A 115343-nucleotide genomic window follows, 5' to 3' on the forward strand; every position below is an offset into this window, starting at 1 on the left:
TAGAGCGCGACGAACTGCCGCAGCATTCCTGCGATCTCGGCGACCGGGGTTTCCCAGTCTCCCGAGCGGGGCTGGCGGAAAATCCGCATGCTCGGATACCAGGGCGTCGTGGCGGCGGTTTCGCCCCAGCGCCAGCAGGCATCGCTGCGTGAGATCATCCAGACCGGCAGACCGAGTCCACCCGCCAGATGGACTATGGACGTGTCCACACTGATCAGCAGATCCACGCCGTAAAGCCGGGCTGCCGTATCGGCGAAATCGATGATCCCGTCCGTCACGTCGGTCACGGGCAGGCCCGTTTCGGCAATCTGGTTTTTGGGCATGCCCAACTGAAAACTGACGAAACAGATGCCGTCCACTTCCATCAGGGGCGCGAGTTTCTCCAGAGGCACGCTCCGCCGGCGATCAACCTGTGTGGCAACAGGATCATGCGACCGTGGATCGCCGTTCCAGACGAGCCCCACAATCAGATCGGGCCGCTCCGTGTCTTCTGTCAGGCTCTGACGAAGCGCGCCCCCTTCCCTGACCTGCTCTTCGACGAGAACGGACAGGTACGGACAGCCGGGCGCTGTGGACGGCGTCATCTTCAGACGGAATGGCAGGCCAACCATCGGACAGTGCAGATCCAGATGCAGCGAGGGGTCGAGCACCGAGACGATCTGATCGATCCCTTCCACCCGCTCCAGAAGCCTGACCAGCGGGATGGGAACCTGCACCACGACCGTGGCTCCGCGCGCCTTGAGGAGGGGCACGAAGCGGATGAACTGGAGTGTGTCGCCATAGCCCTGTTCGTGATGGACCAGGATGGTCTTGCCGCTCAGGTCTTCCCCTTCCCACTGCGGGACGGTGAGGTCTGTGCGCGGGGTCTGGCAGCAGCGCCAGCGCCATTCATATTCCCGCCATCCGGCGTCAAAATTGCCGGTTTTCAGGAGGCTGACAGCGCGCCCGAAACGACAGACGCCGTTTTCGGGGGCAAGCGCGATGGCCCTGTCATAATACGGCAGGGACTCTTCGCTTCGACCAAGGCATTGCAGGGCGTGAGCAATATTGTTGATGGCCGGGACATGGTCGGGGAAAAGCGCGTCGCCGGTTACGGCGTTCTCAAGCGCGTCGTCAAACAGACCCCTGCGGGCCTGAACCAGACTGAGATCGATGTAATAGGGGGCCTCGGACGGCTTCTGCTGGATCGCGACTTTCAGCGCCCTCTCCGCACCGTCCAGATCGCCGGCTTCCAGACAGACGATGCCCAGACGATGCCAGATTCTTGGGGCATGTACGTTCATGTGCAGGCTCTTGAGATAGAAGCTGCGCGCCTGCGGCCAGTCCCGGAAGCGTTCATAAAGACATCCTGCCAGAAACGTGGAATGGGGATCCTGAGGGAGGGTCTGGATGCCTTCATGCAGCTTTTCGAGCGCAGACGGGATGTCACCTGCCTCACCAAGAGCGAGAATGTCCTGCGCCAGCAAACGGAAAGAGTTGGGCATGAAGGCTCCTTTTTTTTCCGTCCTAGCGGACGCCTCCTAAGAAACCCTTAAAATCCTCCGTTTTCCTGTCCGGCTGTGCGGTTCAGCCTTCCAGTCTGCGGGTCAGGCGCTGCAGAAACGGGCGGATGCGCAGGAATTTGCCGTATCCCCATTGCAGAACGGCCAGAACGACCGGATTGCGGGCCGCAAGACCCACAGGGCGCAACAGGGGAATGGCACGCCACATGGCGGCGAAGGCAGCGGCACCTTCATAAAGATGCCCGTCTTCCTCGGCATGGAACCGGGCCAGCAGGGTGGCGCGGTCCAGCGGGCAGCCCTGGGCCGACTCCAGATTGATGAAGCGGATGGCACCGCGCCGGTCCAGACGTTTCATCAGCGCGATCTCGCGCCGGCAGAGCGGGCATCCGCCATCGAACCAGACGGTCACCATGATCCGCAAAATCCCGGCTGGGGGATGGTCATGGCGACAGTTCGGCCTGCACGGAGACATTTACACGAAGGGTCTGTTCGTCCGGGCTACGCTGCGGCGGGGCGGAATCGGCCATGCGGGCCGCCATGAGCATTACGGGGCGGGGACCCGGTTCCTGATAGGAAATGCGGACTTCCTTGAGGCGCGCAAGACGCAGGCCGAGGGTCTGTGCGCTCTGTTCGGCCTGCGGGCGGACCTTTTTGAGGGCTTCCGTCCGGGCTTCCTGCAGCAGGCGGTCGCGGGTGGCATCGTCGAGCGACCAGTCGAGGCCTTCCAGCATCAGGGACTGTGACTGAAGCTGTCCGGCCAGACCGAGCAGTCGCACGGAATCCTGTCCGCTGAGTTCAAGCTCCTGCCGGGCCGTCCAGCTCTTGGGGCCATGCTCGGGCGTGTTTTCGTAGATGGAGTATCCGCCTGCCTTCGCCACGATTCCGTCCTGACCGCCCGCCAGCTTCATCGCAGCAGCCATCCGGGTGTTCACGTCCTTCTGGGCCGCAGCCGCGGACGGGCTGTCAGAGCGGACGGAAAGACGGACCGTCAGCTCCGTTGGAACCGCATGGGCAGTGCCCATAACGCTGAAATCGAGCTGGGTGGTGTTCTGCTGCATGTCGGCTGCCTGTGCGGTGGAAAATACGCCTGTTCCGGACAGGGCGATGGGAGAAAAGGCCAGAGCAGCCGCCAGAAGTGGAACAGGCCGGGGCAGAGAAAAACGGATCATCAGGTCTCCTGAGGACAGGTGTCTTGAGGACGTCCGAAATGCCGTCAGCGCGGTTCCGGAGCGTGTTTCAGCAGGACCAACGCCCGACGCAGGCGTTCGATCCCGGCGCGGACATGGCCCTGCGTGCAGAGAAGGTCTCCCTGCGCGCGCAGATGGCGGGCGTCTTCCATGATTCCCAGCGGAATGGCAGCAGGAGGAGCGGCCAGCCGGGCATCCACGTTTTTGCGCAGACGAGCGCAGTATTCCGCGTTTTCGGACGTCACCGGGATGGCATCGTCCGAATGTCCTGCCGGCAGGTGCTGCACCGGACGCAGGACCGGCGACGCGGCCAGACAGCCGAGCAGACAGAAGGCCGGAAGAACGGTCGGTGAAGGCAGGGAGAAGCGCATCACGGATTGTGTAGCCCATTCCAGCTAAGCGCAGAGTGGGGCGTGGATGAAACTTCCGTCATCCCTTTCGGGAGACGGCTGGCACGACCGGGAGCAGGAGCGTCGCCGACAGGCCGGGCTGCCCGGTTTGCAGTTCGCCTGCCCTGAGTTCCAGCGCACCGCCATGCAGGCTCATCACGGCCTGCACCAGCGAGAGGCCAAGCCCGGCTCCGGGTGTGTTGCGGGCCGTTTCGGCACGGAAAAAGCGCTCCGAAGCACGGCTCAGATCGTCTTCGCTCATGCCCGGCCCCTGATCGGCGACGGTGATGGCCAGACGCTCGCCCTGCATGTCCACAGAAAGAGTGATGGTGGTTCCGGGGGGCGCGAACTTGATGGCGTTGTCCAGCAGATTGGCGACGGCCTGTTGCAGCAGGTGCGGATCGCCATTGACCGGCTGGACCGTCCCTGCCCTGAAATCCAGATGTAGGCCCGCATCCTCGACAGAGGCCTCGTAAAGTTCGCTCAATCCTTCCAGCAGCGGGCGGATGTCCAGCACCGTAAAGGCGGCGCGTCTGGCCCCGGCTTCGAGTTGCGCGATTCTCAGCAGGGCCTCGAAAATCGACGTGACCCGGTCGAGATCCATGACCGCGCGGTCGATGGCGGCGTGAAGCTCCTCGGTGGAGGTGGCAGTACGGTTGGCGTCCTCAAGGCGGGCACGGGCGCGGGCAATCGGCGTGCGCAGATCGTGGGCGATGGCGTTGGAGACCTGTTTGACGCCATCCATCAGGCGATTGATCCGCTCGAGCATAGTGTTGACGGTCTGACCCACCAGATCCGTCTCGTTGCCCGTCAGCGGGATGCGCTGGCTCAGATCGCCCTGTGCTACGGCTGCCGTGGTGCGGGCGATGGAGCGCACGACCTGCCGGAAGATCCGCCGGATCGCCAACGCGCCACCGGCTGCCAGCAATGTCACCATGATCCACGCCCAGATCAGCGTATCAGTCAGGACGTGCCGGACGAGCTGTCGCCCGCGGACGTCACGCCCGACGATCATCCGGAAACCCTGCGTCAGGGGATAGGCGTGCATCTTGGCGTTGGTGCGGAAACCGTCGCGCTTGATGGCCAGTTCGTAAAACGTATCCAGCCGGGTGATGACAACAGGCCAGCCCGGCAGGTTTCCGGCATATTTCCGTCCGTCCGGCCCGACCAGAAGATACAGCTCGTCGTCATCGACGTTCTGGTCCAGCCGGTCCTGGATGGCGAGGCTAAGTGCGGTGGGACCACCCTGCGCCCAGCGGTGGGACAGGTCGGCGGCATCGACCTGCACGGCGATCTCGACCTGACTGTCGAGCTGGCCGGTTGTGTTCCACCAGATGAAGGACAGGAACGCTCCGGCCGAAATCACGAAGACGAGGCCGTAAGCCAGGGCGAAATTCAGCCCGGCCGAGCGGATGGGCCAGCGCAGGCGCCGTTTCAGGAACAGTCCGAGACGGCGGACCTTGCGCCGGAACATCAGGCCTCAGTCCGCCCGCAGGATGTAGCCGGCGTTGCGGATCGTGTGGATCATGGGCTTGTCGAACGGCTTGTCCACTTTCTGGCGCAGGCGCGAGACATGCACGTCGATCACGTTGGTCTGCGGGTCGAAGTGATAGTCCCACACGCGCTCGAGCAGCATGGTGCGGGTCACGACCTGTCCGGCATGGCGGATCAGGAACTCCAGCAGACGGAACTCGCGCGGCTGAAGGTCGATCTTCTCGCCGCCGCGTTTGACGGTGCGGGACAGCAGATCCATTTCCAGATCGCCAACCACAAGCCGCGTCTGCGGGGCGCTTTCGGGGCGGCCACGACGGCCGAGTGCCTCGACACGCGCCAGAAGTTCGGAAAAGGCGAAGGGCTTGGTCATGTAGTCGTCGCCGCCGGCCTTGAGACCGGCCACGCGCTCGTCCACATCCGCCAGCGCCGAAAGCAGCAGGACCGGCGTTGCGTTCTTCTGCCCGCGCAGGGTTTCCAGAATCCGCAGACCGTCGATGCCTCCCGGCAGCATCCGGTCCAGGATCACGACGTCATAATTCTCGCTGACGGCCAGAAACAGGCCGTCCTTGCCATTATCCGCCTCGTCCACGACATGCCCGGCCTCCCGCAGGCCCTTGAGCACGAAAGCACGGACAGTCGGATCGTCCTCGACCAGCAGGATACGCATCGTTGTCTTTCTTCCTTCCGAACGCAGTCTTGCCGTTCCTGTGAGGAAGAATACCGGCTTGGCCGGAGCCGTCAAAGGCGGTTGTTACAGAAAGGCGCGTCTAGCGGGGGATTGCGTTGTCAAAATCGTTCTGCTGGGCGTCACGCAGGGAGGATGCACTGATCGGTCCCCATGAAAATGGTGATGCTTCCGAAAGCCCGTCCCGATAGCCGTTCTGCCCCGGCGAAGGCGGGACAGGACTGCATCCGGCCAGAACGCCCAGCAGGAGAACACCACACAGGCCAAGGCGGATCGTTCTGCCGGGGCGCGGCTCAGTCATCCGCATCCTGCGGACGCGGGCCGATATGGATGGGCAGCATCAGGATTTTCTTGCCGCGCTGGATCCGGAAGGTCAGGGTCATACCCGGCCGGGCCGCCGCGATACTGCGCAGGAGCATCCGGGCACTGGTGACGGGCACATTGTCCACCTGCGTGACGATATCGCCACGTCGCAGGCCGCCCTTCTGGGCGGGGCCGCCATTATCGACGCCGGCAATACCGATATCGGTATCCCCGTCATCGAGCGTGATGCCGAGCCAGCCATGTTCGGCATGGCCGGTGGCCTCGATTTCCGCGACGATCGGGGCCACGATCTCGGACGGGATGCCAAAGCCAATCCCGACCGAACCACCCGCCGGTGTAACAATGGCGGCGTTCACGGCCACGACCTGCCCGCGCATATTGAAGGCCGGACCGCCCGAATTGCCGGGATTGATCGGGGCGTCGAGCTGGATGAAATCATCGAGCGAGCCGATCCCCAGATCGCGCCCGACCGCCGAGACGATGCCCGCCGTGACGGACGACCCGAACCCGAACGGATTGCCCGCAACAAGAATCCAGTCCCCGATATCGGTCTGCTGGCTATCACCCCAGGTGACGTGCGGGAGCGGCTCGGGGCTGTCGACCTTGATAACGGCGATATCCGTCAGCGGGTCGGCACCCAGCAGGCGCGCCGGCATTTCATGCCCGTTGGACAGCGAGACCACGACCTTGTCCGCCCCGCCCACGACATGGCGGTTCGTGACGATGATGCCGGACGGATCGACGATGAAGCCCGATCCGGCGCCAACCATTTCTTCCTGCTGGCGCTTCATGCGGTCCCGGTAGCGCTTTTCCAGCGGGGTTCCGCGAATCTGGGGCGGGATATGGTCGTGGCCATCCGGGCTGTTCTGCGTAATGGCGATGTTGACGACAGCCGGGATCACCTGCCGTACCAGCGGGGCAAAGCTCAGCGGGCCGTATTTGACCAGAAGCGGCGGCAGAGCGGGCGCGGGTGCCGGAACCACGGCGGGTTGTGTCGGGATGCCCTGTGCGTCCGTGTTTTCGCCCGCGACCGTACGATCGGGGATGATCGTCGGGAGCATTTTCGGCGCTGGAGCCTGCATGACCAGCGGTTTTTGCGGCTGTTCCGCAGGATGCGGGACCGGTTGCGCAGTGTTCCCATGGCCGCGCAAAGCCAGCATCAGCCCCACCGTCACGACAGTGGCTGTTCCGGCACCGATCGCAGCAGCCTGCAGGGTGCGGTTCATGGGAAACAGGACAGGAACATCGTCATAGCCATGCTGCTAACACAGAATTGTTCCACATCCTAAGATCATGGCAAAGATCGCGTCGAATCAACGCCTCGGGCGGGGTTTCGGGGGCTCGGCCGTCGCAGGATCCTCGGGCCAGTCGTGACGGGGATAGCGTCCGCGCATGTCCCGGCGCATGTCGGCCCAGCTTCCTTTCCAGAAACCTGCCAGATCGGCCGTAATTGCCTGCGGACGTCCCGCCGGGGAGAGCAGTGCGCATTGGAGGGCAAGCTGCCCGTCCGCGAGCTGCGGCGTCTGGGCCGTGCCGTAAAAGGCCTGTGCGCGGGCGGAGACCGTGGGGACCGCGCCGGTATAGTCGATGTCGTGCGTGCTGGCTTTCAGCGTCAGACGCGGCGGGAGCTTGCGGTCAAGCGCGGCCAGATCGGCATAGTCCAGACGGGCGCGGAGGATGGACAGCAGGTCCAGCGCCTTGACCTGAGACAGACGGTCGCACCCGGCCAGATAGGGTTCCAGCCAGTCGAGCGAGACTGCCAATCCGTCATCGGACAGGTCGGGCAGATGGGGCGCATAGGTGCCGCGGGCATGGGCCACGCGGGCCTGGAACTGACGCCCGGCCTCCGTCCAGGTCAGGGCCTGCGCCAGATTCGCGGCGACCTGCTGCATCAGGAGCGTCTGGGCTTCTTCGGGACTGATCTCGCCGTTGCGGTCCCGCAGGACCAGCGCGCCCAGACGGAGCCTGCGGCGGGCGATGATGCGTCCGGATGTACCGTCCAGCGTCGTTTCCACCTGCTCGCGGGTCCGCTCCAAAAGGGTCTGTGGCAGGTTTTCAGCATCCAATGGGGCGGCGAGCGTGATTTCCGTTGAGGTCCGGGTATGGAACGCTGCCCCGGCCAGCAGCTTTTCGCGGGCCAGCGGATCATTGGCCGAAACGCGGGCACTCCCCCCGCCCGCCAGCCGGAAACGCCCGAGCTCACCCGCCGCCTGCGCGACACGGTCCGGGAAACCGGCGGCCAGCAACGCGCCTGCATGGTCCGGTAGCGGCACAAGCGGCATGTCCCGGTCGCCCATACGGCGTAGGAAGCGTTTGGCGGACTGGCGCATGTGGAACAGGCTGGCACGGTCTGCACGGGGATCGTCGCGCTCGAATAAAGCGAGACGTGTGCGGATATCGGCGCCTGGCGCCGGACCGGAGGGACGGTTCGGGCGCGGTCGGAGCGGATCGCGCTCTTCCAGCAGGGCTGCCAGACAGGCTGCCGTCACGCGCTCCGGCAGTGTGCGGGCCGCGCAGAGCATCGCCGCCAGACGCGGATGCGTGCCGAGGGACGCCATACGCTTGCCGAGCGCGGTAATACGGTTGGCGTCATCCAGCGCGCCGAGTTCGCGCAGCAGTTCACGCCCACCCGCCAGAACGCCGGACGGCGGCGTGTCCAGCAGCGGCAGACTGTCCGGAGCCGTGCCCATGACTTCCTGCCAGGCGGCTGTGACAAGCGCGAAATCCGTGAGATCGGCGACGAGGATTTCCGGCGCGTCCTGAGGGCGCAGACTGCGCTGCGTCATTTCCGACCACAGGCGGATGGCGATGCCCGGAGACTGCCGCCCTGCACGGCCTGCGCGCTGGGTCGCGGTGGCGCGGGATATTCTCAGCGTTTCCAGCCGCGACAGACCGGTATTCGGATCAAGACGCGGGGCCCGGCGCAGGCCGCCATCCACGACGATCCTCACGCCCGAGACGGTGACGGACGTCTCGGCAATGGATGTCGCCAGCACGACACGGCGCGTGTCGGACGGAGCGATGGCACGGTCCTGATCCTCGGTCGTCTGTTCGCCATGCAGCGGGAAAACCGGAACCGTGCCATCCAGCAGGGCCTGTGTGCGGCGGATTTCGCCGACGCCGGGCAGGAAGGCGAGGATATCGCCCTCTTCTTCCGCCAGTGCCTGCCGGATCGCGCGGGCGCAGGCTTCGGGCAGGTCCCGCATATGGGGAATGTCGCGGGTGTGACGGATATCGATGGGGTACTGGCGGCCTTCGCTTTCGATCAGCGGGGCGTTCATCAGCGTCGTGAAGGCGCGGCCATCCGGCGTGGCGGACATGGCCAGAATCCGCAGGTCCGGCCGCATTTCGCGCTGCATGTCCAGACAGAACGCCAGCGCTGCGTCCAGACCCAGCGAGCGTTCATGCACTTCATCGAACAGCACTGCACCCACGCCGTCCAGCAGCGGGTCGGTCAGCAGGCGGCGCAGAAGCAGCCCCTCGGTCACGACTTCGATGCGCGTTCTGGCAGACATTGCGGAATCGGTGCGCGTGCGAAAGCCCACGATACCGCCCGGCTTTTCACCCAGCGACGACGCCATGCGCGACGCCGCACCACGGACTGCCACGCGACGGGGCTCCACGAGAATGAGACGCTGCGTTCCGAGCCAGGGCGCGTCCAGAAGCGCGAGCGGCGTCAGCGTCGTCTTGCCCGCCCCCGGCGGGGCGACGAGGACGGCGTTGGGCTGCGTCTCCAATACTGCCAGAACCTCCGGCAGGATGGCCGTGACGGGGAGTTCGGGAGGAAGGGTAAAAATCAGGGCGCAGCTCCGGCACAGCAGGTCAGAGCCGCTGTTATACCGTGCGTCTGCGCGAAAGCGATGGCGTGGAAAAGTACCGGAAACGAAAAATGGTGGCCGGAGCCACCATTTTTTCAGAGCGCCTTGAGGCTTCCTGCGGACTTGCGTCCGTTGCGGCCGTCTTCAATCTCGTAAGAGACCTGCTGGCCTTCATTCAGGTTCTGCAATCCGGCTTTTTCGAGAGCAGAAATGTGAACGAAAACGTCTGTGGTGCCATCGCTGGGCTGGATGAAACCGAAGCCCTTCGTGGCGTTGAACCACTTTACTGTACCTGTCGCCATTGCAGGTCTCCTTTGATAACGCAGCTTTACGCGCAAACATTCACGTAATCAGTTTTTTCAGAGGGGGAAGGTGCGCCCGCGCGGATAAACGCAGGGCGATATTCTCCAGCCGGAAAAACAGCTGCGTCCCGAATATGCCGTCAATTTCCGGCGGGGTGCAAGTTCAAAATAAAACCCGCTCCGCATATTTCCCGAAAGGAAGCTCTGGGGGAATGGTTTGTTTTTCAGTTCCAGTATCCACATCAAAACCCTGAAAAAAGACGGATTTCATTTTTCCTGGACACTTTTGGCGCAGAAGGAATTTCTTTGCTGCACCCGAGCTTCACGTTTAGCGGAGCGGAAAGCCGAGCCTGTGCAGCACCGTGCGGATGACGTGCCGTCCGCTCAGGCCCTTGAAGCTGTCCACCCGTTTTGCCACCGTTTCCGACCAGGCCCGGGAGGTCAGGCCCTGTTCCTTCTGGTAGTCATCTGCGATGCGGTCATAGGCCGCGATGCCTTCGGCCTCGTTTTCCGTGCTGTAACGCTCGCGGTGCAGGATGACGTTCTGCCCCAAGCGAGGTTTGTAGCCGTTCTGGGCGGCCGGGTCGGGTTTGCCGACACAGAGCCCGACGACCGCGACCGAACGCGGCGGAAGGGAGAGAAGACTGGCGACTTCTTCGGGATGGTTGCGCAGGCCGCCGATATAGACCGTGCCCAGACCAAGGGATTCGAACGCGGTCACGGCGTTCTGGGCGGCGATCCCGGTATCGAGCGTCGCCATGAGGAACGTCTCCTGATAGTCAAGTGCCTCATGCCCCATCCCTGCCCGCTCGGCGATCCGCTCCAGCCGGGCCAGATCGACGATCCAGGCCAGAAACAGCGGCGCAACCTCGATATGATTCTGGTTGCCACATAGCTCCGCCAGTCGGGCGCGCGTTTCCGGATTTTCGACGGCTACGACGGACCAGACCTGAAGATTGCTGGACGTGGCGGCCGAGGATGCCGCGGCGATCCCGGCTTCCAGCGTGCCTTCAGGCAGGGCGTCGGGCAGATAGGCCCGGACCGAGTGATGCGACAGCAGCAGGTCGAGCACCGCGTTGTCCGGCAGGGTTTTCGGCGCCAGGGTGCGGTACCGTGTCTGCCACAGCGTGGAAATCCGTTCGGAAGAGGTGCCCGACATATGGTGCTTCCTTATTCGTCGTATGTCATCAGAGCGTTCAGCGGTACGTCCAGTTTCTCACGGCCCTTCAGGTCCGCCAGTTCGATGAGCACGGAGGCGCCCACGACTTCGGCCCCGACCTTGCGCAGAAGATCGATGGAGGCCGCGAGCGTGCCGCCCGTTGCCAGCAGATCGTCCAGCACCACGACGCGCTGGCCCGGCTTGATGGCGTCGGCCTGGATGTGCAGTTCGTCCTCGCCGTATTCGAGGCCGTATTTCAGGGAAATGGTCTTGCCCGGCAGCTTGCCCGGCTTGCGGAGCATCGTGAAGCCGCAGCCCAGACGCAGGGCGAGCGGAGCGGCTGTCAGGAAGCCGCGGCTTTCGATTCCGGCCAGGATGTCCGGCTGCCAGGCGGCGATCACGCGGGCCAGACGGGCGGTGGCGACCTGCCAGGCGTCGGGCGAGCGGATCAGGGTCGAGATGTCGTAGAACAGGATGCCCGGCTTCGGAAAATCCGGAATCTCGCGAATGTAGTTCTTGAGATCGAGAGGCTGGGGATCCTGAAACGACATGGCGGCACTGCTTTCATCTGGTCATGGCAAACAGCGCGGCATGTAGGGGACTCTCCCCCCCGACTCAACCCCGGATTACGCCGGACGCCTAACCTCAAGCTTGATCCCGCACCTGTTCGGTGGCCTGTGCGATGGCTGCGAGAAGCCCTGCCCTGCGGAACGGTTTGGGCAGAACGGCCATACCCTGCGGGGCCATATCGCTTTCTTCATAGTCCCCCGACATGAGCACGACGGCCATCTGCGGGCGGCGCTCGCGCAGCAGATGCGCGATTTCCAGCCCGTTCCGTGCGCCGGGCAGGTTGAGATCCGTCACCAGAAGATCCGGTGCCTCATCCCCTTCAAGCGCCGAGGCGCCGTCTGGCACATGGCGCACGCTCCAGCCTTCGCGCACCAGAACCGTTTCGACCACCAGCGCGATGGCGGCATCGTCTTCGACAAGCAAGGCTTTCATGGCAGGGCCCTCATGACGGATGTATTTTCAGGAGTGGTGCGACGGTTCTGCCACGGCCGGCAGGTTGGGACGCAGCAGGGCAAACCCCATGGCTGCGACAAAGGCGAAGGATAGAAAAAGCGCCATGGGAACGGCAGTTCCCGACGGCATCAGTCCGAACAGGGCGCTCGCCACGGCGCCGAACAGATACTGCATCGTCCCCGCCAGCGCCGAGGCCGAACCGGCACGGTCGGACTGTTCGGACAGGACGCCCACCATGGAGTTCGGACCGATAATGCCCGTCGGCCCCATGGTGATGATGAGCGCAATGATGAGGGGCCACAGGAACATCCCCTTGATGTGTCCCTGCGGATCGAGGTCATAGTTCGAGACCACTGCCAGCAGCAGCAGGATGGCACAGCCCGCCAGACTGACGCCCAGCGCGGAGAACAGCATCCGGCCTGTGCTGACGCGCCCGACGAGCTGTCCGTTGATGGCCGACGCGCCGATCATGCAGATCGCGAACAGGCCAAAGAGCATGCCGTAATGGAACGGTGACATGCCGAACACGTCCTCAAACAGCATGGGGGCGGCCGTCAGATAGGTGAAGGTCACGAAACCCAGAAAGCTCCAGACCAGACCGTTCGTCACGAAACTGCGGGTCCGCAGGATATAGACATAGCGTTCGATGATGGAGATGGGACGCAGGTCCCGCCGGTCGTGGGGGGCGAGCGTTTCGGGGAAGATCGTCATCAGCAGGAGGGTACAGATCCCGCCATAGACGGCCGTAACCCAGAAGATGACGCGCCAGTCCACGAATTTCAGCGCAAATCCGCCCAGCATGGGCGCAAGAATGGGCACGGTACCCTGAATGACGATCAGGCGGGACATCATTTTCGAGGACGCGTCACCTTCCGTCAGGTCACGGATACAGGCATTCGGCACCACGAGTCCGGCCGAAGCCATGATGGCGGAAAAGACACGGCAGATACACAGGAACGTCATGCTCGGTGCCAGCGCACAGCCGATCTCGCCCAGCGTATAGCCGAGCATACCGAGCAGCAGTGGCCAGCGGCGACCGAACCGGTCGGAGATCGGACCAATGGTGATCTGTCCGATGGCCAGCCCGATCACCCAGGCGGCCATCGTGGCACTTCCCGAACCCGCCGCCGTATGAAGCTGACGCTCCATTTCGGGCAGCGCCGGCAGATAGACATCCGTCGAGACCGGCCCGACAGCCGTAAAGATTCCCAGCAGAACCGGCAGCCATGCGGGCAGGGGATCTCCCCGTCTGAATGTCATGTTCTGATCTGTCATGCGCGTCTGCCTGTTCAATTCAGGTTGCGTGGTGTGAAGCTTTTTCAGGAAGCCGGAGTGTCTGCGTTGTCCTTCGGAACGGTCTGGCCATGCTGCCGGAGCAGAATGGCGCCCAGCACACCCGACACGACGAACAGGATTCCCGCAAGCCCCAACTGAAGGACATGCCCGATCCGCGTCCCGGAGCCGACCAGCACGAAGATCAGGGTCTGCGGCAGGCCGCCCAGGAATGTCGCGACCGAAAACGGCAGCAGCGGCAACTCGAACAACCCCGCCGCCGTCGAGACCAGCAGGGCGGATCCCACCGGCATCAGGCGCAGCGTCAGGACCGCCCGGAAAGGCTTGGCGTGGAGCGTGCGGGCCAGAGCGGCGTAGTCCGCCTGCAGCCTGTCATGCAGCCGCGCCCGGAACGCGGCCGGAGCGAGTGCGCGCGCCCATCCATAGGCCAGAACCGCCCCCAGCATATAGGCCAGCGAACACAGAACAAGGCCGCCCCACAACCCGAAGGCCAGCCCCGCCGCCACACAAAGCGCCTGACGCGGCAGTCCGCACGCGCTGTACGGCACGGCCAGCAGCAGGAACCACAGCGGCGCGCCCGGCGTCTCGTGCCAGTGCGGCGCGTTTTCCAGCAGGTGATGAATGAACGGCAGCCGCTGAAGGGCCGCCACCATGACCAGCATCGCGCCGATCGTGAGAGCCGCGCGCCAGGGGACGAGCTGTCGCAGCGTGCGACGCAGTTCCGGATCAGGGGGAAGAGGAATCGGGCTACCCATCCCTGCCCGATACCAGCCGGAGCGTCCTTCGGCTACGGCCCGAACCATAAACAGCATTTCATGCCTTCACCCCGGGCGCCGGAACAGGGACGGGAGAAAAAATCGACCCGCCTTCTTTTTCTCTTGAAGATATATCTTAAGATACTATATCGTTCGATATATCGAATAGGAGAACATGATGTTCAAACACAAGACTGACCGCTTCAACACAGACCGTCCGGATGCCGGACAGCGCCCCCATCGCGGCCATCGCCGCGGTTTCTTCCGTATGGGAGGTCCCGTCGCAGAAAGCGCAGAGCGGGGAGATGGCCCCAATAAAGACCGGGCGCGCGGCGAAGGACGCGGTGGACGCCACCGGGGCATGGAGCGCGGTGAAGGCGGTTTCGGCCGTCGACATGGTGGACGTGGCGGCGGAATGGGCGGCGGCCGTTTCGGCAAGGGCTTTGGCGGTGATCTGGGGGGCGAAGGCTTCACACGCGGTCGCAAGCTGACGGCAGATGAGCTTCAGCTCGTCATCCTCGCCCTGCTGGCAGAGGCCCCCGCCCATGGCTATGAGCTGATCCGGCGCCTCGAAGAGCGGTCCGGTGGTTTCTACAAGCCCAGCCCCGGCGTGATCTATCCGTCCCTCACCTATCTGGAAGAAACCGGCCTTGCCGCCGTCACCCAGGAAGGCAACCGCAAGCTCTACAGCCTGACGGACGAGGGCAAGGCGCATCACGAGGCCAACAAGGCTGAAGCAGCCCGCATCCTCGACATCATGAGCCGGATCGGTGCCCGTATGGCCGATGTCCGCGAAGCCTTCACCGGCATCAACGACCTCGACCCAACGCTGGGGCAGGAATTTCATGACGCACGGTTCGCTCTGAAAGCTGCTCTGAAGTCCCGCCGTGGCGCGGATGCGGACGAACTGCGTCGCATCGTGGCGATCCTGCGCCGTGCCGCTGCGGAAATCGGTGGTCCGGCTGCTGACGAGGCGTCTGCCGAAAAGACTTCGGCCGAATAAGGCAGGAACACCGGCGCACCTCTCCCAACGGCCGGCACAATGCCGTAAAGGATGGTCCATGATCGTTCAGGACCATCCCCATTTCTGCAACATGCCCGAGGACATGCGGTATTACCGGCCGGAGCATTTCGGAGAAGGATTCATCGAGAAATCGATGGTCTTTCTTCTGCCTGAACGGCTGAAGAAGTTCCGACGCAACCTGTGGCATGTGCGGCGCAATCCCGGCGATGATGCAGTCTATATGCCGCTGTTCAGGGTGAACTGCATCCTGCCGTCCGAACCCGCACCCGCCGGGCTTCAGGGGCCGTTCGACGTCTATCCCTTCTATACCCGCACCACGAAAACCCGCAGCCGCGAGCTGGACTACTACGTCCTGTTCATCTTCCGCGACCGTATGTCCTGGATGCGCTGCAAGGCTCTGCTGGAGAAATCCTAGCCTCACGCAGCTGTGCCATTGCGGACCGGTCTTAACGGCTCAATGATAACGGACCTCCCAACAGCACGAGGTTCCGCGTCATGGCCAAGTCCCTTTACGCCACGCTCAAAGCGCTGCCCGGAAAGCGTGAAACCCTGCGCGATCTTCTGACGAAACTGGCGGGGGACGTTCGCGCCGAACCGGGCTGTGAGCGCTTCATGGTCTATACGCTCGCCTCGGATCCCGACCTGTTTCATGTGGAAGAAACCTACCGGGATGATGCGGCCTTCGAGGCTCACATGGCAACGGAGCACGGCAGGGTGTTCAACCAGACGATTACGCCTCTGGTCGAAGGTGGCGGATCGGAAGTCGTCTTTCTTGACGCCGTGATCTGACGCTATTTCAGGTACAGATAGAACGGGATGATCCCGAAAATTGCCCAGGCGATCATGAAGATGAACGGGGCCTGATGGGCGAAGAGCGCGCCACGCTGGGCACGGCGCATCATGTCGCGGGTTTCGTCCTCGTTCGGCGCCAGTGTGAAATCGGTCAGGTCCGGGCTGCGGGTGTGCAGATTGCGCTGTTTGCCCTCCCATTTTCCGATTGCGGCATAGGCCGCGCGGATGCCTGGCAGCGCCATCAGGGCGAGGACAAATCCCAGCAGCGAGAACAGGGGCGGCAGCAGGAGAACCATGCTGTCGCCCCATCTTTTTGTGGAGCCGGTCATGGCCGTCGCATAGGCGATGACGAGGAAGGCCTGCGACCCCAGAAGCGCCTGAAGGCGGCCGTTCACGACTTCCGTCTCGAACCGGATTTCCGAGCGGTAAAACGCCAGAAGCTCATTATCGGTCGGATGGCCGCGCGCGATGATCTGGCTGGTATCGGGAGACGGCGATGCGGTTTCGACCATCGGGACCTTCATGATGTGCTGGAGAACAGCTAGCGCCCCAGACACATCTCCGGTTCCGTGAGGTTGGGGGAAAACCCCTCAGATCAGCCCCTTTGCCCGGATCAGCGCAAAAGCGGCCAGCGAGACCATGCATTTCAGTTCGCCGTCTCGGATCATGGCTTCGAACGCGTCCAGCGTCATGTCGTGGCAGGTGATGTCCTCTTCCGTGGCTTCCAGATCCCTCTCGCCACGCGTCAGGTTGCGAGCCAGAAAGACATGGCCTTTCTGGTTCGAATAGCCTGCGCCCTGATACATGCTGCCGACATGGATCATCTCACCGGCACGCAGCCCGGTTTCCTCCCGCAGCTCACCCAGCGCAAGTTCGACCGGATCGACGTTCTCTTTCGTCTCCCACATGCCCATCGGAAGCTCCCACAGCCGCTCGCCCACGGGATAGCGGAACTGCTGGATCAGCGTGACCTTGCCGTCAGCGTGTAGCGGCAGGATCACGACGAACTCGCCACGCTCGACAATGCCATAAAGCCCCTGCTTTCCGTTGGGATGGACGATGATGTCCTCGCGCAGGGCCGTCCAGGGATTGCTATAGGCCAGCCGGGTCGAAATCGTCTGGAAACCGGCGTCCCTGCGGGCGTCTTCAAGGGTCGTGTCGGAGCTCATGGACGGATCCTGATCTTGTTTCGTTCTTCCGAATCGGCGAAACTTGCCTCATGGAGCAACGCCGGATCGTGCATATCGACATGGACGCATTTTACGCGTCTGTCGAACAGCGGGACGACCCTTCCCTGCGCGGCCGTCCGCTCGCAGTGGGCCGGGGCGAGGCACGGGGCGTGGTGGCCGCCGCAAGCTACGAGGCCCGCCGTTTCGGGGTCCGCTCGGCCATGCCATCGGTCACGGCCAAACGCCTGTGTCCAGAGCTTTTGTTCGTACCGGCGCGGTTTGACGTCTATCGCAGCGTCTCGGCCCAGATCCATGACATCTTCTCGCGCTACACGCCCCTGATCCAGCCACTGTCGCTGGATGAAGCCTATCTGGACCTGACGGACCATCTTGGCGCCTATGGGTCCGCCACGCTCATCGCGGATCGCATCCGCGCGGATATCTACGCCGAGACCGGACTGACCGCCTCGGCCGGCGTATCCTACAACCGGTTTCTGGCCAAGCTGGCCTCGGATTATCGCAAGCCGGACGGGCTTTTCGTCATCACACCCGCGATGGGGCCGGATTTCGTATCCGCCCTGCCCGTCGATGCGTTTCACGGCATCGGGCCGGCCACGGCGCGAAAAATGCGCGCTCTCGGCATTGAGACGGGAGCCGATCTGCGGGAGCGGGACATCGAGACGCTGACCCGGCATTTCGGCAAGGCGGCGACGTTCTATTACGGCATTTCGCGCGGGATCGATCACCGGCCTGTCGTCGTAAACCGGGAGCGCAAATCCCTCGGCACAGAGCAGACCTATCTTCGGGACCTGACATCCGAAACCGACGCGCATCAGGCACTGACACAGATCGCCGCCAAGCTGTGGGGCAGCGCCCAGCGCCGCCAGCTTCAGGCGCGGACGGTGACGCTGAAGGTCAAATATGCCGATTTCCGCCAGATCACCCGTGCCCGCACCCTGTCCACGCCGGTTCCGTCTGAAGATGTCCTGCTGGAGACGGGCCAGAGCCTCATGGCGCCGCTGTTTCCGTTCGTGCCGGGCGTACGGCTGCTGGGGCTGACACTGTCAGGCTTTCATGCGGCGGAGAGCCCGCCCTGCGACCAGATGGAACTGCTTTTCTAAGAGCACCCGGCGCTGTCCGGACAGAATTGCATTCTTTCCGGCGTCTGATGCGTTGGGGGTCAGCCTGTTCTGAACGGGCCTTTTTTCCACCGCATGGACCAACGCATGCCCCGCCCCACTTTCCCGGCCACTGTCCTGCTGGCGCCGCTCCTGATGATGGGAGGCTGTGCCTCCAGGACCGCTCTGTCGCCGGATTTCGAGAAAACCCTCTCCCGCAACCAGCAGGGACACCCCTTCTCCCCGGCCCGCAATTCGGTGGCGTTTCTGGGAGAGCCGGACCTGTCCTCGGCGCCCCCCGCGAACCTCGTGGGGACGTTGCATTACTGCCGGCAGAACGCCATGCTGACGGGAAACGAGACCTGGAGTCCCACCTCCCCCGTTCAGAACGACCGGGACTATGTCACGGGAAAACAGGGCATTCTTCAGGCCCTCAGCCTACGGACAGGACAGCGCGAACAGTATGCCCTGCCGTCCATGCCCCTACCGCTGCGCCAGACAGTCTGCACGTCTGTCGCGTCCCGTCTGCGTCAGCGCATTTAGCCTCTGATTCCGGACGATTTCACTCGCTATTGTGAAGTCCGGAAAGACACGGCCCCGTGACGGCCTCCCTCATCTGGCTTATGCCAGAGAAGATCTTTTTACAGCCAAGCCTCAGGAGAGCAGATCCATGACCGCGCAAGACACGCCGGCGGACTCACCGACGAAACGCGTTCTTGCCGTCGTCCTGTTCAATCTTCTCGTCTATATCGTGATCGGCCTGCCCAACGCCGTCCTGACGATTTTCGTCCATCAGGGACTGGGTTACAGCACGACCGTCGCGGGCATCACATTCTCGCTCCAGTATTTTGCGACCTTCGCGGCCCGGCCCTCCGCCGGGCGGCTGGTGGACCGGATCGGCCCCAAACCCGTGGTCATCGGCGGGCTCGTCACCTGTCTGCTGTCCGGCCTTCTGGTGACCGGATCGGGACTGCTCGCGGCCACACCGCTACTGTCGCTGGGTGTGCTGCTGTCCAGCCGCCTGCTGCTGGGATGGGCGGAAAGCTGGGCCGCGACCGGGGTGATCGTCTGGAACATCCGGCGTGCCGGGGCGGAAAATACCGCCATCGCCATTTCGTGGAACGGCATCTGCTCCTATGGCGGAATTGCGCTGGGTGCACCGATCGGGGCCAAGCTGTCCATGCTGGCCGCACCCTATGGCGGGCTGGTTTCGGTGGGTATCCTCTCGGTGGCCCTGCCGCTGTTCGGCCTGGCGCTGATCGGCTTCTACCCTGCCGTCAAACCCATTCCCTCGACCAGCCAGCCCATTCCTTTCTCCCGCGCGCTCAGACTCGTCCTCCCGCATGGTTCGGCCCTGGCGGCAGGGTCCATTGGATTCGGGGCAATCTCGTCGTTCCTGGCGCTGTATTATTCGGTGCTGCACTGGCAGGGCGCGGCGACAGCGCTGGCGGTTTTCGGATTCACTTTCGTCGTCATCCGGTTTTTCTTCGCCTCGCAGATCGCCAAGCGCGGCGGCGTGTTCGTGGCGATCGTCTCACTGCTGGTGGAAGCGCTCGGACTCGCCACACTCAGCGTGTTCCAGACACCCTCCGCCGCCCTTGTGGGCGCTGCACTGACGGGCGCAGGCTTCTCGCTCCTCTTCCCGGCCCTCGGCGTTCTGGCCGTTAACAGCGCGGGTCCGGAGAACCGCGGGGCAGCTCTGGGCGCCTATTCCATCTTCATTGACCTTGCCATTGCGTGCTCGGGGCTGTTTCTTGGACAGGTCATCGAGTTCGCCGGTTACAGGACAATGTTCGCCACCACCGCCATCTGCTGTCTGGTGGGTGTGCTGATCAGCCGTTCCCTGGGCCGCCGGACCGCGTGACGGATCTTCGTTTCAACATACACGGACCCGACATGACCATTCGTTCCTGCGCCGTCTTCTGTGGCTCCCGCTTCGGCAACTCCCCCGTCTATGCCGAAGGTGCAAAAGAGATCGGAACGGCCCTGGCGCGACACGGAATCACACTGGTCTATGGCGGCGGCCATGTGGGGCTGATGGGCACGGTGGCGGATGCGGCCCTTCAGGCGGGCGGCAAGGTCATCGGCGTCATTCCCGAATTCCTCCATGCCCGCGAAGTCATGCACAAGGGTGTGACGCAGCTTGAAGTCACGCCGGACATGCACACCCGCAAGGCCCGGATGTTCGAGCTGTCCGACGCCTATGCGATCATTCCCGGTGGTCTCGGCACGTTCGACGAGCTGATGGAAATCATGACCTGGAAGCAGCTCGGCCTGCATCAGGAGCCGATCTACATCGTCAATATCGGCGGCTGGGCCACGTCTTTGGTCAACACGCTGAATGATGCGGTCGATCAGGGTTTTGCGGACCCGTCGGCCCGCAAGCTGTTCACGGTCGTCGAGGACGTGCCGGAACTGATGAGCCACCTGTCCGTCAGCGTCCCGGCCTGACCCCGGCTGAGCGGGGCCAGTCCCCGCTCAACCTTCCAGTGTTGCCACGAGCAGACTGACCACCTCTTCCAGTCGTGTGCGATCGGCGTCAGAGAACCGGTCCTTTACGGGGCTGTCGATGTCCAGCACGCCCACGAGCGCGCCCTTGGCCACGACCGGCAGCACGATTTCCGATTCCGAAGCCGCGTCACAGGCGATATGTCCCGGAAACGCATGCACGTCCGGAACGACCAGCGTCTCCCGGTTCTGCGCGACCGTCCCACAGACGCCTCGGCCGAGCGGAATCCGCGTGCAGGCCAGACGGCCCTGAAACGGCCCCAGCACGAGCTGACGATCCGCCTCTTTCCACAGATAGAACCCGGCCCAGTTGATCTGCGGCAGGGTTTCGAACAGCAGGGCCGCGATATTGGCCATGTTGGCGATCATGTCCGTCTCGGTCTGCAGAACGGACCGCACCATGGGGACGAGTTCGTCCACGCTCAGACGATGGATGGGGGCACTCATGAGAAACTGTCCTGCAAAAAACGAAGAATGGGGCCGCCGATCATAGGACAGACGGGAAAAAACGGAAAAGGTCGCCATATTTATGGGAAATAACCATTTCCGCTAATGCTCGCGTATTCGGGAGAATTATTAGAAATAATTCACAAAATACAAAAACGGTTTCCTCGAAGGTGGAGGCTTCTAAAAGAAGCCGGTCCTTTCGCCTGAAAGATCCTGTCCATGATCCTGACTTCCCAGACCCTGTCCCACCTGCCGGACTCCATCCTGACGTCGTCCTACGACCGGGATGCGGTGACGCCTGGCATTGTCCATCTGAGCGTCGGCAATTTCCATCGTGCCCATCAGGCCGTCTATACGGACCGCGCGCTTGCGCTGGCGGGCCAGTCAGGCTGGGGCATTGTCGGGATGGGTCTGATGGACCATCCGGCGGAAGTGGCGAAAGCCGAGGCCCTGCATGCGCAGAACGGGCTCTACACCCTGCGCGAATGCCCGCCGAACCGGCCTGATACGGTCCGGGTGGTGAAGTCGCTGGTCGAATACATCCATGCCCCGACCGATCGTGACGCCGCGCTGAAGCGTCTGACGGACCCGGCCATCCGCATCGTCAGCATGACCGTGACCGAAGGCGGCTACTACATGGATGAGGCCGGACGGTTCATGACCGAACATCCCGCCATTGCCGAAGACCTGCACCGTCCGGTCCCGCACACGGCGTTCGGCCTGATGACCGAAGCCCTGCGCCAGCGCCGGGATGCCGGTGTTGCGCCATTCACCATCCTGTCCTGCGACAACGTTCCCGCAAACGGCGATGTCGCGCGCAATGCCGTGCTGTCCTTCGCCCGCCTGCGCGACGCGGAACTGGCGGAGTGGATCGAGGCCAATGTCGCCTTCCCGTCCTGCATGGTCGATCGCATCACCCCGGCCGTCCACCCGGCCGACGTGGCGCGTCTGGATGCACAGAGCGGGATCGAGGACCGCGTTCCCGTGTTCTGTGAGGACTTCATCCAGTGGGTTGTGGAAGACCACTTCCCGGCCGGACGTCCGGCCTGGGAGCAGGTCGGCGTGCTGTTCACGGACGATGTCGAGCCTTACGAACAGGTCAAGCTGCGGATGCTGAACGCGTCCCATTCCACGCTGGCTCTGCCGGGCGTTCTGATGGGATACCGGCTGGTCGATGAGGCCATGGGCGACGAACATCTGGCCGCCCTGCTGGAGCAGTTCCTGCGTCATGACGTCGAGCCGCAGCTCACCGCCCCTCCGGGCATCAGCCTGCCGGACTATGCCGCCCAGCTTCTGCAGCGGTTCCGCAACCATGCCGTCAGTGACCAGCTTCTGCGCATCACATCCGACAGCACGTCCAAGCTGCCGGTCTTCCTGCGTGCCACGGCCGAGGACATTTTGAAAAAGGCTCAGGACCCGCGCCGGATCGCTTTCGTCCTCGCCTGTTACTGTGCCTATCTGACCGGCCGCGATGACGTGGAAGCCACATTCGCCGTCACGGAACCGCGCCTCAGCGCCGAAGACCGCGCTCTGGCGCTGGACGCCAACCCCGCCAAGGCGCTGGAGATGAGCGTGTTCGCCGGGTGGGGCCTTGAGAACTCCGCCGAGTTCCTCACCCGCTTCATCCAGACCCGCGAAGACCTGAAAACGCGCGGTACGGCCGCCGTCCTGAAGGATCTGGTCGCAAACGTATAAAAGTTTTTGGTGAAGCTTTTTCCAAAAAGCTTCGAAGCTCTCCGCCTTTTTGAAAAAAGGCGGAACCCAAAAACTTTTATCCATTAAGCAGGGCAGCCCAATCGCCGGGCGCCCTGTTCTGCCTGTCAGTCTGAAACGCGGGCGATGTCGGCGCCGCAGGCAGCGAGCTTGCGGTCCACGCCTTCATAGCCGCGGTCCAGATGATAGATGCGGCTGAGCTGCGTCTCGCCTTCCGCCGCCAGACCCGCGAGGATCAGCGAGAACGAGGCCCGCAGATCGGTCGCCATGACTGGTGCACCCGACAGCTTCGGCACGCCACGGATGATGGCGGAACGGCCATGCACGTTGACACGTGCGCCCATGCGGTTGAGCTCCGGCACATGCATGAAACGGTTTTCGAAGATCGTCTCGGTGATCATGGACGCACCTTCGGCCACCGACAGCATCGCCATGAACTGCGCCTGCATGTCGGTCGGGAAGCCGGGATACGGCTCGGTCATGATGTCCACGCCCTGAAGCGTGCCGCTGCGACGGACCCGGATGCCCCGCGCCTCTTCCAGAACCTCGACACCCGTTTCTTCAAGCGTGCGGATCACGGCACCCAGATCATCGGCCCGTCCGCCCACGAGCAGCAGGTCACCGCCCGTGATGCCGGCCGCGCAGGCATAGGTGCCGCATTCGATACGATCTGGCATGACGGCGTAATGCGCGCCGTGCAGCTTCTCCACACCATCGATGACCAGCGTGCCCGAACCTTCGCCCGTGATCTGCGCGCCCATGGCATTCAGGCAGTGCACCAGATCGCTGATTTCCGGCTCACGCGCGGCGTTGACGATATGGGTGCGTCCCTTGGCCAACGTTGCGGCCATCAGCAGGTTTTCGGTTGCGCCCACACTGGCAAACGGCAGGATGATCCGGTCACCCTTCAGGCCGTCTGGCGCGGTCGCATTGATGTAACCGTTTTCCAGACGGATTTCGGCGCCCAGCGTCTCAAGCCCCTTGAGATGCATGTCCACCGGACGCGTGCCGATGGCGCAGCCACCCGGCAGGGAGACCTTTGCCTCACGGGCGCGGGCCAGAAGCGGTCCGAGGACCAGAATGGACGCGCGCATCTTGGAGACGATATCATACGGTGCCTCGACAGAGCCGATCTCGCCACCGATGGACAGCGTACGCGGCCCGGCATCCTCAACCGTGATGCCCAGCCCCACCAGCAGATCGCGCATCGTCTTGATGTCGGCGATGGCCGGCACGTTGGACAGCACCAGCCGCTCGGACGTCAAAAGCCCGGCGACCATGAGCTTGAGGCCGGAGTTCTTCGCTCCCCCGATCTCGATTTCGCCTGTCAGGCGGCGGCCACCGCGAATGATGAAACGGTCCATGGTGCGATCCTTGAGAAACAGGCCTTGAGAGCTGGGCTTTAGAGGCGGGGCGTGGTGACGCCGGACTGGCGCATGTATTTTCCAGCACGGTCGGCGTAGCTGACCTCACAGGGGCTGGCACCCTGGAAAAACAGGAACTGGCAGATGCCCTCGTTCGCATAGATTCGCGCGGGCAGCGGCGTGGTATTGCTGATCTCGATCGTGACCTGGCCTTCCCATTCCGGCTCAAGCGGCGTGACGTTCACGATGATGCCGCAGCGCGCATAGGTGGACTTGCCGAGGCACACCACCAGCGTGTCACGCGGGATACGGAAATATTCGACAGTATGCGCCAGCGCGAAGCTGTTGGGCGGAATGGTGATGTCGCCGGTGCGGGTCACGAAGCTGTTGGACGCGAAGTTCTTCGGATCGACGATGGCGCTGTCCACGTCGGTGAAGATTTTGAATTCTTCCGCCACGCGCGCGTCATAGCCATAGGACGACAGGCCGTAGGAAATGACGCCTTCGCGTTTCTGGGCCTCCACGAACGGCTCGATCATGCCTTTTTCCCGGGCCATCTGGCGGATCCATGTGTCGGGCATGATGGGCATGAAGGCACTCCTGAACGAGGGCGGTGCAAATCGCCCTGTGCGTCTAACCCACCTGCTCTAGCGAGCGATGAGCGATCACGCAATGTGTCGGATCAGTCATTTTTCGTGAGGGTCTGTGATGAACGTCCCAGCAGGGCTTCAAGCCATTGCGGGCGCAGTTCGCTGGTCAGCACGCCGCCCACGATCAGCATGGCCCCCAGCAGGGTCGCCGGGGGCAGACTGTCGCCCGCCAGCCAGCCGACAAGACCACCCCAGACCGGCTCTCCGGCATAAATCACGGCCGCCTTGGTCGGCGCGACAGATTTCTGCGCCCAGTTCATCACCACCTGCACCAGAGCGCTCAATCCACCCAGCGCGAGCGCGCAGCCGAACCAGACCCATGAGAACGCCGGGAGCGCCTCACCCGAAACCGGGACCATCAGCCCGGCGAAAAGGCTCCCGGCCAGAAGCTGCATGACCGTCACGCGCAGACTGTCCACGCCCCGGGCATAGAGGCTGATCAGCACGATCTCGACCGCGATGGCGATGGCCGCAAACAGCGTCAGCAGGTCCCCGCGCCCGAAGGACAGCGACAGCGCCGCTGGTCCCGCCAGACAGACCAGACCGGCAAAGGCCAGCGCAATCCCGAGCCAGCTCATCAGATGTGGCGGCTTGCGCAGGAACGCCCACTGAAAGATCGGCACCAGCGGCACATAAAGCGCCGTGATGAAGGCGGAGCGGCTGCTGGTAATGTCGTGCAGGCCAGCGCTCTGCAACACGTAGCCGGTTGCCAGCGCAACGCCGATCAGCGCACCTGCCCGCACTTCGCGCCAGTTGAAGTCCAGCAGTTTCCGTCCGGCCAGCAGCCCAACGAAAACCGCCGCCATCATGAAGCGGACGAAAACGAAAAAGCGCGGCCCGCACTGCTGCATGGCGATATGCAGCACGAGAAACGTCCCGCCCCACAGCACCGTCACGCCCGTCAGCGCCAGTTCCTGCGGCGAAGGCAGGGGAAAGCTGCGTTTCACAGACGCTCAGCGATCATCGGGGGAAGAAGCAGCGTCATCCTGCGGCCGCGCACGCTGCTGCTGCTTGCGCCGCATCAAATTGGCTCGGAGCGCCTTGGCCTCACGGCTTTCCCGCTCTTCCTTAGCCGCTGCGGCGCGGTCACGGACGATCTGTTCTGTCGGTTTTGCATCCTTACTGGTCATGGCTGTATTCCTCGAATGTCTCCCGCAGACGGGTGCCCAGAAGTTCGTCATACACACCCAGCGTGCGGGCCTGCATCAGCGTTGTCGTATAGTTGGCGACGGCATGGGCCCGGGCCTTTTCCGCCAGCCAGTCCAGCGCGTCTTCGTCCGTTTCCAGAACGCTTTTCAGCGCATCCGCCAGGGCTTGCGGATCATCGGGAGGCACGACCAGACCCGTCTCGCCGGGCAGGATCGTCTCCATCATGGCTCCCTGTGCGGTACCGATCACGGGGCGACCCATCATCTGCGCTTCCACCAGTGTGCGTCCGAACGGTTCGGGCCGGAGCGAGGGGGCCACGACAACGCTCGACAGTTCACAGGCAGCCGGCATGTCGGTGCAGGTTCCGGCGAAACGGACATGCTCTTCAAGGCCCAGTTCCCGCACGCGCTGTTGCAATTTACGGGAGAACTTCCGGTCGTTCTCCGGGCCGGCCAGAACGCAGATCCAGCCTGCGTTCATCCGCGGGCGCAGCAAACCCAGTGCCTCGACCAGAACGCCCTGCCCTTTCCATGCCGTCAGCCGTGCGGGCATGAGGATGATCCTCGCCTCGACAGGCACGCGCCAGGCCTCGGCCAGTTTCTGCACACGTTCGCCGGAGATCGTGCCGGGCGTGAACTCCTGCAGGTCCGCCCCGCGCGGAATGACGCGCAGGCGGCTTTCCGGCACGGCGTATTCGCTACGCAGGCGCCGGGCGATGAACTCCGAAATCGCAATAACCCGGGTGCCGCGCGCCAGTACGGAATTATAGAGTTTCTTGGGGCGCCATTTCGCCTCATGCACGCCATGCCATGTCGTCACGAGCGGGATGTTTTCCCGGCGGCAGGCGATCCATGCGGCCCAGGCCGGAATCCGCGAGCGGGCATGGACCAGATCCACGCCCTCGCTGCGGATGATGGCCTGCAGGTCCTTCGCCCGGCGCAGCACGGCGACAGGGGATTTCTTCTTCAGATCAAGCTCGATATGCCGCGCGCCGGCATGACGGAGCTGCACCAGCAGCCGGCCGGGGCGCGAGGCGACCAGTGCCGTGCCACCGCCCTGCGTGATCGCTGCGGCAATCTCGACAGCCCCGCGCTCCAGCCCGCCGGTGCCCAGCGCCGGAAGAACCTGAAGGATGACGGGAGAGCGATCGGTCATGACGGTCGGAGGTGGCCTGTTCCGGGAAGATATTTGTGAACGAAAACAGCCTGTAGCCGGGTCTGAAGGCGCTTCCCACCCAAAAAATGGAAAAAACGGCCCCGGAAACGACAAAGGGGCGGTCTCCGTGCCATTTCCGGCACGAAAACCACCCCTTCCATCACCCGGAGGCCTCAGCCCCCGCTTTTTCAGCCCTTGTGATCGGGCAGGGCGTAAACCACCAGCTGATCGCTAACCGGCGTCATCATGAAGTGATGACCACCCGCCATGATGGCGACGTACTGGTGACCATTGGCCTCGTAGGTCATCGGGTTGGCCTGTCCGCCGCCCGGCAGGACCGCGCTCCAGACCACCTTGCCGGTGTGCTCGTCGATGGCACGGATCTGGTTATCCGTAGCTGCCGCGATGAACACCACGCCACCGGCCGTCACGACCGAGCCACCATTGTTCGGCGTACCGATTTCCCAGGGAAGACCGGTCGGCAGACCCCACGGACCGTTGGCACGGGCCGTTCCCAGCGGGTGCTGCCACAGCACCTTCTGGCCGTGCTTCATGTCGATGGCCGTGATCATGCCGTAGGGCGGACGGTTGCACATCATGCCCGTGTACTGATCCCAGAACGGGGTCACGACGATACCGTAAGGCGTGCCGTCCATGGCGCCGTTACCTTCGGCGCCACCGCCACCCGGCTTGTAGTTCGGATCATCGATCGGCATCAGGCCAAGTTCGTCGGCCTTCTTGCGGGTTACGAGCTGGTCGTACATCGGGGTGATGTTCCAGTTCGCAATCAGGATGCCGCTCTGCGGGTCATAGGACACGGAGCCCCAGTCGCTGCCGCCGTTATAGCCCGGATATTCGATCCAGGGCTTGTCGACGCTCGGCGGCGTGAACTCACCCGTATAGTTCGCACGGCGGAACTTGATACGGCAGAAGAGCTGATCGATGGGGGACATGCCCCACATATCCGTCTCTTTCAGGTCCGGCACGCGCAGGGCCGGCATGCCCGTGGACCAGGGCTGCGTCGGCGAACGCGGATCGCCCGGAATGACGCCCGGCGACGGAGCGGGACGCTCTTCGACCGGCAGGATCGGCTTGCCGTCACGACGGTCGAGCACGAAGGTCTGGCCGCGCTTGGTCGGCATGATGAGTGCGGGGACAGGCTGACCATCCTGACCGGGCATGTCCATCAGCGTGGCCTGCGAGCCGATGTCATAGTCCCAGACGTCCTTGTGAACGGTCTGGAAGACCCAGCGCGGCGAACCCGTCTTCACATCAAGCGCGACAACTGCGGACGAAACCTTGTTTTCTTCAGGGCTACGCAGGGCGCTGTAATAGTCGGAAGCCGAGTTGCCGGTCGGGACGTAGACAAGACCCAGCGCATTGTCGCCGGTCATCGCAGCCCAGGAGTTCGGCGTGCCACGGCTGTAATGGTTGTTGCCGGTCGGCTGGCTGTGATCGTTGGGACGGTTCACGTCCCAGGCCCACAGGAACTTGCCGCTCTCGGCGTCATAACCACGGATCACGCCCGACGGAGCCCAGCGGCGCTGACCATCCAGAACTTCGTGGTTGACCACAACCACACCGTTCACGACCGGCGGCGGCGTCGTCATGGAGACGAAGCCGGGGACGGATTCGCCAAGGCCCTGCATCAGGTTGACCTGGCCGCCATTGCCGAAGCCCTCGCACAGATTGCCGGTCGCGGCATCAACCGCGATCAGGCGCATGTCGAGCGTGCCTTCAAGGATACGGTTATGGCAGGGCTGGCCTTCGGGCACCTGAGACGACGTGAAATACGTCACGCCCTTGCACGCTGCAGTGTAGGGGATGGCTTCGTATTTCTCGTTGATGTTGTGACGCCAGATCTCCTTACCCGTCGCCGGGTCGAGCTTCATGATGTCGTTCTGTGCGGAGCACATATAGAGGCCGTCACCCACTTTGATCGGGGTGGTTTCGGCAGCCCATTTGTTCGTCTGGCCCGGACGCGGATAGCTGCCGGTGTGATAGACGAAAGCGACCTTGAGCTGATCGGCGTTCTGCGGCGTGATTTCGGACAGCGGCGAATAGCGCATCTGGCTGTCGTCATGGCCGTAGGCGGCCCAGTCTCCGGAGGCGGGGCTGGCACTCTGCTGCGGGGCCATCTGCGGAACGTCGTTCGGATCCATGGACCCGATATCCGGCAGGTTGGCCGCGTTCACACCCGGAGCCTGGGGCGCATAGGGGGACGGGCCGGAAAAGCGGCTCTTCGCGGCCGGCGTGTTCTCGGTCGGCTCGAAGGAATTGCCGCTGGCATTGCCGGGGCCCGGCACGGAGGAGGTCGGCGAGCCACCGCTGCCTGCGGGGGCGAACTGGGCATTGGCAGCCAGCGGTGCGCAGGCCAGCGTGGCACAGGCAACGGTGGCGAGAAGATGGGATCTGCGCATCAGACGGTTCCCCTCAGGGTACGGCGGGTTTCCATCCGGCGAAGAACCGGGATGGTGAGGGCGACAAGGATGCCCAGCAGCGTCGGGCCGAAATCGCGCGGCAGAAGGTCAACGGGGCTGAAGCCCACTTCCCACAGGGACCAGACCCAGGTGTAGGCCAGCGCACCTAGATACAGGAATGCGCCAAGCGTCCGTCCCATGAGCATGAAAACACCGCCGGCAACCAGCGGAATGCCACAGATGACGTAATAGACAGAGCCGCCCAGCATCGCGAGGTCGGCCCCGGCGATCACGAAGAACAGCCCCACCAGAATGATGACAACCCCTAGGACCAGTGTGAGCCACTCGGTCAGGGTTCTGCTGCCATAAGTATTCGGCATTGGTGAAAGCCTCCAGAACTGAAAGTCCGGACGGTAAGTCCAGACTTTCAGGAAAGCTACGGTTCTTTTTCAATATTGTTGAATATAATTCTAACAAAAACGTGTAATAACACGGTTGCACTTCAACAAATTCAAATGCGCGTTATCTTTATTACCCGGCCGGGATTGTTACGACCGCCCCTGCGGTATGGTTCGTCGCCGCAAGGGCCGCAAGAACCTGCACCATCGTAAACGCCAGTTTGCTCTGGAAATCGCGATCGCTGATCCAGAACCAGGTGTTGTTGTAGCTGACCGCGGCATAGTGGGAGTCCGGTTCTTCCCGGCTCGAATGGATCACGACTTCCGGGCGGTTCTCAATGCCGATCTGCCCGATCGTGGGCGGCGTACGGCCGCTCTTGATGTCGTCTTCCGGCACCTCGACCTCGTAGGCGAGCTGCGTCAGCATCGCGAGCATGGAGCGCGTCAGAATCGCGATCTGCTTGCCGGGATGCTTGGGATACGGGCCATAGACGATTTCGGCTTCCTCGGCCCCCGGATCGAGGTGCAGCAGACGACGCACTTCCGCCTGGATCGCCAGAAGATTGCTGTCCGATGTCGAGGTCAGGACCAGATAGGAGCGCTCGGTGCCCGTGCTGTTTCCCCCGTTGCCATTGCTGTCGGACTTGCCGCCGTTTTTCTTGCTGTCCGGCGGGGTCGGAGTCTCGCTCGTGATCCGGATGGTCATGGCCCCCTGGATCTGAAGCTGCCGCAGATCGTGCAGAAGCAGATAGAAGCGGACCGAGCCACCGCCAGACGGCCCAGCGCCAAGCCCGCGGACATTGGACAGGCCGTCGATGGACTGTGCCGTCAGACGCAGCAGCGTGTCGATCGGCAGGCCGCCAAGGCTGAGCGGCATGATGACCGTTGGCGAGATCGGTCGGACCACGTTCTCGGCATATTGCTGGCCCGTCACCGGCTGATAGGTGAAGGTCGGGCTTTCCCCGAGCGACATCGTCCCCGTGCCGAACAGGTAGTTCCCGACCGCCGTCGCCGGATAGGCGTAAAAGCCGCCGCTGATGCTCTTGGAAACGCTGTATCCCGCAATCACCTGCGTCGTATCCAGAAATGTCGGCGGATCGGCGTAACGCAGCCGGACGATGTTCAGCAGCATCTCGTGCTTCTGGGTATCCCCCAGCGCGCGGGAGTATTCGAGCTGGTCGTTCCGCAGTTTTCCGGGCCCCATCGGGCCACAGGCGGAGAGACCGGTTGCGGAGAAAACGGCCAGGGCAGCCATCAGCGTGGCACGAAAGTAAGGATGATTCGGCATGGCTGTGTGAAGACTGTCCCATTGGCAGGCAAAGCGGAAGGTCCAACCTTACTAGAGGGGGATGTCCGTATCGGAAACAGCCATCTTCCCCTTCCGGCCCCGTGAAGCGAACATTCTCGACGAAATGTGTCGTCCAAGTGCTTGAAACACCTTGCGGCGTTGCCTAGATCAGTAGTCGGAACACAGGCCCGTGAGGGTCTGGATACGTCAATAGGGTCCGATCCGGTGCCTCACAGGGCCGGGACGGACCGCTGAGAGGACTGATATTACATGAGCAAAGTCATTGGCATTGACCTTGGTACCACCAACTCCTGCGTCGCAGTACGCGAGGGTGACGAAACCAAGGTCATCGAAAACAGCGAAGGCGCCCGCACGACGCCGTCCATGGTCGCCTTCACCGACAACGGTGAGCGTCTCGTCGGACAGGCCGCGAAGCGTCAGGCCGTCACCAACCCGGCCAACACCCTTTATGCCGTCAAGCGTCTGATCGGCCGTCGTTACGACGACCCGACCGTCCAGAAGGACAAGGAGATGGTGCCGTACGCCATCGTCCGTGGCGACAACGGCGACGCATGGGTCGAGGCACGTGGCGAGAAGTATGCTCCGTCGCAGATCGCAGCCTATGTTCTGGGCAAGATGAAGGAAACCGCCGAGAGCTATCTTGGCGAGACCGTCTCCCAGGCTGTCATCACGGTTCCGGCCTACTTCAACGACGCCCAGCGCCAGGCAACCCGTGACGCCGGCAAGATCGCCGGCCTCGAAGTCCTGCGCATCATCAACGAGCCGACCGCAGCTGCCCTCGCCTATGGCCTTGGCAAGCGCGATTCCGGCACGGTGGCCGTGTATGACCTTGGTGGTGGTACGTTCGACGTCTCCATCCTCGAGATATCCGACGGCGTGATCGAAGTGAAGTCCACGAACGGTGACACGTTCCTGGGTGGTGAAGACTTCGATAACCGCATCATCGGGTTCCTGGCTGACGAGTTCAAGAAGGACCAGGGCATCGACCTGCGTGGTGACAAGCTCGCCCTGCAGCGCCTGAAGGAAGCCGCCGAGAAGGCCAAGATCGAGCTGTCCTCCTCCAAGGAGACCGAGATCAACCTGCCGTTCATCACGGCTGACGCTTCCGGTCCGAAGCACCTCGTCGTCAAGCTGTCCCGCGCCAAGCTGGAAAGCCTGGTCGATGACCTGATCCAGCGTACGCTCGGCCCGTGCCGTGCAGCCATCAAGGACGCGTCCGTCTCCGCCAACGAGATCGACGAAGTCATCCTGGTCGGCGGCATGACCCGTATGCCGAAGGTCATCGAGACGGTTAAGGAATTCTTCGGCAAGGATCCGGCACGCAACGTCAACCCTGACGAAGTGGTCGCCATCGGTGCTGCTGTTCAGGGCGCTGTCCTGAAGGGTGACGTCAAGGACGTCCTGCTTCTCGACGTGACGCCGCTGTCGCTGGGTATCGAGACGCTGGGTGGCGTGTTCACCCGTCTGATCGACCGCAACACGACGATCCCGACCAAGAAGAGCCAGACCTTCTCCACGGCTGAAGACAACCAGAGCGCCGTGACCATCAAGGTCTATCAGGGCGAGCGTGAGATGGCGGCTGACAACAAGCTGCTGGGCAACTTTGACCTGCAGGGCATTGCTCCGGCGCCGCGTGGCGTGCCGCAGATCGAAGTCACCTTCGACATCGACGCCAACGGCATCGTGAACGTGTCCGCCAAGGACAAGGCCACGAACAAGGAACAGCAGATCAAGATCCAGGCTTCTGGCGGTCTGTCTGATGCCGACATCGACCGCATGGTCAAGGACGCCGAAGCCAACGCTTCTGCCGACAAGGCCAAGCGCGAACTGGTCGAGCTGCGCAACAGCACGGAAAGCCTCATCCACCAGACCGAGAAGTCCATCACCGAAGGTGGCGACAAGGTTCCGGCGGCTGACAAGTCCGAAGCTGAAGCTGCAATCGCCGAAGCCCGTGAAGCTCTGGGTGGCGAAAACCTCGACACCCTGAAGGCTGCCAGCGAGAAGCTGACGCAGGCTGCCATGAAGGTTGGTCAGGCTGTGTACCAGGCTGGTCAGGGCGCTGAAGGTGGCGCTGCACCGGAAGGCGAGAAGAAAGACGAAAACGTCGTTGATGCCGACTTCGAAGACCTCGAAGACGACAGCAAGAAGCACTGATCGGGTGACTTCCGCAGACGGGGCTGAATGCTCCGTCTGACCCTGTTTTCCGAGGGCGCCCGTTCCCGCAAGGGGGTGGGCGCCATTCTTGTTTTCCGGCCCTCCACAGGGACCGCCTTCAGGACCGCCCCAAGGACCGAACATGGCCACCAGAATCGACTATTACGAATCCCTTGAAGTCTCCCGCACGGCCTCGCAGGACGAGCTGAAGAAAGCCTTCCGCAAACAGGCCATGCGGTACCATCCCGACCGTAATCCGGGTGATGACGCCGCCGAGCAGAAGTTCAAGGAAATCAACGAAGCCTATGACGTCCTGAAGGACGAGCAGAAGCGTGCGGCCTATGACCGTTACGGCCATGATGCCTTTGAAGGCGGCATGGGCGGAATGGGCGGAATGGGCGGCGGCTTCGGTGGTGGCTTTGCCGGTGCTGGCGGTCTGGGTGACATCTTCGACCAGATGTTCGGGGACATGATGGGAGGCCGCCGTGGTGGTGGACGCCGGACCGGGGCGGATGTCCAGGTTCAGGTCGAGATTACGCTGATGGAAGCCTTCACGGGCGTGACGAAGGACGTCGAAGTCCGGACGCGCGTGACCTGTGAAGCCTGTCATGGGTCGGGTTCGGCCGATCCGAAGGCTGGCAGCAGCACCTGCCCCACCTGTCATGGTGCGGGCAAGGTTCGTGCGCAGCAGGGCTTCTTCCTCGTCGAGCGCCCCTGCCCGACCTGTCACGGTTCGGGACGCACCGTCGCCAATCCGTGCAAGGTCTGTCACGGCACGGGTACGGAAGCGAAGACGGAAACCATCAGCATCGACATCCCGGCAGGCGTCGAGGATGGCACGCGCATCCGCATGGCAGGCAAGGGCGAGGCCGGTGGCGAAGGCGTGCAGCCGGGCGACCTGTATGTCCACATCTCCGTCCTGTCGCATGACATTTTCCAGCGCGACGGATCGAACATCTACTGCCGCGTTCCGCTGCGCATGACGCAGGCGGCTCTTGGCACGGAAGTCGAGGTTCCGGTTGTGGATGGTGGCCGCAGCAAGGTCCGCATTCCTGCCGGGACGCAGACTGGTGAGACGTTCCGTCTGCGCGGCAAGGGCTTCTCGGTCCTGCGCTCCTCGGCCCGTGGGGACATGTACATTCAGGTCTCGGTCGAAACGCCGAGCCATCTGACGAAGCGCCAGCGCGAACTTCTCGAAGAGTTCGAGAAGGAAGCCGGGGACGACCACGCCAAGGGTAGCCCCGAAAACAGCGGCTTCTTTGCCAAGGTCCGAGACTTCTTCGAAGGCCGCTGATCTTTCAGATCTGCAAAAAGCCCGGTGCTCTCTTCGGAGACACCGGGTTTTTTCATGTCAGGCCGCGCCGAAAATATCTTTCAGGGTCTTTTCCATCACCCCGGCATCCAGCGTCTTGCCCAGCCAGTGCTCCACGCCGATGACGCCCTGATTGACCAGCATGCCCAGCCCGTCCAGCACGGTGCAGCCCCTGTTCTCTGCTTCCCGCAGCAGACGGGTTCTGGGCGGGTTGGGAATGACATCGGCGACGATCAGCCCCTTGCGCAGGGTCTCGACCTTGAGCGGCGGCATGGCGTCGGGGGCGCCCAGACCGATGGATGTGGCGTTGATCAGGATGTCCACGTCTTCCGGCACGCTGGCTTCACCGTCCCATGCCTGAACGTCGGCTTTGGCGAAGGTGTTGTCCCGCACCAGTGCGGCAATGGTTTCGGCTTTTTTGGGATCGCGGTTCATGACCATGATATGGGCGGCGGAAACGAGCCCCAGTTCCACGGCGATGGCACGCGCAGCCCCGCCCGCGCCCAGAAGCAGGACCTTTTTCCCTGACGGGTCCGCGACCTGTTTCAGAGACGCCAGAAAGCCCTTCCCGTCCGTATTGTCGCCGATCAGGCGCCCGTCCCGGATGGAGACGCAGTTCACCGCACCGATGATCCGGGCGGACTCCGCCAGTTCGTCCAGATGTTCGATCACCGCGACCTTGTGCGGCAGAGAGCAGTTGAACCCGCCCCATTCCATGGCCCGCGCACCCGCAACCGCGTCCTTCAGACCGTCCGCCTTGACGTCACAGTTGATGTAACGCGCATCGATGTCGTGATGCCGGTAGGCGGCCTCGATCATGGCGACGGTTGGGTTGTCATCGCACGGCGTGGAGAACGATCCGGTCAGGATGCTGCGGAAATTCTGCTGGCTCATGAGAGGCTCCTCGGATCTGTGCCTGTTTTGCGCTCATCCGAGATGACGCACAGGGACACAGATGGGTCCATTCACATTCCGGAAATGTCAGTTTTCCGGAACACTCAGGCCCAGTAGGGCAGCCTCCCGCCCTGTCAGCAGATCGGCCAGCGTATAGCGGTCCAGCACCGCCAGAAACGCGCCCAGCGCATCGCCCAGCACGCCGCGCAGCACGCAGGCCGGGGACAGGACGCAGGGTCTTCCGTCCGTACTGTTGCGGCCCTCACAGTCCACCAGCGTCATGTCGTCTTCGGTGAAACGGACGACCGCGCCCACATTGATCTCTGAAACCGGACGCGCGAGTTCCAGCCCGCCACCGCGTCCGCGAACGGTCGTGACGAAACCGCCCTGCCCCAGACGGTGCACGACCTTCACCAGATGGTTTTCGGAAATGCGATAGGCCTGTGCGATCTCGCGGATGGAGACGCGGCGTGCCGGATGGGGGCCCAGATGGTGAACCCCAAGATGGATCAGCACGCGCAGGGCGTAATCAGTGTGCAGTGTCAGGCGCATGGCGACTCCTCTGCCAGATTGACAGGCGCAGGTCACGTTTTTAAAGATGTATTTGAAATACACCTTTAAGGGGACCGCTCATGTCCACTTCCGCCGACCGCAGCCTCACGCCCGAAACCATCGCCATCATCAAGGCGACCATCCCGGCGCTCGAAGCCCATGGCGTGACGATCACGTCCGAAATGTACCGTCGCCTGCTGGCCGATCCCGCGATTGCGGAGATGTTCGACCCGACCCATCAGTCCACCGGCACGCAGCCCCGTGCGCTGGCCATGGCCGTGCTGGCCTATGCGAAGAACATCGACAATCTGGGGGTGATGGGTGGTGCGGTCGAACGGATCGCGCAGAAACATGCCAGCCTCGAAATCCAGCCGGAGCATTATCCGCATGTCGCCACGGCCCTGCTCGGCGCGATTTCGGCCGTTCTGGGGGATGCCGCAACGCCGGAAATCCTTGACGCCTGGGGCAAAGCCTACTGGGCGCTCGCGGATATCCTGATCGGCCGTGAGCATCAGCTTTACGACAACAGCGCCCATGCCGAAGGCGGCTGGACCGGCTGGCGTCCGTTCCGCATTGCCCGCACTGTTCCGGAATGTGCGAATGTCACATCGCTCGAACTGGAACCTGTGGATAACAAGCCGGTCATCAGCGCCGTTCCGGGGCAGTATCTGGGCGTTGATCTGGATATTCCGGGCCATGGCCGCACGCGCCGCAATTACAGCATCACGTCCAGCCCGAACCGGAAGGGCTATCGCATCAGCGTGCGCCATGTCCCGAATGGTACTGTTTCAGGCTGGCTGAACAGCGGAAAATGTGAGGGGACGGACGTCCTGCTATCGCCGCCTGCAGGCAATTTCGTGCTGCCGGAAAAGGTCGAGGGGCCGCTGGCGTTTGTCTGTGCCGGGATCGGGATTACGCCGATGATCGGGATGCTGGAAGCGCTGGCCCAGCCCGACGTCACGACGCCTGTTCATGTCGTGCAGATCGCCCATTCTGCAGAGACCGCGCCGTTCGCGGAACGTCTGGCTGAGCTGTCCCGCAATTCGGCAGGACGCATCCGGGTGGTCACGCGCCTGACGGAGAAAGACGGTCGCCCGACCGCCGCCTGGGTGGCCGAGCAGTTGCCGGGCGGAGTCTCGACCTATCTGTGTGGTCCGACAGGCTTCATGCGTGACATGGTGCACGGCCTGCCGGCAGCCGGCGTTCCGGCCGAGCGCCTGCGTTACGAGACGTTCGGACCGGATATCGGTGTGACGGACTAAATCAGAGCGCGCTGGCCTTCTGCTCTGCGTCCGAGAGGATGCGGGCACGGTCGGCGCCACCATTCGTGGCGAGGCCCTCGGCCTCGATCACGGTGAGGTCCGTGATGCCGATCATGGCGAAGACGGATTTCAGATAGCTGAGCTGATGCTCGAAGGATGCGGCCGGAGAGCCTTCGCCATAGAGGCCGCCGCGGGCCACGGCCAGCACGACCTTCTTGCCCTTGGCCAGACCTTCGATCCCGCCGCCGGACATGTAGCGGAACGTCTGGCCCGCCACCATGATGCGGTCGATCCAGGCCTTGAGCTGGCTGGGAATCGACAGATTGTACATCGGCACGCCAATGACAACGATGTCGGCGGCCTTGAAGTCCTTCAGGGCATTGGCGCCGGCGATCAGTTCGGGACGACCAGAGACGTCCGGCGTCAGTTCCTTGCCGAGCCAGGAGAGCGCCTCGACATCCAGATGCGGCAGCGGATCGCTGGCGAGGTCGAGGGAGATGACCTCGACGGACGGATCTTTCTTGCGGAACTGCGCGACAGCGGCGGCACTGACGTGACGGCTGGCGGAGCTGTCACCGAGGATGCTGGAATCGATGTGGAGAAGTTTCATTTTGATCTTTCCGGTTCCTGATCGTAACCAGCACCAGATAAGGAACCTTTGAACCCCGCCGCAAGAAGGCACATTCCGGAGCCATAGGCACATGGATGTTCGCGTCAGCGAGACTACTCCGCTTCCGTCCCCGCCAGACTGCACGCAGAACAGCGATGCCTGTGCGGTTATCCGCTCCATTCTGGCGCGCACAACGGACAAATGGAGCATCCTGATCGTCAAGTCGCTCGGGCGCGGGCCGCACCGTTTCAGCGAACTGCGCCGTGCGATCGACGGGATTTCGCAGCGGATGCTGACCCTGACCCTACGCAATCTGGAACGCGACGGCCTCGTGTTGCGGACCGTCACGCCGACGACTCCGCCGCGCGTGGATTATGAACTCACGACGCTCGGGGAATCGCTGTGGACCCTGACCGAAGCCTTTGGTCAGTGGGCGCTGTCGAACCGTCCCGAAATCGAGGCGGCCCGTGCCCGTTTCGATGCCCGGCTTGACGCCAACACCTGATCTTTCCGTTCTGATGGACCGACCATGACCCTGATTTCCGCTCCCCGTATTGGTATCGCCGGCATTACGGGCCGGCTTGGAACGCTCTGTGCCGAAGAGGCCGGGGAGGCCCTCGTGGGTGGCCTCTCCCGCACCGCAGACGCCCAGCGCAACATCACAACCGATCCTGCCACGCTCGCGAAAAGCTGCGATGTGGTGATCGATGTCAGCCATGCTTCGACGGTCCCGGCCCATGCGGCAGCCTTCGCGCAAGCCGGATGTGCGTGGGTTCTGGGAACGACCGGCCTCGATCAGGGCGCGCAGGATGCCGTGAACGCAGCGGCGCAGCATATTCCTGTTCTTCAGGCCGCCAATTTCTCCCCGGCACTGACGCTGTTTCTGGAGCTGGCGCGCCAGCTTGGTGCGGGGCTGCCGGATTATGATGCGGAAATCCTGGAGGTTCATCACCGCCAGAAGCTGGACGCGCCGTCCGGCACGGCACTGGCGATTGGCCGGGCTGTGGCGGAAGGACGTGGTGTCAAGCTTGAGGACGTGGCCCGGATCGACCAGAACGGCCGACGTCCGGATGGCGCGATCGGATTCGCCTCCCTGCGCGGCGGACAGATCGTGGGCGAACACGATCTTGTTCTGATGGCGGCGGATGAGCAGATCACCCTGTCCCACCGCGCCCTGGACCGCAGGGTCTTCGCAAGGGGCGCCCTGCTGGCCGCAAGATGGCTCGCAGGACGTCCTGCCGGCCTCTACACAATGGCCGACGCCTTAAAACGCTAACTTAAAACAGGGTGCAGGGATCAAGATCCCTGCCGGGCCCGGGCAGAGCCCGGACTCCCCCGATCAACCGCCAGCAATCGGCAGGTTCACACCCGTCATGAAGCTGGAATCATCCCCCAGCAGGAACGCCACCACACCGGGAATCTCGTTGATGTCGCCATAGCGACGCATCGGGACGCTGCCGATCATCTGCTGGGCCACGACTTTGGGATCGGTGGAGAAATACTGGCTTCCGACCTTGGCCTGAAGCTCGACCTGACGCTCCCACATGAAGCCGGGGCCCATGTAACCGGGGCTGATGGCGTTCACGCGGATGTTGTAGGGGGCGAGATCCAGCGCGGCGGTTTCGGTCAGGGCGATGATGGCGCCCTTGGACGCGCCATAGGCGGCCATGTTCGGCGGCCCCTTCACACCGGCCATGCTGGCAGTGTTGACGACGCGACCATAGTTCTGCGTGATCATCTGGCGCGAAACAGCCTTGAGGACGTGGAAGGCACCAGTGACGTTGATCGTCAGCACGCGCGCGAAATCGTCGGACGGGTAGTCCTGCACGGGAGCAAAGGCACCCTGATAGCCGGCATTGTTGAACAGGAAGTCGATCTTCCCGAAATCCCGGACCACGGTATCCACCGTCCCGATCACAGCCTCTTCGGATGTGACGTCACAGACATAGGAGCGGGCCTCGACGCCCTTTTCACGGACGGAGGCTTCCGCTTTTTCCAGGGCCTCGCGGTTCATGTCCAGAAGGGCGATGGCCGTGCCCTCTTCTGCCAGACGGAGGGCGGTCGCAAGACCGATATTGCCACCCGCGCCGGTGACCAGACAGACTTTACCGTTAAACTTCTTCGACATTCCGAATGCCTCAAACTCTGTTTTTCCCGGGACCGCACCCGTGACGGGCAACAAGGGTCGCGGGAACACGAACGCAGCATGGACGGTGTCGTTGAAAAATGAAACGGGGGCGCCGGCTCTCTTTTTTGTGATCTGACGGCGGTTTTCGGGACTTTCCCGCAGAAAACCGCGTTCAGACCCCATGCAGCCCCTTGACCCTTGCGACCAATTCCGCCAAGCCGTCACCTCCCTGAATGCCACAGCCTGTCTGCCAAGACACCCTGTGGCCCTTCTCACCACTCATTCCCTGCGAGGTCCCTGAGTGCGCAATCACGGCGATTTCCTTTTCACGTCCGAGTCCGTTTCCGAGGGCCATCCCGACAAGGTGGCGGACCGCATTTCCGATACCGTTCTGGACGCCTATCTGCAGGCCGATCCGGAAGCACGTGTTGCCTGTGAGACGCTGGTCACCACCAACCGCGTCATCCTGGCCGGTGAAGTCCGCGGCCCCAAAGAGGTCGAAGACACGCTGATCGACCGTGCCCGTGAAGCCATCAAGGACATCGGCTACGACCAGGAAGGTTTCTCCTGGAAGAAGGCCGACATCACCTCCTACCTGCACGCACAGTCCGCAGACATCGCCCAGGGCGTTGACAGCGGCAGCGACAAGGACGAGGGCGCCGGTGACCAGGGCATCATGTTCGGCTACGCCACGCGCGAGACCGAGCACCTGATGCCTGCGCCGCTGTATTACGCGCAGACGATCCTCGAGCGCATCCGCGACTACCGCAAGAACGGTGACGCCCGTGGCGTCGGCCTTCTGCCGGATGCCAAGAGCCAGGTCACGCTGCGTTATGTCGATGGCAAGCCCGTTGGCGTCACGTCCGTCGTGATTTCCACGCAGCATGTCGAGGGCATGAGCCAGAACACGATCCGCGAAACCCTGCGCGACGTGGTCAACGGCATTCTGCCGGAAGGCTGGACCTGCCCGGAAGACGAGTTCTACGTGAACCCGACCGGTAACTTCGTCATCGGCGGACCGGACGGCGACGCCGGCCTGACGGGTCGCAAGATCATCGTCGACACCTATGGTGGCGCAGCCCCGCATGGTGGTGGCGCATTCTCCGGCAAGGATCCCACGAAGGTGGACCGTTCGGCAGCCTATGCCGCACGTTACCTCGCCAAGAACGTCGTGGCTGCCGACCTTGCCGACCGCTGCACGATCCAGCTCAGCTACGCCATCGGCGTGTCCAAGCCGCTCTCGGTCTATGTTGACCTCGACGGCACAGGCAAGGACGTGGACGAAGCCCGTCTGGGTGCGATCCTCAACGAAGTTGTGGACCTCTCCCCGCGCGGTATCCGCAAGCATCTGCGTCTGAACCGCCCGATCTATGTTCCGACCTCCGCTTACGGCCATTTCGGTCGTGCGCCGGATCCGGTTCTGGACAACTTCACTTGGGAACAGACCGATCTGGTCACCACGCTGCGTGGCGCCCTGAACCGGTAATCTGGCAGAAAACCCCTGGTCGAGTCTCTCAAACCCCAGCCGGAGCGGCTTTATGGCCGCCAGCGCGGCCATCCGCTCCGGGCCCGGCAGCAGCATCTTCTTGAGAAGGCGCTGCCCCGGCTTTCCTTTACTTCACCGGAAAATCCCGCTGCGGGATTCTCCGATGCGGTTTCACGCGTCTTTCTCGAAATCGGCTTTGGCGGGGGCGAACATGCCATCGGCCAGTCCGAACTGAACCCGGATGTTGGCTATATCGCCTCCGAGGTCTTCGAGAACGGTCTGTGCTCCCTGCTGTCGCGCCTCGTGCCCGAAGGTGAGGAAGACACGGCCACGCCGCCGCCCCATTTCCGCATCTGGGCCGAAGATGCCCGCCTGCTGCTCAAGGACATGCCCGATGCGTGTCTGGACCGGGCGTATCTGATGTTCCCGGACCCGTGGCCCAAGGCCCGGCACGCCAAGCGCCGCTTCGTGCATCCGGAAAACATCAGACAGATGCACCGCGTCCTGAAACCCGGAGCCATCTGGCGCGTCGCCAGTGACCATCCTGTCTATCAGGACTGGGTCACAGAGGTGATGGGCCAGCAGGATCTGTTCGATGCGCCGCCCCCCGCCAAGGAACGTCCCGAAGGCTGGTCGCCCACGCGCTATGAGGCCAAGGCCTTCCGCGAAGGGCGCGTGCCGTTCTACTGGACTTTCACGCGCCGTCCCTGAAATCTCCAACCCTGTTATTCAGCGAGTTTCCTGACATCATGACCCAGATCGAACGCGAAGAAATGGAATTCGATGTCGTGGTGGTCGGTGGCGGTCCCGCCGGTCTGTCCGCCGCGATCCGCCTGAAACAGCTGATGCCGGATGCGGGCATCTGCCTGATCGAAAAAGGCAGCGAGATCGGCGCCCATATCGTCTCGGGCGCCGTGATCGAGCCGCGCACGCTCGACGAGCTTCTGCCAAACTGGCGCGATCTGGACGCCCCGCTGCGCACGCAGGTGACGGAAGAGCGGATGCTGTTCCTGACCGAAACGCGCTCGTTCGAAGTGCCGTATCTGGACCGCGTGATGCCGCAGATGGCCAATCACGGAAATTATGTCGTCTCGCTCGGAGAAGTCTGCCGCTGGCTCGGCGAGCAGGCCGAGGCCCTTGGCGTGGAAATCTATCCGGGCTTCTCGGGCGCGGAACTATTCATTGAAGACAACCGCGTTGCCGGCGTCATCACGGGTGACATGGGCATCGAGCGCAATGGCGAGCACGGGCCGAACTTCACGCCCGGCATGATCCTGCGCGCGAAGCAGACCATCCTGACCGAGGGCGCACGCGGCTCCCTGACCGGCCATGCCATGAAGCGTTTTGGCCTGCGCAAAGGCGTCGACCCGCAGACCTATGGCCTTGGCGTCAAGGAAGTCTGGGAAATCCCGGCCGAAAAGCATCGCCCCGGCCTCGTGCAGCACAGCTTCGGCTGGCCGCTCGATGACCATACCTATGGTGGTGCCTGGCTGTATCATTTCGGGGAAAATCTGGTCAGCTTCGGCTTTGTGACCGGTCTCGATTACGCCAACACCTATCTCTCGCCCTTCGAGGAGATGCAGCGGACCAAGCTGCACCCGGCGTTCCGGGAGCATTTTGAAGGCGGCAAGCGTCTGATCTACGGTGCGCGCGCGCTGTCCGAAGGCGGGTTCCAGTCCATTCCGCGCCTGACCTTCCCGGGCGGTGTGCTGGCTGGAGATTCGGCGGGCTTCCTGAACGTGCCGAAGATCAAGGGCACGCATACGGCCATGAAGTCCGGCATGATCGCGGCCGAAGCCGTAGCCGAGGCTCTGGAAAAGAACAAAAAGGAAGCCGCCAGCATGACGGCGCGCGTCCGCCAGTCCTGGCTGTGGTCCGAACTGCGCGACGTCCGCAACATCCGTCCGGCCTTCGCGAAATGGGGCATGAAGCTCGGTGCGATCTATGCCGGCATCGACAGCATGATCCTGCGCGGCCGTGCGCCCTGGACGCTGCATCATCCGCATGCCGATAATGAAACGCTGCGCCCAGCTTCGCTGTGCAAAAAGATTGAGTATCCCAAGCCTGACGGGAAGATCACCTTCGATCGCGTCAGCTCGGTCTTCCTGAGCGGCACGAACCACGAGGAAAACCAGCCGGTTCACCTCAAGCTGCGTAACGAGGCCATCTGGCGCACGGTCAATCATGACGTGTTCGATTCGCCGGAGAGCCGCTACTGCCCGGCTGGCGTGTATGAACAGGAACAGACGGGCGAAAACGCCTGGCAGCTCCGGATCAACGCCCAGAACTGCGTGCACTGCAAAACCTGCGACATCAAGGATCCGACGCAGAACATCGAATGGTGCACGCCCGAAGGCGGTGGCGGTCCGAACTATCCGGTCGGGATGTAAATTTCTTCCCGCAGACGGGCGCATCCGGAGCGGAATGTGACTTTTTCAGTCAGTCCCGCTACGGTGGCGCCCGTTTTTGTGGCGGCGACAGCAGCGAAAGATGACGATGAAAGTTCTGGTCCCAGTCAAACGGGTGGTCGATTACAACGTCAAGGTACGTGTAGCGGCCGATGGCAGCGGTGTCGAAACGCAGGGCGTGAAAATGTCCATGAATCCGTTCGACGAAATCGCGGTCGAGGAAGCAGTGCGCCTGCGTGAAAAAGGCGCCGCAAAGGAAGTCGTGGCTGTGACCATCGGCGCACAGGCCGCGCAGGACGTTCTGCGTACGGCCATGGCCATGGGTGCGGACCGCGCCATTCTCGTGCGCACGGACGACACGCTTGAGCCGCGCGCCGTGGCCAACGTGCTCAAGGCCATCGCCACACGTGAGGAAGCCGGTCTGATCTGCATGGGCAAGCAGGCGATCGACGACGACATGAACGCCACGGGCCAGATCCTGGCCGCCAAGCTTGGCTGGCCGCAGGGCACGTTCGCCAGTGCCGTGACGGTTGCCGATGGCCGTGTCGAAGTCGCCCGCGAAATCGATGGCGGTACGGAAGTCGTGTCCCTCACGCTCCCAGCCGTGATCACGGCGGATCTGCGCCTCAACGAGCCGCGCTATGCATCCCTGCCGAACATCATGAAGGCCCGCAAGAAGCCGCTTGAGACGATCGAGATCGACAGCCTCGGCGTCGATACGGCGTCGCGCCTGACGGTAGTCTCCGTGGCCGAACCGTCCGAGCGCAAGGAAGGCGTGAAGGTGAACAGCGCGGCCGAACTGGTCGAGAAGCTCAAGACAGAAGCGAAGGTGATCTGATGACCGCTCTTGTTCTGGTTGAAGTCGAAAACGGCGCGGTCCGTCAGGCTTCCCGTTCGGCCGTTGCCGCAGCCTCCCGCTTCGGTGCCGTCGATGCCATCGTTTTCGGAGACGGTGCTGAAGCTGCTGCCGCCCTGCCGGGTGTGACGCGCGTTCTCAGCGTGCCGGGTCTGGTCAATGATCTGGCCGAGCCCGCTGCCGACCTGCTGGCCGCCCGCGCGAAGGACTACAGCCATATCGTGGCCGCAGCCTCCGCCACCGGCAAGAACATCCTGCCGCGTCTGGCGGGCCTGCTGGACGTGCAGCCGATCCCGGATGTGGTCGAGATCAAGGACGCCGACACGTTCGTGCGTCCGATCTATGCTGGTAATGCGCTGGCAACGGTCCGCTCTTCCGACAGCATCAAGGTGCTGACGATCCGCGGCTCCAATTTCAATCCGGTTGCGGCCGAGGGTGGCTCCGCTGCCATTGAGACGGTCGAGGCTCCGGCCAGTGAAAAGTCCGTCTTCGTGAAGGTCGAGCTTTCCGCATCCGACCGTCCGGAACTGGAATCCGCCCGCGTGGTGATTTCCGGCGGCAAGGGCATGAAGGACGCTGCGAACTTCAAGCTGCTCGAACCCATCGCTGACAAGCTGAACGCCGCCATTGGCGCATCGCGTGCGGCCGTGGATTCCGGCTTTGCCCCGAACGAGATGCAGGTCGGCCAGACCGGCAAGATCGTGGCGCCGGAACTTTACATCGCCGTGGGCCTGTCGGGGGCGATCCAGCATCTGGCCGGCATGAAAGACAGCCGCGTCATCGTGGCGATCAACGCCGATCCGGAAGCTCCGATCTTCAAAGTCGCCGATTACGGCATCGTGGGCGATCTGTTCGAAGTCCTGCCGGAGCTTGAAAAGGCGCTGTAAGGCATCCTTTTCCTGAAGCGGCAAAAAAGGGGCGCCCCATGACGGGACGCCCCTTTTTTCATGACAGGACCTGACAGAGGTTTAACTGGCTCTCCGGCGCCCATGAGGCACTCTTCCGGGCACGGAGACACCCATCATGACCCTGCGTAAGTTCGCCCGGGACATCCTGTCCTGCCTGCCCGTCCTTCTGGGCTTCCTGACCATTCACAGCGCCCTTGCTGCCGCTTACATCGTGCCCTCCGCTTCGATGGAGCCCACACTGATGATCGGGGACCAGATTGGCGTCGTTGTGCCCTCCTATGGTCTCAGCACGGCCAACCTGCCCTTCGGTCATGCCCTGAAGCCGCATGACAGCAGCGGAGGACGCCTCTTCGGGCATCTGCCCCGTCGCGGAGACGTCGTCGTGTTCCGGGCACCGGCCAATCTGCGTCAGACCTGGATCAAGCGCGTCATCGGCCTTCCCGGTGACCGGATCGCACTGCTGCATGGACGCGTCATCCTGAATGGGACCGAACTGGCATGGAAGGACATGGGCCCCGCCCGCGAGGAGAGCCGCAGAGGCGTCTGGCTTCCAGCAGAACGCTATGACGAGACCCTGCCGGGAAATGTGCATCACAACATCCTCAAACTCTCGCAGGACGGCGAACTGGATAACATCGCGCCTTTCACGGTCCCTGCCGGTCATCTGTTCGTCATGGGCGACAACCGCGACAATTCCGCCGACTCACGGGTCAGCGTTGCCGACGGCGGCGTAGGGCTTCTACCGGTCTGGAACCTTCAGGGCCAGGCCCGTACCGTCCTCTGGTCGTGGCGGGATATCACCCGAACGGCACTCATTCTCTGATTTTTCGCTCTGGCCCCCTTGCAGGAAAGCGTTAACCCCTGTAGGAGAAGCGCCGTCGGCCGGAGTGTAGCTCAGCCTGGTAGAGCACTGTGTTCGGGACGCAGGGGCCGGAGGTTCGAATCCTCTCACTCCGACCAGCCGATAATTTTTCCAGAAATCGCTGATACAGTTTCTTGGCCTCAGGACAGAGCATTTCTGCGCCTGAAACGCAGAAAAATGCCCTCCCCCTTTCGGGAGAGGGCAAATCGGCTTCAGGAACGCTTGTCCCAGGCCGAAGAGGTCGGCCAGACGCCCTGAGCGTAGACCTGACCATAAGCATGAACTTCCGTCAGGAAGGTCCGCTCACCGTCGAGAACGATCTTCACGGTCGGCGCCAGCGTGCCACCGATGCGATAGGTTTCCGGATTCTGCGGATCAGCCGAACCGGGCTGCGGCAGGGTGTCGATGAAGGACTGCACATAACCGGCAGGATCGACGAAGTGCGAGTAGGTCTCGTACGGCGCCGAAGAGGGATTGCCGAGCACTAGGCCGGACCCGTTCAGCGGAGCATACGGGCCGAAAATGCCATTGCGCGACACGAAGCCATACACACCATCCGGACCCGTGCTGTTGCCGGTAAAGGTAGAGTGATGGGAGATCGTGAACAGATAGGTCAGACCGTCCTGGAACACGACATGGGGGCGTTCCGTCTGGTCATTGACGCCGAGCGCGGTGACAAGCGCCGGCAGCATTTCCCACTGCGAGAAATCACCCTTCGTGGAGTCGGATTTCAGACGCGCAATACCGATGGCGGCGGCGCCATACTGCGCACCGGCCGGAACGGTCGTGGCCGGCGGCACGAGGCCCATCTCGTCGGAGCCAATGGTGAAATCACCACGCATACCCGGAACATTGCCTTCGAACAGGGCGTAGATCTGGTTGTCGTCCGGGTTACGGAAGATGTGCGGATCGCGGAAGTCCCAGTACTGGTCCTCGACGATGTTGGCGTAGTGCACGCCATCCGCCTGGAACATATCCGTGCAGACATCGAAACCCTCGAACCACACGCCGTTGGCATCCGCGAGAATACGGCCCGTCGTATAGGACGGAACGGACTCGGACGGGGTGTCATTGACGGAGGTGTAGAACAGATCGACCGTGCTGCCGCTGTTCTCGCGCATGACCGCGCAGCCGGACCATTCCCAACTGCGGGAGTTGGCGCCTTCCTTGATGACACGGCCGCCGAACTTCCAGTCCGCGCCATTGCCGGTGCGGCTGTAGTAGTAGCCGATATAGGAATAGTTGTTGCGGCTGTGCCAGCCCTCAACCGTATCGCCAGTTGCGGAGCGGTCGGCCACGAGGGCGAACATGACGTACCAGCCCTTGAAGGTCACGGTCTTGCCGTGGATGTCGCGCAGCAGCCAGGTATCCCACTGCCACACATCGGAATCGATGACCGGGAAAGCATAATCGATGACCGGCATGGTCGTCGTCGGATCATCGGTATGAATCTTCATCGCGTCAGCGATCGTCCAGCGCGAACCCGACTGGATTGCGCTCTGCGTGCTGGAAACAGCGTTCATGATTTTTCCCGTAACTGAAAATGAAAAAGAATCAGACGGTCTCCAGTAACCGGAAGAACACCAGTTACTGGGCACCGAACAGAAGAGACGGTCGAAATCCTGTCCTGAGCCGTAATATTTGCGCAGGAAGACGTGTCTTGCTTCTGACGTACGCAACAAAAAAAAGGCCTCTCCTCAGGGGAGTGGCCTTTATGGAAATCATTCTGTGAAATTGCGTTCTGAACCGGTTTTTGACTATGTTTTATGGCTCAGTGCCACAGTTATAGGAAAAAGCTGCGCGCAATGCAAGCTAAATAAAATCTGCCCCTCTTTCCGGCCCCGGGATTACAAAAAAAACCCACCCGATGGCGGGTGGGGTTCTGATGAAAGCTGAAAAGCGGGAAAGCTCAGCCGCGCTGAAAGCCTGCCATGGCAGAGCGGGACAGGTCTTCGAGAAGATCGATCGCTCCTTTCGAGTCGTTCAGGCACGGCACGAGGGCAAACTCTTCACCCCCCGCTTCCATGAATTCTTCCCGAAGTTCGTTTCCGATCTCATCCAGCGTCTCAAGACAATCCACCATGAAGCCTGGCATGATAACGGCAATCTTCGTGATTCCCTGGGCCGGCAGGGCTTTGACGAAGGGCGCCGTATAAGGCTGGACCCATTCCAGCGGTCCGAAACGGGACTGGAACGTCAGGGGCATCTGCTCCTCACTCAGTCCCAGCGCCTGACGCAGGGCCGAAATAGTGCGCTCGCACTCATCGCGATAGGTGTCGCCCTTTTCGATACAGGTCTTGGGAAGGCCATGAAACGACGCGACAATCTGCTGCGGCTTGAAACTCAGACCCGCAAGCGTGTCCTGCACGGACGTCTCAAGGGCACGTATGAAAGCAGGATGATCCGGGAAAGACGGAACAGTCAGGACGGCTGGCTGCCGACGCAGGCGCATGAGCGCGCGGAAAAGCTGGTCGTTGGCGGTGGCGGTCGTCGTGGCGGAATACTGAGGATAAAGCGCGATGCTGATAATCCGGTCACAGCCCTGATCCATCAGGCTCTCAACAGCCTTCGCGACGGATGGGCGGCCATAGCGCATGCCCCATTCGACAGGCACACCATCGGCACGGAGACGTTCAGCCAGCCCCTCGGCCTGCCTGCGCGTATAGACCCGCAATGGCGAGGCATTTTCTTCCTTGTGCCAGATCCGCGCGTAATTTGCGCCGCTGGCAAAGGGACGTTTTGTCAGGATGATGCCCTGCAGAATGGGCTGCCAGATCAAAGGGGGACTCTCAATGACGCGACGGTCAGAGAGAAATTCGCTCAGGTATCGCCTTACCGAAAAATAGCCTGTGTCATCAGGCGTTCCGAGATTGATAAGGAGAATACCGGTCCGGCCTTCTGGCGGAGGAGCGATACGGGGTGTCTTGTGAAGAAATGCCATAGTGCCCTCTACTGTGGAACCGGGCACCGACTTAGGAAAGAGGGAAAGCGTCTGGAGATACGCGCCCCTTGCGGGACGCTATCGTCGATGCCTTACCTTCGCATAGGAAACATCCGGTTTCCGGGTCCCTTGCAGCAAAGTATAGGCAAACACCGCAACAGCGACGGTCATGGGACCAACATACGGCAGAAGAGTATTCGTCAGAGCCATACTTGCCTCCTTTGAGCCTTTGGAAAAGATTTTCTGGTAGGCTCGATTCAGAGATTGAGCACATCCTCCCCGCGTTTCAACAAAAAAATTCGGAATTCTTCAAAAAACATTCAAAGAAATGAAATATCCAAATTCTTTCAACGGGTTAGAAGAATACGACTCTGCATGATCTTGTCGTCTGCAGGCAACCATCCCATCTCGAAGCTGTTACAGACACACCATCTGATTTTGAAACAAGGTTTTCCAGACATGGCTACACAGGATCCCGTCATTTACGTTGTTGCTGACGGCGAAAAAGCCCGTTTCCTGCGCCTCGAAGGGGCACAGCTGCGCACCATTGCAAGCTTCGACCTGCACAAGGGTTCCAATGCGGAAACGGATGTCGGCTCCATCAAGGCGCCGCGCGAAAACCCGCATGAGCAGCTCAAGGAGCACTTCACGCGCGATCTGGCTGCCCATATCAACAAGGCCGCACAGAACAGCGACGTTGAAGGCATCCTCCTTGTCGCTCCGGCTCAGGCTTCGCATGAAATCCGCGAGCATCTCGACAAGCCAACGGCAAAGAAGCTCTTCAAGACGCTGGTCAAGGACCTCGTCAACACGCCGGACCATGACCTTCTGAAGCATCTCGACCGCCCGGAAACCGGCTGGCCGGAACTTGCTTCCGTCTGATCCCGCTCAGACCTGCGGGGAGGCCGTCAGACGGCTCTTCCCGCAATGCAGGGCTGCCTGACACCGGTCGTTCCCGGCCAGGAAGAAGGCAGTCCCCGCAGACAGCGCACGGCCAGAAGTCCGAAACACTGCGCTTCAAGCGCATCCCCGTCCCATCCCAGGACGTCCACGGATGCCACATTTCCCAGACGACGACGCAATCCGTCCATCAGCACCGGGTTATGCCGCCCGCCTCCCGCGACAAACCACGTTTCGGGCTGCACCGGAAACGGCGTCCGCGCCACGGCCTCGACCGTAAAGGCTGCCAGTGTCGCCGCCCCATCTTCCGCAGACAGATCCCGTACATACGCCATGGCTTCCGGATGGAAGCTCAGCCGATCAAGCGATTTGGGCATGGGTCGCGCGAAATATGGGATCGCCAGCAGCTTCTCCAGAACATCCTGACGAACCGTTCCTGAAGACGCCAGCATGCCCCCGAAATCACACGGTTTGCCGGTATACCGCAGAGCCCAGTCGTCCAGCAGGGCATTGCCCGGCCCGGTATCACAGGCCCAGACACCTCGCTGCTCATGCTGGTCCTGCGGTCCCAGAACCGTCACGTTGGCAACTCCGCCAATGTTGAGAACGGCCACGGGGCGCTGTTCCTGCTGAAGCAGGGCGGCGTGAAACACCGGCACCAGCGGCGCCCCTTCCCCGCCATTTTCCAGATCCCGCGACCGGAAATCATGGATAACCGGCACGCCACACAGATCCTGCAGCAGCCGGGCATCACCGATCTGCCAGCTCCGGCCACGTTCAGGCTGATGCAGAATGGTCTGGCCATGAAAGCCTATGACGGCAGGCTTCAGACCCGGTGCCTTTTCGCGCAGCAGACGCACGGCATCCACATGCCGGAGAGTCAGCTCCCGCGTGACAGCCAGCACTTCGGCATCATCAGAAGCAAGGCCAGCCGCACGATCCAGCAGCTCGCGGGTCCGGGCGCGCAGCTCCGGGCTGTAAGGCACTGTCAGGGACGGCCCCATCCGTCCGATGCGCACGCCATCCGTTTCGATCAGAGCAGCATCCACCCCGTCCAGGGACGTGCCGCTCATCAGCCCAAGCGCCCAGAGCATCCCGGGCGCATCTGTGTTTTGTGCCGCGCTCAAAGCTCCGCAAGCGCCAGATGCAGATTGCCCTGACACCGCTCCAGCAGCGGCTCGATGTCTGCCAGAGCCACCCCGCCCCGCACCAGAACAGCGCGTTTCGTATTCCCCTGCGCCAGTTTCAGGGCTTCACGCGCCTCTTCGGCCGTTCCGCCGGCCAGTTCCATGACCATGCGCTCTGCCCGGGCCTGCAGCTTGTCGTTGCTGATGCGCATATCCACCATGCGACCGCGATAGACATGCCCCAGCCGCGTCATCAGCGCCGTGGAAAACAGGTTCAGCGTGACTTTCTGCGCGGTCCCCGCGGCCATGCGCGTGGACCCTGCCAGAACCTCGGCCCCCGTCGGAATGCAGATGCCGAGTTCCGCTTCCCGCAGCAGACGCGATTCCGGATTGCCGCTGACACCGATCGTCAGCGCGCCTACTTCCCGCCCGAACTGAACTATGGCGCAGGTATAGGGCGTGTTGCCACTGGCCGCGACGCCGATCACCACGTCATGTTCATTCGGATGATGTTCCATGAGATCAAGCCGCGCCTGATCTTCCCGGTCTTCCGCGCCCTCGGCGGCCTGGGTTGTCGCCCCTGCCCCACCGGCCAGAAGCAGAACCAGCTTCTCCGGAGCGAGACCAAAGGTCGGCGTCAGTTCAACACCGTCCTGCAATCCAATCCGCCCGGACGTCCCCGCTCCCGCATAGACCAGCCGGCCACCAGCTTGCAGCCGGGGCACAGCGGCCTCGACGGCACGCTCGATGGACGGCAATGCCTCCCCGACACGGTCCAGAGCCGCCTTCTGGGACGTCAGAAGCCGGTCCAGAAGAACATCGAGCGACAGGCGCTCGATATCCTCATTGGCGGCAAGAACCGTTTCGGTACGGGATGACGTCATCGCTCAGTCTTCGTCTTCATCCGGTACTTCGTTGCGACGGAATAGCTGCCCATCCTTCAGAAGTCCCTGTTCCACGATGCTTTCCGCAATCTGGACCGCATTGAGAGCCGCGCCCTTGCGCAGATTGTCGGACACGCACCACAGCGCCAGACCGTTCTCGACAGACGGATCAATCCGCAGGCGCGAGACATACGTCGCGTCTTCGCCCACACATTCGATCGGCGTGACGTAGCCGCCGTCTTCGCGCTCGTCCCGCAGGATCACGCCCGGCGCTTTGCGCAGCGCCTCGCGTGCCTTCTTCAGATCAACCGGCTTCTCACACTCGATGCTGATGGCCTCGGAATGTCCGATGAACACCGGTACGCGCACGCAGGTCGCCAGGACCTTGATGTCCGGGTCCATGATCTTGCGGGTTTCGACCGCCATCTTCCACTCTTCCTTGGTCGCACCGTCATCCATAAAACGGTCGATATGGGGAATGACGTTGAAGGCGATCTGCTTGGTGAACTGCGCGACCGTCGGCGGATCGTTGACAAACGTGCCCTTGGTCTGGGCAAACAGCTCGTCCATGCCATCCTTGCCGGCGCCCGAAACAGCCTGATAGGTCGAGACCACGATGCGCTTGATCCGGAACAGGTCATGCAGCGGCTTGAGCGCCACCAGCATCTGCGCGGTGGAGCAGTTCGGGTTGGCGATAATGCCACGGCTGGCCTTACCGATCGCCGCCGCATTCACTTCCGGCACGATCAGGGGCACCCCCGGCTCCATGCGGAAATGCGACGTGTTGTCGATCACCACACATCCCGCTGCTGCTGCCTTCGGCGCATAGACGGCCGAAATCGCACCGCCCGGCGAGAACAGCGCAATGTCCCAGCCCTTGAAGTCGAACGTCTCGAGGTTCTGGACCTTCAGGACTTTCTTGTCCCCGAAAGAAATCTCACGCCCGGCCGACCGCGGAGAGGCCAGCGCCACAACTTCATCGACCGGAAAGTCCCGCTCCGCCAGAATTCGCAGCAGTTCACGCCCCACCGCACCCGTGGCGCCAACAACCGCAACCCGATAACCCATGATCTTTTCCCGTTCCCTGAAAATCAGCCCGAAAAGGGCAGACGCTTTAAAAGCGCCGACAGACGGTGCCGCCGCAGTTCGTAGCGGGCCTTGCGCCCCGTCGCCATGTAGTTGAGCTGGATCGCATACCGTGTTCCCACGAACTGCCGGTGCCCGTGCCAGGTTGCCGGACCGTTCGGAAACACCAGCAGCGTTCCTTCCGCCGGCGTCACCTCGACGTCGAAATCCTCGACATCATCCGGCCCGTTCAGCAGCCGCAGACAGCCATCGCGCGACGCCCAGTCCTCACCCCGAGGATTGAGATACAGCAGGATCGTGACCAGTTTGGCCTCCGAATCCCGATGGATCCGCCCGTCCTTCTCCCGCGTGCGTCCCCGCATTGTCAGCATGGTCGGCGCATCCGCCAGATCCAGCCCGAATTTCTCGGCCACCAGCGCCTTGAGTTTCGGCCCCTGCAGTTCCGAAATCATGGCCGAGACACGCGGCGTCAGCTTCAGCGCTTCCGGCGGAAAAGAGCCGCCGGATTTCATCTCCGGCAGGTCCGAGACAACCGCCTTCAGATCGTCATTGCCGATGAAATGCGGCACCACCACATGCGGAAACGGTTTTTCCGCAACGGGCGTGCTCTCGAACGCATCATAATCAAGGGAAATCCTGCTCATGGCGCGGAAGGCTAGACGCGGCCCACGTCGGCGACAAGGCCTATTCCACACATGTGAGACCTGCCTTTTACGAAAGAATATTACCCCCGCAGCGGCTTATGGGCCTTTACCATCCGGCTCGTCGCCAGGTAGCGGACATATCCTGCCCCCAGGCGGTTCGCGCCCCCCGTGCAGACATGCGGCCCCGGCTGCGGAGAGACGCGCCCGTCCCAGACCGTATGAAGAAGGCGCGGATCGGTCCGGCATTCCAGCATCCGGTGATCCACACCCGACTGGCTGACTTCATCCGTCAGAACCGCATGCGCGGACAGATCGTCCCGACGCAGCTCCTGCGCTCCTGCTGACACATCCGTCAGCGCAAGACCACTTCCCGTCAGAACTGCAAGAAACAGCAGAGCACGCATCAGCGAAACTCCCATCCCAACAAGGCCGGCTCAGGACCGGTCACCAGACTAGACGACTCTCAGCCATGAAAAGTTGCGGCAACTTTGTGGCACGACGAACAGATTTTTGCCTTCAAGCGGTCCGACCACTGGAATTCTGCTCGATTTTCCTGCCTCATTTTTCGCCCCTTCCTCGACCCAAGGCGTCCTTTCATGAACACACGCTCCCTCGTCCTTCCCGAACTGCTTCCCCTTCTTGAAGAGATCCCGACGGTCGATCTTTCTGCTGAATCCCTGCCTGCCTTCCGCGATGGACTGGAACAGGCCGCCGGACAGTCCTTCCTTCAGGCCGAAGACTATCCCGTCACCCTTGAGCGTCTGAACATTCCCGGCACGGAAAACGCCCCCCCCATCCGCCTCCTGACCGTCCGTCCCCGCAAGGAGGCCACCAGCCCGCGCCCGGCTCTTCTGCATCTGCATGGCGGTGGCTATTTCGCCGGCCAGCCAGAACTCACCACGACCCAGCTCTGCCAGTTCGCACAGGAACTGGACTGCGTGGTCATCTCCCCGGATTACCGCCTCACCCCGGAGCATCCCTTCCCGGCCGCAATCGAGGACGCCTACACCACGCTGTGCTGGATCACCCGCAACGCCGACACGCTCGGGATCGATGCCACCCGCATCGGCCTGACGGGCGAGAGCGCAGGCGGTGGCCTCGCTGCGGGACTGGCTCTGCTGACCCGGGACCGCGAAGGGCCGGCGCTCCTGTTCCAGAACCTCATCTATCCCGTACTCGACGACCGCACGATCACGGGTCAGCCTGACGCTTCCCCAGTCGGAGGCGAGTTCTTGTGGACCCGCGCCAGCAACACCTTCATGTGGACGGCCCTCCTCAATCCCGTAGCGCCCGGTTCGGCAGACGTCTCGCCCTATGCCGCTCCCGCCCGCGCAACCGACCTGTCCGATCTGCCCCCGGTCTATCTGTGTGTCGGCGCCCTGGATCTGTTCCTGGATGAAGATCTCGCCTATGCGCGGCGCCTGATCCATCAGGGCATCTCCGTAGAACTGGAAATCGTGCCCGGCGCCTGCCATATCTTCGACCAGACAGACACACCGGTCGCCACCCGCTCCATCGCACGCCGGATCGACGCCATGAAACGCGGCTTCGGTCTCTGACAAAGGATGTTCGGGACAGGCGGAGATTGGCCCTCTTCTGCCAATCCGCTAGACTGCGCGGCCATATGACAGCCCCCGGCCCCGCCTCTTCCCGGCAGGAGCGCGGCCCCCGGGGACACAGGAGACGAGTTCATGGGCGACCATCATGATGACCGGGACGCCATCAATGGCGAAAACACCGTCTATCTGGCGGAGCTGCACACACGCTGGCAGCACGACCCTGCGTCCGTGGACCCCGCCTTCGCGTCCCTGTTCGAGACCCTCGGCTCAGAGCGTCTGACCGGCCCGGGCACGGCTGATCAGAGCGATGCCAGTGCCGAGAGCCTGAAATTCGCCTATCGCCTGCGCGGGCATTCGATCGCCTCGCTGGATCCGCTCGGCCTCGCTCCCACACCCGACATCCCCGAACTGACGCCCCCAGGTGCGGACCGGGATCTGATCGCCCGTCTGCGCCGCGCCTATTGCGGCACCACGGCCGCCGAGTTCATGCATCTTCAGGATCCGGCCCAGCGTCAGTGGTGGATCGACCGTCTGGAAAATCCGGCCGCCGGCCCATCACTGGACCAGAAGCGCATTCTCCTCGCCCTCACCCGGGCCGAGGGCTTCGAGCAGTTCTGCCAGAAGCGCTTCATGGGCATGCGCCGCTTCGGCCTTGAGGGCGGCGAGAGCGTTATCGTGGCTCTGCGCACCCTGATCGATGCCGCGGCACAGGATGATGTACGTTCCGTCTCGCTCGGCATGCCGCATCGCGGCCGCCTGAACGTAATGGCCAACATCCTGCGCAAGCCCTTCGCCGCCATTTTCAGCGAATTCGCCGGCGCCTCCTTCAAGCCCGACACCATCGAGGGTTCGGGCGACGTAAAATACCATCTCGGCACCGCCACCACGCTCGAACACGCCGGCCATACCGTCCGCATTTCGCTCCTGCCCAACCCGTCCCATCTGGAAGCAGTGGACCCGGTCGTGCTTGGTCGCGTCCGCGCCGATCAGGACCGCGAAAAAGATCGGGACCGCCAGCACCATCTGGGCATTCTCGTTCATGGGGACGCAGCCTTCGCTGGACAGGGCGTGGTGTACGAAACCCTCAGCCTCTCGAAGCTGGAAGGCTACCGGACGGGCGGCACGGTTCACGTCATCATCAACAACCAGATCGGCTTCACCACCGTCCAGTCGGACGCCCATTCCGGCCTGCACAACACAGACATCGCCAAAGCCGTCCAGGCTCCCATCCTGCACGTCAATGGCGACGATCCCGAAGCCGTCTCCCGCTGTGCGTTTCTGGCGCATGAATGGCGTCGCACGTTCCAGTCCGACATCGTGCTGGACGTCGTCTGCTATCGCCGTCACGGCCACAACGAAGCCGATGAACCCGCCTTCACGCAGCCCGCAATGGTCCACGCCATCCAGTCCCGCGCCACGACACGCAGCCTCTATGCCGATCACCTGATCCGCACCGGCGTCATGACCGAAGCCGAAGTCGAAGAGATGTGGGCGCATTTCCAGCGCCGGCTGGAAGAACAGTTCGAAAAATCCAAGACCTATCAACCCGACGGCACGGACTGGCTGGACGGCCCCGAGGACCCGACACGTCTGCAGGACGAGCAGGACCGCATCCAGCCCATGACCGGCGTGCCCCTCAGGCGCCTTCAGGAAGTTGGAGAAGCCATCGGCACGATCCCCGAAGGTCTGGCCGTTCACCCGCGCCTGACCCGACAGATCATTGCCCGCGGCAAGGCCGTCGCCGATGGTGGCCCGATCGACTGGGCCACAGCCGAGGCCCTCGCTTTCGGCACCCTGTCGATGGACGGACATCCGGTTCGCCTATCGGGGCAGGACAGCCGCCGCGGCACGTTCAGCCAGCGTCACGCCGTCCTGTTCGATCAGGAGACAGGCCGCGAAGACACGCCCCTGACCCATATCGCGCCCCATCAGGCGCCGCTGAACATCTGGAACTCGCCGCTCTCGGAATATGCCGTCCTTGGCTTCGAATACGGCTATTCCCTCGGCGATCCGGAAGCCCTGGTTCTGTGGGAAGCGCAGTTCGGCGATTTTGCCAATGGCGCGCAGATCATCCTCGACCAGTTCATCGCCTCGGGCGAAACCAAGTGGCTGCGGACCTCCGGCCTGACGCTCCTCCTGCCGCATGGCTATGAAGGCGGCGGCCCGGAGCATTCCTCAGCCCGTCCCGAGCGCATCCTTCAGCTCTGCGCCGAAAACAACATGCGCGTGTGTGACATCACTACGCCCGCCAACTACTTCCACGCCCTGCGCCGCCAGATCGCACGCCGCTGCCGCAAGCCGCTGGTCGTCTTCACACCCAAATCCCTGCTGCGCAACAAGGATGCAGTTTCGATGCTGGACGAAATGGGGCCGCACACGCGTTTCCAGCCCGTCATTGCGGATCCGGCAAAGGAGGAAGGCGCAAGGCGCATCATCCTGTGCACCGGCAAGGTCTATTATGATCTCATTGCCGAACGGACGCGCCAGAACCGCGACGACGTCGCCATCATCCGCGTCGAGCAGCTCTACCCATTCCCGCATCACGCCCTGATGGAACAGCTTGCACGCCACCCGGACGCAGAACAGGTCCTGTGGTGTCAGGAAGAGCCGCAGAACAACGGCGCCTGGATTTTCGTGGATCGTCGCATCGAACGCGCGCTTCGAGGCTGCAATCATCGCGTGCAGCGCCCGGACTATGTCGGTCGCGAAAGCGCGGCTTCTCCCGCAACAGGACTACCGGGCGTCCACGCCGCCCAGCAGGAAAAACTGGTTCAGGACGCCCTGTCCTGAACCTTCCCGACCTGAAAAAACTCAGGTCGGACCACCCTGATAGCCGTAGCTGCTCCGGCCCGCCCCGACATTTCCATAGTCATCGCCACGGAACTGCCGCGATCCCTGACCACCATAATCCGGGCCACAGGCCGCAAGAGCTGCCAGCAGCGCAAGCGCCACCCCAATCCGAACGCGCGTCATCAGCGTTTCCTCTTATTATCGTTGCCTCGCGTCACACTACGCCGCCAGACCGCCACGCGCCACAACCTGTCCTACCAGAGACAGAATGGTATTTTCAGAATTTACAGGAAAATGGTGAACCGGCTGGGACTCGAACCCAGGACCATTCGATTAAAAGTCGAATGCTCTACCAACTGAGCTACCGGTTCATCCGCACGCTGGCTACCTCACAACCCATGAGGGCGTCAACCTCGCCATCCGGAAAAACAGGCTTTCGTCCCCATCCACCGGACAATGCGACACCTCGCTCCATGGTCTCCCGCGCCGAAAGAGGCTATGGGCGCGACGTCCTGCGTTTCCTGACCACAGCCACCCCTTTTCCAGTCCGAAAGGAAGAAACAGATGCCCATCGAGATTCTTCCCGGTCTGCGGCTTGAAGAGGACGAACTGAAAATCACCTATATCTTGGCCTCCGGGCCGGGAGGACAGAACGTCAACAAGGTGGCCACGGCCGCACAGCTCCGGTTCGATGCCGCGCGCTCTCCGGCCCTGTCAGACCGCATCCGGACACGCCTGATCGAACTCGCAGGCAGCCGTGCGACCCAGAATGGCGAAATCATCATTACGGGTCGCCGTTTTCGCACACAGCAGAGAAACCGTGAGGACGTCATCGAACGCCTGGCAGAGCTGATCCGCAAGGCGGCTCACCGCCCCACTTTCCGCGTAGCCACCCGTCCCGGAAGAGCAGCCCGGCAGCGTCGCCTTGACGGAAAATCACACCGGGCTGGCATCAAACGCAACCGCAAGGTCCGTCTGGACGACTGACACCGATTGGTGCGTTAAAGTAACAAGAACTTCATTCCCTACAGCGCTTCTGGCTCATCCCGTCCCCTCAATCGGAAATATGTTTCTCAAAGCATATTCCTTTCGGAATTTCCTTTCTTATTTTTCGGAAGCACAAACATCTTGTTGCCATTCTGCAACAGGACGGAAATCTGTTGCAAGAATCATTTTTGCTGCTTTCATGTAACGAATTTTTATCATTACTATCCAGAAACCCCCTCTGAACCCAAGAGCGGCGTCTCATGGAGGTATAGAAGTAGTAATGAAATCCCGGCATCGCATCTCCCTGCTCGTAACAACGGCAGTTTCCGTCATGCCCTGCATGTCTGCCCTGGCCGCAACCACCACGGCGCATCCCGCCACACGCCATCACAGCGCGAAACCCAGCAGCGCCGCTCACAGTGCTGCCCATCCTGCGGCTGCGACGGCCACACCCGCCGTTGCCGCCCCCCGCAAGAAGAAGACGGACGTCAATTTCACGGGCGAAGCCGAGACAATCAACGTCACCACCGGTACCCATGCGACCAACCGCAAGGCCCGTGAAAGCTCGTCCCCCGTCAGCGTGATTTCGGCTGCAACACTGCGCCATTCCGGCATGATGAACGTTGCCGATGCCCTGACCCGGACCTATGCCTCCATCAACGTGCAGGCCATGGGCGCGGATTCCTCCGCCCTGACGTCTTCCATCCAGATGCGCGGCCTTGGTCCGAACGAAGTCCTGGTCCTGGTAGACGGCAAGCGCCGCCACAACACGGCAAACATCACAGCCGATGCCGGCCCGCAGTTCGGCTCCACGGGTGCTGATCTGAACACGATCCCCGCCAGCGCCATCGACCATATCGAAGTGCTGGAAGACGGTGCCGCCGCGATGTACGGCTCCGACGCCATTGCCGGCGTGGTGAACATCATCACCAAGAAGCAGGCCCACGGCATGCATACTTCGGTGCAGACCGGCGCGAACGCCTATAACGGCGACGGCTGGCAATACAAGGTGGATGCCGATGGCGGCGTGAAATGGGGCAATGACGGCTATCTGCACATCAGCGGCGAAGTCTACCACACCGACCACATGGTCGTCGGCGCACGCGACCACCGCCTGATCGGAAGCTGGCCCAACAACGCCACCACGACCGGATATTATAACGGTGTCGTTCCGAACGCGATGAACGTGCCCGCTGATTCCAACAAGATCATGAGCACGCCCGAAGAAACCCGCGAAAGCCTCGCCATCGATTTCGGCAAGACCATTACCGAAGGCGTGAATTTCTACGGCCTCATCACCTACATGCACCGCCATGGCGAAGCGTACGAAAACTACCGGACTCCGGCGATCGCCCCGACCATGTACCCGGCCGGCTTCTCCCCGCTCGAAACATCAGAAGAGAACGATTACGCCGCCACGCTCGGCCTCAAGGGCGACAATTTCTTTGGGTTCGACTGGGACCTGAGCACCACTTATGGTGCTGACGGCAACAAGATCGGCAACAAAAACACCGCCAACACAGGCATGCTCGCCAGCACCTGCTCGACCGATCCGACATCGTCCTATTATTCGACCGATGGCTGCGGCTGGTCGCCCAACTCCACGCGCGCCGAGACCTATCGCATGGCGCAGTGGACCAACAATCTGGACTTCCGCCGCCAGTTCAACATCGCCCATACCGTTCCGATGACGCTGGCGTTCGGTGGCGAGCATCGCCTCGAAACCTATCAGATCAAGGCCGGTACTCCGCCGTCCTATGAACTGGGCGGCACGCAGGGCTATGCCGGTCTCGGCCCCAACAGTGCCGGCAACTGGAGCCGTGACATCTGGGCGGCCTATGTCGATGGCGACTTCCACCCGCTCAAGCACTGGGATCTTGATTTCGCCGGCCGCTTCGAACACTACACCGATGTCGGCAACACGGAAAACGGCAAGGTCTCGACCCGTTATGACGTGACCAGCAAGATTGCGCTTCGTGGCACGATCAGCACCGGCTTCCGTGCGCCAACCCTGGCCGAGCAGCACTACAGCGCCATGAACGTGGATCCGACCGGTGCCTCCGGCCTGCTGCCCGTCAGCTCAACGGCCGCACGTGTCCTGGGTGCAAGCGCCCTGAAACCGGAACGTTCCGTCAGTGCCAGCGGCGGTATCGTCGTGGAGCCGGTGAAGAACTTCCACGTCGAAGCGGATGTCTACCAGATCAATCTGCGTGACCGCATCGTGGGTGGTGGCACCGTCAAGGGCGAGTCCGCCATCGAGGCCATCGAGGCCATGGGATACTCCCTGCCGCTTAACAGCATCACGGCCGACAACGTATCCGCGTACTACATGACCAACGGCGCCAGCACCCGCACGCAGGGTCTGGATATCAAGGCGGACTACATGATCCGCTTCCACAATGCCGGTAACCTGAACCTCAGCATGGCGCTGGACCTGAACCGCACGCGCCTGCACCACAATGGTACCGACACCAACGGCAATCCGCTGCTGAATGCGCAGAACATCGCCTACATCACGACCGCCTATCCGCGCAGCAAGATCATCCTGAACGCGCTGTATACGGTCGGAAAATGGGACTTCAACGTCCGCCAGACACGGTATGGCGAAACCACGTCCATGCTGACCTACTATGACTGGACGGACAAGACGCTCCCCTGCCCGAGCGGTGGAAGCCTGGCCTATTCCAACAGCTGCTTTGCGCAGTTCAAGAACACACCGCGCTGGCTGACGGATATCGAAGTCGGCTACCGCTTCAACAGCAACTGGCATCTGGCGATCGGCGCGAACAATATCTTCAACGTCCGCCCCCGCCGCGTCCCGCAGGTCAATAACTCCCGCGGCGCCCAGATCTACGACCAGTTCTCGCTGCAGGTGCCCATCACCGGCGGTTACTACTACGGACGGATCAACGCCAACTTCTGAGCCCGTTTTCAGACTACCCTATAAGAAAAGGCGTCCCATACAGGGGCGCCTTTTCTCGTTGGGGCCGTGCCCTACACCCACACGGGGAGAAGGGACAAAAAAAAAGCCCCATCCCCGAAGGGGTGAGGCCTTTTCCGTTTCAGGCCATCTGGTCTCAGGCGGTGTGAGCCGTTTCGGCTTCACCTTCGGAAACCAGCACGTACGGACCTGCTGCCAGAACCTGAATGGCCAGCATGCCGAGGCTGTTCGGCTGGCGGGCCGTCAGGGACAGCACAGCGTTGCCGTTGGTCCAGCGGGCGGCCGCATCGTCCTGAACGTCCCAGCCTGCCAGGCCGGCATCGGTCAGATGCTGATCGATGCGGATCGTGTTGCCCGAGTCGAACAGCGTGACTTCACCGACCAGAACGCCGAGCTGACGGCGGTCATCCACGAACGGTCCAACTGTTTCGCTCGGACGGAAGGTACGGGACACGAGGCGCACTTCCGTCACATCGGACGGGATCATGAACATCGCGCGACCATTGGCCGTCCGGACCTGATGGATGGTCTGGCCCGTGCTGGTGACGAGGTGCAGACCGGCATCTTCGGTCAGGGCCGGAGCCTCGATGGTGTTTTCAAGACCGGCTGCGATGGCGCGGGCCTCGATCTCACGGAAGATCGGCTCAACCACCTCGCGGCTGACAACCAGCGGGGCTGCCGCATCATCGTTCCAGTTGCGTGCACGGCCACCGAGCGAAACGACGGTACCGTTCTGGCGGAAGGAATGACGATTGCCGGTATCGAGATAGCTTTCCGTCAGCATGCCGTCCGCCATGATGACGGAGTGCTCGGCCGTTTCCACGTGGAAGTAGTCGTAGGACGGCAGGGAGCGGTCATAGATCACGGAACGACCGTTCACGAGCATACGGGCCGGCACGAAACCACCGTTCAGGAACAGGCAGTGTTCCGGGGTGACCAGCATGTCCTTGTAAGGCACGCCCTCGGCGAGCGCGTCCTTCAGGATGCGGACCGGATAACCGGCTTCGGCATCGCTCAGACCAGCCTTGGCAACCATGTGCGCACGGCCAGCCCAGGTCACGGTCCGCTCCACGGCTTCGCCGTTCACGAAGGCCAGAACCGTGCTGCCCAGACGAAGGCTCTCGACAGCGACATCACCTTCCGGCGTGCGGATCATGCTGCCTGCGAGGAAGCAGGTCGTGACACCAGCATCTTCGACAATCCAGCCATTGGTGCCGTCCTGGACGATGGATGCCGTGGCAGCCGGCGTGAAGCCGTCAGCCGTGTGGATATCGCCATAGGTCAGCTCACGACCGTCAGCCAGCGTGATCGTCAGGGTGTAGGAGCCATCAGCATTCGGGGTGTAGGTAGCTTCCGTCGGGGCGGAAGACACACCGGAGATCCCGAAATGCGTGTTGGCGGAAACGCCGTTGATCGCGAAGTTCTGGTTGTTGGCCGAGTTGTTCTGCAGGTAGCCGTTGGCTTCGACATAGACCGTATTCACCGTCGACGGATCGACGCTGATGGTGCTGAGGTTTTCGCCCGGCGTCAGATACAGGCTGCTGCCCTGCGCGAGGCTGACCGTACCGCCACTGATGTAGATCGGGTTCGTAGCAGTTCCCAGCGTGGCATTGATCAGGTTGATCGTGCCGCCGCTGTTCACGTTGTTTCCATCAAACACGACATTGTTGTCGTTGTTCATGATCGTGATCGTACCATTATCACGGTTCATCGTGATGCCGCCGAGTTCAACCTTCGACGGGGTGTTGATCAGGATCGTGCCTGCGTTCTCGAAACCGGCCGTGGCAAAGACGTAACCGCTGTAGTTGCTGCCGCCATTTGCCGTGATTTCCAGCGTGCTGTTTTCCCAGACGCTGAGGCTGCGGATCTGGTTGTAGGACGGCGCACTGGCGACAACGGTGCTCGGCGTGGTGCTGCCGGAGTAGCCGACATTGACGTCAGAATTCTGCTCGCTCTGCGGAATGGCGTTGCCGTTGAAGGAGTTACCCGTCGTGTCAACGACCTTGTTGTTGCTGTCATACAGCGTCCAGTTCTTCGGATCGTACCAGTCACCGCCGCTGGCGGGACCGGTCCAGCGCCATGCATTATCGTGAGTGTGATAGCTGACGGCATTGGTGCTGTACTGGGAGGTATCACCACCGGCGCTGGCTGCGGCAGCGGCCGTCGAAGCCATCTGCTGGTGCAGGTCGCTCGTGGCATAAGAGGCCGAAGCCGTTGCCGTACCGGCGTCTTCGACCAGCCAGCCGTTCGATCCGTCCTGGACGATCGTGGCCTGGGCAGCAGGCGTGAAGCCGTCTGCGACATGAACCGTCGGGTAGGTGATGGAACGACCGTTATCGAGATTGATCGTCAGGGTGTAGGACCCGTCGGAGTTCTCGGTGTAGGTGGCGGCGGTCGGCTTGGAAGAGCCGCTCAGAATGCCGAAATGGGTGTTTTCAGACACACCGTTGATGACGGTGCCCTGTACGGAACCGCTGTTGTTGGAGTTGCGGTCGTTGACATAGATGGTGTTGACGCTTGCCGGATCGACATTGAGCGTGGAGCCTTCACCATACAGGTCTGCAACGAGCGTGCTGTTCTGCTGAAGGTTGATCGTACCGCCGGAGACCGTAACGGGAGCGTCCACGCTGCCGAGGGTCGAGTTGACCAGATTCAGCGTACCGTTGTTCAGGTATGCGTCATCAAACGTCACGTTCCCGTCGTTGTTCATGATCGTCAGGGTGCCGTCACCCGCCGTCACACCACCGAGTTCAACTTTCGACGGGGTATCGATGATGACCGTGCCGTCATTTTCCAGACCGGCCGTTGCGAAAACGTTTCCGTTTCCACCCTGTGCGGTGATCTTCAGGGTGCTGTTCTGCCAGACGCTGAGGCTGCGGATCTGATTGTAAAGCACGGCATTGGAGACGACCACGTTCGGCGTGGTGTTGCCGGAATAGCCAACGTTGACGTCAGCGTTCTGCTCGCTCTGGGGGATGGCGTCGCCGCTGAAGGAGCCGCCCGTCGTATCCACCGGATTACCGGAATTGCTCAGGACCCAGTTGTTCGGATCTGACCAGTCACCACCCGTGGCCGGGCCAACCCAGCGCCAGGCATAGTCATGCTGGTGAAAGCTGGTTTCGCTGCTGTTGTAGGTGACGTCGTCGGTTCCGTTGGTCGTATCGGCCATGATGAGATCTTCCAAAAAGATTTCCGGCAGAGACTCGCCGGAGCGTGTTTGGGAATTGCTAACGGCTTCAAATAAATTGCGCAAGTTAATAATATACAAACTAAGACCCGCATTCTTGCGTGGATTTGTGAATCTTTCGTGCGCGTGACATTTCCTGCCGCCTGAGGGAAGCTTGAGGGAACAGGAACCATCCACGACACAGACGCTTCCTGCGGGAGCCGGGTGTGGCGTGTCGGCGATGCATGCGGTATGCTCAGGCAACTGAATTCTAGCGTGGTGACCTGTCTTGACCGAGCTGACCGAGCCGACTGATCTGACCCCTTCCGGCCGTCTTCCTGTGACGATCGAGGAGGAAATGCGCTCCTCCTATCTGGCCTATGCGATGTCCGTGATCGTGTCGCGTGCGCTGCCGGATGTGCGGGACGGTCTGAAGCCGGTCCATCGCCGTATTCTCTACGCCATGCGCGAAAGCGGCTTCACGGCCGACAAGCCCTATCGCAAATCGGCGCGTGCCGTCGGTGACGTGATGGGTAAATACCATCCGCATGGTGACAGCTCGATCTATGACGCCATGGTCCGGATGGCGCAGCACTGGTCGATGCGCGTCAAGCTGATCGACGGTCAGGGCAATTTCGGTTCGGTGGACGGTGATAGTCCGGCGGCCATGCGTTACACCGAGGCCCGTCTGGCCAAGGCGTCGTCCTTCCTGCTGGATGACATTGAGCGCGATACCGTCGATTTCCAGCCGAACTATGACGAGAGCGAGAACGAGCCGAAGGTTCTTCCGGCCGTCTTCCCGAACCTGCTCGTCAATGGTGCAGCCGGTATTGCCGTCGGTATGGCGACCAACATCCCGACGCATAATCCGGGTGAGGTCATCGACGCCACGCTGGCCATGATCGCCAACCCGGCCATCGAACTCGATGAACTGATGCAGATCATCCCGGGTCCGGATTTCCCGACGGGCGGCATCATTATGGGCCGCAGCGGCATCCGTCGCGCCTATGAGACGGGTCGCGGCTCCATCCCGGTGCGCGCCCGCGCTGAAATCGAGGAGATCCGCAAGGACCGTCAGGCCATCATCATCACCGAGATCCCGTATCAGGTGAACAAGGCCACGTTGCAGGAAAAGATCGCCGATCTGGTGCGGTCCAAGGAAATCGAAGGCATTTCCGACATCCGCGACGAGTCCGACCGCTCGGGTATGCGCGTTGTCATCGAGCTCAAGCGCGATGCGACCCCGGATGTGGTGCTGAACCAGCTTTATCGTTTCACGCAGCTTCAGACGTCCTTCAGCGCCAACATGCTGGCGCTCGACGACGGCAAGCCGCGGACGATGGGCCTCAAGGATATCCTGGAAGCCTTCCTGCGGTTCCGCGAGGAAGTCATCCTGCGCCGCGCCCGCTTCGATCTGAACAAGGCCCGTGACCGTGGGCATCTGCTGGTTGGTCTGGTTCTGGCCGTTGCCAATATCGACGAGGTCATCGCGCTGATCCGCGCCGCCCCGGACGCCGCCACGGCGCGTGAATCGCTGATGGCGCGGGAGTGGGACGCTTCGGAAGTCGTGCCGCTGCTGGAACTGATCCACGACGAGGGCAATGTCATCATCGATGGCAAGGTCCGCCTGACGGAAGCCCAGGCCCGTGGCATTCTGGAACTGCGCCTGCAGCGCCTCACGGGGCTGGAGCGCGAGAAGATCCAAGGCGAACTGGGCGAAGTCGCGCAGAAAATCGGCGAACTGCTGGCGATCATCGAGAGCCGTCCGCGTCGCATGGAAGTCATGCGCGAAGAGCTTCTGGCCGCCCGTGCGGAAGTCGCCACACCGCGCGTGACGGAAATTTCCGACGCACTCGGTGATCAGACGGATGAAAGCCTGATCGAGCCGGGCCAGATGGTCGTCACCATCACGCGCGACGGCTTCATCAAGCGCACGCCGCTGGAGGTCTTCCGCTCCCAGAACCGTGGCGGCCGTGGCCGCACGGCCTCCGGACGCCGTGGGGACGATATCATCGTCCGCAGCTTTAACGCCCATACGCATCAGTGGGTGATGTTCTTCTCCTCGGGCGGCAAGGCCTACCGGATGAAGGTCTGGCACCTGCCGGAAGCCGCACCGACCGCGAAGGGCCGCGCGCTGGTTAACCTGCTGCCCGAACTGGGAACGGACTCCATCACGGCCGTTCTGCCGCTGCCGCAGGACGAGGAGCTGTGGGAAGACCTGCACCTCGCCTTCGCCACGGCCAGTGGCAACGTCCGCCGCAATCGCCTGAGCGATTTCCGCAACATCCGCGCTTCCGGCCTGATTGCCATGAAGCTGGATGAAGGAGATTCCCTCATCGGCGTGGCAACCTGCCGTGAAGGTCAGGACGTGTTCCTGGCGACGAAGAATGCGCGCTGCATCCGCTTCCAGATCACCGACGAGACGCTGCGCGTGTTCGCCGGTCGTGGCAGCACGGGCGTGCGCGGTATCCGTCTGGGCGAGGGCGATGCGGTCATCTCGCTGTGCATCCTCAATCACGTGGATGCCAGCGTCGAGGAACGTGCAGCCTATCTGCGGATGGCCAATGCCAAGCGCCGTGCCGAAAATGCCGCCCTGGACGACAGCGCCGAGGACGAAACCGTTTCCGGTGACGAAGAAACCGTCGAGATCACGGGCGACCTGACGCAGGAGCGTTTCGAGGAGCTGGAACAGCAGGAAGAAATCCTCCTGACCGTGACGGATGGCGGCTTCGGCCGTCGCTCTTCGGCCTATGATTACCGCGTGTCGGGCCGTGGCGGTCAGGGCATCACCAACATGACCTTCTCCGCAAACCGTCGTGGCAAGGAAGTAGTTGGCACGCTGCCGACACTTGATGGAACGGACGTCATGCTGGTGACGGATACGGGCCGTCTGATCCGCCTGCCGGTGTCGCAGGTCCGTGTCATGTCCCGTCAGGCCAGCGGCGTGACGCTGTTCCGCCTGAATGACACCGAGACCGTCATCTGCGTCTTCCCCGTTCTCGAAGACGACACAGAAGAGGGCGATACCGACGAAAGCTCCGAAGCCGGCGCCAAGGTGATTGGCGAAGCAGGTACCTCCGAGGCGGCTTCTGAAGCGCCCCCCGCTGGTGACGATGCTGCACCTGACGCCTGAGGCGCGGATGGATCCCCGTGTCGGGTTCTATCCCGGCACGTTCGATCCGGTCACGTTCGGGCATCTCGACATCATCCACAGGGCTTCGGCCCTGTTCGACCGGCTTCTGGTCGGCGTAGCGGTCAATGAAGGCAAGCAGCCGCTGCTGGATCTGAACGCGCGGCTTGTCGCTTTGCGGCATGAAGTGGACAAGTTGCCGCATGGCGACCGGATCGAGGTCGTCGGCTTTGATACGCTGCTGGTCGATGCCGTCCGTCAGGCGGGCGCAGGCACAGTTGTGCGCGGGCTGCGATCCGGCGGGGATTTCGACTATGAAAGCCAGCTTTCCGGCGCACTGCGTCGTCTGGCTCCGGAAATCGAGACGGTCTTTCTGCTGTCTTCTGAAGAACATCGCAGCACAGCCAGCAGGATTGTGAAGGAAATCGCGCGGCTGGGGGGCGATATTTCTCCCTTCGTCAGCGAAGATGTTGCACGTATCGTCTTGTCGAAACTGGGCCGAAGGCCGACATAAGAGCCTTCAATGATTTCTGGAAGGTTCCAAGATGTCCGATACTGCAGTGCCCGACGGCAACAAGCTGGTTTTCGAGCTCAAGACTGGCAAGGTCGTCATCGAGCTGCGCCCTGACCTGGCTCCGTTGGCGTGCGAGCGCCTCAAGCTCCTGGCCACCGAAGGGTTCTATAACGGCGTGGCATTCCACCGCGTGATCGAGGGCTTCATGGCCCAGGGTGGCGATCCGACGGGAACCGGCACGAGCGGCAGCTCCTATCCGGACCTCAAGGCCGAATTCACGGACAAGGCCAAGTTCGAGCGCGGCACGGTGGGCATGGCCCGCACGATGGCCCCGCACTCCGCCAACAGCCAGTTCTTCATCATGTTCGCTGACAGCCCGCATCTGAACGGTCAGTACACGATCGTCGGCAAGGTGATCGAAGGCATGGAATACGTGGACCAGATCAAGCGCGGTTCGGGCGCCGGCGGCGTGGTCAAGGACCCCGACACCATCATCAAGGCTTATGTCGAAGCCTGAGACCCGCTGAAAAGCAGGACTACGGGAAGGCCGGTGCAGAAATGCACCGGCCTTTTTTGTTGCCTTTTTCCCGGCGCGCGCACCATGCTCCGCTTCATAAGTCGCACTTATGAACAGATAGAAACATAAGATTTCACTCTCCTTTTCCAGAATCGTATGGTCATCACGATCAGAAAAGGAAGAATAACAATGATGATCAGAAAGAAAGCTCTGGTATTCGACGCAGTATTACTGTCCTGCGCTCTTGCCCTGTCCGCCTGCTCAGGCGGTGTTGCCAATGGAACCGATGGTCGAAGCCATTTCGCCAACACGGTTGCTGTGATGACGCCAGACCCGTCCAGTATTCCGGACCGCGCGGTCTTCTGAGACCCGGCCTGAGGGCTGATGGAAAAGCCCTGCCATGGCGGATGTCGGCTGACATCCGCCATTTTTTTTCTGTTACCCGGTTTCCCCTGACAGGATCAGAACGGGATTTCGTCGTCCAGATCGTTGTCCGGCGGGGCATCCCAGCCGCCATTGCTGCCACCCGAACGGTTGCCGCCACCAGCGTTCCCGCGGGATCCTCCCCCGAAACCGCCCGAGCCGCCACCTGAGCCGCCCCGGTTGCCACCGCCGAAGCCGCCACCGCCGCCATAGCCACCACCATTGTCAAAACCGCCGTCATCGCCGCCACCGCCGCGATTGCTGTCGATCAGCACCAGATCACCGCGGAAACGGTCGATCACGACTTCGGTCGTGTATTTTTCCTGGCCGGACTGGTCGGTCCATTTGCGGGTGCGGAGTTCGCCCTCGATGTAGACCTTGCGGCCCTTGCGCAGATAACGCTCGGCAACATCGGCCGTGCGCTCGTTGAAGATCACCACGCGATGCCACTCGGTGCGCTCCTTGCGCTCACCCGACTGCTTGTCGTTCCAGGTGTCGGACGTCGCAACAGTCAGGTTGACGATCTTCGCCCCCGACTGCGTGTTGCGGACTTCCGGATCCTTGCCCAGATTTCCGACCAGAATCACCTTATTGACGCTGCCTGCCATTCCCGTCCCAACCAATTTTCTCGAATTGTTCTTTTCATACGTGCGTAAGTCCCCATCTAATGGGGAACAATCCGACGCCATTCAAGCGCGTTTGATCTCACAACTACCTTTTCTCCATATTCCGGGGTCTCCGTGAGCTTTCCAGACAATCATTCGATCCGCGTCCGTGGGGCCCGCGCCCATAATCTCAAGAATATCGATGCCACGATCCCCCGTGATTCCCTGACGATCATCACGGGTCTCTCGGGCTCCGGAAAATCCTCCCTGGCCTTCGACACGATCTATGCCGAGGGCCAGCGGCGCTATGTGGAAAGCCTCTCCGCCTATGCCCGCCAGTTCCTCGAACTGATGGGCAAGCCGGATGTGGATTCCATCGAGGGTCTCTCCCCGGCCATCTCGATCGAGCAGAAAACCACGTCCAAGAACCCCCGCTCGACCGTGGGGACGATCACGGAAATCCATGACTACATGCGACTGCTCTGGGCGCGTGTCGGCATTCCATATTCTCCCGCGACCGGCCTGCCGATCGAGGCGCAGACCGTCAGCCAGATGGTGGACCGCGTCATGGCCATGCCGGACGGCATGCGCCTGATGCTGCTCGCCCCCGTCGTCCGGGATCGCAAGGGTGACTGCAAGCGCGAACTCGCCGAGCTGACGCGCAAGGGCTTCACCCGCGTGAAGATCGACGGCGAACTGTATGAAATCGCCGAAGCCCCGGAACTGAACCGCAAGACGCGTCATACCGTCGAAGTCGTGGTGGACCGGATTGTCGTCAAGGAAGGGATTGAATCCCGCCTGGCCGACAGTTTCGAGACCGCGCTCGAACTCTCCGATGGTCTGGCTTACGCGGAGGAAGTCAAACGCGCAGGCGAAAAGGAAGCCCCGGCGCATGTCGTGTTCTCGTCGCGCTTCGCCTGCCCCGTCTCCGGCTTCACGATCGAGGAGATCGAGCCGCGGCTGTTCTCCTTCAACGCCCCGATGGGCGCCTGCCCGGTCTGTGACGGCATCGGCACCGAAACCCATTTCGATGCGAACCTGATCGTCCCGGATGACAGCCTGACACTGGCCGAAGGCGCCATCGCTCCCTGGAAGGGAGCGAGCACGGACTGGTACGACCAGACGCTCGCCGCCCTCGCCCGCCATTGCGGCGACAACATGAATACACCCTGGAGCGAGCTTCAGCCCGAAACACGCGACCTCATCATCAACGGTTCGAAAGAGCCGATCGACATTCCCTACAGCGATGGCGGGAAGGTCCATATCATCACCAAGCCGTTCGAAGGCGTGCTGAAGAACCTGCGGCGCCGCATGGCCCAGACGGACAGCATGTGGGTGCGCGAGGAACTCTCCCGCTATCAGTCCGAAAAGCCGTGTCATGCCTGCCATGGTGCGCGCCTCAAGCCCGAAGCCCTGTGCGTGAAGGTCAAGGACCTCAACATCGCCGAAGCCTCGGACATGCCCATCCGCAAGGCGCTCGACTGGTTTTCCACCGTGGAAGCGACCCTCACGCCCCAGCGCGCCGAGATCGCCCGCCGCATCCTGCGCGAAATCACGGACCGCCTGCACTTTCTCGATGATGTCGGGCTGGACTACCTCACACTCTCTCGTGGTTCTGCCACCCTGTCCGGGGGCGAAAGCCAGCGCATCCGTCTGGCATCGCAGATCGGTTCTGGCCTGACCGGTGTGCTGTATGTGCTGGACGAGCCCTCCATCGGCCTGCACCAGCGCGACAATGAACGGCTGCTCGGCACGCTCGACCGCCTCAAGCGCCTCGGCAACACCGTTATCGTCGTCGAGCATGACGAGGACGCCATCCGTGCCGCCGATTACCTGATCGATATGGGACCGGGTGCGGGCAAGCTCGGCGGTGAAGTCATCGCCGTCGGCACCCCGGCCGAAGTCGCCAAAAATCCCAACAGCATCACCGGCGCCTATCTGTCAGGCCGCAAGGTCATTCCCGTCCCGACCGAACGCCGCAAGCCCAGCGGCATGCTGACCCTGCACGGCGCACGCGGCAACAACCTCAAGGATCTGACGGTCGATTTCCCGCTCGGCACCTTCATCGCCGTCACGGGCGTCTCAGGCGGCGGAAAGTCCACGCTGGTCATCGACACGCTGTATAAGGCACTCTCCCGCCAGCTCATGAAATCGAGCCAGACGCCGCTGCCCTATGACCGTCTGGAAGGCGTGGACAATCTCGACAAGATCATCGAGATCGACCAGTCCCCGATCGGCCGCACGCCACGTTCCAACCCTGCGACTTATACGGATCTGTTCGCCCCGATCCGCGACTGGTTCGCCGAACTGCCTGAGTCCAAGGCACGCGGCTACAAGCCGGGCCGATTCTCCTTCAACGTGAAGGGCGGCCGCTGCGAAGCCTGTCAGGGCGACGGCGTTCTCAAGATCGAGATGCACTTCCTGCCGGACGTGTATGTGACCTGCGACACCTGCAAAGGCGCGCGCTACAACCGCGAAACGCTGGACGTGAAGTTTCGTGGCAAGTCCATCGCAGACGTGCTGTCCATGACCGTGGACGAGGCCCTGCCGTTCTTCCAGGCTGCTCCCAAGATCCGCGACCGTCTGGCCATCCTCCAACAGGTCGGACTGGGTTATGTCGCCCTCGGCCAGCAGGCCACCACGCTTTCGGGCGGTGAGGCCCAGCGCGTCAAGCTCTCGAAGGAACTGGCCAAACGCGCCACCGGCCGCACAGTCTATATCCTCGATGAGCCCACGACCGGCCTGCACACCGAAGACGTCCGCAAACTGCTTGAAGTGCTCCACACCCTCGTCGATCAGGGCAACACGGTTCTGGTGATCGAGCATAATCTGGAAGTCATCAAGACGGCCGACTGGCTGATCGATATCGGCCCCGAAGGCGGCGACGGCGGCGGTCAGGTCGTCGCGGCCGGAACACCGGAAGACATCGCTGCGTGCAAGGCCAGCCATACCGGCCGCTTCCTGGCCCCGCTGCTGGACGCACCGGGCGCAAGACAGCCCCGCAAGGTCACGGCCACCAAAATCACACAGGCCATGCTCGCCGCCAGTCTGCCACCACCGAAGGCCGAACGCACAGCCGCGAAAAAGGCAAAGGCTGCCAAGGACAAGGCAGCCGAAAAAGCTACCGAAAAGAAACCCAGAGGCCGCCCCGCCGGCTCTCGCAATAAGACCAAAGCCTGAACCCGGTCTTGTCCTGAAGAGTCAGTCTCTCTTCAGGACAAGAACCCCAGAACATAAGCCAGCCCGAACACCACCAGAACCGTACCGTTGAACAGGGCATGGCACAGAGCTGTCGTCCAGAAAGGACTGATCCCCACATTCTTCTCGGCAGTCAGGAAACAGAAATAGAAACAGCTTCCGCTCACCAGCCCGGTACAGAGCGCAGTCAGGGCACTCCGTCCAAAATCACCGCCATAATGCCCGTAGGCAAATGGCCCCACGCAGGCGAGCCACGCCACAAACGGCGTCCCAGACCGCTGCCCCAGCACCTTCCGCACCACCACGATTGGCAACCAGAAGTGCATAAAAGTTTCCATGATGGGTGCGAACACAACACCCGCCACGGCCAGCACGACAACGCCATGCTTCCACGTTGCGGTGGTTCCCCCAAACCCCGCTGCATCAATCAGAAGATGCAGCGGGATGGCGATCAGGACATTGATCAGCGCATAGCGCCCCGCAATCTGGAACATCCGCCGGGCCACATCCGGCCGCTGCGAAACATCCTCAGCGACCGGCGAGACCGCCGTCACTTCTGGCGGACGCCCAGATGCCCGGCCCGCCGCGCCTGTGCCAGCGCTTCCTGACGCTCACGCTCGGCATAACGGCGACGCTGCTCTTCCGTGCGCTCGTTATGGCAATGCGGGCACGACACACCCTGCACGAACAGTGGCGAGGCCTTGTCCTTTTCATTCAGCGGCCGACGGCAGGCATGGCAGACATCATGCGTGCCGATCTCCAGTCCGTGCTTCACTGAAACACGCTGGTCGAACACGAAGCACTCGCCTTCCCACAGGCTTTCTTCTTCTGGCACGGTCTCCAGATATTTCAGGATGCCGCCCTTGAGGTGATAGACCTCGTCCACACCCTCAGCCCGCGCAAAGGACGTTGATTTCTCGCAGCGGATGCCACCCGTGCAGAACATCGCGATCTTCGGCAGACGCCCTTTCGCTTCGAGTTCCTGCCGACGCCTGCGGAACCATTCGGGAAATTCTCGGAATGATTTCGTCTTGGGATCTTCCGCGCCTTTAAACGTCCCGATCGCCACTTCGTAATCATTGCGCGTATCGATCAGGATCGTATCCGGATCGGAAATCAGCGCGTTCCAGTCTTCCGGCGCCACATACCGCCCCACGCCCTGACGCGGATCGATATCCGGCTCACCCATCGTGACGATTTCCTTTTTCAGCCGCACCTTCATGCGACGGAACGGCAGTTCCGGAGCGCGGGAGTCCTTGCTCTCCAGATCCGCACAGCCCGGCAGCGCACGGATATGCGCCATCACGCGCTCCATGCCCTCATCCGTCCCGGCAATCGTCCCGTTGATTCCCTCGCGCGCCAGAAGCAGGATCCCCTTGATCCCTTCCTTTTCGCACAGCTCAAGCAACGGCCCGCGCAATGCGGCCGGATCTTCGAACGGCGTGAAATGATACAGCGCGACAATGCGGATCGGCTCGAAAGTATCGGACATGGGGCAGGCATCCGGCTACCGGGACCGCAGACACAGCCGCGATCGGATGAAAAAGACAGCCTCGCAGATATCAGGGCCAAAGCCGTCATGCCAGCCCCGCCTTCCCCCATATCCGAAAGCAATGATGGACAGCGTACAGCCCCAATGGCAGAAATACCCCCTCCCGGAACAGCGCAGCAGATCCATGAAACATCCTTCCACACTGGATCAGATGCTCCTGCTTCTGAGGAAATATGCCTTCCTGTGCGGAGTAGCCCTGTCACTGGTCGTGACACTCGCCTGCTGCCATGCCTGGACGGCGCACCAGCCCTTCCACCCGGACAGTTTCACGCCCGCAAACGACCCTTCCATGAGAGCCCTCGTGGAAGAATGTCATATCGCGAGAAACACCATTGCGGTTTCCGGCTGGATCCATTCAGACGTCTGGCCCGGCGACGAAGCCACCCTGATCCTCACCGTGGGAGACGGAGAAAAGGAGTTCTCCATCCCCTACCGGCTTCAGGAAAGGCCCGATATCGCACGGACCTTCCATACAGAGGCCAATGCCTTTCACAACCGATACGGCTTTGCCGGAACCGCCAGAAATTCGGCGGCCATGACACCGGGAGCGACCCTTCACCTGAACATCATTTCAGGACACAGCCTTTACAGGATTTCCCATGCCTGCCGCTCTTAAGACGACGATCCTGCGGAACGGCCCGTTCATCGTCTTTCTGGTGATCGCGACAGTCTGGATGAATACCCGGATCAACAGATCGATCTTCATCGACAATGACATGTTCCGGCATGCCCTGGATCACACCAGCCTGCTGTCCTTTCTCCACACACGGTACATGACATGGTCCGGCAGGATCTTCATCGAAGGCGCCCTGGCTGAAACCATCCGGTATCCCGCCTTCTGGCGGACCCTCATCCCGTTCTGTGCCATTCTGCTGGCCTATGCGATCTGGTCCTGCACCCTGCGCCCCGCCCTCCGGCCCGGCGTCGGAATTCCGCTGGTCATGGGCCTGTTCCTGCTGCTGCCCTATTACGTCTGCGAAGAATCCGTGTACTGGCTCTCGGGTTTCTACAATTACCTTTTCCCGATTTCCTTCGCCTTCTTCTCGATCAGCGTTTTCCTACGCCAAGACGATGCAGGCAAACCCCTGCGCATCCTGTCCATCGCGGCGTTGCCCATCGGCTGTTCAATCGAACAGTCCTCGCTGCTTCTGCTCTTCTGCACGGCCGTCTCCACTCTTCGACGCCGAACCATGTCCCTGTATGGTGGTCTTTATCTGACGACCGCCGCTGCCATTTCCGCAACCGTTCTGGCTGCTCCCGGAAATGGCCGCCGTTACGTGGCAGAAATCAGCAACTGGCTGCCCGAATTTCCCCAGTTCGGCATGGTGCAGAAACTCTCGCTGGCGATCGACCGCATCCACCGCGCCTGCGTCAGCACAGACAATCATATCCTGCTCGCAGCCCTGATCCTGTCCATCTGCTTCCTGGCTTTCGTCAAACGGAACAGGGGCGTTCAGGACGTGGCAGCCATGGGCGTGATGCTGCTCAACATCCTGCTCATGCTGCCTTTCGGTCCGGGTCTTCAGAAAATGCTCACCGCCCTGCGCTGCGACCGGTTCATCTACGAGCTGAACTGGGTGTATCTGAACACCTATGTCGCGTTTTTCCTGACGCTGTGCATGATCGTCTCAATCCTGTGGTGCGCCCTGTCCCTGAAAGACTCCCCCACCGTCCTGTCCTTCCTGCTGGGCGGGTTCGCCGTGACCTTCCTGACAGGCCTTTCCCCCACGATCTACGCCTCCAGCAACCGCATCCTGCTCGTGATGGAGCTCAGTCTGGTGGTCCATGTCTGTGCCCTGATCGAAGCCCTGCTCACACAGATACGGGCGCGCCATGCTCCGCGCCTGCAAGTCCCCGATCCGTCATCAGCCGCCTGATGGTGTGAATGACCTGCGTCCCGGTAATCAGCCGCGAGCACTCGAACTGCCGGTCCGTCCCCTTGTGGCGCGGACACCAGAAGAAGTCCTTGTGATCGAACTGGAACGCCGGGTCATTCCAGCATGAATTGCAGGTGTGCCAGTTGATGACCCGATAGGGCGTGGCGAACTCGTTGTCCGGATGCGTGAACCCTGAAATCATCACCACTGGCGTGCCCGCCGCGTGCGCCAGCCAGGCCAGCCCGCTCGACAGGCCAATGAAGAAGCTCGCATGTTTCAGCCAGCGTGCACGCTCCGTCAGCGGCCGGCTTCCGGTCTGATCCTCGGCCCCGTGCGGGATATGGTTATAGACATAACCCGTGCCGTGATACGGCTTCTGATCGATGCAGATGACGCGATATCCCGCCTTTTTCAGAAACGCGATCACCTCATGCCAGCCGCCGGGATTGTTCCAGTACTTGCACTGTGTACTGGCCTGCGTGGCGATGACCACATACGGCTCCGCAACGGGCGGTAGTTCGCCATCGGGAATGGTGATGCCCGGCGGCGCATCGTTCCAGGGATCCACACCGAGGATGTAAGCCGCTGTCCGGTGCAGCCCGACATGACGGAAATCCGTCGGTTGGCGGGTATGGTCCTTATCCGCGAAAAACAGCCCGATGTTGTAGCTCGCATAGAACCGGGCCGTGAAATCCGGCTCCGCCTTCATGCGGTCATGCCCCACGAGCGTCAGTTCCGGATTGGCGCCCATCACAAGCGGCAAAATCGCTTCGGAGACCGAGCACGTCACCTGAGCCCCGCTCTCCTGCGCCAGACGCCGCACCGCAGGCAGCCAGGCCAGCGTATCCCCCAGCGTTCCGACCGGAAGCTGCACCAGAACCGGCCGCCCCGACAGCGCCAGATCATGATGCAGCACCTGTTCCGGCGCCTCGCCCGGCTGCTCCAGCCAGACATCTACCCGAAACGGCACGAAGAACTTCTTGGTGGACGCCACCGTACCGCCCTTCAGACGCGCATCGAACAGCACATTTCCAGTCACATGGTCCGAAAGCCGCACATGCCATTGCGCACCCCACGGCACACCATCGCGCTCCAGGGACGGCACCATGACACGCGCCCCATCATTGAAATCGAACCGCACACCCCGCGCGCCTTCCAGAACCGGCATACGCGGGGGGGCAAGATAAGGCCCTTCGATGCTGCCAGACGCCGGCGGCGCTGAACCATCATCACCGCCGGTGCCTGAATCCGTCACATCCGCCTTATCAGGAACGGGCACGGCCTCCATACCGCTCGTCTTTCCGTCCACGGGAACGGCAAGCCCTTCCGGTACATCCAAGGCAACAGGGGGCAAAACAGGGTCATTCGACATCATTGGCGGATACTCCAGAGCTCATGCTGAAGAACGCGCCAGGAGCCGGTTCTTCCTGCCAGTGTTGTAAGCCAGCCCCGCACCGACTGCCAATGCCGGCCGCCAACCCGCCCCGGCCCCACAAACCCGTTCCCCGCACCGAAATCCCTGCGTAAGGTACCCGCATGACCCAGAGCAGCATTCCCCGCGGGGCCATCCGCGGCCCCTTCCTGACCTTCCATGCCGATCCGTTCAGCACCGACCCCATGGACGCCCTGCACCACGAGCCCGATGGCCTGATCCTGACCGAAAACGGCCTCATCACCGCCGCCGGCTCATGGGACAGTCTGCGCGACACCATCCCCGCCGGAACAGCCGTGGACCACTACCCCGACATGCTGATTTCCGCCGGCATGATCGACACGCATGTCCATTATCCGCAGCTCCCGGTCATCGCGTCTTACGGCGAGCAGCTTCTGGAATGGCTGGAAAATTACGTCTTCCCCGCAGAAGCCCGCTACGCCGACATCACCTATGCCCGCGCTGTCGCCCGGCAGTTCCTGACCGAACTCCTGCGCGTCGGCACCACCACGGCCGCCGTGTACTGCACCGTCCACCCCCAGTCCGTGGATGCGTTCTTCGAGGAATCCGAGCGCCTCAACACCTGCATGATCGCCGGCAAGGTCCTGATGGACCGCAACGCCCCCGAAAACCTGCGCGACACCGCCCAGAGCGGTTACGACCAGTCGGCCGAACTCATCGCCCGCTGGCACAATCGCGGGCGGCAGCTTTATGCCGTCACCCCGCGCTTCGCCCCCACCAGCACACCCGAACAGCTCGATCTCGCAGGCGCCCTGCTCGCCACGAAACCCGACCTCTTCATGCAGACCCATCTGCTGGAAAACCGTTCGGAAATCGCCTGGGTCCGCGAACTCTTCCCCAACCGCGCCTCCTATCTGGACGTGTACGACAAGGCAGGTCTCCTGCGTCCGCGCGCGATCCTCGCCCATGCCGTCCATGCCGAAGAAGCCGATTTCCAGCGCTGTCACGACACCGGCTGCTCCATCGCGCACTGTCCTGGCTCAAACCAGTTCCTCGGCAGCGGTTCTTTCCCGCTCTTCAAGGCTCTCAATCCTGAACGCCGCGTCCATGTCGGGATCGGCAGCGACATCGGCGCCGGACCATCCCTATCCCTGCTTCAGGTCCTGTCCGACGCCTACAAGGTCGCACAGGGCCTCCAGACAAAACTCCACCCCGCACAGGGGCTCTGGCTCGCCACGGCCGGCGGCGCGCAGTCCCTCGGCCTCGAAGACCGGATCGGCAGTATCAGGCCCGGCCTCTACGCCGATCTGTGCGTTTTCGATCCGGCCGCCACCCCGCTTGGACGGATCCGCACGCAGACCGCAGAAACCCTCGCCGACCGCCTCTTCGCCCTCACCATGCTCGGGGACGACCGCAGCATCGCCGCTACCTATGTCGCCGGCGAACTCCTGCACAAACGCAGCACGGTCTGAAGCCGGAGGAACACACATCAAATTCAAAAATGACACCGGGTGCCGTTTTTCTTTGACATGGGGAAATTTTTGAACTCTAGGGTTGTCTTAATTATTTTTCAGTCTCGCGGCAGTAAATACAGCAAGAGGTATTTCATCTGCGAGAATACTCCAGCTCCTCTTCGGGCGCGCGACTTAAAAGCAGGAATCATGCACCGTTTCCCAACCGCTGCTCAGTCTTTCCGTATCCTGACATCCATGACAGCCCTTCTGTCCCTCGGCACCCTCATCACGGGACAGGACGCCAAAGCCGCTACCAGCACCACCACACCCCAGGTCACACTGGGCGATGACGGAAACAGCAACGGACAGTCCATGTTCCGCACCCTCTTTGACGGACAGCGCGCGCTTGGAACCAACGGCCTGTCCTCACTCGAAGGCGCGAGCGGCGGCGGCATCGCAAGCTGGGCCACAATCGGCGGCTATGGCTCCAACAAGAGCGCCGGCATGGCCATGCACTACAGCTATGTGAACCTCACCAGCTACTGGGACCAGAATGTCGGCGCCTCGGTGGGCTTCTTCGACCGCGTCGAGATTTCCTATACCCACAACTTCTTCCAGACCCGCGGCACCGGCGCGAAACTCGGCATCGGCAACGGCTATCAGTTCGATCTCGACGTCGCGGGTGCGAAGGTCCGCCTCTTCGGTCATGTCGCGGACAACACCCTGATCCCGCAGGTCGCCATTGGCGGCATGTACAAGCATGACAGCGACGGCAAAGTCATCCACGAAGTCGGCTCGATGCATACCGACGGCGGAGACGCCTACCTTGCCGTGACCAAGCTGTTTCCAAAAATCGGCATCCTGATCGACACCACCGTCCGCTTCACCAAGGGCAACCAGTGGGGCATCCTCGGTTTCGGCGGTGACAAGGACAACAACTATCACGCCCAGTTCGAGGGTTCGCTCGGCTATCTGCCGTCCTTCATCCCCGGCTTGGTCGTCGGCGTCGAATACCGCACCAAACCGCGCAACCAGCGCTTTACCGACGAAAGCAACTGGTTCGACGTCTACACCAGCTATTTCGTCAACAAACACCTGAACGTCACGCTGGCGTATGTGTCTCTGGGTACGATTGCGACCTACAAGGATCAGACGGGCTTTTATTTTTCCGCCCAGACAGGGTTCTGACGTGACGTTCCGGGCTCTGCCCGGGCCCGGCAGGGATCTCGATCCCTGCACCCTGTTTTTATGAATCGGTGTCCAGAGGCCCCCGGCCTTTGGCGGGTTTCAGGGCAGCGCCCTGAGCCTCACCTTTCCCGGATCCGTTCGTCGATCAGCGCTTCTCGTGGCACGTCCGTCGCATACGCGGCCTCGTGAATTGTCCGCTTCACGTTGAAAATCAGATGCAGCAGGATCGCCGACAGGGACCCAAGCGTAATCCCGCTGCCAAACACAATCTTCGCCCACATCGGAAACGTATCGGAAATATGCGGCTGGGCCGTCGCCAGCATGCTCAATCCAATGCTGGTGCCCACAATAATGACGTTGCTCTGCCGGTTGAAATCCACCCGCGACAGCGTCTGCACACCCACGACCGCCACAGTCGCAAACATCGCCAGCGCCGCTCCGCCCAGAACCGGCAGCGGCACCGCAGCCACCAGCGCGCCCAGACGCGGCAGACAGCCGAGCATCATCATGATGACCGCCGCAGCCGCCACAACCCACCGGCTCTTCACCCCCGTCATCCGCACCAGCCCGACATTCTCGGCAAAGCACGTATAGGGAAAGGAGTTAAGTACACCACCCAGCATAGTCGCGATGCCATCGGCGCGCAGCGTGCGGGCAATGTCTTCGGACGTGATCGGCTTGTCGACGATTTCACCCGTCGCATAGACGTTTCCGATCGTCTCGATCATGGAAATCGTCATGACGATCACCATCGACAGGATCGAGACCGGATGAAATGTCGGCATTCCAAAATAAAACGGATGCGTGATGGACAGAAGCGGCGCAGACGCCACATCCCCGAAATTCGCATCCCCCAGCATCCAGGCCACCAGCGTCCCCAGCACCAGCCCGATCAGCACGGCAATCGTGGCAATAAACCCGCGGAACAACCGCTGGATCACCAGAATGGAGGCCAGTGTCCCCAGCCCATACCAGATGCTCCGGAGCGGAACATGGTCCTGCATCACGGACGGACTGGCGCCCGAGACAATGTCATTCGCCGCAACCGGTAGCAGCGCCAGACCGATGATGAGAATGATGGACCCCGTCACAACCGGCGGGAAAAACCGCACCAGACCCGCGAAATGCCGCGCCATCAGCAACGTCACGAACCCCGCCACGATGACGGACCCGTAAATGGACAAAAGCCCCGGCGTCCCGCCCCCGACAGCAGAACCAATGGCAATCATCGGCCCCACAGCCGTAAACGTCACGCCCTGCAACAGCGGCAGCCGAACCCCGACCGGTCCGAACCCCACCGCCTGAAGCAGCGACGCAATCCCGCAGGTGAACAGATCCGCATCGATCAGATGGATCAGCGTCTCGCGCGGCAGATGCAGCGCACCCGCCACGAGGATCGGCACAATGACCGCCGCCGAATAGAACGCCAGCACATGCTGCAACCCATAGGCCCCAAGCCGCCAGACCGGCAGTTTCTCGTCAACGGGATGCAGACCGGTCGTCGCGGCGTTCTCGGCAGTCATGAAAAGCCCTCAGCTTCCGCGATAGGTGGAATATCCAAACGGCGCCGCCAGCAGCGGCACATGCGCATGTGCCTCCGCCGCCAGTCCGAACACGATCGGCACTACGTCCAGAAACGGCGGATCAGACAGAACCTGTCCGCCCTTACGGAAATAATCGCCAATCCGGAATTCCAGACAATACGTCCCTTTCGAAACCGCAACATCCCGTAGTTCCGGGCAACGCCCGTCCGCATTCGTCTGGCCTTCGAACAGAACCTGCTCCCCCTGCAGAAGACGCAGCTTTACCCCTGCGGCCGGCTTGCCGGAAACCGTATCAAGAACATGCGTGGACAGAGAACTCATGACGCAACCAGATCCTTCAGACGGAGCGCTGCAATCGCATCAATCTGCGTCAGCGCCTCGGTCAGTTCCTTTTCGGGAGTGCCAGCCAGACGGCGCTCCATTTCATCCATGATAACGGTTTTGGCAGCTTTTCCGGGTGCGGCCACTTTGCGCACACAGATCACGAACGGCATGGAAAACCGCGCGCGATACGCATCATTCAACCCCCGGAAACGCTCATATTCCGCAGGCGTCAGACGATCCAGTCCGGCCGACGCCTGTTCCGAAGCGGAATGTTCCGTCAGATCCGGATCAATCCCGGCCCGGTGTCCCAACTCCGGATGCGCCCGCACCAGCGCAAGCTGCGCCTCCGCTCCGGCAGACCGCACAGCCTGCGCAAACGCGGACAGCATCGCGTCCACATCCGCAAAAGGCCGCGCCTTCAGCGCCCCTTCCGCCACCCAGGGCGAATGTTCGTAAAGCCCACCGAACTGCGCAACGAACGCCTCGGCTGACAGCGCATTGACGTCCGAAATCTTCATGCCGGATGCACAGACAGCCAGTGCCGCGCGATATCCAGCCGTGTCGCCACCCAGACATCCTCGTGCTTTTGGATATGCTCCAGAAACTTCAGCAGTCCCATCGCACGCGCCGGTTTACCCGCGAGGCGACAATGCAGCCCGATCGACATCATCCGGCCGCCCTCACGATACAGCATGTCAAACGCATCGCGCAGATAGATAAAGAACTGCTCGCCTTCCGTAAAACCGTTCAGCGCCGCGAACTTCATGTCATTGGCATCGAGCGTGTAGGGCACGATCAACTGCGCCCGGCCATTGGTGCGGTCATAATACGGCAGATCATCCGCATAGGAATCGGCGTCGTAAACAAACCCACCTTCTTCCGCGACCAGACGCGCCGTATTCGGGCTCGTGCGCCCCTGATACCAGCCGAGCGGCCGCTCTCCCGTCACTTCGGTATGCAGCGCAATCGCCTCGCGGATATGCGCCCGCTCCACGTCCTCGGGAAAATCCTGATAATCGATCCAGCGCAGCCCGTGAGACGCAATCTCCCAGCCGCTTTCCTTCATGGCTGCCACGGCATCCGGATTGCGGGCCAGCGCTTTGGCAACGCCAAACACCGTCACCGGCATCCCGGCTTCATCAAACAGACGACGCAGCCGCCAGAAGCCGGCCCGGCTGCCATATTCGTACAGGCTCTCCATCTGCGCACAGCGCGCGCCGATAATGGATTTCGTGCCAACCATTTCGGAGAGGAACGCTTCTGATCCCGCATCGCCATGCAGAACCGAATTCTCCGCCCCTTCCTCGTAATTGATGACGAATTGCACGGCGATGCGCGCACCATTCGGCCATTTCGGGTCAGGCGGCGTGCGGCCATAACCGATCATGTCCCGCGGGTAGCTGTCCTGCGTCATGGGCGTCTCCCTTCTCAAAGCACCGGCGGATCGAGGCTGACGAGTTCTTCCGTGTCATAGGCCAGCAGGCTCGCCAGATGCCTGTCGCCATCCTCGACGAACAGATCCCGTGCAATACCCCGCGCCAGCTTCTCCACACCAAAACGCATTCCGCTGATGGACGCGCCGGAAAGCCCCATGCTCGGCATGGCACCGAACGTGAAATTGTAGATCGCCGCCAGCATCGGCGCCTTCGGATCGGCCACATCCTTCGGCAGAAACTGGAACCGCGCTCCCAGATACGGATGACTGCCCAAAAGCTCGCTTTCTTCCCCCGCCGGCGGCGTGAAATGATCACGCCACAACATGACCGAAGACGCAAAATCCTGTGTCTCCGGCCGCTGTGACAGATCGATCGAGAACCCCGTCCCGATGATCAGAAAATCAAACCGCATTTCGCCCTGCGGCGTCGTCACCACGACTTCATCCCCGTCCATCCGCGTCGCCGTCCAGGGCGTTCCGGGATGGAAGGCGAAGTTCTCATGACGGCGGCAGCGCCAGAACGTGTCCTGCGGCGGCGGCTGGTTCAGGCTGTAAATCTGCCGCATGAAACGCCAGCGCGTCAGATCCGGCAGTTCCGAGAAATGCGCGAGAAAGCCCGCATTTTCCATCCAGCGATACGGATTGATTGCCGGAATCTTCGCCCGACGCAGGCACAGATCCACGCGCCCGGCGCCTTTTTCCAGAGCCGTCGCTGCATTATCGAACGCCGAAGCCCCCGCGCCCAGAACGCCGATCCGCTTGCCCTTCAGGGCTTCGAAATCAATGTCTTCATGTGTGTGCGCATAAACGGATTTCGGCAGCGTATCGGAAATGAAGGCCGGCACATGCCACGTCCCGCCGCCCTCGATGCCCGTCGCCAGCACCATGCGCCGCGCCAGACGCACCGTTTCCTGACCGGTCGCGTTACGGAACGTCAGCCGCAGCAGCCCGTTGTCCCAGCCGACATGCACCAGTTCCTGATCGTTCACGACCGGGATGTCGAGCGTCTCCCGCACCCAGTCCAGATAGGCCTGCCAGTCATGGCGGGAGATCTTGTCCAGATCCTCCCAGGCCTTCGCTCCATAACGCGCCTCGAACCAGGACTGCGGCGTGAGATTCGGAATCCCCAGGTCCGGCCCCGTCACATGCTTGGGCGTGCGCAGCGTGATCATGCGCGCAAACGTCACCCACGGTCCTTCACCGCCTTTGGAAGCCTTTTCAAAGACTTCCACATTGGTCACACCCTGCCGGCGCAGACCGAAGCAGGACGTGATACCGCCCTGTCCAGCACCGATGATGGCCACATCCAGAACCGCTTTCCCGTCCCGCTCCTGCGTCAGGCTCCAGTTGCCGGTCGCATAGCGGATTTTCGCCAGATCCTCCCGCACACGCTCCGAAAGCGCAGCCAGAGCATCGACGGGAGAAACGGTGGATGTCATGTGGTCAAATCCCAAAAAACCGGTACGGACAAAGCAGCATCCGGACGCCGCCAGACCGTCTTTCCGCAACAAAATGACAGGTCACCTGTCGGTCGGGATAGTTTCATACCGTTGTAAGGGCGTATACTCCATAAAAACGCATCTCCCGTTCGCAAAAAGAGAGCAGTTCTTCCATGCCTGTCTTCTCACGCTTCCTGCGTTACTTTCTTGCCGTGGCCCAGCACGGATCGATCCGCCGGGCTTCCGAACACCTGCGCATCGCCGCCTCGGCCATCGACCGGCAGATCCTGCAGGGCGAGGAGTCTCTCGGCACCCCCCTGTTCGAACGTCTCCCTACCGGCCTGCGCCTGACGGCAACGGGGGAGCTCCTTTACGCACACGGCAAGCAGTGGTCGCGGGACCTGACCAATATGTGCGTCCAGATCGAGGACATGCGCGGCCTGCGCCGGGGACAGGTGGACATCGCCGTCCCCGACGCCCTGACCCGCGGGTTCCTCCCGCGCCTGCTCCGCGCCCTGCGAACAACCCATCCCGGCATCACCATCTGCACTCACGTCCTGGACAACAGCCGCATCCAGGGCACTCTGATTGACGGGGCGGTCGATGTTGCCCTGCTCCTCAATCCGACCCATGCCCGGGGGCTTCTGGTGCGTGCCCACAAGGATTTCCCGCTGGGCTTCATCTGCCTGCCGAACCATCCTGTCGCCGAGCGAAAGAGTGCCCGCTTCAGCCTGGCCATGAACTACCCGATGATCATGCCCCAGGCCCCGCTTGCCCTGCAACGCCAGATCGAAATCCTTGAAATCGACAGCAATCTCGACATCCAGGCCGCCGCGACATCCGACAACATCCAGATGATCAAGTCCCTGGTCCGCGAAGGCGTCGGCCTCGGAATCCTCAGCGCACTCGACGTCATGGAAGAAGTCACGCGCGGCGAACTGGCTTTCATTCCGATTTCCAACCACGATCTTGCCCCCCTGACACTTGCCCTGTGCGTGGACCATTCCCGTCAGCTTTCAGGCGCTGCACGGCTTGTGATTTCCGAACTGGAAAAGGAGTTCCTGTCCCCCCTGAACCAGTCCCAGCCCGCCCCCTGATCTCTGCGTCTATTGGGAGACATAGACTGTCACATTTTTGCACCACCCTAAAAACGGCAATGGCCTGCCCTGCATTTTATCTTTGGTGCGGATAGGCCATCCGTTTTACATCCACATTTCGAATAAATACCGTTTCCAAAGTGAACCTTTCGTTTCGACAGGAGCCCGGCAGCATGAAAGACAACCGTTGGTCACCGGGCTATCGACGCCAGCTTCTTGCAGTAACCTGTCTCGCCGGCAGCGCCCTTGTTGCGTTCGGCACAGACGCGCGCGCCGCCCAGACCACGAAACACCCTGTTTCGCGTCATCACGCCCCCGTCCGCAGCACGGCCCGAAGCGCCGCAGCGCCGGCCCGCCCCGCAGCGGCACCACGCCCGCATGCACTCGATGCCTCCGCAGCCGAAACGGTCTCCGTCACGTCCTCGCGCCGCGCCCTGAACGGCGGCGGCGGCATGATGCGCGTCGAAACCGCACCACATGCCGTGCAGACCGTCACGAAGGAATTCATCAACATGCGCGCGCCGACCAGCACGGCGCTTGACCTGATCCAGAACCTGCCGAGCCTCAACGTTACGACGCCGGATTCGTCAGGCATGGAAGGCGGACAGATCCAGTCCCGCGGCCTGACCGATCTGGACATGGGCCTGATGGTGGACGGCGCCCCTGCCGCAGCCGCCAAGTATCTGAGCGAAAACGTCGATTCCGAGAACCTCGAGAGCGTCAGCGTCACGCCGGGTTCCTCCGCAACGGACCTTCCCGTCATGTCGGCAGCCGGTGGCGTCATGGCCGAGGAAACCCGCACCCCGTCGCAGAAGCGCGGTGGCCTGATCGACTTCTCCTACGGCACCAACAACCTGTCGCGCGAGTTCATCCGCCTCGAATCCGGCGAGATCGGCCATAGCGGCGTGCGCGGCTATTTCTCGTTCTCCAACACGCATGCCCGGTCGTGGATGGGTGCTGGCATCAACCAGCGCAAGCACATCGATTTCGGCCTGCAGAAAGACTGGAAGAACGGCTCCAATGCCAAGTTCTTCCTGTCATGGAACTCGGCCGACTTCATCATCGACAACTACCCGACCTCCGACCAGTTCTTCCGTTACAAGCACACCGGTCAGGGCTACGGCCGCACGAACGACAAGACGAGCAACAACTACTGGGGCAACAACAACGATCACTGGAACCAGATCTTCATCTCGGCTCCGGTTCATATCGCCCTGCCATCCCGCCTGTCGCTCGACATCCACCCGTATTTCAGCTTCGGACAGGGCTGGGACGCGTCGCCTGATGGCACCACCACCGATTCAAGCGGCGCCACACGCGGCCTGACCAGCTACTTCCTGCAGAACGAATACCGCTCGGTCGGTACGGTCGCGAAACTCAACTGGGAGATCGACCGTCACAACACGTTCTCGGTCGGCTACTGGTATGAAAATACCCAGACGATCCAGTCCTATCCCACCAGCTACCAGATGCCGGACGGCAATGCGGCCAGCCCGAACAATGCGGCCTATCTGATTTCCGCCGGCGACAAGCAGACGGCGGGTTACGAAATCCACTCGCTGTTCGTTCATGACACCGCCAAGTATTTCAACGATCACCTGACGGTCGATGCCGGCTTCAAGTTCGTCATGACGAACATCTGGAACAAGGACTATTACGGCCGCCAGGAAGCCAACCGCACGGCACCCCTTCCGCAGCTTTCGATCGGCTATCGCATCAACAACCACCATCAGATCTACCTGAACGTGGAAGGCGATTACCGTCAGCCCAGCGCGGTCGATCTCGGCTGGCTGTACACCAGCGTTGCGATCCCCAAAAACCAGTATTCCATCAAGGAAGAACTCGGCTACCGGTATCACGACGACCACATCATCGCGGACGTCGCCTTCTTCAACTACAACGTCACGAACCGCATCGTGGACCAGTATGTCGGCATGAACAGCTACAAGCCGTTCAATATCGGCAGCCAGCAGATGCGCGGATTTGACGTGATGGTCGCGGCACGTCCGATCCATGGCTTCAGCCCGTACGCCTCGGTCGAATACCTGCACGCCACCCAGGACAGCAACGTCTTCGATCCGTATCTGAACACGATGCTGCACTCCAAGGGCACGCAGGCTGTCATGGCCCCGCATGTCATCGCGAATTTCGGCCTGACCTACACCTATAAGGGCTTCTTCGCGAACGGCTCCGTGCACTATACCGGCCCGCAGTCCGTCAGCATCGCCGGCGACCAGCGTATTCCAGGCTACGTCACCGATACGCTTTCGATGGGCTATCACTTCAAGCCGTTCCTGTTCGCGCAGTCCCCGACCTTCCGCCTGAACTTCACCAACCTCACCGGCTCCGTCGTCCGCACCGGCGCCATGGGCGCGGTCTACAGCGCCAAGGACCCGAGCACCGTCTACAGCGGCAACATGGCGTCCTATACCGGCTACGGAAACTCCTTCATGGTCGCTCCACGCTTCACCATGACCGGAACGGTCTCCACCGCCTTCTGATCCTGCAAGACAGGAACCCGCCGGTTCCTGTCCTGCATTCCAAACCGGCTCTCCTCCAGCGCGTTGCCGCAAGACGGCACGCATACGCCCTTACGGGACGGAGGAGACCCCCATGCCCCCCGGCAACATTTCACAAAAGCATTTCGCCAGTTCAGCTTTGCTGCTCTGCACAACACTAATTGTGACACCGCTCGCGCACAGCGCCCCGGTTCCAACCGAACCCGCGCCGGACCAGTCCGCCGTCACCATCATTCCGAGCTCGGACGCCGTAAAATGGCAGCCGGCTCCCGTCATGTTCCCGCATGGAACGAAAATGGCCATCCTGACCGGCGATACCAGCAAGCCGGGCCCGTTCACCCTGCGCGTCATGATGCCCTCGGGATCGTTCATCCCGCCCCACACCCATAATCTGGACGAAATGCTCACCGTCATCAGTGGCGACATCCAGCATTTCGTGGGGCAGAGCCTGGCCACGACGCAACAGCGTCACCTTGGCCCAGGCGGATTTGTGCATCTGCCGGTCAATGTCCCTCACGCCATCAAGGCCGGCAGCCAGGGCGCGGTGCTCCAGGTCTCAGGCATGGGACCGTTCAGCATGACTTATGTGAACCCGCAGGACGATCCCCGCAACACGGGCCGCTGAAAACTGACGGATATGAAAAAACCCTGCTCCCGGACCGGGGACAGGGTTTTCAAAACTCAGAAAAGCGATGCGCTTATTTCCCGATCGTCGAGGTTACAATCCCCGGCGTCAGGATCTGCGGCAGCACCACACCGTCCTGATGCGGCGCGTAATACATATAGAACGGCACGCCATCGCGCCCGTGGGCCTTGAGGAACGCGGCAATCGCGGCATTGCGGTTCGTCCAGTCCCCCTTGAGAAACACGATCCTCCGGGACCGGAAAGCCTCCTGAACAGACGGCACATCCAGCGCCACGCGCTCATTCACCATGCAGGTAATGCACCAGGACGCCGTCATGTCGATAAACACCGGCTTGCCCTGCGCCCGAAGCTCCGCCAGACGCGCCTCGGAGAACGGCTCGACGCCCGCTTCCGCTGCCCCGGCCGCCACGGGAGCAGGCGCGGCCCGCAATCCCTGCGCCAGCGCCGCACCACACACCACGACGCACAGCGCTGCCACAACCCGGCAGAACGCCACCGTTCCACGGCCACCTTCCAGCATCGAACGACGCTGCCCGACACCATAGATCCAGCCCGCAAACCCGAGCAGCACAACGCCCCCGGCCGTCAGCGCCACAAATGTCACGCCCCGCTGGATCGCCGCGACCCAGAGCAGCCACACACAGGTTGCAAACAGCGGAAACGCCAGAACCTGCTTGAGAATCCCCATCCAGGCTCCCGGCTTCGGCATGCGGGATGCCACGCCCGGAACCCCGGCCACCAGAATGTAAGGAAACGCCAGTCCCAGCCCCATCGCCAGGAACACCAGAACACCCATTACCGGCGGTCCGCCCAACGCTCCGGCAATCGCCACACCCATGAACGGCGCCGTGCAGGGCGTCGCCACAATGACCGCCAGCAGGCCCGTCATCATATCTCCACTTCGGCCGCCCCCGGTCTGGACCTGACCCAGACGCCCGGCGCTGACTTCAAACACGCCCAGCAGGTTCAGCCCCATCAGGAACAGCAGCCAGCAGACCGCCACCACAAATCCCGGCGACTGGAACTGAAAGCCCCATCCGGCCGCAGACCCGGCCAGACGCAACCCGATCATGACAATGCCCAGAGCCGCAAACGCGCCCATCACCCCGATCGTATAGAACAGCGCACTTTGAAGCTGCGCGCCCCGTCCCGCACCGCCCATCTTCGCCAGAGACAGCGCCTTCATCGCCAGAACTGGAAACACACAGGGCATCAGGTTCAGGATCAGCCCGCCGACAAAGGCAAACAGCAGAACCCGCAGCCATCCCGCGCCCGTCGGCACTTCCGCACCCGAGGCCTGACCCGGAGCCGAAGCAGTTTGCACAGGCGCAGAAGCCGCTCCCCCAACCGGACGCGCCTCAATCTGCAACGGGCTTTCCTGCCCCGCCGCATCCTTGAGCACGACAACACCCACAAGCGGCTTATCCCGATGCGCCGATTTCAGGAATTTCAGCCCGAGCGTCAGTTGCCCGTCCGAAACATGCAATGGCTGGTCCGCGACCTGATCGATCACGCCGCCATCCTGCGGCAGGAACCACGCCTGCGACACGGACGCCGCAGAAAGCCCTTTGCCCGACAGCGTCAGCACGCCGTCAGCAGAAACACTGGCCGCAAACGGCGACGCCACCGGCATGGCGGCATCTGCCTTGTGGAACAGGGCCGCCTGCGCCCCTTCCGGAGCATCCTGCGCCGAAGCTGGCAGCGTCAGCGTGAAATCACCGCTTTCCGGAATGCAGACCTGCGCACAGACAAGCCATTCCCCATGCGCATGAAGTGTGGTCCCGCCAGAACCCTTGAGAACCAGATCCTCCGGCAGCGTCACCTCATTGACATAGGCGTAGGACATGAGGCCGCCCTCACTGATCCGCATCGGTACCGGCCAGTGGATCGGCCCACCCTTGCCCGTTGCACCACCATCCGCGGTCACATCCAGCGTCGGCGTATCCCCGGCATCGCCCGGATTGATCCAGTACGTATGCCAGCCCGGCTTGAGCTGAAGCCGCAGCCCAACACGCAGATGCTGGTCCGGCCCGACCGCATCGCGATCCGTGACAAGGGTTGCGGTATCATTCCCGGACGTGACGGGCGCACTCTCCGCTCCCAGCGCGGACGCAGACCCCAGACCAAGAAACCCTGCCAGAAGCAGGGCGGACATGCTGAACACTCGATGCAAGACAGGCTCATTCCAACAATCAGGACAGAACCGCAACCATACCACTGACTGAAACGGAAAACAGGACCTTTACGGTAGCCAAACCGCAAAAGCCCTGAAAAACCGTCCCTTACGGGATCAGTCGTTCCGCCCGCAGACGGGTGAACAGGTCGGTAAAAGAGTCCGGTGTGTACTGGTAATCCAAAAACCCGGCACGGCGGCTCTTGCTCATATCCGTCACACATTCGACCGGCCGGCCCAGATCCGCATCCGTATGCCAGGCCGAGGCCAGCCGCCCGATCCGGCTCTCCGTCAGACCGTATTTCGCGCTGATCTGCTCCCAGAGCTCCGCATCACCAGACAGCGTTTCCTCAAGCGAGGTCGCATGCCCCGGATAAGGTGCCGCCTCGATCCCGAACCATGCCGCCAGACGCGGCCACAGCCATTTCCAGCGCACCAGATCGCCATTCACGATATTGAACGCCTCGTTACGCCCCGCCGCAGACGTGGACGCCCAGAGCAGCTGCCGTGCCAGTTGCCGCGCATCCGTGAGATCCGTCAGCCCATCCCACTGCACAGGCGATCCCGGAAAGACGAAAGGCCGCCCGGTCTCACGGCAGATCGTCGCATAGACCGCCAGCGTGCTACCCATGTTCATTGCATTGCCGACCGCATAGCCGATCACCGTATGCGGACGATGCACGCTCCATGAAAAGCCATGTCGCTCGGCCGCTTCGTACAGCGCGTCTTCCTGATCGTAATAGAAGTTCCGCAGATCCAGCCGGGGCACCTCTTCCCGGAACGGCGTCACGGGCGGCTCTCCCGACGCATAGGCCTCGAACGGGCCAAGATAATGCTTCATGCCGGTCGTCAGCGCCGCATGAACCAGAAGTCCCGGCTCCGGCAGGGCGGCGAACAGATTACGCACCATTGCCGCATTGACGCGGCAGTTCTCTTCCTCGGTCGCCTGACGCATCCAGGAGCAGAAGAACACATGGCTCGGCCGCAGCTCCTTCAGCGTCTCGGCAAGTGACGACGGGTCCAGCAGATCGGCCGCCACCGGCAGCACGCCCGCCACATCATGGCGCGGCCGGCGCGCCAGACCATGCACCGTCCAGCCCTCAGCCATGAGACGCGCCGCAAGATTTTGGCCGACAATACCCGTCGCCCCGACCACCAGGGCGGTCCGGCTTGGTGTCACAGCAGGAACAGAAGAGGTCATGGGATTTTTCCTTTGCAGAAAACGGGGTCTGCTCCACATCTGATACGACATCCTCAATTCCACCAGACGGCACCTTTTCGTGCCCTGGTGACCAGAAGGTTCCCACTCCATGACATCGCCGCTGCCCGATCACTACCGTCAGGCGCCTTTTGCCGAAGACTGTGCGCCACGCCGTATTCTGAGGCTTTTCAGCGGCAAATGGACCACCATGATCCTGCACACGCTGCATCTTCTGGGTGGTACGGCCCGCCCCGGAAAGCTCCAGCGCAGCATCCCTGATCTTTCCAAAAAAATGATGACCCAGACTCTTCGTGATCTTGAATCGCAGGGTCTCATCCGCCGCAACGTCCGGCAGATCATGCCACCCCATGTCGATTACAGCCTGACGGAACTCGGACAGACCTTCGTGGAGCCCGTCGAGCTTCTCTATCACTGGGCCATCCGCAACGCCGACGCGCTCGACCGGCTCGCACAGCACGAAGCCTCCACATCCGAATAGGCTGCCCGCATGAAGAGGGTAGGACAGAGCGACCGCCCTGTGCCATGTTTACAGCACCAGACCGCCCCCGGCGGACCACCCCGTGCGGACGCCAGACCGCGCGGCAGACCGCGTAATTTGCAAGGACTCATCAGACCGATGCCGTCGATACCCCGTCCCGATCCGTTTCCATCGTCTCCCACACGAACCGGACGCGCCGTCCCCGGCATCTTCCTCTTCCTGCTCCTCGGTGTCCTGGCGCTGTTCCCGGCCCGGGCGGCCGACACCACAACAGCCGCCCCGCTGAACCAGCAGGAAGCACAGCAGCTCCTCAACGTCCTGAACAACCCGAAGGAACGGGACGCCTTCACCCACACCCTTTCACTGATGGCACGCGGCCTTCAGGTCGAAACCCCGGCCACTGCTCCTGCAGCAGTCCCGGCACCCGCGACTGCCGCGCCGGCAAAAGCCGCACCAGCCAAAGCGGCCGCCAAGCCCGTCGCCGAAGTCCCGCCCGACATCCATACCGGTCTGAGCAGCATCCGCCTTCAGGCCCTGGGCTATCTGCACAATTTCCTTGGGCTGTTCAGCGACCTCGGGATCGTCGGACGCTGGGCGCACACCACCCTCGCCTCGGCCGACACGCGCACCACGATTCTCCATGCCTTCGCGGGCGGCCTCGTCGCCATGGTCTGCGGCATTGTGCTGGAGCGGATCGTCTCCCTCAGCCTGCGCAAACCCCTGCGCCAGCTCACGCAGAACGCTGAAAACAGGGAGCAGCGCAACACAACCGCAACCAATGCCACCACGCCTGCGGAACCCATCGTCGACGGCTCCAGCCAGACCCGTGCCGCCGACCAGCGGCGACAGGTCGAGACCCTGCGCTTCCTCGCCCGTGTGCCCTACGCGCTGGGGCATTTCGCACTGAAGGCCATTCCGGTCCTGGCCTTTCTGGCCGTCGCCTATCTTGCCGTTCTGGTCCTGCCCTGGAGCGAAAAGACCGACAACGTCATCACGACGCTCGCCAACTGCTACGCCGCCGCCCGCTGCCTCTATCTGTTCGTCGAGACAGGCTTCGCGCCCCGCTCCCCCACCATCCGCCTGCTTCCCGCCACGGATTCCACCGCTTTCCTGCTGACCCGCTGGTGGAACGTGCTGGTGGCAGCACCGGCCATCATCTTCTGCCTCTCCACACTGGGCAGCCAGTTCAACCTCTCCCCGCGCGGCACGGACGCCATGATCCGCGGCGTGGTCCTGATCGAGCACATCCTGATCGCCATCTTCATCTGGCGCATCCGGCACCTCGTCAGCCGCGCACTCCAGCCCCGCGCGGTGCCCAATACCGCGATGTGGACCTTCATCGTCGCCATCACACGCCTGTGGTGGGTCCCGGCCATGTTCCTCGACGTGTCGCTCTGGGTCGTCTGGGCCGCGCATCTGCCTGGCGGCTATCGCTGGATCCTCGACACCACCGGCATCACCATCGGCATCCTGGTCGCCTCGCGGCTGGTCGCGGTCATGGCCTACGGCCTGCAGGACCGCTTCTTCCGCATCAACCCGGTCCTGACCGAGCGCTTTCCCGATCTTCAGAAGCGCGCCGACCGCTACTATCCCTTCGCCCGCAGGATCCTGACCGGCGTTCTGCTGTTCCTGACCCTGATCGCCATGACCGAAGCCTGGGGCCTGCCCACATTCGGCTTCTTCCTGCACAACGCCGTCGGCCGTCACCTGATGGATGCCGTCCTGACGATGCTGGTCGCCCTCACCGTGGCCGTCACGATCTGGGAAATCATCAACGCCTTCCTCAGCCAGCAGCTCACCCGCTTCGAAAAGTCGGACCAGATGTCGCGCGCAACCCGTCTGCGCACGGTCCTGCCCATCATCCGGACCGTCCTGCTGGCGATCATCATCATCATCGTCGCCGTCACGACGCTCTCGCAGATCGGCATCAACGTCACCCCGCTGCTCACCGGTGCGGGCATCATGGGTGCCGCCATCGCCTTCGGTTCACAGAGCCTGGTCAAGGACTTCATCACGGGCTTCTTCATGCTCGTCGAAGATGCCATCCAGGTGGGTGACTGGGTCACGACCGGTGGCGTCTCGGGAACGGTGGAAAACCTCTCGATCCGCACCGTGAAGGTCCGCGACATCAACGGCGACCTTCACATCATCCCGTTCTCGTCCGTCTCCTCGATCGCCAACACCGCCCGTGGCTACAACCAGGTCATCGTCAAGCAGCAGCTCGACCTCTCCGAGGATCTGCCCCGCGTCACGGCCATCATGGCGAAAACGCTCAAGGAAATGCGCGACGACCCGGTCTTCGGCCCCATGATCCTGTCGGACTACAACGATCTGGGCGTGGACAACAGCGACAGCGGCGGCGCCACCCTGCTTGGCAGCTTCCGCACGACTCCGATGATGAAATGGAAGGTCAAGCGCGAGTTCTACCGTCGCATCACCAACCTGCTGGCCGCAGAAAACGTCAAATTCTACACCGGCACGTCCTACTTCACGACGCCCCCGGGCAACGCCATGTGCATCACCGCAGACGTCACCCTGCCGGCTCCGGCCAATGACGCTCCTGCTACTCCGACACCACCGACCGTCCAGAATCCCGCGCCAGAAACGGCCCGGGACAACGGCAAGCCGGAGGGCAACGCACCGGCCTGACCTCCAGACCGGCCCATGGGCGGAGCGATGTCATTCCGACATGCTTCGCCCATAATTGTTAATCAATTAAATAAAGTCTTGATTTAAGGTTCCGACAGGATCATCCTGTCTTCATATTATCGAGAACCCTCCTCACCGCTGCCACGCAGACGATTTCCCGGCCCGATTTTCCTGTGGCCCCGCATCGCCCGCCAAACGGCGAGGATCATGCCAAGGAATCCAGCGATGTCTCTAGTCCTGGTCTCATCAGAGCCGTCCGAACCCGATCAGAAGACCACCACGGCCGCACCCACCGATACTCCCATGGCCACGCCAGATCCCGCCACCCTGGCCGAGAAGAACCGCCAGGAAGAGCAGGTCCTGAAAAAACGTTTCATCGGAATGGTCCTCGGGCTCGTGTTCGCGCATGTCTATGTGGCGCTCGCGCTGGCCTATTCCTACATGGACGACCACAACCACCTGCACACCTGCTGGCTTCCGCTGCTCGGGGCCTTCATCTGCGGGATGATCTTCGTCTTCCACGTCTCGATCTCGTAACCCGGAGAGGCCCCATGACCCGTACAGTCCGCCACGCATGGCTCCAGCCCTTCCTGTCCACGACATTGTGGACCCTCGTCCTGATCGACATCGCCGTCATGACCTATCTGGAAAATCAGGATTTCTTCAAGGATTACGCCGGCTGGGCCTGGCCCTCCGTCCTCATCACCGGGATCATCGGCTATTTCATCGGCCCCGCGATCGATCGTCTCTTTTCCAGAAAATCCTCCAGCGCCAACAGACCGTAAAGTACGCGCGGCCAGGGCTGCTGGGCGGACAGCCGTATCTCTGGCACCCAGAAAGCCATAGATTTCAGGATGATGAGCATGATCGCTCCAGGCGCAAACGGCATCACACGATATGCTCACCTGATCCGGACCCGGAAGTACGTTGCGGTGATTTCGATGGATAACCGGGGAGGAAGTTTCTTCTCGGTCACCGGATGGTCAACCTTCATTGACCGCAAGGACGCCACGCCGGAATGGATCGGCGAGAACCTCCGCAAAGCCCTCGAGACAAGCGGTGATTTTGTCATGGAATGGAACGAAGATCCGCTTCCGCGAGACAAGATGGCTGCGGAAAGCAAGAAATCCGGCCCGCTCTACATGGAATTCTGGGGCCGGGTTCGGGAAAAATACGGCTTCAAGGACTGGCGCGATGCGCAGACCAAGTCGGCCCTGGTCTTTATCCAGTGGGAATGCGAACAGACAGATCAGGTGCGGTTTGCCGCTTCAAAGGGACGAGGAACCAGTCATTCAGCCTGGTACACGAACGAAAACGAAGGAAAAGTCTTCCACGCGTCGTTCAATGCCAGCAATCAGGAGTTCGGAGAGATTGCCCTACAGGCCCTCAACGTCTGCCGCCCCAACTACCTGTAAAGCCACGCCCAATAAAAAAGGGAGACAGAATATCTGCCTCCCTTTCCCGATCCATCAATCCCGCAGACCTTACCGCAGGATGCCCGTATGCCCGACGCTGTAGCGTCCCGGCTGCGGCCAGACCGTCAGACCATGCGGCTCTGCACCGACCGGGATCTTGCGCATCGCACCCGTATCGGTGTCGATCGCATAGACGACGTCATCAAACCGCCCCGACAGCCAGAGCAGCTTGCCGTCCGCGCTGACATTACCCATGTCCGGGCTGCCGCCACCGGGGATCATCCACGTCTTGACGACCTTGTCGGTCGCGAAATCAATGATCGACACGCCACCCGGCCCATGCTTCGGACCATGGATGCGGTGTGAACCACGATTAGCGACATACATCAGCTTGCCATCACGGCTCGGATACAGGCCATGCGTGCCGATGCCCGTGGGAATGAAGCCGGTCTCCGTAAACGAGTCCCCGTCCACAACAAACACGCCGTCCGCCATCATGTCCGCCACATAGAACTTGTGACCATCCGGCGCCGTCAGAATGTCCTGCGGCATGCCACCCTTGGACAGCTTCAGCATCCCGATCATCTTCAGGTTCACCGTATCGACCTTGGCGACATAACCGCCGAACTCGCAGGTGAAGATCGCGTATTTGCCGTCGATGGAGAAATCGGCGTGATTGACGCCCTTGCATTCCGGCGTCTCGACCGAGCCCTTCAGCTCCATCGTATGCGGATCGCGGAAGTCCAGACGCTTGTGCGCTTCGGCCACCGTGATGGCGTATTTCCCGTCCGGCGTGAAATACATGTTGTACGGATCATCCACGGCAATGGACGGACCGGGCTTGGCCGTCGCCGGATTGATCGGCGTGAGCGACCCGTCCGGACGGCCTTCGCTGTTATTCGTCACCCACAGCGTCCGCAGATCCCAGGACGGCACCACATGCTGAGGCGAGTGCCCGACCGGGAACGTGTCCACGACCTGAAAGGACACCGGATCAATGACGGATACGCTGTCCCCGCGCAGGTTCGGCACATAGACGCGGGCCGGGTCCTGCGCGATCGCGGGCGAAATGTGGGACGGCGTCGTCTCGCTGTAGATGTTCTTCGGGTCGATGACCGGCGGCATGCCCGGGATCGTCTGGATGCCGGAGGCCGCGACCGGCGCCGCAACAGGAGCGGACGCATCGGCCGGCACCGGCACCATCGGCGCACTCGGGGAGTATTCCTGCGCATGGGCCGCGGCAGCTCCCAGCAGCGTCATCGCCACCAGAAGAGGAGTCTTGAATGTCATGGATGGCTCCTTTGGAAAGACTGGATTGCCGCAACCGCGGTCCGGATCTGCATGTCCGTGCCGATCCGGCCGAGCCCGGCCGATGCGCGCCGCGGATCGCCACCATAGACGCCATCGGCCGCACCCGGTTTCGGAGCCGCGCGCAACGCATCCTGACGCACAAGCGACGGATCGACCGCCAGCATCAGCGACGTATCGCTCAGCTCCGCATGAAGCCCCACCTCGGCCGCATGGCCCTGCGCGCGCAGGGCATCGGCATACTGGTGAGGAACGACTTCATAATAATCGCGCAGATAAAGCACGGCTGCCTGACCCTTCCAGGCCCGGTTCAGCTCCTGCGCCACCTGCGCCATGAAAGACTGGTATCCGCCATGATCGCCCAGCAGCACGATCCGCCGGAAACCCTGAACACGGAAACTCTCCGCAGCGCCCTTGAGCAGCCCCTCGAACACGGCAGGCGGTACAGAAATCGTGCCCGGAAACTTCATGTGAGACGTGCGCGGACTCGTCGAGCCCTCGGGCACATAGGCCACAACAGGGGCCACCAGCGTATGCCCGGCCTGAACCGCAATTGCGTCCGCCAGAACCTGCGCCCGCACATTATGCTTGCCGACCGCCATGTAAGGGCCGCTCTGCTCGGTTCCGCCCACAGGAATGATGACCGTATCCGTCCCCGCCTTCACATCCTGCGCCACCTCGGTCCAGCTCCGGCAGGCGAACTCGGCCTGAAGCGCCAGACCGCTGCAATGCGCGCCCTCGCCGGCCATACCCTGCGCCTGCACAACCGGGACAGACAGACCCATCCCGACGCAGAACAGGACGATATGACGGGACAGGCGAGACAGGTTGAACATCCGGGCCGGAACACCTCTGGCAATGGCTGCCCTTCCCTACTCCATCTTGGGGCGCCTTTTCCAGAGCCCGGATTGCAGGCTTCCGGTCTTTCCGGAAACGGATCATGCAGTATAAGACGCTATGGCTTTCCCGATTTCCTATGATCCCGATCCCGTCGACAGCGCCGCCCACCTGATCCAGGTCGCGCTCACCCCCGTTTTCATGCTGTCGGGCATCGGCACCCTCATCAACGTATTCAACACACGCCTGGCCCGCGTCGCCGATCATCTCGAAGACGTGCGCAAGAAACTCGGCAGCCCGAAAACGGACGATATCCCGGTCGATCCCGTCGACAGCCCCGAACGCCTCAAAACCCAGCAGACCCGCCTGCACCGCCGCGTCTTCGTGCTGGATGCCGCGATTCTCCTCAACGCGATCGGCGGCGCCTCGACCTGCGGCGCGGCCATGGCGCTGTTTGTTGGCTCGATCCGGGACGCTTCGACGTCAGCATGGCTGCTCGCACTTTTCGGCATAGCTCTCGCCTGCACCGTCGGATCGCTGATGTTCTTCCTCGCCGACACCCTGCTGAGCTGGCACGGACTGCGTCGCGACACCGATCTGAGCCTCGACGCGGAATAGCCTCCCGCGCAATTTTATTTCAAAAACTACCCGAAACGGTACTCTTTCCCGCAAGAAATCCTGATCTGCAAGCGCATCCCGCTTTACTTTAACAAAAGCGAAATAATAGCCCGGCGGGAACAAAAACGGCGTCTCTGCAAAGAAGGCAAAAGTTTAAAAGGCATTTATGCACGGAATGCAGGGCTGACCCTGCATCTGTATTTGTTGCTTTGGACCCCGATTCTGGAGTTTCTCCCGCTGCACGCCGCAAAACGGCAAAGATAACCACACGGAGATTTTCCAAATGACGTCCATGACCCTGATCCACCTGATCGGCCTTCCCACCAGCCTGCTCGCACAGTTCTCGATGGTTGCCTTCGTTCCGATGATCGGCGCGCTGATGATTGCTACGGTTGCTTCCGACCGCGTTTCCGAGAGCTGATCCCAGTTATCTCGGGACAGGCCCGGCCTTCGTGCCGGGCGTCCCGCTTTTCATCTCCCGGCTGACGCGGACCGCGCTCAGTGCCGGACAGAGAGATAGGTTTCCGGATCAAGCCGGCGGCGCCACAGATCGCACAGCCAACAGCAACTGATCCCGACCAGCATGCCGATCGATGTCGACCCGACCCAGTGCGTCGGCAGAAACGACATCATGACTCCCGCCAGACCGGCGATCGTCCAGTTCATCGTTCCCATCAGCGCCGAAGCCGCGCCCGCCTGATGCCCGTGATGCGTCAGGGCCAGAATGCCCGCGTTCGGCCCGATGAAGCCCAACGAAAATGTCGTGCACCAGATCAGCGCGCACAGGATCCACGGATCCTGCGGTCCCGCAAGTCCGCTCAGACACACCGCCACGGCCAGCACGCAGAACACCAGCACCGCCAGCATCCCGATTTCCATCACCCGCGTGAACAGGAACCGGTTGGCCAGCCGTGCATTGATCTGCGAGCCAAGAATGAAGCCGACCCCATTCAGTCCGAAGAAAATGGCGAACAGATGCGGCGAGAAATGCAGGATGTTCTCGAACAGCGCCGGGGCGTTGGACAGATAGGCAAACATCGTGAACGTCCCGAAGCTCACGACCATCACCGCGGAGCAGAACAGCGGCTCCCGCAACAGGTCCCGGTAACGCGCCGCCATGCCGCTGACCGGCAGAGCAAAGCGCCGCTCCATCGGAAGAGTTTCCGGGAGCAGAAACAGCGTGCCGAGGAACATCACGACGCCAAAAGCGACATTCGCCCAGAAAATCAGCCGCCAGTTCCCCAGATCCAGCAGGAAGCTCCCGATCGAGGGCGCCAGCAGCGGCCCCAGCCCGAAAATCAGCATAAGCTGCGACATGAGCTTCACACCCGCCGCTCCGGTCGCCACATCGCGCACCATGGCGCGCGGCGCGACCGAGCTGATCGCACCGCCCAGAGCCGCTATGAAACGCAGCACACAGAACATATGGAAACTGGTCGTCAGGGCCAGCCCGACAGAGGCGAGGGCATAGACCACCAGCCCGCACAGAAGCGGCAGCTTGCGCCCATAGCGGTCACAGAGCGGCCCCAGGGTGAACTGTCCAATCGCCAGCCCTGCCAGCCATGCCGTCAGTGTCAGCTGCGCCGATCCGGGCCCATGCCCCAGATCATGCTCCAGGGCCGGAAACGCCGGCAGGTACATGTCTGTCGAAACGGGCCCCAGAATGAAGATCACACCGATCAGCACACGGGTCAGGGCATTCATCCCCGCGGGGGAGGTCTCTTCGGACAGCGACGTAACGGACACGCAGACACCATGACTGGACAGAGCAGAAAACCGAAAACGGGCTTCCCCTGCTGGAGAAGCCCGTTTCCATACTCAACGCCTTTTTGTCCGGACTGACCAGCCCCGAATTCAGGAGCCATTCCTCATTCCAGACAGAGACGCAGACCTTACTTCGGCCAGTTGGCCAGAATGTCCGTCTTCACGTTCTGCGGCAGACCGACATAGTCGAGGCGGGCATTGTCCGCGTCACCATGCTGGAAACCCCACGTAAAGAAGTTGCGCACAGCCTTGCCGGACTCCTTCTGGGCCGCATCAACCGGCACCAGAACGAACGTTGCCGTCACGATCGGCCAGGACGATGCGCCATCCGTGTCCAGCAGGTTCACCGCATAGTGATCGGCATGAGCCCAGTCAGCAGCCTTGGCGGCTTCCGCGAAGCTGGCCAACGTCGGGGCAACGAAGGCACCGCTGTGGTTCTTCATCTGGGCGATGTTCAGGTGGTTCTGCGCGGCATAGGAATACTCGACGTAACCCACGCCACCTTCCGTCTGACGCACCATGGCGGCAATGCCGTCATTACCACGTGCGCCCGAACCACCCGGCCAGGCGATGGACGTGCCGGCACCGAGCTTCTGCTTCCAGGTCGGGGAAACCTGCGACAGATAGGACGTGAAGACGTAGCTCGTGCCCGAACCATCGGCACGGTGGATCGGCGCGACATCCGTGTCCGGCAGCTTCAGACCCGGGTTCAGGGCCTTGATGCGGTCGTCATCCCAGGTCGTGATCTCGCCGTCATACAGACCGGCCAGCGTCGGGCCATCGAGACGGAGCTGGCCCGGAGCAATACCCGGCACGTTCGCCACGACCACGATGCCGCTCATGACGGTCGGGAACTGGTACAGCTTTTCCTTGGCCAGACGGTCACCGCTCATCGGCTTGTCGGAGGCACCGAAGTCAACCGTGCGGGCAATGACCTGATCCTGACCGGCGCTGGAGCCCACGCTCTGGTAGTTCACGGCGATACCGGCCTGGCTCTTGGCCGCCGTGCCCCACGCACCATAGATCGGTGCGGCGAAGCTGGACCCTGCGCCCGTGATGTCCGCAGCCTGCGCCGACGACACGAACGGGGTCATGGCAGCCGTGCCAAGGGCCGTGGCGACGAGAAGACCGAATAGCGGAGCTCTGCTCTTGATCATGGGAATCCCTTATGGGGCGTGAAAACTGCGTCCTTAGTAACGCTGACCGCAAAACAGAAACAGTAGGGCATGCGTGATAGTTTCATGACACCTTCCGGACACGGGGAGTGCCGAAATGTCACACCCCCACTCCCGCAAGCCACCGGTTCAGACGGCTCTCGCAACAAAACTGACATACATAATTCGAAATCCGCAGTTTTCTGCGGATAACAGTATACAGTGTCATAGAACTGTCATATTCCCGTCATGAAACCTTCCCATTATTTCAAAATGCGAATCAGATACCTGAACTGCGGAACACACGCCCTCCCCAGAAGGACGCACCGCAGCAATGGTTTTTTCTTTCCGCCGGACCACGGCCCTCTTGGCCACAACGACCCTGGTTTCACTTCTTCCTCTTTGTGGCCATGCCCGGGCCGCCGACCAGATGCAGATCATGGAACGGCAGATCCAGGCCATGCAGGCACAGCTCTCCACCATGAAGAAAGAGCATGCCGAGGAAGTCAAACGCGCCCGCGCCGTTCTGGCCCGCCAGCGGGAAGAAGCCGAAAACAACCCCTATGCCCAGCGTGGCCGCTATATCGGCCAGCCGCGCCCCGCCGCGCAGCCGCTGATCAGCGTCCGTCCGGCAAAGGCCGGCGCCGATGATGGCCGTCCGCCGTCAGACCGCGCGGACGTCTCTTCCTGGTCCGACTTCCAGCGCGCCACTGCGCAGGACGAGGAAGTCACGGTCGGCGGCATCAAGGTGGGCTTCCCGGGCGGTCGCCCGACGATCCAGTCCTCCGACGGCGCCTACGCCCTGTCGATCGGCCTCGCCTATCATGAAGACTTCGGCGGCTTCTTCAATTCCGGACCGCGCGCCGGCGAGAGCCGTGGCGCCTTCAACGGCTTCACGTCCAACCAGCGCCGTCTGCGTATTCCGTTCATGTTCCGCTACAAGAACTGGGTCGCGGCCGTCACACCCGATTTCGGCGCCAATCATAACGACGGTTATGTCGGCCTCTATGAAGGCAACCTGAATTACACGGGTCTGCACAACACGGTCCTGACCGTCGGTTACTTCCAGCCGCGCGTGACCGAGGAAGATTCCGAAAGCTCCAACGACTTCTTCACGCTCGAGCGTCCGAGCATCACCGACATGGTGCGTAACATCGCCGCAGGCGATGCCCGCTTCAGCGTCGGCGGCCTGCATTACGAGAAGCGCTGGTGGGTTGCCGGTTACTTCACGGGCCAGGAATGGGGCCATCGCAACGCCTCTGACATGAGCTCCACCTATTATGGTGGCGGCAGCGGTTCCACGGTCGACAGCCAGACCGGCGCCACCCTTCGCGTTGCCGGCCGTCCGGTCGTCACCAAGGACGTGGACCTGCATGTCGGTGCGTCTGCCATCTCCGCCTTCAAGGTGGCCTGTAACACAGGCTCCGACCCCAACCACTGCACCCGGTCCACGTCCTTCGGACAGCGTCCGGAGTTCGATATCGGCGAAGCCAACCTCGCCGCTACGGGCACCATCAGCAACGCCTCGCAGGTCTGGGCCGCGGGTCCGGAACTGGGTCTTCGCTGGCGTCGCCTGATCGTCAAGGGCGAGTACTATCACGTTGGCGTCCAGCGCTCGGCTCCGGGCCTGAAATCCGCCAGCTTCCAGGGCTGGTACGGCTCCGCCGCCTACACCCTGTTCGGCAACCCGCGCATGTACAACATCAAGGAAGGCGCGTTCGGCGCTCCGGGCGTGAAGGCTTCCGAAGAGTTCAACCCGGCCCTCAACCAGTGGGGTGCACTTGAAGTCGTCGGCCATTACAGCGTCATCGACCTCAACAGCAACCTCAACGACGCCAACTCCAAGAACGTCATCCGCGGCGGTCAGCAGACCGTCTGGACCGGCGGTCTGAACTGGTACCCGAACCGTCATTTCCGCCTGATGCTGGACTACAGCCACTTCATCGTGTCCCGCAGCAACCAGGCCACCAACACCGCCGGCCGCACCGGAAACTCGATCGCAGCCCGTATCCAGGCCGCTTTCTAAACCGTACCCGTTACCCTCTTCCGGCCCCCGGTCCGGGAGAGGCACTTTTACCCAACACCATTGCGTGCACATCCGCTTTCCTTATTGCGGCCCACGCCCTGCAGACAGCATGCTTCCCGTTCCATAACGAGAGAACCGGCTGATGCTCCCCAACGCAAAACCGCTCCTTCCCGCAGCAGCACTCGCAGTGGCCTTCCTTTGCCCCGCCGCCTTTGCCCAGCCCGCTGCCAGCTCCCACATCGTCACAAGCCAGAAACTCGACTGGTCCACCGCTGCGGCCCTGGCCTCCGAAGCCGTCCGCATCTGCGCTGCACAGGGCTATTCCGTGACCGCCACCGTCGTGGATACGAGTGGGCATGAACAGGCCGTCATCAAGGGTGACACCGTCCCCCTGCAATCGCTCTCCGTGGCCTACCGCAAGGCCTATACGGCCTATTCCTATGGTCTGGCCTTCAACAAAAACACGACCAGCGAACTGATCGCCGCAGGCGTCACCGGCCCCGCAAACGGCGCCCTGAACACCATTCCTGAAGTCCTGTTCGTTCCCGGTGGCGTCACCTTGCGCCGCACAAGTGACCACGCCATTCTTGGCGGGCTGGGCGTATCCGGCGCTCCCGGCGGAGACAAGGACGAAGCCTGCGCCCTGCATGCCGTCGAAAAATTCAGGAATACCTTCCAGTAACACAGCCTCTCTTATTGAAATCCGGAAGTTACAGGAGTTTTGAGAACAAGGATCTTTCTGTCGATCCTTTCAAGAGATTCCAGTCTTTCTGGTGGAGTTTCCTTTTGTGAATCATACCGGTATTGTCCGGCCACATTGAAGACTTCCTGAAAGACTGTCTCTTGCTGCGCTGGTTCCTGGTTTCCATCCTGTCCCTTACCGTTCTTCTCCTGGCCCTGTTCGGCACAGGATGGATCTGGATCGACCACAAGGACCTCGCCGCATTCGCCACCGCGAAGCTGGAAAAAAAGCTGGACCGTCCTGTCCATATCGGCGCCCTGCACATTCATCCCGGAACCTGGCTGACGATCGAAGCGGATGACGTCTCCGTCGCCAACATCGCCAGCGGCACGCGCCCGCAGATGATGACGCTCGGTCATCTCGGCGCACAGGTCCGCCTGACCTCCCTGATCTGGGGTCCGCCCGAGACCCGCAACATCGTCATCTCGAAATTCTCGGGCCTGTTCGAGCGCACACCGGCGCATCTGCCCAACTGGCGCTTCGGCCCCCATCAGAACGACCCGCGCCCCCCGCTCACCCCCGAACAACAGGCCAAAGCGGATGCGCCGCCCGATCTGCACAGCGCCCCGGGGCTGCGCAACGTCACGATCCTCGACAGCGACGTGACCTACCGCTCGGCCAATGGTGCATCCTACAAGGCCACCCTCGGGGGGGTCGAACTCGCCTCAACCAGCGATACAAGCCCGCTCACCATGACCCTGAGCGGCGCCTATAACGGCACCCCGATCGCGATTTCCGCCGAAATGGAGCCGATCCGCGACCTCCGCAAAACGCCACAGCGCCCCTACGGCACCAAGGCCCATGTCACATCCGGGGACATGACCTCGGACTTCACCGGCACCCTGACGGACCCGACAAATTTCGACGGCGTCGAAGGCCATACCACCGTCACCACACCCACATCCGACACGCTGTTCAACGTCGCTGGAATCAAGGGCGATCATGCCCCCGTCAAACTGACCCTGTCCGGCGATTTCAGCCATTCCGGCAATGACTGGCATTTCCGCAAGGCGAACGGCACCATCCAGACCAGCACGATGGAAGACGGCGACTTCACGCTTGTCGAAGGCAGCCATGGCAAACCCGATGACGTGACGGCAAAGATCGGTTTCGGCCGCCTCGACATCAACGGCCTGATGCCGATCCTCGCACCTCCCGGAGCCAAAGGCAGCAAGAAAAGCCCCTCCACGCTCCACGCAGACCTGCTGCTTCTGACCCCACCCGATCCGGACCCGCTGGTCCATTTCGATCTCGCCGCCAAACAGCTAATCTACAACAAACTCGATTTTGCGAACCTGAAGATCCAGGCCGCCCAGATCCCCAACCGTATCGACGTCCCGGTCCTGCGCCTTGGCTATGTCGGTGCCTCACTCAGCGCCAACGGACATATTGAAGCTGACGGGAAATCCTCCCGCATCGCCGCCGAACTCGCCCTGACCCATGGCGACATCGACCGCCTGCGCCGCGTTGCGGGCCTCGCTCCCGTTCCGGTCAATGGCAGTCTGAGCTTTCGCATCATCGCCAGCGCAAACAACGTCCACACCCTCAACGAAGCCATGAGCCGCGCCGACCTCACCGCAGCCGTCAGCATGGAAAAGGGCGAGATCGCACGTGAGATCGTCGAGGCCGCCTCGATGGATCTGCGTCTGCTCTTCCGCCACGCCAAGGGCGTCACCCCCATCACCTGCCTGCTCGGCGTCCTGCAGATGCATCAGGGTATCGGTGTCGTCGTACCGCTGCGTCTGCGCACCGGCGCGGGCACCATCGCGGCCAAGGCGGATTTCGATCTCAACCGCAGATGGCTTGATCTCGTCTTTGCCAGCCGCCCCTTCTCGACCAGCTTCTTTGCCCTGGATGTTCCCGTCCGCGTCAGTGGCCGTTTCGACGCCCCGGTCCTTTCTCTCGCAAGATGGTCGAAGGAAGGCCGGAACATGCTCGCGGATTCAAACGAGGTCACGAACCTTCCCCCGCCCTGCAGGGTTTCGCGGCCTCCAACGCCTGCGCCCGCCCCACACGCTGACGCTAATTTGCACCTCATCCAGCCCCCGGCTATGCACGTCGCACCGTAGGAAGAGGGTCCAGATATGCGTATTGCAATGGTCGGTGGCGGATATGTCGGTCTTGTCTCAGGCGCCTGCTTCGCCGAGTTCGGAGCCGACGTCACCATCGTGGAGCGGGACCCCAGAAAGCTTGAGGCCCTCAATGCCGGTCGCATCCCCATCTACGAGCCGGGGCTGGACACTCTCGTCAGCAGCAATGTCGACGCCGGTCGCCTGACATTCGGGGATGATCTCGGCGCCGCCATGAGTGACGCCGATGCCGTCTTCATCGCCGTCGGCACCCCGACGCGACGCGGCGACGGCCATGCCGACCTGACCTATGTCTACGCCGCAGCCGGAGAAATTGCCCGAGCTGCGAAAACGGATCTGCTGGTCGTTACGAAATCCACGGTTCCCGTCGGCACAGGTCGCGAAGTTGCCCGCATCCTGCGCCAGACACGCCCGGACCTGACCTTCGACGTCGCCTCCAATCCGGAGTTCCTCCGCGAAGGCAACGCGATCGACGACTTCATGCGTCCCGACCGCGTCATTGTCGGGATCGACCGTTCGGGACCGGATAAAGGCGCCCGCGCCCAGGCCCTCATCGAACAGCTGTACCGCCCGCTGATGGCCATTCAGGCCCCGATCGTGCTGACGGATCTGGAAACGGCGGAACTGACCAAATACGCCGCCAATGCCTTCCTCGCGATGAAGGTCACTTTCATCAACGAGATGGCCGATCTGTGTGAGAAAGTCGGCGGCAACATCCATGACGTCGCACGCGGCATGGGCCTCGACCAGCGGATCGGCAGCCGCTTCCTTAGCCCTGGTCCGGGCTATGGCGGCTCCTGCTTCCCCAAGGACACCCGCGCCCTGACCGCCATTGCACAGGATGCCGGCGCCCCCACAAAACTGGTCGAAGCCACGGTCGCGATCAACGAAGCCCGCAAGACCGGCATGGCTGAACGCATTATCGCGCAGGCGGGCGGCAGCCTTGAGGGCAAGACCGTCGGCATCCTCGGCCTGACGTTCAAGCCTGACACGGACGACATGCGCGAAGCGGCGTCCCTGCCCATCCTCACTCGCCTGCATGAAGCAGGCGCCGTCCTTCAGGTGTTCGATCCCGAAGGCATGGAAGCGGCCCGCACTCTCCTGCCGGAAGGCGTACGCTACTGCGACGATGCGCTGGACGCCGCACAGGACGCCGACATCGTGGTCGTCCTGACAGAATGGAACATGTTCCGCGCCCTTGATCCGGCGCGCCTTCGGAGCGCCATGCGCGGCAACGCCATCGCGGATCTGCGCAACATCTGGAGCCCCGACCTCATGCGCGAGGCCGGGTTCGATTACCGTTCGATCGGGCGGCCCTGAGAGCGCACCTTACCGGGCCCGGGCTTCGGACCGGGCCACCGCACGATCCACCGGCGCAAACGTCCCGTTCCGCAGCCGTCGCTCCAGCTCCTCAAGGGACTGACCCTTGGTCTCGGGCACATAACGCAGCACAAACCAGAATGCGAAGGCGTTGACGCCAGCAAACAGCCAGAACGTCCACCCCGCGCCCAGCATCTGCACGAGCGACAGCGTGGTCAGGGAAATCAGCAGATCCGCCCCCCAGTGGCTTCCGGCCACGAGACTCATGCCCTTGCCACGGCAGGACAGCGGATAGACTTCCGCCCCCACCAGCCAGATGGCGACCGACAGACTTCCCGTATTGAAAATGGTATAGGCCATGACGGCCGCAACCGTGATCCATGCCCCGATCCCGCCGGTCAGATGCATCGCAAACGTCGTCCCCAGAACCGCAAGCGCCACCACGGCGCCTGGCAGCATCCGCAGGAGCAGCGTCCGCCGCCCCCAGGTATCAACAGCCCAGCCCCCGAACACTGTCGCAAAAACCATGCCCACACCGACGGCCACAGAGGTCAGCAGGGCGGAATCCTGCCCGAAACCGGCATCGGCAAAGATCGTCGGCGCGTAATACATGACGGCATTGATGCCCGTGAACTGACACAGAAGCGCAATCCCCACGGAAGCCGTCAGCGCAGGCCGCACCCAGGGCTTTGCCAGTTCAGACCACGGCGCCTGCACATCGTGGTTTTCAATGATTTCCTCCAGTTCCCGGTCCGCCGCCTCATCGGACAGACGCACACGCCGCAGAACCGCCCTTGCTTCTTCGATCTGCCCGTTCAGGGCCAGCCAGCGCGGGCTGTTGGGCAGGAACGCCATGCCCACGAACAGGATCAGCGCAGGCAGCATCCCGATCCCGAACATCAACCGCCAGCTCGAATCCCGCAGCAGATAGCCGGTCACGAAAGAACTCGTGATGCCGAAAACCACCGCCAGCTGAAAGCCGACAACAAGCCGTCCCCGACGCTCCGGCGGCGAGACTTCCGCGATATAGATCGGAACAATCTGCGACGCCGCGCCGATGGCCAGACCGAGGATCAGACGGGCAATGATCAGAACAGCCACACTCTGCGCCGAGGACACAACGACCGTCCCCAGAAGGAACAGCGCCGCCGCGATCATGACCGTGCGCCGGCGCCCGATCCGGTCGGAAATGCTCCCGGCCCCCAAGCACCCGATCAGCGCACCCAGAATGATGGCCGATGTCACGATTTCCGCCCCAAGCGTATCCAGATGGAACTGGTTGCGAAGCTGGAGCAGGGCAGAAGAGATGATGCCGGTATCATATCCGAACAGCAGCCCTCCCGTTGCCGAAATGGTCGCAATGAAATTCGTCAGGGCATGTCCGCTCAACCGTCCGTGCGCGTTCCTGTTCTGCATCGTGAAACCTTCCACCGCGAAGCCGCAGGCCGTTATTCGTGAGACAATCTGCCTGCGTTAACGCTCCACAACAGGAAAGTAACATCACAAAAGTTATGGTTTTCGTTTTTATCGTGAACTTTCTCGTGTGCCATTCGGCATATCCCTGAGACGGCAGACATGAAAAAACCCCCTTCCCGTCAGGAAAGGGGGGTTCTGACGTCTTTGCCGCCGGGAAAGCCCGTCTTACGGCTGGACAATCCGCAGAATAAACGCCGTCAGGGTGTTGATGGCCTCCTGTTCCGGACGGTCCGCAGGCAGACGCAGTTCCGGAGAAACCGGCGCTTCGTAAGGCGCGGAAATGCCGGTGAATTCCGGGATCTTTCCAGCACGTGCCGCGGCGTACAGTCCCTTCGGATCCCGCTTTTCGCAGGTTTCCAGCGGCGTATCGACGAAGACTTCATGGAAGTTCTCGCCCACGATCTGCCGCGCCTGTGCCCGGTCCGCCTGAAGCGGGGAGACCAGCGCCACGATCACGACCTGCCCGCTTTCGGCCAGGATCTTCGCCACATGCGCCGCACGGCGGATGTTCTCGTGACGGTCTTCCGGCGAGAACCCAAGATCGCTGCACAGCCCGGCCCGCAGAGTGTCCCCGTCCAGAACTGTTGCATTGATCGCCTGCTCGGACAGCGCCAGTTCGGCCGCGCGCGCCACCGTGCTTTTGCCCGAACCCGGCAGACCCGTCAGCCAGAACACACCGCTCTTGTGACCCCGCGCCTGCACCTGACGGGCAGCGGACACACGGCTGGCCGTGGGATGGATGGCATGTTCACCGTCCGCCAGTTCAGCCGGACCAATCAGCGGCGCACCACCAACGATGCGCTGGTAACGATCCACCAGAACGCCACGCCCGTCACCAAATCCCGGCGAGAACGGATCGAACAGCACCGCATGGGACGCCGCCAGCGTGATTTCCGCAAACCCGTCTGGCGGGACGCTGTCGCCTTCACGCAGGGTCAGGTCTTCCAGATCGACCACAGCGTCAATGGAGGCCACCGTCACGTCATGCTCGGCCGTGGCCAGACGCAGCGTAAAGCTCTCGCCCACGCGCAGAGGCTCGCCACGCAGCCAGAACAGGCGCGTGCGGATCCGGGCCGAACGCTCCGGGGCCGCAGCCTTGTCATCGGCGGGGAACAGCAGATCACCACGGTCCGGCACCAGATCCGGCTCCAGACGCAGGGCAATGGACTCACCTGCACCCGCGACCGGAAGCTCCGGCGCATGCCAGCGGCAGACTTCCGCCACTGTCGCAACCTGGCCCTGCGCGCCGATGCTCAGACGATCTCCCGCACGAACGGTCCCACGCTCGATCCGGCCCGCTACGTAGCGGATACCGTCAAAGCGATAGACATCCTGCACCGGCATCCGGAACGGCAGCGCAGCACGCGAAGCCGGCGGCGGCACATTGGCCAGCGCCTCGACCAGTGTCGGGCCCTTGTACCAGAGCGAACGCTCGGAGCGGCTGGCGATGTTGTCGCCATCGCGGGCAGAGGCCGGCACCACAGCCTCGACTTCGATTTCCAGGCGGCCCAGAAGCTGGCGCACATCGGACTCGACCTTGACGATCTGCGCCTCGTCAAAGCCCAGAATATCGGACTTGTTAAGCAGCACGATCACATGGCGGATGCCGATCAGGCGCAACAGCATGGCGTGACGCCGCGTCTGCTCCTGCGCACCCTCCTTGGCATCGACGACCAGCACGGCGGCCTCCGCATCGGCGGCCCCGGTAATCATGTTGCGCAGGAACTGGCGATGGCCTGGCGCATCAACGATCACGAACTCACGCGAGCCCAGACGGAACGGAATCCGCGTGGAATCGACGGTCACGCCCTGATCGCGTTCAATCTGAAGGGAGTCGAGCAGGAAGCTCCACTCCACCGCCAGACCACGCTTGCGGCTACTCTCAACAATCTGCGCCAGCTTGCCGTCCTGAAGACTGTCGGTGTCGTACAGAAGGCGCCCGATCAGCGTGGACTTGCCATGGTCGACATGCCCGACGATGACGATGGGCGTCGCTGCGGCGCGGTGGGTTTCCGAAAAGCTCTCGGTCACGATGTTGTCACCCATTTTCACAGATATCCCGCTACACGCAGACGCTCGAACACGTCCTCGGACTCATGATCCATTGCACGACCGGCGCGCTCGGATGTCCGGCTGGTTTCCAGTTCGGCAATCACTTCCGCCACGGTGGAGGCATTGCTCTCGATGGGGTTGGTGATGTCCTGATCGCCCAGCGAGCGGTAACGCTTGCCGTCTTTGGCGAAATACAGATCCACCAGCGGAATGCCCTCGCGCTCGATATAGCGCCAGATGTCGATCTCCCGCCACGCCAGCAGCGGATGGACGCGGATATGCATGCCGTCTTCATACGGCGTGGCATACTGGTCCCAGAACTCCGGCGGCTGGTTGCGCACGTCCCAGCGATGCCCGGCACCACGCGGGCTGAACACACGCTCTTTCGCACGGGTCGCCTGCTCGTCACGACGGATACCGGCAATAACGCCCCGGAACTTGTGCTTGTCGATCATCGCAGCCAGACCGGCCGTTTTGCGCGCGGCAGAGCGCGCAGCCGGCGGCAGGGACGGGTCGATTTCCTCAACCGGCGGGCAGTAGCCCAACAGCAGGTCCAGGTTCCACTTCTTCGTATATTCGTCGCGGAAGGCATACATTTCCGGGAATTTCTTCTCGGTATCGACATGCATGACCGGGAACGGGACATGCCCCATGAACGCCTTGCGCGCCAGCCAGACCATCACGTTGCTGTCCTTGCCCAGCGACCACAGCAGGGACAGGGGCTTCAGCTTGCGATAGGCCTCGCGCAGGATGAAAATGCTCTGGGCCTCAAGCTGGTCCAGATCATCCATGATACGCGGCTGTGCCAAACCGGTGGTGGACTGATCCCGGGACAGGATCCGTGTTTGCGTCATTATCCGCTCCGTAGTCATGCCGGCCTGTGAATGCCGCATTCCGTCTTGGCCAGACCGGCCCAGCGGCCCGCCCGTCCATCTTCACCATCCTTGACCGCCCTTGTGCATGGAGCACAACCGATCGAGGTGTAACCTTTTGCAACCAGAGGGTGCCGTGGCAGGTCCCGGCGCTGCATCTGCGCCTCGATTTTCTCGGGGCCCCAGCCCGCCAGCGGGTTGAGCTTCACGCTGCCATCGGGCTGCGGATCAACCAGCGGCAGCGCCGCCCGCGTCGCGGACTGGCTGCGCTTGCGCCCCGTGATCCAGACATCGAAATCCGGAAGCACCAGATCCAGCGGCTCGACCTTGCGCAGCGCACAGCACGCATCCGGGTCGAAATCCGCGAGCTGATCCTGTGGATCACGGTCATGCAGTGCTTGCGGCGTAGGAGACAGGGTCCGGACATCCGAAAGCCCCAGCCTGCGGGACAGTCTGTCACGGTATTCCAGCGTTTCGGGAAAATGCCGCTTCGTATCCAGGAAAAACACCGGAACCGAAGGGTCAGCCTGCGCCACAAGATCCAGCAGAACTGCCGACTCCGCCCCGAAAGACGAAATCACAGCCACGCGTCCCCGCAGCAGATCCAGAGTCTCCCCCAGCACCCGGTCTTCGGGGATCTGGCGGAGATGATCCAATTCCGTCCGTGAGAGAGGCATGCGCTGCACCT

General features: G+C 62.2%; 105 protein-coding genes and 2 tRNA genes (1 of these 107 running past the window's edge). 48 read left to right on the forward strand and 59 right to left on the reverse strand.

Features of this window, described 5'->3' with window-relative positions; genetic code table 11:
• The 15 genes from GLS_RS04570 to GLS_RS04640 form a co-directional block, all read right to left on the reverse strand.
• A protein-coding gene (locus tag GLS_RS04570) for a tetratricopeptide repeat protein (RefSeq protein WP_052327464.1) crosses the window boundary here: on the reverse strand, nt 1–1484 show its 5' portion. 31 nt of this gene lie to the left of the window's left edge; only the first 1484 of its 1515 coding nucleotides appear in the window; the start codon lies at nt 1482–1484; its stop codon lies beyond the left edge, outside the window.
• 82 nt (nt 1485–1566) lie between these two features.
• A complete protein-coding gene (locus GLS_RS04575) occupies nt 1567–1914 on the reverse strand; it encodes a thiol-disulfide oxidoreductase DCC family protein (RefSeq protein ID WP_041111394.1) in 348 nt (115 codons plus the stop codon).
• A 28-nt stretch (nt 1915–1942) separates the two neighbouring features.
• Nucleotides 1943–2671: an SIMPL domain-containing protein gene (locus GLS_RS04580; protein ID WP_052327465.1), complete on the reverse strand. Its 729-nt coding sequence runs from the start codon at nt 2669–2671 to the stop codon at nt 1943–1945.
• A gap of 44 nt (nt 2672–2715) precedes the next feature.
• Nucleotides 2716–3060 (reverse strand): hypothetical protein, encoded by a 345-nt coding sequence (locus tag GLS_RS04585; RefSeq protein WP_011252398.1) that lies wholly within the window; start codon nt 3058–3060, stop codon nt 2716–2718.
• A gap of 58 nt (nt 3061–3118) precedes the next feature.
• Nucleotides 3119–4552: a HAMP domain-containing sensor histidine kinase gene (locus GLS_RS04590; protein ID WP_041111395.1), complete on the reverse strand. Its 1434-nt coding sequence runs from the start codon at nt 4550–4552 to the stop codon at nt 3119–3121.
• Between the two features lie 6 nt (nt 4553–4558).
• Nucleotides 4559–5239 carry a winged helix-turn-helix domain-containing protein gene (locus GLS_RS04595; RefSeq protein WP_011252400.1) on the reverse strand — a complete coding sequence of 227 codons (681 nt, stop codon included), beginning with the start codon at nt 5237–5239 and terminating at the stop codon, nt 4559–4561.
• 100 nt (nt 5240–5339) lie between these two features.
• Nucleotides 5340–5558, reverse strand: coding sequence for a hypothetical protein (locus tag GLS_RS04600; protein ID WP_041111396.1), 219 nt, complete (start codon nt 5556–5558; stop codon nt 5340–5342).
• Nucleotides 5551–6807, reverse strand: coding sequence for a S1C family serine protease (locus GLS_RS04605; RefSeq protein ID WP_041111397.1), 1257 nt, complete (start codon nt 6805–6807; stop codon nt 5551–5553). Before GLS_RS04605 ends, GLS_RS04600 begins: the two co-directional genes overlap by 8 nt.
• A gap of 87 nt (nt 6808–6894) precedes the next feature.
• A complete protein-coding gene (hrpB, locus tag GLS_RS04610; RefSeq protein ID WP_193363861.1) occupies nt 6895–9402 on the reverse strand; it encodes an ATP-dependent helicase HrpB in 2508 nt (835 codons plus the stop codon).
• A gap of 92 nt (nt 9403–9494) precedes the next feature.
• Nucleotides 9495–9701 carry a cold-shock protein gene (locus GLS_RS04615; protein ID WP_041111398.1) on the reverse strand — a complete coding sequence of 69 codons (207 nt, stop codon included), beginning with the start codon at nt 9699–9701 and terminating at the stop codon, nt 9495–9497.
• Nucleotides 9702–10029: 328 nt separating this feature from the next.
• Nucleotides 10030–10860 carry an NADPH-dependent oxidoreductase gene (locus tag GLS_RS04620; RefSeq protein WP_041111399.1) on the reverse strand — a complete coding sequence of 277 codons (831 nt, stop codon included), beginning with the start codon at nt 10858–10860 and terminating at the stop codon, nt 10030–10032.
• An 11-nt stretch (nt 10861–10871) separates the two neighbouring features.
• A complete protein-coding gene (locus tag GLS_RS04625; RefSeq protein WP_041111400.1) occupies nt 10872–11411 on the reverse strand; it encodes an adenine phosphoribosyltransferase in 540 nt (179 codons plus the stop codon).
• Between the two features lie 94 nt (nt 11412–11505).
• Nucleotides 11506–11862, reverse strand: a complete 357-nt coding sequence (locus GLS_RS04630; RefSeq protein WP_011252406.1) for a response regulator — start codon at nt 11860–11862, stop codon at nt 11506–11508.
• Nucleotides 11863–11889: 27 nt separating this feature from the next.
• Nucleotides 11890–13158 carry a multidrug effflux MFS transporter gene (locus GLS_RS04635; protein WP_011252407.1) on the reverse strand — a complete coding sequence of 423 codons (1269 nt, stop codon included), beginning with the start codon at nt 13156–13158 and terminating at the stop codon, nt 11890–11892.
• A 44-nt stretch (nt 13159–13202) separates the two neighbouring features.
• Nucleotides 13203–13988, reverse strand: a complete 786-nt coding sequence (locus GLS_RS04640) for a TVP38/TMEM64 family protein (protein ID WP_226986638.1) — start codon at nt 13986–13988, stop codon at nt 13203–13205.
• 121 nt (nt 13989–14109) lie between these two features.
• Here GLS_RS04640 and GLS_RS04645 point away from each other — a divergent pair, with 121 nt between their 5' ends.
• The 3 genes from GLS_RS04645 (at nt 14110) to GLS_RS04655 (ending at nt 15744) form a co-directional block, all read left to right on the forward strand.
• Complete coding sequence (locus GLS_RS04645) at nt 14110–14934, forward strand: PadR family transcriptional regulator (protein ID WP_041112664.1); 825 nt, start codon at nt 14110–14112, stop codon at nt 14932–14934.
• A gap of 58 nt (nt 14935–14992) precedes the next feature.
• Nucleotides 14993–15370, forward strand: a complete 378-nt coding sequence (locus GLS_RS04650; RefSeq protein ID WP_024716682.1) for a hypothetical protein — start codon at nt 14993–14995, stop codon at nt 15368–15370.
• An 80-nt stretch (nt 15371–15450) separates the two neighbouring features.
• The gene (locus tag GLS_RS04655) at nt 15451–15744 is read left to right on the forward strand and encodes a putative quinol monooxygenase (protein WP_041111401.1); all 294 of its coding nucleotides are present in this window, start codon (nt 15451–15453) and stop codon (nt 15742–15744) included.
• A gap of 2 nt (nt 15745–15746) precedes the next feature.
• Here GLS_RS04655 and GLS_RS12930 read toward each other — a convergent pair whose 3' ends face one another.
• Nucleotides 15747–16304, reverse strand: a complete 558-nt coding sequence (locus GLS_RS12930; RefSeq protein WP_148295891.1) for a hypothetical protein — start codon at nt 16302–16304, stop codon at nt 15747–15749.
• 33 nt (nt 16305–16337) lie between these two features.
• Nucleotides 16338–16916, reverse strand: coding sequence for an NUDIX domain-containing protein (locus GLS_RS04665; RefSeq protein ID WP_041111402.1), 579 nt, complete (start codon nt 16914–16916; stop codon nt 16338–16340).
• A 50-nt stretch (nt 16917–16966) separates the two neighbouring features.
• Here GLS_RS04665 and dinB point away from each other — a divergent pair, with 50 nt between their 5' ends.
• From dinB to GLS_RS04685, 4 genes are all read left to right on the forward strand, one after another.
• On the forward strand, nt 16967–18037 hold the full coding sequence (gene dinB / locus GLS_RS04670) for a DNA polymerase IV (RefSeq protein WP_041111403.1): 1071 nt from the start codon (nt 16967–16969) through the stop codon (nt 18035–18037).
• Nucleotides 18038–18142: 105 nt separating this feature from the next.
• On the forward strand, nt 18143–18577 hold the full coding sequence (locus GLS_RS12935) for a hypothetical protein (protein WP_052327467.1): 435 nt from the start codon (nt 18143–18145) through the stop codon (nt 18575–18577).
• A gap of 127 nt (nt 18578–18704) precedes the next feature.
• The gene (locus GLS_RS04680) at nt 18705–19898 is read left to right on the forward strand and encodes an MFS transporter (protein ID WP_041111404.1); all 1194 of its coding nucleotides are present in this window, start codon (nt 18705–18707) and stop codon (nt 19896–19898) included.
• Nucleotides 19899–19930: 32 nt separating this feature from the next.
• Nucleotides 19931–20485 carry an LOG family protein gene (locus tag GLS_RS04685; RefSeq protein ID WP_041111405.1) on the forward strand — a complete coding sequence of 185 codons (555 nt, stop codon included), beginning with the start codon at nt 19931–19933 and terminating at the stop codon, nt 20483–20485.
• 27 nt (nt 20486–20512) lie between these two features.
• On the opposite strand, the gene GLS_RS04690 is transcribed toward GLS_RS04685, so the two are convergent.
• Nucleotides 20513–20989: a GAF domain-containing protein gene (locus GLS_RS04690; RefSeq protein ID WP_041112666.1), complete on the reverse strand. Its 477-nt coding sequence runs from the start codon at nt 20987–20989 to the stop codon at nt 20513–20515.
• A 219-nt stretch (nt 20990–21208) separates the two neighbouring features.
• Between GLS_RS04690 and GLS_RS04695 the strand changes: the two genes are divergently transcribed.
• Complete coding sequence (locus GLS_RS04695) at nt 21209–22684, forward strand: mannitol dehydrogenase family protein (RefSeq protein ID WP_041111406.1); 1476 nt, start codon at nt 21209–21211, stop codon at nt 22682–22684.
• A gap of 125 nt (nt 22685–22809) precedes the next feature.
• Here GLS_RS04695 and murA read toward each other — a convergent pair whose 3' ends face one another.
• From murA to GLS_RS04730, 8 genes are all read right to left on the reverse strand, one after another.
• Nucleotides 22810–24066, reverse strand: a complete 1257-nt coding sequence (gene murA, locus GLS_RS04700; RefSeq protein ID WP_041111407.1) for a UDP-N-acetylglucosamine 1-carboxyvinyltransferase — start codon at nt 24064–24066, stop codon at nt 22810–22812.
• A 38-nt stretch (nt 24067–24104) separates the two neighbouring features.
• Nucleotides 24105–24656 carry a dCTP deaminase gene (dcd, locus tag GLS_RS04705; RefSeq protein WP_011252421.1) on the reverse strand — a complete coding sequence of 184 codons (552 nt, stop codon included), beginning with the start codon at nt 24654–24656 and terminating at the stop codon, nt 24105–24107.
• A gap of 92 nt (nt 24657–24748) precedes the next feature.
• Nucleotides 24749–25663 (reverse strand): DMT family transporter, encoded by a 915-nt coding sequence (locus GLS_RS04710; protein WP_041111408.1) that lies wholly within the window; start codon nt 25661–25663, stop codon nt 24749–24751.
• A gap of 6 nt (nt 25664–25669) precedes the next feature.
• Nucleotides 25670–25846 (reverse strand): hypothetical protein, encoded by a 177-nt coding sequence (locus GLS_RS13400; protein ID WP_172492245.1) that lies wholly within the window; start codon nt 25844–25846, stop codon nt 25670–25672.
• Nucleotides 25836–27020, reverse strand: a complete 1185-nt coding sequence (locus GLS_RS04715) for a glycosyltransferase family 4 protein (protein ID WP_041111409.1) — start codon at nt 27018–27020, stop codon at nt 25836–25838. The genes GLS_RS13400 and GLS_RS04715 overlap by 11 nt, the downstream gene beginning before the upstream one ends.
• Before the next feature lie 188 nt (nt 27021–27208).
• Nucleotides 27209–29440, reverse strand: a complete 2232-nt coding sequence (locus GLS_RS04720; RefSeq protein WP_041111410.1) for a pyrroloquinoline quinone-dependent dehydrogenase — start codon at nt 29438–29440, stop codon at nt 27209–27211.
• On the reverse strand, nt 29440–29820 hold the full coding sequence (locus tag GLS_RS04725; protein WP_011252425.1) for a glycerol dehydrogenase small subunit: 381 nt from the start codon (nt 29818–29820) through the stop codon (nt 29440–29442). The genes GLS_RS04720 and GLS_RS04725 overlap by 1 nt, the downstream gene beginning before the upstream one ends.
• 151 nt (nt 29821–29971) lie before the next feature.
• A complete protein-coding gene (locus GLS_RS04730; RefSeq protein WP_193363848.1) occupies nt 29972–31126 on the reverse strand; it encodes a hypothetical protein in 1155 nt (384 codons plus the stop codon).
• Between the two features lie 270 nt (nt 31127–31396).
• Between GLS_RS04730 and dnaK the strand changes: the two genes are divergently transcribed.
• Both dnaK and dnaJ read left to right on the forward strand, forming a co-directional pair.
• Nucleotides 31397–33301, forward strand: coding sequence for a molecular chaperone DnaK (gene dnaK, locus GLS_RS04735; RefSeq protein WP_041111411.1), 1905 nt, complete (start codon nt 31397–31399; stop codon nt 33299–33301).
• 142 nt (nt 33302–33443) lie between these two features.
• A complete protein-coding gene (gene dnaJ, locus GLS_RS04740) occupies nt 33444–34595 on the forward strand; it encodes a molecular chaperone DnaJ (protein WP_041111412.1) in 1152 nt (383 codons plus the stop codon).
• Nucleotides 34596–34652: 57 nt separating this feature from the next.
• Here dnaJ and aroE read toward each other — a convergent pair whose 3' ends face one another.
• Together aroE and GLS_RS04750 are read right to left on the reverse strand one after the other, a co-directional pair.
• Entirely contained in the window at nt 34653–35507 is an 855-nt protein-coding gene (aroE, locus tag GLS_RS04745) for a shikimate dehydrogenase (protein ID WP_041111413.1), read from the reverse strand.
• An 87-nt stretch (nt 35508–35594) separates the two neighbouring features.
• Nucleotides 35595–36059 (reverse strand): RrF2 family transcriptional regulator, encoded by a 465-nt coding sequence (locus GLS_RS04750; RefSeq protein ID WP_041111414.1) that lies wholly within the window; start codon nt 36057–36059, stop codon nt 35595–35597.
• A gap of 80 nt (nt 36060–36139) precedes the next feature.
• Here GLS_RS04750 and GLS_RS04755 point away from each other — a divergent pair, with 80 nt between their 5' ends.
• Nucleotides 36140–37321 (forward strand): globin domain-containing protein, encoded by a 1182-nt coding sequence (locus tag GLS_RS04755; RefSeq protein WP_041111415.1) that lies wholly within the window; start codon nt 36140–36142, stop codon nt 37319–37321.
• 1 nt (nt 37322) lies between these two features.
• On the opposite strand, the gene GLS_RS04760 is transcribed toward GLS_RS04755, so the two are convergent.
• Nucleotides 37323–37931, reverse strand: a complete 609-nt coding sequence (locus GLS_RS04760) for an FMN-dependent NADH-azoreductase (RefSeq protein ID WP_041111416.1) — start codon at nt 37929–37931, stop codon at nt 37323–37325.
• 91 nt (nt 37932–38022) lie between these two features.
• Here GLS_RS04760 and GLS_RS04765 point away from each other — a divergent pair, with 91 nt between their 5' ends.
• Nucleotides 38023–38436, forward strand: a complete 414-nt coding sequence (locus GLS_RS04765; RefSeq protein ID WP_041111417.1) for a winged helix-turn-helix transcriptional regulator — start codon at nt 38023–38025, stop codon at nt 38434–38436.
• A 24-nt stretch (nt 38437–38460) separates the two neighbouring features.
• Nucleotides 38461–39207 carry a 4-hydroxy-tetrahydrodipicolinate reductase gene (gene dapB / locus GLS_RS04770; RefSeq protein ID WP_041111418.1) on the forward strand — a complete coding sequence of 249 codons (747 nt, stop codon included), beginning with the start codon at nt 38461–38463 and terminating at the stop codon, nt 39205–39207.
• Between the two features lie 63 nt (nt 39208–39270).
• On the opposite strand, the gene GLS_RS04775 is transcribed toward dapB, so the two are convergent.
• Entirely contained in the window at nt 39271–40059 is a 789-nt protein-coding gene (locus GLS_RS04775; RefSeq protein ID WP_041112668.1) for an SDR family NAD(P)-dependent oxidoreductase, read from the reverse strand.
• A 301-nt stretch (nt 40060–40360) separates the two neighbouring features.
• On the opposite strand from GLS_RS04775, the gene metK reads away from it, so the two are divergent.
• From metK to GLS_RS04810, 7 genes are all read left to right on the forward strand, one after another.
• On the forward strand, nt 40361–41545 hold the full coding sequence (metK, locus tag GLS_RS04780) for a methionine adenosyltransferase (protein WP_041111419.1): 1185 nt from the start codon (nt 40361–40363) through the stop codon (nt 41543–41545).
• Nucleotides 41546–41560: 15 nt separating this feature from the next.
• Nucleotides 41561–42256, forward strand: coding sequence for a tRNA (guanine(46)-N(7))-methyltransferase TrmB (gene trmB, locus GLS_RS04785; protein WP_080691895.1), 696 nt, complete (start codon nt 41561–41563; stop codon nt 42254–42256).
• 38 nt (nt 42257–42294) lie between these two features.
• Entirely contained in the window at nt 42295–43935 is a 1641-nt protein-coding gene (locus GLS_RS04790) for an electron transfer flavoprotein-ubiquinone oxidoreductase (protein ID WP_041111421.1), read from the forward strand.
• A 106-nt stretch (nt 43936–44041) separates the two neighbouring features.
• Complete coding sequence (locus tag GLS_RS04795) at nt 44042–44791, forward strand: electron transfer flavoprotein subunit beta/FixA family protein (protein ID WP_041112669.1); 750 nt, start codon at nt 44042–44044, stop codon at nt 44789–44791.
• A complete protein-coding gene (locus tag GLS_RS04800; protein WP_041111422.1) occupies nt 44791–45696 on the forward strand; it encodes an FAD-binding protein in 906 nt (301 codons plus the stop codon). The genes GLS_RS04795 and GLS_RS04800 overlap by 1 nt, the downstream gene beginning before the upstream one ends.
• 136 nt (nt 45697–45832) lie before the next feature.
• The gene (gene lepB, locus GLS_RS04805) at nt 45833–46540 is read left to right on the forward strand and encodes a signal peptidase I (protein ID WP_041111423.1); all 708 of its coding nucleotides are present in this window, start codon (nt 45833–45835) and stop codon (nt 46538–46540) included.
• 60 nt (nt 46541–46600) lie between these two features.
• Nucleotides 46601–46677, forward strand: a tRNA-Pro gene (locus GLS_RS04810).
• Between the two features lie 114 nt (nt 46678–46791).
• Here the strand turns inward: GLS_RS04810 and GLS_RS04815 are convergent.
• Complete coding sequence (locus tag GLS_RS04815; RefSeq protein WP_052327468.1) at nt 46792–48102, reverse strand: glycoside hydrolase family 68 protein; 1311 nt, start codon at nt 48100–48102, stop codon at nt 46792–46794.
• Between the two features lie 386 nt (nt 48103–48488).
• On the reverse strand, nt 48489–49520 hold the full coding sequence (hemH, locus tag GLS_RS04820; protein ID WP_041111424.1) for a ferrochelatase: 1032 nt from the start codon (nt 49518–49520) through the stop codon (nt 48489–48491).
• A gap of 459 nt (nt 49521–49979) precedes the next feature.
• On the opposite strand from hemH, the gene GLS_RS04825 reads away from it, so the two are divergent.
• Nucleotides 49980–50402, forward strand: coding sequence for a host attachment protein (locus GLS_RS04825; protein WP_011252444.1), 423 nt, complete (start codon nt 49980–49982; stop codon nt 50400–50402).
• Between the two features lie 26 nt (nt 50403–50428).
• Here the strand turns inward: GLS_RS04825 and GLS_RS04830 are convergent, their stop codons facing one another.
• The 5 genes from GLS_RS04830 to GLS_RS04850 form a co-directional block, all read right to left on the reverse strand.
• Nucleotides 50429–51514, reverse strand: coding sequence for an anhydro-N-acetylmuramic acid kinase (locus GLS_RS04830; protein WP_041111425.1), 1086 nt, complete (start codon nt 51512–51514; stop codon nt 50429–50431).
• 29 nt (nt 51515–51543) lie between these two features.
• Entirely contained in the window at nt 51544–52431 is an 888-nt protein-coding gene (locus tag GLS_RS04835; RefSeq protein ID WP_041111426.1) for an N-acetylmuramic acid 6-phosphate etherase, read from the reverse strand.
• A gap of 3 nt (nt 52432–52434) precedes the next feature.
• Entirely contained in the window at nt 52435–53499 is a 1065-nt protein-coding gene (locus tag GLS_RS04840; protein WP_011252447.1) for an aspartate-semialdehyde dehydrogenase, read from the reverse strand.
• 23 nt (nt 53500–53522) lie between these two features.
• Nucleotides 53523–54161 (reverse strand): 2OG-Fe(II) oxygenase family protein, encoded by a 639-nt coding sequence (locus GLS_RS04845; RefSeq protein WP_041111427.1) that lies wholly within the window; start codon nt 54159–54161, stop codon nt 53523–53525.
• 80 nt (nt 54162–54241) lie between these two features.
• A complete protein-coding gene (locus GLS_RS04850; RefSeq protein WP_041111428.1) occupies nt 54242–54565 on the reverse strand; it encodes a hypothetical protein in 324 nt (107 codons plus the stop codon).
• A gap of 192 nt (nt 54566–54757) precedes the next feature.
• On the opposite strand from GLS_RS04850, the gene GLS_RS04855 reads away from it, so the two are divergent.
• Together GLS_RS04855 and GLS_RS04860 are read left to right on the forward strand one after the other, a co-directional pair.
• Nucleotides 54758–55720, forward strand: a complete 963-nt coding sequence (locus GLS_RS04855) for an alpha/beta hydrolase (protein WP_041111429.1) — start codon at nt 54758–54760, stop codon at nt 55718–55720.
• Between the two features lie 132 nt (nt 55721–55852).
• A complete protein-coding gene (locus tag GLS_RS04860) occupies nt 55853–58510 on the forward strand; it encodes a 2-oxoglutarate dehydrogenase E1 component (protein WP_041111430.1) in 2658 nt (885 codons plus the stop codon).
• A 21-nt stretch (nt 58511–58531) separates the two neighbouring features.
• Here GLS_RS04860 and GLS_RS13405 read toward each other — a convergent pair whose 3' ends face one another.
• Both GLS_RS13405 and GLS_RS04865 read right to left on the reverse strand, forming a co-directional pair.
• Entirely contained in the window at nt 58532–58693 is a 162-nt protein-coding gene (locus tag GLS_RS13405) for a hypothetical protein (RefSeq protein WP_165919952.1), read from the reverse strand.
• 112 nt (nt 58694–58805) lie between these two features.
• Nucleotides 58806–58881 (reverse strand) — tRNA-Lys (locus tag GLS_RS04865).
• Between the two features lie 193 nt (nt 58882–59074).
• On the opposite strand from GLS_RS04865, the gene arfB reads away from it, so the two are divergent.
• Nucleotides 59075–59497, forward strand: a complete 423-nt coding sequence (gene arfB, locus GLS_RS04870; RefSeq protein WP_041111431.1) for an alternative ribosome rescue aminoacyl-tRNA hydrolase ArfB — start codon at nt 59075–59077, stop codon at nt 59495–59497.
• A 280-nt stretch (nt 59498–59777) separates the two neighbouring features.
• Complete coding sequence (locus GLS_RS04875) at nt 59778–62420, forward strand: TonB-dependent receptor plug domain-containing protein (RefSeq protein ID WP_041111432.1); 2643 nt, start codon at nt 59778–59780, stop codon at nt 62418–62420.
• A 154-nt stretch (nt 62421–62574) separates the two neighbouring features.
• Here the strand turns inward: GLS_RS04875 and GLS_RS04880 are convergent, their stop codons facing one another.
• Nucleotides 62575–65607, reverse strand: a complete 3033-nt coding sequence (locus GLS_RS04880; protein WP_226986640.1) for a Hint domain-containing protein — start codon at nt 65605–65607, stop codon at nt 62575–62577.
• Between the two features lie 286 nt (nt 65608–65893).
• On the opposite strand from GLS_RS04880, the gene gyrA reads away from it, so the two are divergent.
• From gyrA to GLS_RS13345, 4 genes are all read left to right on the forward strand, one after another.
• Nucleotides 65894–68737: a DNA gyrase subunit A gene (gene gyrA / locus GLS_RS04885; protein ID WP_041111434.1), complete on the forward strand. Its 2844-nt coding sequence runs from the start codon at nt 65894–65896 to the stop codon at nt 68735–68737.
• The gene (gene coaD, locus GLS_RS04890) at nt 68718–69248 is read left to right on the forward strand and encodes a pantetheine-phosphate adenylyltransferase (RefSeq protein WP_052327469.1); all 531 of its coding nucleotides are present in this window, start codon (nt 68718–68720) and stop codon (nt 69246–69248) included. The genes gyrA and coaD overlap by 20 nt, the downstream gene beginning before the upstream one ends.
• A 31-nt stretch (nt 69249–69279) precedes the next feature.
• On the forward strand, nt 69280–69765 hold the full coding sequence (locus GLS_RS04895; RefSeq protein WP_041111435.1) for a peptidylprolyl isomerase: 486 nt from the start codon (nt 69280–69282) through the stop codon (nt 69763–69765).
• Between the two features lie 189 nt (nt 69766–69954).
• Nucleotides 69955–70131 (forward strand): hypothetical protein, encoded by a 177-nt coding sequence (locus GLS_RS13345; protein ID WP_155720993.1) that lies wholly within the window; start codon nt 69955–69957, stop codon nt 70129–70131.
• 95 nt (nt 70132–70226) lie between these two features.
• Here GLS_RS13345 and ssb read toward each other — a convergent pair whose 3' ends face one another.
• Nucleotides 70227–70796 carry a single-stranded DNA-binding protein gene (gene ssb, locus GLS_RS04900; protein ID WP_041111436.1) on the reverse strand — a complete coding sequence of 190 codons (570 nt, stop codon included), beginning with the start codon at nt 70794–70796 and terminating at the stop codon, nt 70227–70229.
• Nucleotides 70797–70928: 132 nt separating this feature from the next.
• Here ssb and uvrA point away from each other — a divergent pair, with 132 nt between their 5' ends.
• Nucleotides 70929–73973 (forward strand): excinuclease ABC subunit UvrA, encoded by a 3045-nt coding sequence (uvrA, locus tag GLS_RS04905; protein WP_041111437.1) that lies wholly within the window; start codon nt 70929–70931, stop codon nt 73971–73973.
• A gap of 32 nt (nt 73974–74005) precedes the next feature.
• Here the strand turns inward: uvrA and GLS_RS04910 are convergent, their stop codons facing one another.
• Nucleotides 74006–74545 (reverse strand): hypothetical protein, encoded by a 540-nt coding sequence (locus GLS_RS04910; protein WP_041111438.1) that lies wholly within the window; start codon nt 74543–74545, stop codon nt 74006–74008.
• Nucleotides 74542–75483 (reverse strand): oxygen-dependent tRNA uridine(34) hydroxylase TrhO, encoded by a 942-nt coding sequence (trhO, locus tag GLS_RS04915; protein WP_041111439.1) that lies wholly within the window; start codon nt 75481–75483, stop codon nt 74542–74544. Before trhO ends, GLS_RS04910 begins: the two co-directional genes overlap by 4 nt.
• Nucleotides 75484–75667: 184 nt before the next feature.
• On the opposite strand from trhO, the gene GLS_RS04920 reads away from it, so the two are divergent.
• Both GLS_RS04920 and GLS_RS04925 read left to right on the forward strand, forming a co-directional pair.
• Nucleotides 75668–76159, forward strand: a complete 492-nt coding sequence (locus GLS_RS04920) for a hypothetical protein (protein ID WP_041111440.1) — start codon at nt 75668–75670, stop codon at nt 76157–76159.
• Nucleotides 76143–77420 (forward strand): DUF6056 family protein, encoded by a 1278-nt coding sequence (locus GLS_RS04925; protein WP_041111441.1) that lies wholly within the window; start codon nt 76143–76145, stop codon nt 77418–77420. Before GLS_RS04920 ends, GLS_RS04925 begins: the two co-directional genes overlap by 17 nt.
• Here GLS_RS04925 and GLS_RS04930 read toward each other — a convergent pair.
• Nucleotides 77356–78795: an autotransporter strand-loop-strand O-heptosyltransferase gene (locus tag GLS_RS04930; RefSeq protein WP_226986641.1), complete on the reverse strand. Its 1440-nt coding sequence runs from the start codon at nt 78793–78795 to the stop codon at nt 77356–77358. The genes GLS_RS04925 and GLS_RS04930 overlap by 65 nt on opposite strands.
• Before the next feature lie 161 nt (nt 78796–78956).
• Here GLS_RS04930 and guaD point away from each other — a divergent pair, with 161 nt between their 5' ends.
• Together guaD and GLS_RS04940 are read left to right on the forward strand one after the other, a co-directional pair.
• Complete coding sequence (gene guaD, locus GLS_RS04935) at nt 78957–80285, forward strand: guanine deaminase (protein WP_041111442.1); 1329 nt, start codon at nt 78957–78959, stop codon at nt 80283–80285.
• Between the two features lie 189 nt (nt 80286–80474).
• A complete protein-coding gene (locus GLS_RS04940; protein WP_041111443.1) occupies nt 80475–81455 on the forward strand; it encodes a DUF3034 family protein in 981 nt (326 codons plus the stop codon).
• 119 nt (nt 81456–81574) lie between these two features.
• Here the strand turns inward: GLS_RS04940 and GLS_RS04945 are convergent, their stop codons facing one another.
• From GLS_RS04945 to GLS_RS04965, 5 genes are read right to left on the reverse strand one after another with little or no spacing between them, the layout of a single operon-like run.
• Nucleotides 81575–82978 carry a nucleobase:cation symporter-2 family protein gene (locus tag GLS_RS04945; RefSeq protein WP_041111444.1) on the reverse strand — a complete coding sequence of 468 codons (1404 nt, stop codon included), beginning with the start codon at nt 82976–82978 and terminating at the stop codon, nt 81575–81577.
• Between the two features lie 9 nt (nt 82979–82987).
• On the reverse strand, nt 82988–83320 hold the full coding sequence (gene uraH, locus GLS_RS04950) for a hydroxyisourate hydrolase (RefSeq protein ID WP_041111445.1): 333 nt from the start codon (nt 83318–83320) through the stop codon (nt 82988–82990).
• Complete coding sequence (gene uraD, locus GLS_RS04955; RefSeq protein ID WP_041111446.1) at nt 83317–83841, reverse strand: 2-oxo-4-hydroxy-4-carboxy-5-ureidoimidazoline decarboxylase; 525 nt, start codon at nt 83839–83841, stop codon at nt 83317–83319. The genes uraH and uraD overlap by 4 nt, the downstream gene beginning before the upstream one ends.
• The gene (gene puuE, locus GLS_RS04960; protein WP_041111447.1) at nt 83838–84737 is read right to left on the reverse strand and encodes an allantoinase PuuE; all 900 of its coding nucleotides are present in this window, start codon (nt 84735–84737) and stop codon (nt 83838–83840) included. Before puuE ends, uraD begins: the two co-directional genes overlap by 4 nt.
• 14 nt (nt 84738–84751) lie before the next feature.
• Entirely contained in the window at nt 84752–86197 is a 1446-nt protein-coding gene (locus tag GLS_RS04965; protein ID WP_041112673.1) for a SidA/IucD/PvdA family monooxygenase, read from the reverse strand.
• Between the two features lie 173 nt (nt 86198–86370).
• Between GLS_RS04965 and GLS_RS04970 the strand changes: the two genes are divergently transcribed.
• The 3 genes from GLS_RS04970 to GLS_RS04980 all read left to right on the forward strand — a co-directional run bounded on the left by GLS_RS04970 (nt 86371) and on the right by GLS_RS04980 (nt 90438).
• On the forward strand, nt 86371–87294 hold the full coding sequence (locus GLS_RS04970; RefSeq protein WP_041111448.1) for a LysR family transcriptional regulator: 924 nt from the start codon (nt 86371–86373) through the stop codon (nt 87292–87294).
• A gap of 173 nt (nt 87295–87467) precedes the next feature.
• Complete coding sequence (locus GLS_RS04975; protein ID WP_041111449.1) at nt 87468–89795, forward strand: TonB-dependent receptor; 2328 nt, start codon at nt 87468–87470, stop codon at nt 89793–89795.
• 112 nt (nt 89796–89907) lie between these two features.
• Nucleotides 89908–90438: a cupin domain-containing protein gene (locus GLS_RS04980; protein ID WP_041111450.1), complete on the forward strand. Its 531-nt coding sequence runs from the start codon at nt 89908–89910 to the stop codon at nt 90436–90438.
• A 73-nt stretch (nt 90439–90511) separates the two neighbouring features.
• Here GLS_RS04980 and GLS_RS04985 read toward each other — a convergent pair whose 3' ends face one another.
• Together GLS_RS04985 and GLS_RS04990 are read right to left on the reverse strand one after the other, a co-directional pair.
• The gene (locus GLS_RS04985; RefSeq protein WP_041111451.1) at nt 90512–92614 is read right to left on the reverse strand and encodes a protein-disulfide reductase DsbD family protein; all 2103 of its coding nucleotides are present in this window, start codon (nt 92612–92614) and stop codon (nt 90512–90514) included.
• A 127-nt stretch (nt 92615–92741) separates the two neighbouring features.
• The gene (locus GLS_RS04990) at nt 92742–93833 is read right to left on the reverse strand and encodes an SDR family oxidoreductase (protein WP_052327470.1); all 1092 of its coding nucleotides are present in this window, start codon (nt 93831–93833) and stop codon (nt 92742–92744) included.
• 109 nt (nt 93834–93942) lie between these two features.
• Between GLS_RS04990 and GLS_RS04995 the strand changes: the two genes are divergently transcribed.
• From GLS_RS04995 to GLS_RS05015, 5 genes are all read left to right on the forward strand, one after another.
• Complete coding sequence (locus GLS_RS04995) at nt 93943–94332, forward strand: winged helix-turn-helix transcriptional regulator (protein WP_041111452.1); 390 nt, start codon at nt 93943–93945, stop codon at nt 94330–94332.
• A 138-nt stretch (nt 94333–94470) separates the two neighbouring features.
• Nucleotides 94471–96981, forward strand: coding sequence for a mechanosensitive ion channel family protein (locus GLS_RS05000; protein WP_080691896.1), 2511 nt, complete (start codon nt 94471–94473; stop codon nt 96979–96981).
• A gap of 225 nt (nt 96982–97206) precedes the next feature.
• Entirely contained in the window at nt 97207–97518 is a 312-nt protein-coding gene (locus tag GLS_RS05005) for a hypothetical protein (RefSeq protein ID WP_041111453.1), read from the forward strand.
• A 14-nt stretch (nt 97519–97532) separates the two neighbouring features.
• Nucleotides 97533–97766, forward strand: coding sequence for a hypothetical protein (locus GLS_RS12940; RefSeq protein ID WP_052327471.1), 234 nt, complete (start codon nt 97533–97535; stop codon nt 97764–97766).
• A gap of 78 nt (nt 97767–97844) precedes the next feature.
• A complete protein-coding gene (locus GLS_RS05015) occupies nt 97845–98396 on the forward strand; it encodes a hypothetical protein (RefSeq protein ID WP_041111455.1) in 552 nt (183 codons plus the stop codon).
• Nucleotides 98397–98465: 69 nt separating this feature from the next.
• Here the strand turns inward: GLS_RS05015 and GLS_RS05020 are convergent, their stop codons facing one another.
• Nucleotides 98466–99686 (reverse strand): YncE family protein, encoded by a 1221-nt coding sequence (locus tag GLS_RS05020; protein ID WP_041111456.1) that lies wholly within the window; start codon nt 99684–99686, stop codon nt 98466–98468.
• Nucleotides 99683–100489, reverse strand: coding sequence for a creatininase family protein (locus GLS_RS05025; RefSeq protein WP_371858524.1), 807 nt, complete (start codon nt 100487–100489; stop codon nt 99683–99685). Before GLS_RS05025 ends, GLS_RS05020 begins: the two co-directional genes overlap by 4 nt.
• Nucleotides 100490–100661: 172 nt before the next feature.
• Between GLS_RS05025 and GLS_RS05030 the strand changes: the two genes are divergently transcribed.
• Nucleotides 100662–101159: a DUF2721 domain-containing protein gene (locus GLS_RS05030; protein ID WP_041111458.1), complete on the forward strand. Its 498-nt coding sequence runs from the start codon at nt 100662–100664 to the stop codon at nt 101157–101159.
• A 283-nt stretch (nt 101160–101442) separates the two neighbouring features.
• Nucleotides 101443–101580 (forward strand): hypothetical protein, encoded by a 138-nt coding sequence (locus GLS_RS13350; RefSeq protein ID WP_153429664.1) that lies wholly within the window; start codon nt 101443–101445, stop codon nt 101578–101580.
• Between the two features lie 77 nt (nt 101581–101657).
• Here GLS_RS13350 and GLS_RS05035 read toward each other — a convergent pair whose 3' ends face one another.
• Nucleotides 101658–102905 (reverse strand): multidrug effflux MFS transporter, encoded by a 1248-nt coding sequence (locus GLS_RS05035; RefSeq protein WP_041111459.1) that lies wholly within the window; start codon nt 102903–102905, stop codon nt 101658–101660.
• A gap of 146 nt (nt 102906–103051) precedes the next feature.
• Nucleotides 103052–104080 carry a phosphate ABC transporter substrate-binding protein PstS gene (pstS, locus tag GLS_RS05040; RefSeq protein WP_011252487.1) on the reverse strand — a complete coding sequence of 343 codons (1029 nt, stop codon included), beginning with the start codon at nt 104078–104080 and terminating at the stop codon, nt 103052–103054.
• A gap of 331 nt (nt 104081–104411) precedes the next feature.
• Here pstS and GLS_RS05045 point away from each other — a divergent pair, with 331 nt between their 5' ends.
• From GLS_RS05045 to GLS_RS05060, 4 genes are all read left to right on the forward strand, one after another.
• Complete coding sequence (locus GLS_RS05045) at nt 104412–106103, forward strand: porin (protein ID WP_041111460.1); 1692 nt, start codon at nt 104412–104414, stop codon at nt 106101–106103.
• A gap of 142 nt (nt 106104–106245) precedes the next feature.
• A complete protein-coding gene (locus tag GLS_RS05050) occupies nt 106246–106785 on the forward strand; it encodes a GlcG/HbpS family heme-binding protein (protein ID WP_041111461.1) in 540 nt (179 codons plus the stop codon).
• Between the two features lie 161 nt (nt 106786–106946).
• A complete protein-coding gene (locus GLS_RS05055) occupies nt 106947–108914 on the forward strand; it encodes an AsmA family protein (protein ID WP_226986642.1) in 1968 nt (655 codons plus the stop codon).
• Nucleotides 108915–108929: 15 nt separating this feature from the next.
• On the forward strand, nt 108930–110255 hold the full coding sequence (locus GLS_RS05060; protein WP_193363849.1) for a UDP-glucose dehydrogenase family protein: 1326 nt from the start codon (nt 108930–108932) through the stop codon (nt 110253–110255).
• 9 nt (nt 110256–110264) lie between these two features.
• Here the strand turns inward: GLS_RS05060 and GLS_RS05065 are convergent, their stop codons facing one another.
• From GLS_RS05065 to GLS_RS05080, 4 genes are all read right to left on the reverse strand, one after another.
• A complete protein-coding gene (locus tag GLS_RS05065) occupies nt 110265–111671 on the reverse strand; it encodes a sugar porter family MFS transporter (RefSeq protein ID WP_011252492.1) in 1407 nt (468 codons plus the stop codon).
• 225 nt (nt 111672–111896) lie between these two features.
• A complete protein-coding gene (gene cysC, locus GLS_RS05070; RefSeq protein ID WP_041111462.1) occupies nt 111897–113777 on the reverse strand; it encodes an adenylyl-sulfate kinase in 1881 nt (626 codons plus the stop codon).
• 2 nt (nt 113778–113779) lie between these two features.
• Entirely contained in the window at nt 113780–114574 is a 795-nt protein-coding gene (gene cysD / locus GLS_RS05075) for a sulfate adenylyltransferase subunit CysD (RefSeq protein ID WP_024716878.1), read from the reverse strand.
• 77 nt (nt 114575–114651) lie between these two features.
• Complete coding sequence (locus GLS_RS05080; protein ID WP_011252495.1) at nt 114652–115332, reverse strand: phosphoadenylyl-sulfate reductase; 681 nt, start codon at nt 115330–115332, stop codon at nt 114652–114654.
• Between the last annotated feature and the right edge of the window lie 11 nt (nt 115333–115343).

Source organism: Gluconobacter oxydans DSM 3504 (assembly GCF_000583855.1).
GTDB classification, from domain to species: domain Bacteria; phylum Pseudomonadota; class Alphaproteobacteria; order Acetobacterales; family Acetobacteraceae; genus Gluconobacter; species Gluconobacter oxydans.

Bases quoted from the DNA above. Each gene is read 5' to 3' on its own strand.
- GLS_RS04765 (WP_041111417.1), top strand. From the start codon at position 38,023: ATGGATGTTCGCGTCAGCGAGACTACTCCGCTTCCGTCCCCGCCAGAC.
- GLS_RS04665 (WP_041111402.1), bottom strand. From the start codon at position 16,916: ATGAGCTCCGACACGACCCTTGAAGACGCCCGCAGGGACGCCGGTTTC.
- GLS_RS04925 (WP_041111441.1), top strand. From the start codon at position 76,143: ATGCCTGCCGCTCTTAAGACGACGATCCTGCGGAACGGCCCGTTCATC.
- GLS_RS04830 (WP_041111425.1), bottom strand. From the start codon at position 51,514: ATGCTCTGGGCGCTTGGGCTGATGAGCGGCACGTCCCTGGACGGGGTG.
- GLS_RS04985 (WP_041111451.1), bottom strand. From the start codon at position 92,614: ATGTCCGCCCTGCTTCTGGCAGGGTTTCTTGGTCTGGGGTCTGCGTCC.
- GLS_RS04750 (WP_041111414.1), bottom strand. From the start codon at position 36,059: ATGCGCCTGACACTGCACACTGATTACGCCCTGCGCGTGCTGATCCAT.
- GLS_RS04630 (WP_011252406.1), bottom strand. From the start codon at position 11,862: ATGAAAGCCTTGCTTGTCGAAGACGATGCCGCCATCGCGCTGGTGGTC.
- GLS_RS04585 (WP_011252398.1), bottom strand. From the start codon at position 3,060: ATGCGCTTCTCCCTGCCTTCACCGACCGTTCTTCCGGCCTTCTGTCTG.
- GLS_RS04860 (WP_041111430.1), top strand. From the start codon at position 55,853: ATGGGCGACCATCATGATGACCGGGACGCCATCAATGGCGAAAACACC.
- puuE (WP_041111447.1), bottom strand. From the start codon at position 84,737: ATGACGCAGGACAGCTACCCGCGGGACATGATCGGTTATGGCCGCACG.
- GLS_RS04690 (WP_041112666.1), bottom strand. From the start codon at position 20,989: ATGAGTGCCCCCATCCATCGTCTGAGCGTGGACGAACTCGTCCCCATG.
- GLS_RS04600 (WP_041111396.1), bottom strand. From the start codon at position 5,558: ATGACTGAGCCGCGCCCCGGCAGAACGATCCGCCTTGGCCTGTGTGGT.
- GLS_RS04930 (WP_226986641.1), bottom strand. From the start codon at position 78,795: ATGATGTCGAATGACCCTGTTTTGCCCCCTGTTGCCTTGGATGTACCG.
- cysD (WP_024716878.1), bottom strand. From the start codon at position 114,574: ATGGATGATCTGGACCAGCTTGAGGCCCAGAGCATTTTCATCCTGCGC.
- GLS_RS04640 (WP_226986638.1), bottom strand. From the start codon at position 13,988: ATGCTGTTTATGGTTCGGGCCGTAGCCGAAGGACGCTCCGGCTGGTAT.
- GLS_RS04755 (WP_041111415.1), top strand. From the start codon at position 36,140: ATGTCCACTTCCGCCGACCGCAGCCTCACGCCCGAAACCATCGCCATC.
- GLS_RS04730 (WP_193363848.1), bottom strand. From the start codon at position 31,126: ATGCCGAATCATCCTTACTTTCGTGCCACGCTGATGGCTGCCCTGGCC.
- GLS_RS04850 (WP_041111428.1), bottom strand. From the start codon at position 54,565: ATGCGTGCTCTGCTGTTTCTTGCAGTTCTGACGGGAAGTGGTCTTGCG.
- guaD (WP_041111442.1), top strand. From the start codon at position 78,957: ATGACCCAGAGCAGCATTCCCCGCGGGGCCATCCGCGGCCCCTTCCTG.
- dnaK (WP_041111411.1), top strand. From the start codon at position 31,397: ATGAGCAAAGTCATTGGCATTGACCTTGGTACCACCAACTCCTGCGTC.
- GLS_RS04625 (WP_041111400.1), bottom strand. From the start codon at position 11,411: ATGTCGTTTCAGGATCCCCAGCCTCTCGATCTCAAGAACTACATTCGC.
- pstS (WP_011252487.1), bottom strand. From the start codon at position 104,080: ATGATCAAGAGCAGAGCTCCGCTATTCGGTCTTCTCGTCGCCACGGCC.
- lepB (WP_041111423.1), top strand. From the start codon at position 45,833: ATGACCCTGCGTAAGTTCGCCCGGGACATCCTGTCCTGCCTGCCCGTC.
- GLS_RS04605 (WP_041111397.1), bottom strand. From the start codon at position 6,807: ATGAACCGCACCCTGCAGGCTGCTGCGATCGGTGCCGGAACAGCCACT.
- GLS_RS04650 (WP_024716682.1), top strand. From the start codon at position 14,993: ATGATCGTTCAGGACCATCCCCATTTCTGCAACATGCCCGAGGACATG.
- GLS_RS04795 (WP_041112669.1), top strand. From the start codon at position 44,042: ATGAAAGTTCTGGTCCCAGTCAAACGGGTGGTCGATTACAACGTCAAG.
- murA (WP_041111407.1), bottom strand. From the start codon at position 24,066: ATGGACCGTTTCATCATTCGCGGTGGCCGCCGCCTGACAGGCGAAATC.
- GLS_RS04920 (WP_041111440.1), top strand. From the start codon at position 75,668: ATGAAACATCCTTCCACACTGGATCAGATGCTCCTGCTTCTGAGGAAA.
- GLS_RS04645 (WP_041112664.1), top strand. From the start codon at position 14,110: ATGTTCAAACACAAGACTGACCGCTTCAACACAGACCGTCCGGATGCC.
- GLS_RS05060 (WP_193363849.1), top strand. From the start codon at position 108,930: ATGCGTATTGCAATGGTCGGTGGCGGATATGTCGGTCTTGTCTCAGGC.
- GLS_RS05045 (WP_041111460.1), top strand. From the start codon at position 104,412: ATGGTTTTTTCTTTCCGCCGGACCACGGCCCTCTTGGCCACAACGACC.
- GLS_RS04715 (WP_041111409.1), bottom strand. From the start codon at position 27,020: ATGACCGATCGCTCTCCCGTCATCCTTCAGGTTCTTCCGGCGCTGGGC.
- GLS_RS04680 (WP_041111404.1), top strand. From the start codon at position 18,705: ATGACCGCGCAAGACACGCCGGCGGACTCACCGACGAAACGCGTTCTT.
- GLS_RS04845 (WP_041111427.1), bottom strand. From the start codon at position 54,161: ATGAGCAGGATTTCCCTTGATTATGATGCGTTCGAGAGCACGCCCGTT.
- aroE (WP_041111413.1), bottom strand. From the start codon at position 35,507: ATGAGCCAGCAGAATTTCCGCAGCATCCTGACCGGATCGTTCTCCACG.
- GLS_RS04695 (WP_041111406.1), top strand. From the start codon at position 21,209: ATGATCCTGACTTCCCAGACCCTGTCCCACCTGCCGGACTCCATCCTG.
- GLS_RS13405 (WP_165919952.1), bottom strand. From the start codon at position 58,693: ATGACGCGCGTTCGGATTGGGGTGGCGCTTGCGCTGCTGGCAGCTCTT.
- GLS_RS04990 (WP_052327470.1), bottom strand. From the start codon at position 93,833: ATGACCTCTTCTGTTCCTGCTGTGACACCAAGCCGGACCGCCCTGGTG.
- dcd (WP_011252421.1), bottom strand. From the start codon at position 24,656: ATGCCCATCATGCCCGACACATGGATCCGCCAGATGGCCCGGGAAAAA.
- uraD (WP_041111446.1), bottom strand. From the start codon at position 83,841: ATGAAGATTTCGGACGTCAATGCGCTGTCAGCCGAGGCGTTCGTTGCG.
- GLS_RS04595 (WP_011252400.1), bottom strand. From the start codon at position 5,239: ATGCGTATCCTGCTGGTCGAGGACGATCCGACTGTCCGTGCTTTCGTG.
- GLS_RS04840 (WP_011252447.1), bottom strand. From the start codon at position 53,499: ATGGGTTATCGGGTTGCGGTTGTTGGCGCCACGGGTGCGGTGGGGCGT.
- GLS_RS05005 (WP_041111453.1), top strand. From the start codon at position 97,207: ATGTCTCTAGTCCTGGTCTCATCAGAGCCGTCCGAACCCGATCAGAAG.
- GLS_RS04815 (WP_052327468.1), bottom strand. From the start codon at position 48,102: ATGAACGCTGTTTCCAGCACGCAGAGCGCAATCCAGTCGGGTTCGCGC.
- GLS_RS04855 (WP_041111429.1), top strand. From the start codon at position 54,758: ATGAACACACGCTCCCTCGTCCTTCCCGAACTGCTTCCCCTTCTTGAA.
- GLS_RS04720 (WP_041111410.1), bottom strand. From the start codon at position 29,440: ATGCGCAGATCCCATCTTCTCGCCACCGTTGCCTGTGCCACGCTGGCC.
- GLS_RS04940 (WP_041111443.1), top strand. From the start codon at position 80,475: ATGCACCGTTTCCCAACCGCTGCTCAGTCTTTCCGTATCCTGACATCC.
- GLS_RS12940 (WP_052327471.1), top strand. From the start codon at position 97,533: ATGACCCGTACAGTCCGCCACGCATGGCTCCAGCCCTTCCTGTCCACG.
- GLS_RS04685 (WP_041111405.1), top strand. From the start codon at position 19,931: ATGACCATTCGTTCCTGCGCCGTCTTCTGTGGCTCCCGCTTCGGCAAC.
- trhO (WP_041111439.1), bottom strand. From the start codon at position 75,483: ATGTCCGATACTTTCGAGCCGATCCGCATTGTCGCGCTGTATCATTTC.
- GLS_RS04980 (WP_041111450.1), top strand. From the start codon at position 89,908: ATGCCCCCCGGCAACATTTCACAAAAGCATTTCGCCAGTTCAGCTTTG.
- GLS_RS04970 (WP_041111448.1), top strand. From the start codon at position 86,371: ATGCCTGTCTTCTCACGCTTCCTGCGTTACTTTCTTGCCGTGGCCCAG.
- GLS_RS13400 (WP_172492245.1), bottom strand. From the start codon at position 25,846: ATGACCAGTAAGGATGCAAAACCGACAGAACAGATCGTCCGTGACCGC.
- GLS_RS04895 (WP_041111435.1), top strand. From the start codon at position 69,280: ATGTCCGATACTGCAGTGCCCGACGGCAACAAGCTGGTTTTCGAGCTC.
- GLS_RS04760 (WP_041111416.1), bottom strand. From the start codon at position 37,931: ATGAAACTTCTCCACATCGATTCCAGCATCCTCGGTGACAGCTCCGCC.
- GLS_RS04945 (WP_041111444.1), bottom strand. From the start codon at position 82,978: ATGACTGCCGAGAACGCCGCGACGACCGGTCTGCATCCCGTTGACGAG.
- GLS_RS05025 (WP_371858524.1), bottom strand. From the start codon at position 100,489: ATGGGTCTGTCTGTCCCGGTTGTGCAGGCGCAGGGTATGGCCGGCGAG.
- GLS_RS05000 (WP_080691896.1), top strand. From the start codon at position 94,471: ATGCCGTCGATACCCCGTCCCGATCCGTTTCCATCGTCTCCCACACGA.
- hemH (WP_041111424.1), bottom strand. From the start codon at position 49,520: ATGGCATTTCTTCACAAGACACCCCGTATCGCTCCTCCGCCAGAAGGC.
- GLS_RS05080 (WP_011252495.1), bottom strand. From the start codon at position 115,332: ATGCCTCTCTCACGGACGGAATTGGATCATCTCCGCCAGATCCCCGAA.
- GLS_RS04590 (WP_041111395.1), bottom strand. From the start codon at position 4,552: ATGTTCCGGCGCAAGGTCCGCCGTCTCGGACTGTTCCTGAAACGGCGC.
- dinB (WP_041111403.1), top strand. From the start codon at position 16,967: ATGGAGCAACGCCGGATCGTGCATATCGACATGGACGCATTTTACGCG.
- GLS_RS04615 (WP_041111398.1), bottom strand. From the start codon at position 9,701: ATGGCGACAGGTACAGTAAAGTGGTTCAACGCCACGAAGGGCTTCGGT.
- GLS_RS04800 (WP_041111422.1), top strand. From the start codon at position 44,791: ATGACCGCTCTTGTTCTGGTTGAAGTCGAAAACGGCGCGGTCCGTCAG.
- GLS_RS13345 (WP_155720993.1), top strand. From the start codon at position 69,955: ATGATGATCAGAAAGAAAGCTCTGGTATTCGACGCAGTATTACTGTCC.
- GLS_RS05030 (WP_041111458.1), top strand. From the start codon at position 100,662: ATGGCTTTCCCGATTTCCTATGATCCCGATCCCGTCGACAGCGCCGCC.
- ssb (WP_041111436.1), bottom strand. From the start codon at position 70,796: ATGGCAGGCAGCGTCAATAAGGTGATTCTGGTCGGAAATCTGGGCAAG.
- GLS_RS04635 (WP_011252407.1), bottom strand. From the start codon at position 13,158: ATGACAGATCAGAACATGACATTCAGACGGGGAGATCCCCTGCCCGCA.
- GLS_RS04620 (WP_041111399.1), bottom strand. From the start codon at position 10,860: ATGTCGGGCACCTCTTCCGAACGGATTTCCACGCTGTGGCAGACACGG.
- uraH (WP_041111445.1), bottom strand. From the start codon at position 83,320: ATGAGTTCTCTGTCCACGCATGTTCTTGATACGGTTTCCGGCAAGCCG.
- GLS_RS04580 (WP_052327465.1), bottom strand. From the start codon at position 2,671: ATGATCCGTTTTTCTCTGCCCCGGCCTGTTCCACTTCTGGCGGCTGCT.
- GLS_RS05015 (WP_041111455.1), top strand. From the start codon at position 97,845: ATGATCGCTCCAGGCGCAAACGGCATCACACGATATGCTCACCTGATC.
- coaD (WP_052327469.1), top strand. From the start codon at position 68,718: ATGCTGCACCTGACGCCTGAGGCGCGGATGGATCCCCGTGTCGGGTTC.
- GLS_RS04825 (WP_011252444.1), top strand. From the start codon at position 49,980: ATGGCTACACAGGATCCCGTCATTTACGTTGTTGCTGACGGCGAAAAA.
- GLS_RS04995 (WP_041111452.1), top strand. From the start codon at position 93,943: ATGACATCGCCGCTGCCCGATCACTACCGTCAGGCGCCTTTTGCCGAA.
- GLS_RS04875 (WP_041111432.1), top strand. From the start codon at position 59,778: ATGAAATCCCGGCATCGCATCTCCCTGCTCGTAACAACGGCAGTTTCC.
- arfB (WP_041111431.1), top strand. From the start codon at position 59,075: ATGCCCATCGAGATTCTTCCCGGTCTGCGGCTTGAAGAGGACGAACTG.
- GLS_RS04790 (WP_041111421.1), top strand. From the start codon at position 42,295: ATGACCCAGATCGAACGCGAAGAAATGGAATTCGATGTCGTGGTGGTC.
- GLS_RS05050 (WP_041111461.1), top strand. From the start codon at position 106,246: ATGCTCCCCAACGCAAAACCGCTCCTTCCCGCAGCAGCACTCGCAGTG.
- GLS_RS04775 (WP_041112668.1), bottom strand. From the start codon at position 40,059: ATGTCGAAGAAGTTTAACGGTAAAGTCTGTCTGGTCACCGGCGCGGGT.
- GLS_RS04965 (WP_041112673.1), bottom strand. From the start codon at position 86,197: ATGACATCCACCGTTTCTCCCGTCGATGCTCTGGCTGCGCTTTCGGAG.
- GLS_RS04975 (WP_041111449.1), top strand. From the start codon at position 87,468: ATGAAAGACAACCGTTGGTCACCGGGCTATCGACGCCAGCTTCTTGCA.
- GLS_RS04880 (WP_226986640.1), bottom strand. From the start codon at position 65,607: ATGGCCGATACGACCAACGGAACCGACGACGTCACCTACAACAGCAGC.
- GLS_RS12935 (WP_052327467.1), top strand. From the start codon at position 18,143: ATGCCCCGCCCCACTTTCCCGGCCACTGTCCTGCTGGCGCCGCTCCTG.
- cysC (WP_041111462.1), bottom strand. From the start codon at position 113,777: ATGGGTGACAACATCGTGACCGAGAGCTTTTCGGAAACCCACCGCGCC.
- GLS_RS04835 (WP_041111426.1), bottom strand. From the start codon at position 52,431: ATGACGTCATCCCGTACCGAAACGGTTCTTGCCGCCAATGAGGATATC.
- dapB (WP_041111418.1), top strand. From the start codon at position 38,461: ATGACCCTGATTTCCGCTCCCCGTATTGGTATCGCCGGCATTACGGGC.
- GLS_RS04725 (WP_011252425.1), bottom strand. From the start codon at position 29,820: ATGCCGAATACTTATGGCAGCAGAACCCTGACCGAGTGGCTCACACTG.
- GLS_RS04575 (WP_041111394.1), bottom strand. From the start codon at position 1,914: ATGGTGACCGTCTGGTTCGATGGCGGATGCCCGCTCTGCCGGCGCGAG.
- GLS_RS04655 (WP_041111401.1), top strand. From the start codon at position 15,451: ATGGCCAAGTCCCTTTACGCCACGCTCAAAGCGCTGCCCGGAAAGCGT.
- dnaJ (WP_041111412.1), top strand. From the start codon at position 33,444: ATGGCCACCAGAATCGACTATTACGAATCCCTTGAAGTCTCCCGCACG.
- GLS_RS05020 (WP_041111456.1), bottom strand. From the start codon at position 99,686: ATGACATTCAAGACTCCTCTTCTGGTGGCGATGACGCTGCTGGGAGCT.
- GLS_RS13350 (WP_153429664.1), top strand. From the start codon at position 101,443: ATGACGTCCATGACCCTGATCCACCTGATCGGCCTTCCCACCAGCCTG.
- GLS_RS05065 (WP_011252492.1), bottom strand. From the start codon at position 111,671: ATGCAGAACAGGAACGCGCACGGACGGTTGAGCGGACATGCCCTGACG.